This window comes from Arthrobacter sp. MYb213, assembly GCF_002979915.1.
Taxonomy (GTDB): Bacteria; Actinomycetota; Actinomycetes; order Actinomycetales; family Micrococcaceae; genus Glutamicibacter.
In genome coordinates, this window is sequence record NZ_PCQA01000001.1 from 173,015 (window position 1) to 288,357 (window position 115,343).

At 55.1% G+C, this 115,343-nt stretch carries 108 protein-coding genes and 6 tRNA genes (2 of these 114 running past the window's edge); 70 read left to right on the forward strand and 44 right to left on the reverse strand.

What is annotated here, in order from left to right; genetic code table 11:
• The 9 genes from uvrC to secG form a co-directional block, all read left to right on the forward strand.
• Positions 1-11 carry the 3' end of an excinuclease ABC subunit UvrC gene (gene uvrC / locus CQ011_RS00785; RefSeq protein ID WP_105673747.1) on the forward strand. 1,927 nt of this gene lie to the left of the window's left edge, so the window shows 11 of its 1,938 coding nt (coding positions 1,928-1,938); its start codon lies beyond the left edge, outside the window; it ends in the stop codon at positions 9-11.
• 9 nt (positions 12-20) lie between these two features.
• Positions 21-914, forward strand: a complete 894-nt coding sequence (gene rapZ, locus CQ011_RS00790) for an RNase adapter RapZ (protein ID WP_105673749.1) — start codon at positions 21-23, stop codon at positions 912-914.
• Positions 915-920: 6 nt separating this feature from the next.
• Positions 921-1,946, forward strand: a complete 1,026-nt coding sequence (locus CQ011_RS00795; RefSeq protein WP_105673751.1) for a gluconeogenesis factor YvcK family protein — start codon at positions 921-923, stop codon at positions 1,944-1,946.
• 27 nt (positions 1,947-1,973) lie between these two features.
• A complete protein-coding gene (whiA, locus tag CQ011_RS00800) occupies positions 1,974-2,954 on the forward strand; it encodes a DNA-binding protein WhiA (protein ID WP_096254577.1) in 981 nt (326 codons plus the stop codon).
• 62 nt (positions 2,955-3,016) lie between these two features.
• Positions 3,017-3,646, forward strand: coding sequence for a superoxide dismutase (locus CQ011_RS00805; protein ID WP_096254578.1), 630 nt, complete (start codon positions 3,017-3,019; stop codon positions 3,644-3,646).
• Between the two features lie 200 nt (positions 3,647-3,846).
• Complete coding sequence (gene gap, locus CQ011_RS00810) at positions 3,847-4,854, forward strand: type I glyceraldehyde-3-phosphate dehydrogenase (RefSeq protein WP_105673753.1); 1,008 nt, start codon at positions 3,847-3,849, stop codon at positions 4,852-4,854.
• A gap of 16 nt (positions 4,855-4,870) precedes the next feature.
• Positions 4,871-6,097 (forward strand): phosphoglycerate kinase, encoded by a 1,227-nt coding sequence (locus tag CQ011_RS00815; protein WP_105673755.1) that lies wholly within the window; start codon positions 4,871-4,873, stop codon positions 6,095-6,097.
• 3 nt (positions 6,098-6,100) lie between these two features.
• On the forward strand, positions 6,101-6,916 hold the full coding sequence (gene tpiA, locus CQ011_RS00820) for a triose-phosphate isomerase (protein WP_096254581.1): 816 nt from the start codon (positions 6,101-6,103) through the stop codon (positions 6,914-6,916).
• Between the two features lie 22 nt (positions 6,917-6,938).
• Positions 6,939-7,190: a preprotein translocase subunit SecG gene (secG, locus tag CQ011_RS00825; RefSeq protein ID WP_096254582.1), complete on the forward strand. Its 252-nt coding sequence runs from the start codon at positions 6,939-6,941 to the stop codon at positions 7,188-7,190.
• 71 nt (positions 7,191-7,261) lie between these two features.
• On the opposite strand, the gene CQ011_RS00830 is transcribed toward secG, so the two are convergent.
• The 9 genes from CQ011_RS00830 to tkt form a co-directional block, all read right to left on the reverse strand.
• Entirely contained in the window at positions 7,262-7,984 is a 723-nt protein-coding gene (locus CQ011_RS00830; protein WP_105673757.1) for a potassium channel family protein, read from the reverse strand.
• Entirely contained in the window at positions 7,950-9,320 is a 1,371-nt protein-coding gene (locus CQ011_RS00835) for a TrkH family potassium uptake protein (RefSeq protein ID WP_286161035.1), read from the reverse strand. The genes CQ011_RS00830 and CQ011_RS00835 overlap by 35 nt, the downstream gene beginning before the upstream one ends.
• A gap of 226 nt (positions 9,321-9,546) precedes the next feature.
• Entirely contained in the window at positions 9,547-10,530 is a 984-nt protein-coding gene (locus CQ011_RS00840) for an NAD(P)/FAD-dependent oxidoreductase (RefSeq protein WP_105673761.1), read from the reverse strand.
• Between the two features lie 68 nt (positions 10,531-10,598).
• Complete coding sequence (pgl, locus tag CQ011_RS00845) at positions 10,599-11,339, reverse strand: 6-phosphogluconolactonase (protein ID WP_105673763.1); 741 nt, start codon at positions 11,337-11,339, stop codon at positions 10,599-10,601.
• On the reverse strand, positions 11,329-12,270 hold the full coding sequence (locus CQ011_RS00850; RefSeq protein ID WP_105673765.1) for a glucose-6-phosphate dehydrogenase assembly protein OpcA: 942 nt from the start codon (positions 12,268-12,270) through the stop codon (positions 11,329-11,331). The genes pgl and CQ011_RS00850 overlap by 11 nt, the downstream gene beginning before the upstream one ends.
• On the reverse strand, positions 12,267-13,787 hold the full coding sequence (zwf, locus tag CQ011_RS00855; RefSeq protein WP_105673767.1) for a glucose-6-phosphate dehydrogenase: 1,521 nt from the start codon (positions 13,785-13,787) through the stop codon (positions 12,267-12,269). Before zwf ends, CQ011_RS00850 begins: the two co-directional genes overlap by 4 nt.
• 8 nt (positions 13,788-13,795) lie before the next feature.
• On the reverse strand, positions 13,796-15,370 hold the full coding sequence (locus CQ011_RS00860) for a phosphoglucose isomerase-related protein (protein WP_105673769.1): 1,575 nt from the start codon (positions 15,368-15,370) through the stop codon (positions 13,796-13,798).
• Positions 15,371-16,474 (reverse strand): transaldolase, encoded by a 1,104-nt coding sequence (gene tal, locus CQ011_RS00865; RefSeq protein WP_105673771.1) that lies wholly within the window; start codon positions 16,472-16,474, stop codon positions 15,371-15,373.
• Positions 16,475-16,491: 17 nt separating this feature from the next.
• Positions 16,492-18,594, reverse strand: coding sequence for a transketolase (tkt, locus tag CQ011_RS00870; protein WP_105673773.1), 2,103 nt, complete (start codon positions 18,592-18,594; stop codon positions 16,492-16,494).
• Between the two features lie 674 nt (positions 18,595-19,268).
• Between tkt and CQ011_RS00875 the strand changes: the two genes are divergently transcribed.
• The 3 genes from CQ011_RS00875 to CQ011_RS00885 all read left to right on the forward strand — a co-directional run bounded on the left by CQ011_RS00875 (position 19,269) and on the right by CQ011_RS00885 (position 21,683).
• Complete coding sequence (locus tag CQ011_RS00875) at positions 19,269-20,216, forward strand: heme o synthase (protein WP_105673775.1); 948 nt, start codon at positions 19,269-19,271, stop codon at positions 20,214-20,216.
• 179 nt (positions 20,217-20,395) lie between these two features.
• The gene (locus CQ011_RS00880; RefSeq protein WP_105673777.1) at positions 20,396-20,737 is read left to right on the forward strand and encodes a PadR family transcriptional regulator; all 342 of its coding nucleotides are present in this window, start codon (positions 20,396-20,398) and stop codon (positions 20,735-20,737) included.
• A complete protein-coding gene (locus CQ011_RS00885) occupies positions 20,730-21,683 on the forward strand; it encodes a DUF1700 domain-containing protein (RefSeq protein ID WP_105673779.1) in 954 nt (317 codons plus the stop codon). The genes CQ011_RS00880 and CQ011_RS00885 overlap by 8 nt, the downstream gene beginning before the upstream one ends.
• Before the next feature lie 75 nt (positions 21,684-21,758).
• Here the strand turns inward: CQ011_RS00885 and CQ011_RS00890 are convergent, their stop codons facing one another.
• From CQ011_RS00890 to CQ011_RS00900, 3 genes are read right to left on the reverse strand one after another with little or no spacing between them, the layout of a single operon-like run.
• Positions 21,759-22,700 carry a COX15/CtaA family protein gene (locus CQ011_RS00890; protein WP_105673781.1) on the reverse strand — a complete coding sequence of 314 codons (942 nt, stop codon included), beginning with the start codon at positions 22,698-22,700 and terminating at the stop codon, positions 21,759-21,761.
• A gap of 25 nt (positions 22,701-22,725) precedes the next feature.
• Positions 22,726-23,487 (reverse strand): ABC transporter permease, encoded by a 762-nt coding sequence (locus tag CQ011_RS00895; protein WP_105673783.1) that lies wholly within the window; start codon positions 23,485-23,487, stop codon positions 22,726-22,728.
• The gene (locus CQ011_RS00900) at positions 23,484-24,437 is read right to left on the reverse strand and encodes an ABC transporter ATP-binding protein (protein WP_502692868.1); all 954 of its coding nucleotides are present in this window, start codon (positions 24,435-24,437) and stop codon (positions 23,484-23,486) included. The genes CQ011_RS00895 and CQ011_RS00900 overlap by 4 nt, the downstream gene beginning before the upstream one ends.
• Positions 24,438-24,625: 188 nt before the next feature.
• Here CQ011_RS00900 and CQ011_RS00905 point away from each other — a divergent pair, with 188 nt between their 5' ends.
• Genes CQ011_RS00905 through CQ011_RS00925 form a run of 5 tightly spaced genes read left to right on the forward strand, consistent with a single transcriptional unit; the run spans position 24,626 to position 29,315 of the window.
• Positions 24,626-25,411, forward strand: a complete 786-nt coding sequence (locus tag CQ011_RS00905) for a helix-turn-helix transcriptional regulator (protein ID WP_286161036.1) — start codon at positions 24,626-24,628, stop codon at positions 25,409-25,411.
• Positions 25,408-26,868 (forward strand): Fe-S cluster assembly protein SufB, encoded by a 1,461-nt coding sequence (gene sufB, locus CQ011_RS00910; protein ID WP_105673789.1) that lies wholly within the window; start codon positions 25,408-25,410, stop codon positions 26,866-26,868. The genes CQ011_RS00905 and sufB overlap by 4 nt, the downstream gene beginning before the upstream one ends.
• A gap of 2 nt (positions 26,869-26,870) precedes the next feature.
• Positions 26,871-28,151 (forward strand): Fe-S cluster assembly protein SufD, encoded by a 1,281-nt coding sequence (gene sufD, locus CQ011_RS00915; protein ID WP_105673791.1) that lies wholly within the window; start codon positions 26,871-26,873, stop codon positions 28,149-28,151.
• 47 nt (positions 28,152-28,198) lie between these two features.
• Positions 28,199-28,957, forward strand: a complete 759-nt coding sequence (sufC, locus tag CQ011_RS00920; protein WP_105673793.1) for a Fe-S cluster assembly ATPase SufC — start codon at positions 28,199-28,201, stop codon at positions 28,955-28,957.
• A gap of 13 nt (positions 28,958-28,970) precedes the next feature.
• Positions 28,971-29,315, forward strand: coding sequence for a metal-sulfur cluster assembly factor (locus CQ011_RS00925; protein ID WP_105673795.1), 345 nt, complete (start codon positions 28,971-28,973; stop codon positions 29,313-29,315).
• A gap of 87 nt (positions 29,316-29,402) precedes the next feature.
• Here the strand turns inward: CQ011_RS00925 and CQ011_RS00930 are convergent, their stop codons facing one another.
• The 6 genes from CQ011_RS00930 to CQ011_RS00955 all read right to left on the reverse strand — a co-directional run bounded on the left by CQ011_RS00930 (position 29,403) and on the right by CQ011_RS00955 (position 34,834).
• The gene (locus CQ011_RS00930; protein ID WP_105673797.1) at positions 29,403-30,575 is read right to left on the reverse strand and encodes a thiolase family protein; all 1,173 of its coding nucleotides are present in this window, start codon (positions 30,573-30,575) and stop codon (positions 29,403-29,405) included.
• Positions 30,572-32,041 (reverse strand): class I adenylate-forming enzyme family protein, encoded by a 1,470-nt coding sequence (locus tag CQ011_RS00935; RefSeq protein ID WP_105673799.1) that lies wholly within the window; start codon positions 32,039-32,041, stop codon positions 30,572-30,574. Before CQ011_RS00935 ends, CQ011_RS00930 begins: the two co-directional genes overlap by 4 nt.
• A gap of 4 nt (positions 32,042-32,045) precedes the next feature.
• Positions 32,046-32,621, reverse strand: coding sequence for a biotin transporter BioY (locus CQ011_RS00940; RefSeq protein WP_105673801.1), 576 nt, complete (start codon positions 32,619-32,621; stop codon positions 32,046-32,048).
• A 44-nt stretch (positions 32,622-32,665) separates the two neighbouring features.
• Positions 32,666-33,271, reverse strand: coding sequence for an energy-coupling factor transporter transmembrane component T family protein (locus tag CQ011_RS00945; protein ID WP_105673803.1), 606 nt, complete (start codon positions 33,269-33,271; stop codon positions 32,666-32,668).
• Complete coding sequence (locus CQ011_RS00950; RefSeq protein WP_105673805.1) at positions 33,268-33,957, reverse strand: energy-coupling factor ABC transporter ATP-binding protein; 690 nt, start codon at positions 33,955-33,957, stop codon at positions 33,268-33,270. The genes CQ011_RS00945 and CQ011_RS00950 overlap by 4 nt, the downstream gene beginning before the upstream one ends.
• Before the next feature lie 151 nt (positions 33,958-34,108).
• On the reverse strand, positions 34,109-34,834 hold the full coding sequence (locus CQ011_RS00955; protein WP_105673807.1) for a LysE family translocator: 726 nt from the start codon (positions 34,832-34,834) through the stop codon (positions 34,109-34,111).
• A gap of 154 nt (positions 34,835-34,988) precedes the next feature.
• On the opposite strand from CQ011_RS00955, the gene CQ011_RS00960 reads away from it, so the two are divergent.
• Complete coding sequence (locus CQ011_RS00960; RefSeq protein ID WP_096254675.1) at positions 34,989-35,435, forward strand: Lrp/AsnC family transcriptional regulator; 447 nt, start codon at positions 34,989-34,991, stop codon at positions 35,433-35,435.
• Here the strand turns inward: CQ011_RS00960 and CQ011_RS00965 are convergent.
• A complete protein-coding gene (locus CQ011_RS00965; RefSeq protein ID WP_105673809.1) occupies positions 35,432-36,646 on the reverse strand; it encodes an MFS transporter in 1,215 nt (404 codons plus the stop codon). The genes CQ011_RS00960 and CQ011_RS00965 overlap by 4 nt on opposite strands.
• A gap of 684 nt (positions 36,647-37,330) precedes the next feature.
• Positions 37,331-37,407, reverse strand: a tRNA-Arg gene (locus CQ011_RS00970).
• A 210-nt stretch (positions 37,408-37,617) separates the two neighbouring features.
• Here CQ011_RS00970 and CQ011_RS00975 point away from each other — a divergent pair.
• From CQ011_RS00975 to ettA, 3 genes are all read left to right on the forward strand, one after another.
• Positions 37,618-38,424, forward strand: a complete 807-nt coding sequence (locus tag CQ011_RS00975) for a CPBP family intramembrane glutamic endopeptidase (RefSeq protein ID WP_219844164.1) — start codon at positions 37,618-37,620, stop codon at positions 38,422-38,424.
• Between the two features lie 67 nt (positions 38,425-38,491).
• The gene (locus CQ011_RS00980) at positions 38,492-38,965 is read left to right on the forward strand and encodes a single-stranded DNA-binding protein (RefSeq protein ID WP_105673813.1); all 474 of its coding nucleotides are present in this window, start codon (positions 38,492-38,494) and stop codon (positions 38,963-38,965) included.
• Between the two features lie 113 nt (positions 38,966-39,078).
• Complete coding sequence (gene ettA, locus CQ011_RS00985) at positions 39,079-40,761, forward strand: energy-dependent translational throttle protein EttA (protein ID WP_105673815.1); 1,683 nt, start codon at positions 39,079-39,081, stop codon at positions 40,759-40,761.
• A gap of 89 nt (positions 40,762-40,850) precedes the next feature.
• On the opposite strand, the gene CQ011_RS00990 is transcribed toward ettA, so the two are convergent.
• Positions 40,851-41,393 (reverse strand): flavin reductase family protein, encoded by a 543-nt coding sequence (locus CQ011_RS00990; protein WP_286161037.1) that lies wholly within the window; start codon positions 41,391-41,393, stop codon positions 40,851-40,853.
• Positions 41,394-41,504: 111 nt separating this feature from the next.
• Here CQ011_RS00990 and soxR point away from each other — a divergent pair, with 111 nt between their 5' ends.
• On the forward strand, positions 41,505-41,975 hold the full coding sequence (soxR, locus tag CQ011_RS00995; RefSeq protein ID WP_105673817.1) for a redox-sensitive transcriptional activator SoxR: 471 nt from the start codon (positions 41,505-41,507) through the stop codon (positions 41,973-41,975).
• A 145-nt stretch (positions 41,976-42,120) separates the two neighbouring features.
• Here soxR and CQ011_RS01000 read toward each other — a convergent pair whose 3' ends face one another.
• A complete protein-coding gene (locus tag CQ011_RS01000) occupies positions 42,121-43,017 on the reverse strand; it encodes an acyl-CoA thioesterase (protein WP_105673819.1) in 897 nt (298 codons plus the stop codon).
• A 156-nt stretch (positions 43,018-43,173) separates the two neighbouring features.
• Here CQ011_RS01000 and CQ011_RS01005 point away from each other — a divergent pair, with 156 nt between their 5' ends.
• Positions 43,174-43,833, forward strand: coding sequence for a DUF8185 domain-containing protein (locus CQ011_RS01005; protein ID WP_105673821.1), 660 nt, complete (start codon positions 43,174-43,176; stop codon positions 43,831-43,833).
• A 54-nt stretch (positions 43,834-43,887) separates the two neighbouring features.
• On the opposite strand, the gene CQ011_RS01010 is transcribed toward CQ011_RS01005, so the two are convergent.
• The 3 genes from CQ011_RS01010 to pepN all read right to left on the reverse strand — a co-directional run bounded on the left by CQ011_RS01010 (position 43,888) and on the right by pepN (position 47,544).
• On the reverse strand, positions 43,888-44,388 hold the full coding sequence (locus tag CQ011_RS01010; RefSeq protein ID WP_105673823.1) for a globin: 501 nt from the start codon (positions 44,386-44,388) through the stop codon (positions 43,888-43,890).
• Between the two features lie 16 nt (positions 44,389-44,404).
• Complete coding sequence (locus tag CQ011_RS01015; protein WP_105673825.1) at positions 44,405-44,872, reverse strand: OsmC family protein; 468 nt, start codon at positions 44,870-44,872, stop codon at positions 44,405-44,407.
• 125 nt (positions 44,873-44,997) lie between these two features.
• On the reverse strand, positions 44,998-47,544 hold the full coding sequence (pepN, locus tag CQ011_RS01020) for an aminopeptidase N (protein WP_105673827.1): 2,547 nt from the start codon (positions 47,542-47,544) through the stop codon (positions 44,998-45,000).
• Positions 47,545-47,811: 267 nt separating this feature from the next.
• Between pepN and CQ011_RS01025 the strand changes: the two genes are divergently transcribed.
• The 3 genes from CQ011_RS01025 to CQ011_RS01035 all read left to right on the forward strand — a co-directional run bounded on the left by CQ011_RS01025 (position 47,812) and on the right by CQ011_RS01035 (position 49,517).
• Positions 47,812-48,285 (forward strand): ribose-5-phosphate isomerase, encoded by a 474-nt coding sequence (locus CQ011_RS01025; RefSeq protein WP_105673829.1) that lies wholly within the window; start codon positions 47,812-47,814, stop codon positions 48,283-48,285.
• A gap of 2 nt (positions 48,286-48,287) precedes the next feature.
• Positions 48,288-49,262 carry an Fpg/Nei family DNA glycosylase gene (locus CQ011_RS01030; protein WP_105673831.1) on the forward strand — a complete coding sequence of 325 codons (975 nt, stop codon included), beginning with the start codon at positions 48,288-48,290 and terminating at the stop codon, positions 49,260-49,262.
• 181 nt (positions 49,263-49,443) lie between these two features.
• Positions 49,444-49,517 (forward strand) — tRNA-Gly (locus CQ011_RS01035).
• Between the two features lie 64 nt (positions 49,518-49,581).
• On the opposite strand, the gene CQ011_RS01040 is transcribed toward CQ011_RS01035, so the two are convergent.
• The gene (locus tag CQ011_RS01040; RefSeq protein ID WP_105673833.1) at positions 49,582-50,019 is read right to left on the reverse strand and encodes a VOC family protein; all 438 of its coding nucleotides are present in this window, start codon (positions 50,017-50,019) and stop codon (positions 49,582-49,584) included.
• A gap of 368 nt (positions 50,020-50,387) precedes the next feature.
• Between CQ011_RS01040 and CQ011_RS01045 the strand changes: the two genes are divergently transcribed.
• The 8 genes from CQ011_RS01045 (at position 50,388) to CQ011_RS01080 (ending at position 57,362) form a co-directional block, all read left to right on the forward strand.
• Positions 50,388-50,462 (forward strand) — tRNA-Pro (locus CQ011_RS01045).
• Between the two features lie 155 nt (positions 50,463-50,617).
• Positions 50,618-50,692 (forward strand) — tRNA-Pro (locus CQ011_RS01050).
• An 88-nt stretch (positions 50,693-50,780) separates the two neighbouring features.
• Positions 50,781-52,109: a trigger factor gene (gene tig / locus CQ011_RS01055; protein ID WP_105673835.1), complete on the forward strand. Its 1,329-nt coding sequence runs from the start codon at positions 50,781-50,783 to the stop codon at positions 52,107-52,109.
• A 246-nt stretch (positions 52,110-52,355) separates the two neighbouring features.
• On the forward strand, positions 52,356-52,955 hold the full coding sequence (locus CQ011_RS01060; protein WP_096254622.1) for an ATP-dependent Clp protease proteolytic subunit: 600 nt from the start codon (positions 52,356-52,358) through the stop codon (positions 52,953-52,955).
• A gap of 51 nt (positions 52,956-53,006) precedes the next feature.
• Complete coding sequence (locus tag CQ011_RS01065) at positions 53,007-53,666, forward strand: ATP-dependent Clp protease proteolytic subunit (protein WP_105673836.1); 660 nt, start codon at positions 53,007-53,009, stop codon at positions 53,664-53,666.
• Positions 53,667-53,833: 167 nt separating this feature from the next.
• On the forward strand, positions 53,834-55,126 hold the full coding sequence (gene clpX / locus CQ011_RS01070; protein WP_105673838.1) for an ATP-dependent Clp protease ATP-binding subunit ClpX: 1,293 nt from the start codon (positions 53,834-53,836) through the stop codon (positions 55,124-55,126).
• A gap of 41 nt (positions 55,127-55,167) precedes the next feature.
• Positions 55,168-55,776 (forward strand): mycothiol-dependent nitroreductase Rv2466c family protein, encoded by a 609-nt coding sequence (locus CQ011_RS01075; protein ID WP_105673840.1) that lies wholly within the window; start codon positions 55,168-55,170, stop codon positions 55,774-55,776.
• 593 nt (positions 55,777-56,369) lie between these two features.
• On the forward strand, positions 56,370-57,362 hold the full coding sequence (locus tag CQ011_RS01080) for a trypsin-like serine peptidase (protein ID WP_105673842.1): 993 nt from the start codon (positions 56,370-56,372) through the stop codon (positions 57,360-57,362).
• A 322-nt stretch (positions 57,363-57,684) separates the two neighbouring features.
• Here CQ011_RS01080 and CQ011_RS01090 read toward each other — a convergent pair whose 3' ends face one another.
• From CQ011_RS01090 to CQ011_RS17630, 3 genes are all read right to left on the reverse strand, one after another.
• On the reverse strand, positions 57,685-58,176 hold the full coding sequence (locus tag CQ011_RS01090) for a DUF4870 domain-containing protein (protein ID WP_105673846.1): 492 nt from the start codon (positions 58,174-58,176) through the stop codon (positions 57,685-57,687).
• A 211-nt stretch (positions 58,177-58,387) separates the two neighbouring features.
• A complete protein-coding gene (gene valS, locus CQ011_RS01095; RefSeq protein WP_105673848.1) occupies positions 58,388-61,006 on the reverse strand; it encodes a valine--tRNA ligase in 2,619 nt (872 codons plus the stop codon).
• Between the two features lie 12 nt (positions 61,007-61,018).
• On the reverse strand, positions 61,019-61,207 hold the full coding sequence (locus CQ011_RS17630) for a hypothetical protein (protein ID WP_146112538.1): 189 nt from the start codon (positions 61,205-61,207) through the stop codon (positions 61,019-61,021).
• On the opposite strand from CQ011_RS17630, the gene CQ011_RS01100 reads away from it, so the two are divergent.
• The 11 genes from CQ011_RS01100 to CQ011_RS01150 all read left to right on the forward strand — a co-directional run bounded on the left by CQ011_RS01100 (position 61,208) and on the right by CQ011_RS01150 (position 72,306).
• Positions 61,208-61,972 (forward strand): SDR family oxidoreductase, encoded by a 765-nt coding sequence (locus CQ011_RS01100; RefSeq protein WP_105673850.1) that lies wholly within the window; start codon positions 61,208-61,210, stop codon positions 61,970-61,972.
• 10 nt (positions 61,973-61,982) lie between these two features.
• On the forward strand, positions 61,983-62,675 hold the full coding sequence (locus tag CQ011_RS01105; protein ID WP_105673852.1) for a sirohydrochlorin chelatase: 693 nt from the start codon (positions 61,983-61,985) through the stop codon (positions 62,673-62,675).
• A gap of 100 nt (positions 62,676-62,775) precedes the next feature.
• A complete protein-coding gene (locus CQ011_RS01110; protein WP_105674950.1) occupies positions 62,776-64,476 on the forward strand; it encodes a nitrite/sulfite reductase in 1,701 nt (566 codons plus the stop codon).
• The gene (locus tag CQ011_RS01115; protein ID WP_105673854.1) at positions 64,473-65,183 is read left to right on the forward strand and encodes a phosphoadenylyl-sulfate reductase; all 711 of its coding nucleotides are present in this window, start codon (positions 64,473-64,475) and stop codon (positions 65,181-65,183) included. Before CQ011_RS01110 ends, CQ011_RS01115 begins: the two co-directional genes overlap by 4 nt.
• A 16-nt stretch (positions 65,184-65,199) precedes the next feature.
• Entirely contained in the window at positions 65,200-66,123 is a 924-nt protein-coding gene (gene cysD / locus CQ011_RS01120) for a sulfate adenylyltransferase subunit CysD (protein WP_105673856.1), read from the forward strand.
• Between the two features lies 1 nt (position 66,124).
• Complete coding sequence (locus CQ011_RS01125) at positions 66,125-67,420, forward strand: sulfate adenylyltransferase subunit 1 (RefSeq protein WP_105673858.1); 1,296 nt, start codon at positions 66,125-66,127, stop codon at positions 67,418-67,420.
• A 91-nt stretch (positions 67,421-67,511) separates the two neighbouring features.
• Positions 67,512-68,498, forward strand: a complete 987-nt coding sequence (locus CQ011_RS01130; RefSeq protein WP_219844165.1) for an ABC transporter substrate-binding protein — start codon at positions 67,512-67,514, stop codon at positions 68,496-68,498.
• Positions 68,489-69,229 (forward strand): ABC transporter ATP-binding protein, encoded by a 741-nt coding sequence (locus CQ011_RS01135; protein ID WP_105673862.1) that lies wholly within the window; start codon positions 68,489-68,491, stop codon positions 69,227-69,229. The genes CQ011_RS01130 and CQ011_RS01135 overlap by 10 nt, the downstream gene beginning before the upstream one ends.
• The gene (locus CQ011_RS01140) at positions 69,204-70,061 is read left to right on the forward strand and encodes an ABC transporter permease (RefSeq protein WP_105673864.1); all 858 of its coding nucleotides are present in this window, start codon (positions 69,204-69,206) and stop codon (positions 70,059-70,061) included. The genes CQ011_RS01135 and CQ011_RS01140 overlap by 26 nt, the downstream gene beginning before the upstream one ends.
• Positions 70,054-70,833 carry a uroporphyrinogen-III C-methyltransferase gene (gene cobA / locus CQ011_RS01145; RefSeq protein WP_105673866.1) on the forward strand — a complete coding sequence of 260 codons (780 nt, stop codon included), beginning with the start codon at positions 70,054-70,056 and terminating at the stop codon, positions 70,831-70,833. Before CQ011_RS01140 ends, cobA begins: the two co-directional genes overlap by 8 nt.
• Positions 70,834-70,851: 18 nt before the next feature.
• Complete coding sequence (locus CQ011_RS01150; protein WP_105673868.1) at positions 70,852-72,306, forward strand: FAD-dependent oxidoreductase; 1,455 nt, start codon at positions 70,852-70,854, stop codon at positions 72,304-72,306.
• Positions 72,307-72,595: 289 nt separating this feature from the next.
• Here the strand turns inward: CQ011_RS01150 and CQ011_RS01155 are convergent, their stop codons facing one another.
• From CQ011_RS01155 to CQ011_RS01170, 4 genes are all read right to left on the reverse strand, one after another.
• The gene (locus CQ011_RS01155; protein WP_105673870.1) at positions 72,596-73,042 is read right to left on the reverse strand and encodes a DUF2871 domain-containing protein; all 447 of its coding nucleotides are present in this window, start codon (positions 73,040-73,042) and stop codon (positions 72,596-72,598) included.
• Complete coding sequence (locus CQ011_RS01160; RefSeq protein ID WP_105673872.1) at positions 73,035-75,140, reverse strand: MMPL family transporter; 2,106 nt, start codon at positions 75,138-75,140, stop codon at positions 73,035-73,037. The genes CQ011_RS01155 and CQ011_RS01160 overlap by 8 nt, the downstream gene beginning before the upstream one ends.
• Before the next feature lie 96 nt (positions 75,141-75,236).
• Positions 75,237-75,854: a response regulator gene (locus CQ011_RS01165; protein WP_219844166.1), complete on the reverse strand. Its 618-nt coding sequence runs from the start codon at positions 75,852-75,854 to the stop codon at positions 75,237-75,239.
• Entirely contained in the window at positions 75,851-77,131 is a 1,281-nt protein-coding gene (locus CQ011_RS01170) for a sensor histidine kinase (RefSeq protein WP_219844167.1), read from the reverse strand. Before CQ011_RS01170 ends, CQ011_RS01165 begins: the two co-directional genes overlap by 4 nt.
• Positions 77,132-77,333: 202 nt before the next feature.
• Between CQ011_RS01170 and CQ011_RS01175 the strand changes: the two genes are divergently transcribed.
• Positions 77,334-78,536 carry a glycerophosphodiester phosphodiesterase family protein gene (locus CQ011_RS01175; protein ID WP_105673876.1) on the forward strand — a complete coding sequence of 401 codons (1,203 nt, stop codon included), beginning with the start codon at positions 77,334-77,336 and terminating at the stop codon, positions 78,534-78,536.
• Between the two features lie 62 nt (positions 78,537-78,598).
• Here CQ011_RS01175 and helR read toward each other — a convergent pair whose 3' ends face one another.
• Complete coding sequence (helR, locus tag CQ011_RS01180; RefSeq protein ID WP_181147945.1) at positions 78,599-80,767, reverse strand: RNA polymerase recycling motor ATPase HelR; 2,169 nt, start codon at positions 80,765-80,767, stop codon at positions 78,599-78,601.
• 565 nt (positions 80,768-81,332) lie between these two features.
• Between helR and ileS the strand changes: the two genes are divergently transcribed.
• The 4 genes from ileS to ndk are packed head-to-tail and all read left to right on the forward strand — an operon-like array spanning position 81,333 to position 86,810.
• Positions 81,333-84,572 carry an isoleucine--tRNA ligase gene (gene ileS, locus CQ011_RS01190; RefSeq protein ID WP_105673882.1) on the forward strand — a complete coding sequence of 1,080 codons (3,240 nt, stop codon included), beginning with the start codon at positions 81,333-81,335 and terminating at the stop codon, positions 84,570-84,572.
• The gene (locus CQ011_RS01195) at positions 84,569-85,924 is read left to right on the forward strand and encodes a bifunctional folylpolyglutamate synthase/dihydrofolate synthase (RefSeq protein WP_105673884.1); all 1,356 of its coding nucleotides are present in this window, start codon (positions 84,569-84,571) and stop codon (positions 85,922-85,924) included. The genes ileS and CQ011_RS01195 overlap by 4 nt, the downstream gene beginning before the upstream one ends.
• Positions 85,924-86,358, forward strand: coding sequence for a DUF4233 domain-containing protein (locus tag CQ011_RS01200; protein ID WP_105673886.1), 435 nt, complete (start codon positions 85,924-85,926; stop codon positions 86,356-86,358). Before CQ011_RS01195 ends, CQ011_RS01200 begins: the two co-directional genes overlap by 1 nt.
• 35 nt (positions 86,359-86,393) lie before the next feature.
• On the forward strand, positions 86,394-86,810 hold the full coding sequence (gene ndk, locus CQ011_RS01205; RefSeq protein ID WP_105673888.1) for a nucleoside-diphosphate kinase: 417 nt from the start codon (positions 86,394-86,396) through the stop codon (positions 86,808-86,810).
• Between the two features lie 197 nt (positions 86,811-87,007).
• On the opposite strand, the gene CQ011_RS17995 is transcribed toward ndk, so the two are convergent.
• From CQ011_RS17995 to CQ011_RS01235, 6 genes are all read right to left on the reverse strand, one after another.
• The gene (locus CQ011_RS17995) at positions 87,008-87,259 is read right to left on the reverse strand and encodes a type II toxin-antitoxin system Phd/YefM family antitoxin (protein ID WP_105673890.1); all 252 of its coding nucleotides are present in this window, start codon (positions 87,257-87,259) and stop codon (positions 87,008-87,010) included.
• Between the two features lie 222 nt (positions 87,260-87,481).
• Positions 87,482-88,012 carry a GNAT family N-acetyltransferase gene (locus tag CQ011_RS01215; RefSeq protein WP_105673892.1) on the reverse strand — a complete coding sequence of 177 codons (531 nt, stop codon included), beginning with the start codon at positions 88,010-88,012 and terminating at the stop codon, positions 87,482-87,484.
• 74 nt (positions 88,013-88,086) lie between these two features.
• Positions 88,087-89,376: an AI-2E family transporter gene (locus CQ011_RS01220; protein WP_105673894.1), complete on the reverse strand. Its 1,290-nt coding sequence runs from the start codon at positions 89,374-89,376 to the stop codon at positions 88,087-88,089.
• A 196-nt stretch (positions 89,377-89,572) separates the two neighbouring features.
• On the reverse strand, positions 89,573-90,157 hold the full coding sequence (locus CQ011_RS01225; RefSeq protein ID WP_096254651.1) for a GNAT family N-acetyltransferase: 585 nt from the start codon (positions 90,155-90,157) through the stop codon (positions 89,573-89,575).
• A gap of 147 nt (positions 90,158-90,304) precedes the next feature.
• On the reverse strand, positions 90,305-90,709 hold the full coding sequence (locus CQ011_RS01230; protein WP_105673896.1) for a ribosomal maturation YjgA family protein: 405 nt from the start codon (positions 90,707-90,709) through the stop codon (positions 90,305-90,307).
• Positions 90,693-91,313, reverse strand: coding sequence for a vitamin K epoxide reductase family protein (locus tag CQ011_RS01235; RefSeq protein WP_105673898.1), 621 nt, complete (start codon positions 91,311-91,313; stop codon positions 90,693-90,695). Before CQ011_RS01235 ends, CQ011_RS01230 begins: the two co-directional genes overlap by 17 nt.
• Before the next feature lie 496 nt (positions 91,314-91,809).
• On the opposite strand from CQ011_RS01235, the gene CQ011_RS01240 reads away from it, so the two are divergent.
• The 12 genes from CQ011_RS01240 (at position 91,810) to CQ011_RS01300 (ending at position 103,272) form a co-directional block, all read left to right on the forward strand.
• Positions 91,810-94,848, forward strand: coding sequence for an Rne/Rng family ribonuclease (locus CQ011_RS01240; RefSeq protein ID WP_105673900.1), 3,039 nt, complete (start codon positions 91,810-91,812; stop codon positions 94,846-94,848).
• A gap of 231 nt (positions 94,849-95,079) precedes the next feature.
• Positions 95,080-95,388, forward strand: coding sequence for a 50S ribosomal protein L21 (gene rplU, locus CQ011_RS01250; protein ID WP_096254656.1), 309 nt, complete (start codon positions 95,080-95,082; stop codon positions 95,386-95,388).
• 50 nt (positions 95,389-95,438) lie between these two features.
• A complete protein-coding gene (gene rpmA, locus CQ011_RS01255; RefSeq protein ID WP_096254657.1) occupies positions 95,439-95,693 on the forward strand; it encodes a 50S ribosomal protein L27 in 255 nt (84 codons plus the stop codon).
• Positions 95,694-95,819: 126 nt separating this feature from the next.
• Positions 95,820-97,403, forward strand: a complete 1,584-nt coding sequence (obgE, locus tag CQ011_RS01260) for a GTPase ObgE (protein ID WP_105673902.1) — start codon at positions 95,820-95,822, stop codon at positions 97,401-97,403.
• A 2-nt stretch (positions 97,404-97,405) separates the two neighbouring features.
• Entirely contained in the window at positions 97,406-98,563 is a 1,158-nt protein-coding gene (gene proB / locus CQ011_RS01265; RefSeq protein ID WP_105673904.1) for a glutamate 5-kinase, read from the forward strand.
• 10 nt (positions 98,564-98,573) lie between these two features.
• On the forward strand, positions 98,574-99,869 hold the full coding sequence (locus CQ011_RS01270; protein WP_286161038.1) for a glutamate-5-semialdehyde dehydrogenase: 1,296 nt from the start codon (positions 98,574-98,576) through the stop codon (positions 99,867-99,869).
• Positions 99,870-99,990: 121 nt separating this feature from the next.
• Positions 99,991-100,185: a hypothetical protein gene (locus CQ011_RS01275; protein WP_286161039.1), complete on the forward strand. Its 195-nt coding sequence runs from the start codon at positions 99,991-99,993 to the stop codon at positions 100,183-100,185.
• Between the two features lie 2 nt (positions 100,186-100,187).
• Positions 100,188-100,793 carry a nicotinate-nucleotide adenylyltransferase gene (nadD, locus tag CQ011_RS01280; RefSeq protein ID WP_105673910.1) on the forward strand — a complete coding sequence of 202 codons (606 nt, stop codon included), beginning with the start codon at positions 100,188-100,190 and terminating at the stop codon, positions 100,791-100,793.
• An 82-nt stretch (positions 100,794-100,875) separates the two neighbouring features.
• The gene (locus CQ011_RS01285) at positions 100,876-102,438 is read left to right on the forward strand and encodes a hypothetical protein (protein ID WP_105673912.1); all 1,563 of its coding nucleotides are present in this window, start codon (positions 100,876-100,878) and stop codon (positions 102,436-102,438) included.
• Positions 102,439-102,486: 48 nt separating this feature from the next.
• Positions 102,487-102,855, forward strand: coding sequence for a ribosome silencing factor (rsfS, locus tag CQ011_RS01290; RefSeq protein ID WP_105673914.1), 369 nt, complete (start codon positions 102,487-102,489; stop codon positions 102,853-102,855).
• An 82-nt stretch (positions 102,856-102,937) separates the two neighbouring features.
• A tRNA-Ala gene (locus CQ011_RS01295) sits at positions 102,938-103,010 on the forward strand.
• Between the two features lie 189 nt (positions 103,011-103,199).
• Positions 103,200-103,272: transfer RNA gene (locus tag CQ011_RS01300), tRNA-Ala, on the forward strand.
• 144 nt (positions 103,273-103,416) lie between these two features.
• Here CQ011_RS01300 and CQ011_RS01305 read toward each other — a convergent pair.
• Positions 103,417-104,805, reverse strand: coding sequence for a DUF4232 domain-containing protein (locus tag CQ011_RS01305; RefSeq protein ID WP_105673916.1), 1,389 nt, complete (start codon positions 104,803-104,805; stop codon positions 103,417-103,419).
• A gap of 497 nt (positions 104,806-105,302) precedes the next feature.
• Between CQ011_RS01305 and CQ011_RS01310 the strand changes: the two genes are divergently transcribed.
• The 4 genes from CQ011_RS01310 (at position 105,303) to CQ011_RS01325 (ending at position 108,282) form a co-directional block, all read left to right on the forward strand.
• On the forward strand, positions 105,303-106,397 hold the full coding sequence (locus tag CQ011_RS01310) for a magnesium and cobalt transport protein CorA (RefSeq protein WP_105673918.1): 1,095 nt from the start codon (positions 105,303-105,305) through the stop codon (positions 106,395-106,397).
• Positions 106,398-106,413: 16 nt separating this feature from the next.
• Entirely contained in the window at positions 106,414-107,040 is a 627-nt protein-coding gene (locus CQ011_RS01315; RefSeq protein ID WP_105673920.1) for a GyrI-like domain-containing protein, read from the forward strand.
• A gap of 6 nt (positions 107,041-107,046) precedes the next feature.
• Entirely contained in the window at positions 107,047-107,514 is a 468-nt protein-coding gene (locus CQ011_RS01320; RefSeq protein ID WP_105673922.1) for a protein-tyrosine phosphatase family protein, read from the forward strand.
• 78 nt (positions 107,515-107,592) lie between these two features.
• Complete coding sequence (locus CQ011_RS01325) at positions 107,593-108,282, forward strand: DNA alkylation repair protein (RefSeq protein ID WP_105673923.1); 690 nt, start codon at positions 107,593-107,595, stop codon at positions 108,280-108,282.
• Between the two features lie 77 nt (positions 108,283-108,359).
• Here CQ011_RS01325 and CQ011_RS01330 read toward each other — a convergent pair whose 3' ends face one another.
• The 3 genes from CQ011_RS01330 to CQ011_RS01340 form a co-directional block, all read right to left on the reverse strand.
• The gene (locus CQ011_RS01330; RefSeq protein ID WP_105673925.1) at positions 108,360-109,751 is read right to left on the reverse strand and encodes an amino acid permease; all 1,392 of its coding nucleotides are present in this window, start codon (positions 109,749-109,751) and stop codon (positions 108,360-108,362) included.
• The gene (gene hisC / locus CQ011_RS01335; protein WP_105673927.1) at positions 109,748-110,815 is read right to left on the reverse strand and encodes a histidinol-phosphate transaminase; all 1,068 of its coding nucleotides are present in this window, start codon (positions 110,813-110,815) and stop codon (positions 109,748-109,750) included. The genes CQ011_RS01330 and hisC overlap by 4 nt, the downstream gene beginning before the upstream one ends.
• Positions 110,816-111,010: 195 nt before the next feature.
• Positions 111,011-111,520: an Lrp/AsnC family transcriptional regulator gene (locus tag CQ011_RS01340; protein WP_146112539.1), complete on the reverse strand. Its 510-nt coding sequence runs from the start codon at positions 111,518-111,520 to the stop codon at positions 111,011-111,013.
• Between the two features lie 241 nt (positions 111,521-111,761).
• Here CQ011_RS01340 and CQ011_RS01345 point away from each other — a divergent pair, with 241 nt between their 5' ends.
• The 4 genes from CQ011_RS01345 to CQ011_RS01360 form a co-directional block, all read left to right on the forward strand.
• Entirely contained in the window at positions 111,762-112,631 is an 870-nt protein-coding gene (locus CQ011_RS01345; RefSeq protein WP_105673929.1) for an SDR family NAD(P)-dependent oxidoreductase, read from the forward strand.
• 157 nt (positions 112,632-112,788) lie between these two features.
• Positions 112,789-113,688: a VOC family protein gene (locus tag CQ011_RS01350; RefSeq protein WP_181147946.1), complete on the forward strand. Its 900-nt coding sequence runs from the start codon at positions 112,789-112,791 to the stop codon at positions 113,686-113,688.
• Positions 113,689-113,768: 80 nt separating this feature from the next.
• On the forward strand, positions 113,769-114,737 hold the full coding sequence (locus CQ011_RS01355) for an epimerase (RefSeq protein WP_105673933.1): 969 nt from the start codon (positions 113,769-113,771) through the stop codon (positions 114,735-114,737).
• Positions 114,738-114,790: 53 nt separating this feature from the next.
• On the forward strand, positions 114,791-115,343 hold the 5' portion of the coding sequence (locus CQ011_RS01360; RefSeq protein ID WP_105673935.1) for a pentapeptide repeat-containing protein. Its footprint extends 113 nt past the window's final position; only the first 553 of its 666 coding nucleotides appear in the window; it begins with the start codon at positions 114,791-114,793; the stop codon falls past the right edge of the window.

Below are 115,343 nucleotides of genomic sequence, written 5' to 3' on the forward strand. Positions count from 1 at the left end.
TTGTCGACTAGCCTTGAGTTATGACCACCGAGTATGAAGCTGTAAAACCTCCGGAATCCGAGCTCGTGATCGTCACGGGCATGTCTGGCGCGGGACGAACCACTGTTGCCCATGCGCTGGAAGACCTTGGCTGGTATGTGGTGGAGAACCTGCCACCATCGATGCTGGGGATGCTCACCGAGCTGATGAGCCGTTCGCGCGGAACCATTGCACGACTTGCAGTGGTCATGGACGTTCGCTCTAAGGCCTTGTTCCCAGAGATTCGTGAATCTTTGGCCTTGCTGACCAGTGGCGGGGTGAAATACCGCATGGTGTATCTGGATGCCAGCGACGAAGTTCTGGTTCGACGATTCGAACAGGGCCGTCGCCCGCACCCGTTGCAAGAAGACGGACGTATCCTCGACGGCATTCAACGTGAGCGCGACGTTACCGGACCGCTACGTGAAGCTGCCGAACTGATCTTGGACTCGACCTCGATGTCGGTCCATGATCTTGCGCGTTCGGCCACCGAGTTGTTCGCCGAGTCCGGGCCAATCATTCTGCGTATTAACGTGATGAGCTTTGGGTTCAAATATGGTCTTCCTACCGACGCCAACTACGTGGCAGACGTGCGTTTCATTCCCAACCCACACTGGGTTCCTGAACTACGCCCGCAGACCGGCAAAGACAAAGAAGTCTCAAATTACGTCTTAAGTCAGCCGGGAACCAATGAATTTATCACTAATTACTTGAAGGCACTTGAACCCGTATTTGAGGGGTACCGCCGCGAAAACAAGCACTATGCCACCATCGCTGTGGGTTGCACCGGCGGTAAGCACCGTTCGGTCGCGACTACTATCGAATTGGGGCGTCGTTTGGCGCAGCTGCCAAACGTGCGCGTGAATATCACGCACCGTGATCTAGGCCGGGAGTAGTTTTCGATGGCATTCGCAACGGGACCGATCCCGATTCAGGGCCTTACCCGGCCCGATGATATGCGCAACCCCTCGGTGGTTGCGTTGGGTGGAGGACATGGTCTGTCCGCCTCGCTTTCGGCACTTCGCCGACTAACTACCGAATTGACCGCGGTAGTCACGGTGGCAGACGACGGTGGAAGCTCAGGTCGCTTGCGCGGCTCCTTTGACGTCTTGCCGCCTGGAGATTTGCGCATGGCCCTCGCTGCGCTCTGTGACGATAATGACTGGGGCCGTACCTGGCGCGATGTCATGCAACACCGGTTTAAATCAGATGAGCATCCCGAAGAACCGCTCAATGGTCACGCGGTGGGTAACCTGCTGATTCTCGCACTTTGGGAACTGCTGGATAATCCAGTGGCCGGTTTGCGCTGGGCCGGTGCGCTATTGGGCGCACGCGGTCAGGTACTCCCGATGAGCACCGTTCCTTTGTCCATTCATGGTGAAGTCCTTGAAGCGGACGAAGTGACCGATACGCTGATTAAGCGACGCGTGGACGGGCAAGCCCGACTGGCGGCTGCCGGCGGTGGGGGATTGGTTGCTAACGTCCATCTCGAACCAGTTGACGCGCCAGCATGTTCCGAAGCGTTGGATGCGATTGAACTGGCCGACTGGGTCATCCTTGGCCCCGGGTCTTGGTATACCTCGGTGTTGCCGCATTTATTGCTACCCGATATGCGTCAGGCTCTCGCCGATACAACCGCTAAGAAACTGCTGACAATGAACCTTGCCACGGACACCGCGGAAACCACTGGAATGGACGCTGCAGCGCATCTCGAAGTGTTGGGACGCTATGCTCCAGAAGTAAAGTTTGATGCGATTATCGCAGATGAAGCGCGGATTCGTAACAAGGAGAGATTTGAGCTGGCAGCGCAAAAACTCGGTGCGCGTGTCTTCTTTAGTAGAGTAGGGGTATCTGACGGTCGTGCCGAGCACGACCCGTTGCGCTTAGCGGCGGCCTATCATGAGGTGTTTACCGCAATAGGATCCTAATCGGATCTATGTAAGGGAGTTTGATTCATGGCATTGACGGCTTCCGTCAAAGACGAGCTGTCGCGGGTTGAGATTCGCAAGCCATCGGTACGTAAGGCCGAGGTTTCGACCATGCTCCGCTTCAGCGGCGGACTACATATTGTCTCCGGGCGAATAGTTATCGAGGCCGAGGTTGACTTGGCTGCGACCGCTCGCAGGCTCAAGGTCGCCATTGGCGAGCTCTACGGACACGACGCAGAGATTGTCATGGTCTCTGGTTCCGGAATCCGCAAGGGTAGCCGATACATCGTGCGCGTCGCCAAAGATGGCGAAGTTTTAGCGCGGCAGACGGGCCTACTCGATCAGCGTGGACGGCCCGTTCGTGGGCTTCCCTCGGTGATTGTTAACGGCTCTACCGCGGATGCCGAAGCGGTCTGGCGTGGCGCCTTCTTATCGCATGGTTCGTTGACCGAACCTGGACGCAGCTCCGCATTAGAAATCACTTGCCCTGGACCAGAAGCCGCACTGGCTCTGGTTGGCGCTGCACGACGCCTGGACCTCACGGTGAAAGCGCGCGAGGTACGTGGTGTCGACCGCGTGGTCATTCGCGACGGGGATGCAATCGCTCAGCTTTTGACCCGTATGGGTGCACATGATGCACTCATGGTGTGGGAAGAGCGTCGAATGCGTAAAGAAGTTCGCGCCACCGCGAACCGACTAGCGAATTTCGATGATGCCAACCTGCGTCGTAGTGCACAGGCCGCCGTAGCTGCCGGTGCACGCGTAGAGCGGGCGTTAGAAATTCTTGGTGACGAGGTGCCCGAGCATCTGCGCTACGCCGGGGTGCTGCGTCTGGAGCACAAGCAAGCGTCATTGGACGAGCTGGGTCGCATGGCCGAGCCGCCGATGACCAAAGACGCGATTGCCGGTCGCATTCGCCGCCTTTTGGCGATGGCTGATAAAAAAGCCGGTGATATGGGAATACCTGGCACGGAGTCCAGTGTTCCAGTAGATGAACTGGAACAGTAAAAATTGTCCCCGCGGGAGACCTTCCGCGGAGATTCAACCAATTGAGAAGATTGAGGAGAATCATGGCTGTTTATTCACTGCCTGAATTGCAGTACGACTACGCTGCACTAGAGCCGAACATCTCGGCTCGCATTATGGAGCTGCACCACTCGAAGCACCACGCAACTTACGTTGCTGGCGCAAACTCGGCGTTGGAGCAGTTGGCAGAAGCTCGCGAAAAGGGCGAATTCGGTAACATTCCAAAGCTTTCGAAGGACCTGGCGTTCCACTTGGGTGGACACACCAACCACTCGATCTTCTGGAACAACCTCTCCCCAGAAGGTGGCGACAAGCCAGTAGGCGAGTTGGCAGCAGCCTTGGACGAGTTCTTCGGCTCGTTCGACGCTTTCCGCGGCCACTTCACCGCTTCGGCCATGAGCCTGCAGGGTTCGGGTTGGGCAATCCTGGCTTACGAGCCACTGGGTGGTCAGCTGGTCATCGAGCAGCTTTACGATCAGCAGGGCAACGTTCCAGTAGGAACCATCCCGCTGTTGATGCTGGACATGTGGGAGCACGCCTTCTACCTGGACTACGTCAACGTCAAGGCTGACTACGTCAAGGCCTTCTGGAACATCGTGAACTGGGCAGATGTCCAGGCACGCTTCGAAGCAGCCCGCACCGGTGCCGCTTCGCTCATCGTTCCAGGTAAATAATCTACATTGAATTAACCTTCGGGTAATTCACCTCACATTTTGCGCGATTATCGCGTAGGATGTTACAAGTGTGTTGCGGACCTCGCATTTTTGCGAGGTCCGCAACACACGGCACAACGGAGTGTCCTCTTAGATAAGCAGGCCACTTCCGTGAAAAGCACGGTTGTGGCAACGTCATCCCATTTAGAGGAGATAGTCACGTGACAACTCGTGTTGGAATCAATGGTTTCGGTCGAATCGGACGCAACTTCCTGCGTGCAACGCTTGCACATAATGCAGACATCGACATCGTCGCCGTCAATGACCTTGGTTCAATCGACTCACTTGCCCACCTGGTGAAGTTTGATTCCGTGCTCGGCCCAGTCGGCCAGCCGGTATCCGTAGATGGCGATACCATCGTCGTCGGAGAACGCCGCATCAAGGTTCTGTCCGAGCGAGACCCGGCAAACCTTCCATGGGGCGAGATGAACGTCGATGTCGTCATCGAATCGACGGGCTTCTTCACCAAAGCCGAAGACGCCAAGAAGCACATTGCTGCTGGCGCAAAAAAAGTCATCATCTCGGCTCCGGCCAAGGATGAAGACATCACTATCGTGATGGGTGCCAACCACGAGAAGTATGATCCGGCAAACCACCACATCATCTCCAATGCTTCATGCACCACCAACTGCTTGGCCCCTATGGCCAAGGTGTTGAATGATGAATTCGGCATTGTTGACGGTCTCATGACCACCATTCACGCCTACACGGCAGACCAGCGTCTACAGGATGCCCCGCATAGCGATCCTCGCCGTGCACGTGCCGCAGCGCTGAACGTCATCCCAACTTCCACCGGTGCCGCCAAGGCAATCGGTGTGGTTCTGCCAGAGTTGAAGGGCAAGCTCAACGGTTACGCCATGCGCGTGCCAGTGCCAACGGGCTCAGCTACCGACCTGACGGTCAACCTGGCACGTACCGCCACCGTGGAAGAGATCAACGCAGCCTTCGAGAAGGCTGCAACCGAAGGCAAGATGGCTCAGTACCTTGAGTACTCGACCGATCCATTGGTTTCCTCTGATATTGTGACGAACCCTCACTCGGCTATTTTTGACTCCGGTTTGACCACCGTGATCGGTAATACCGCGAAGGTTGTGGCATGGTACGACAACGAGTGGGGATACTCTTCGCGACTCGTTGACCTTGTTGAATTCGTGGGATCAAGCCTCTAGTCGATAACCTAGAGACATGACTTCTCACACTCTCGACGATTTACTCGCTGACGGTGTCCGCGGGCGGTACGTTTTGGTTCGTAGTGACCTAAACGTACCGCTCGACGGGGCGACCGTAACTGATGATGGACGCGTCCGCGCGTCTCTTCCGGTGATCACCAAACTGACCGAGGCTGGTGCCAAGGTCATTGTGATGGCGCACCTGGGCCGCCCTAAGGGCCAGGTTGATTCGAAGTATTCCATCGCGCCGGCCGCACATCGGCTGAACGAGTTATCTGACTTCGAGGTCAGCGTAGCAACCGACGTCGTGGGCGATTCTGCCCGCGAGAGCGCTGCAGCGTTGACCGAAGGTTCAGTTCTCGTACTTGAAAACGTGCGTTTTGATGCTCGTGAAACCTCCAAGGTGGATGCCGAGCGCGAGGAGTTCGCTAAGGCATTGACCTTGCTGACCGGCGAAAACGGCGCTTATGTGAACGACGCCTTTGGCGCGGTTCACCGTAAGCACGCTTCGGTCTTCGACATTGCGGCTTTGCTGCCTAGCTACCAGGGTGACCTTGTCGCCACTGAGATCAAGGTACTGAAGACCCTCACCGAGGCTCCTAAGCGTCCCTACGTTGTTGTCTTGGGTGGTTCAAAGGTTTCGGACAAGCTTGCAGTAATTGACAACTTGCTTGGCAAGGCCGATCAGTTGCTGATCGGTGGAGGCATGGCATTCACCTTCCTCAAGGCCCAGGGGCACGCTATTGGCGGATCCTTGCTTGAAGAAGACCAGATTTCGGTCTGCCAGGAATACCTAAGCCGCGCTGAGAAACTAGGCTGCGACATCATTGTTCCTAGTGACGTGGTGGTGGCCAGCAAGTTTGGTGCCGACGCCGAGCACGAGGTGCTTGATGCCGACAAGATCGAGCAAGCGAGCTTCGGCGCTAACGGTTTGGGCTTGGACATTGGTCCAAAGTCTGCGGAACTGTTCGCCAGCTACATCACGAGTGCAAACACGGTGTTCTGGAACGGCCCAATGGGCGTCTTCGAAATCCCGGCTTTTGCCGAGGGCACCCGCACGGTGGCCCAGGCTCTGGCTGATTCCGAGGCATTCAGCGTAGTAGGCGGTGGCGATTCTGCCGCTGCGGTACGTGCGTTGGGCTTCTCTGAGGATGATTTCGGCCATATCTCCACTGGTGGCGGAGCGTCGCTGGAATACCTTGAAGGCAAGACCCTGCCCGGTGTTGCCGCTTTGGAAGGCTAAATTATGACGATGTCGAATAACGGCGCCTATGTGCGTCAGCCGCTAATTGCCGGCAACTGGAAGATGAACATGGACCACGTCCAGGGCATCACTCTGGTGCAGAAATTGGCGTGGACCCTGAAGGATGCACAGCACGACTATGATCGCGCTGAGGTTGCGGTGTTCCCACCGTTTACCGACATCCGTGGTGTGCAGACCCTGACCCTCGGCGATAAGCTGGACGTCGTTTACGGCGCTCAGGATTTGTCCGCTCAGGATTCGGGTGCGTACACCGGAGAAATCTCCGGTCAGTTCCTGAACAAGCTCGGCTGCAGCTACGTGCTGGTTGGCCACTCGGAGCGACGTGAGTACCACAACGAGACCAACGCTGTGGTGGCTGCGAAGCTTACCGCCGCTTACCGCCACGAGGTAACTCCGGTACTTTGTGTTGGAGAAGGCCTTGAGGTGCGGCAAGCAAGCGAGCATGTTGCCTACACGCTGACACAGCTTGCCGAGTCGTTGGAAGGCATTACCGCCGAGCAGGCAGCAACCTTGGTTGTTGCTTACGAGCCGGTATGGGCCATTGGAACCGGTGAAGTTGCCGGACCAGCAGACGCTCAGGAAATGTGTTCCGCGATTCGTGGGGCACTGACGGAGCGTTTCGGTGAAGAAGTTGCGCAGAAGGCGCGCCTGCTTTACGGTGGCAGTGTCAAGGCTGCAAACGCCGCCGCAATCATGCGTGAACGAGATGTTGATGGCGTGTTGGTCGGTGGTGCTAGCTTGGATGCCGAAGAATTTGCTAATATTGTAAGGTTCGAGCACCATCTGGTCACCGACTGAATCTAATTAAGGAACCGTCGACTTGGATATCATCAAGATCATTTTGCAAGTACTACTGGGCATTACCAGTGTCTTGCTAACCCTCCTGATCCTGCTTCATAAGGGTCGAGGCGGCGGTATGTCCGACATGTTCGGTGGCGGCATGACCAGCTCGATGGGTTCGTCGGGTGTTGCCGAGCGCAACCTGAACCGAATTACCATTATTCTCGGTCTGGTCTGGGGCGCCGTTATTATCGGTCTGGCGCTAGTGATGCGATTTAGCGTCGAGTCATAAGCGACTAAAATTCGAGGGTCCCACACAAGTGGGACCCTCGAATTCGTTAAAAGTGATGCTGCTTCATGCTGCTAACGAAGCTGTCCAAACCGGTCAGTATCAACGGTGGAGCCTAACACCAGCACCCGATCGCCTTCATTGAGTACGGTGTCTACATCGGTGTTCTGCCAAATACCAGCTCCACTAGCTTTGGCTGCGATGGTCACCCGGTACTTTTTTCTTGTCTGAGTTTCGCTCAGCGGAATCCCGCAGAGAGACTTTGGTGCCAACATTTTAACCATGGCGTATCCGGGGTCTACTTCCAGATAGTCCATGATTGACCCGCGGACCAGGTGGGCCACCCGGCGGCCCATGTCTTTTTCTGGATAGACGATGTGGTTAACGCCGAGTTGCTCAAGTATCAGCCCATGCCTGTCATCTTGCGCTTTTGCCCAAATCAGTGGAATCTTCATGCTCACAAGTAGTGAACAGCAAAGGATTGAGGACTGTAGGTGGCTACCTACGGCAACCACCACACGGTCAAAGTCATGGATGGCGAGCTGCTCAAGAACCTCACGGCGTGAGGCATCGGCCTTAACTACCTGCGTCAATTCGCCATTGAGTGCCTGGACATTGTCCTCATGTTGGTCAATGCCCAAAACATGAGTCCCGGTTTTCATTAGCTCTAACGCGAGTGAACTGCCAAAGCGGCCCAACCCGATCACTGCCACCGAATCGGCGGTGGAGGTAATCTTTGACTCTGAATGGAAATTTAGTAACTTAGCCAATGGCCGGCCTTTCTTTGGGAAGCTCATAGAGAGCCTTACGATTGCGCAGGGCTAGTGCGGAGCCGAGAGATAGCACTCCTACGCGCCCCAGGTACATCAGAGCTATCAGCACTACCTTGGCTTCATCTGGTAGGTCAGGGGTGATGCCCGTACTTAGCCCGACGGTGCCAAAAGCCGACGTCACCTCGAAGAGGCAACGATCCAGTGAGTAGTCCGTAAATAACACTAAGCACATGGTCCCGGCAAAAACTGCTGCGGCACCCAATAGTGCAACGGTGAGCGCTTGACGATGGACCGAACGTGAGAGTCGTTTGCCCAACACATTGACGGCAGCATCTCCACGTAGCTCGGTAATGATAATGAATGCCAAGACCGCAGCTGTCGTGATCTTGATGCCACCAGCGGTACCCGCCGGTCCGCCGCCGATAAACATGAGCACATCCATGCCCAGCCAGGTTGCCGGATGCATGGCCCCGATGTCGATGGAGTTGAATCCCGCGGTACGTGTTTGCACTGATTGGAAGAATCCGGCCAAGAGTCGACCTGCTGGATCCAGTGCTCCGAGCGTCTTGGGGTTGTTCCATTCCATGACGGTGATGAATGCGGTGCCACCAATGAGCAGAATCGCTGTCATTAGCAAGACCAGTCGAGTATTCATACTCCATTTCAGGGTGTTTGAACCGTAACGGCGCAGTTGGACGAGTACGGGAAAGCCCAGGCCGCCGAGGATGATGGCAAAGCTGATCGGTAGGCTAATCCACGGGTCGTCAACGAAGCCCATGAGATTATCCGTGTACAAGGCAAAGCCAGCATTGTTAAAGGCCGATATCGCATGGAATGCGCCATGCCACATTGCCATCGGCAAACTGTGGTCGTAGCTAAGCCAGAACCGGATGGTCAACACTGTGGCCGTGAGCGCTTCGATGGACAGGGACAGCAGTAACACCGTCTTAGCGGCGGTGCGGATATCTTGCCCACTGAGCGCGCTGCTTTCACGTTGGCTGGAAAGCCGGGTCAGTGTGCCAATTTTTCCCATCAGCAGCATGCTCAGCAGCGAGGCGACGAGCATGATCCCTAAGCCGCCGAGCTGGATCAGCACAATGATCACGATTTTGCCGAACAGCGTGTAGTAGGTCGCCGTGTCCACCACGGTCAACCCGGTCACGCAGACTGCGGAAGTCGCGGTGAAGATCGCATCGATTAAAGAAGTGAAGTGACCTTCGTTGTGCGCCCATGGAGTAGCTAGCAACAAGCCACCGACAAGAATCGCACCGAGGAACCCCAACGCGACGACCTGGGCAGGTTTTGCCAGTGAATTTTGTCCCCGGGAGTGAGGGGGTCTAGAAGAATCTGCGCGCATCATTTCACATCGTTCGAAGTTGCATCGTGCTTATGCGCGAGCGGGAGTAACGAATGAAATCCTACGCCTGAACCGGGTTTTGTCTAGTGTGATTTGCAGCTCATATTATCGGATCTGCTGGCGAAGTGCCAAATGTTTTTCAGGCCCCGATTGTCAACCTTCTGCGTTGTTCTTGCAGGCTTCCGTAGCGCTAGTTTTGTATCCGATTATGCTTCGCTGACGCGCTAGGTTAGCTAAGTGCACTGTCCACGAGTTCAGCAACGCGTTGTGCAGTACCCCAGGAGAGGGTCACACCCGCTCCGCCATGGCCGTAGGCAGCCACCACTGGTAGCCGGTGGCCCGAAACAAGTTCTAGACGGATGCTTGCTCGTGCCGGACGTAAACCAACCTTGTGCTCCAAAACTTGTAGTCCTGCCAGTTCCGGCACCAGCGCGGTGGCCCGACGAAGAATTTGCGTCGCGGTCTTTGGATCAACTTCTTGGTTCCAGTCGTGTGCGGTGTCCGTGCCGCCGACAATAATGTCCTCTCGGCGCGGAATGATGTAGCTAACACCCTCCGGATAGTCATCGTCGCACAACCAATTTCTCAGATTATTTGTGTTCGCTAGTCGCAGGACCTGGCCACGTATTGGATACACCGTATCGTCGTCGCCCAATAATTCTCCGCCACGCAACCCACCGGCAATCACCACCACATCGGCATCATGCTCAAGCTCTTTTAAATCCTTGATGGTCTGACGGATAAAAGTAACCCCTAGCTTTGCCACCTCGTTTTTTAGCCACAACAGGTAGGTGCTCATGGTGATGATGGGAACCGTTGCGTAGGCTCCGCCGAAGGCGCCTTCAGGCAGATCTGCGGGGAGTGCCTCACTCACGTTTGCCACGATTTTTGTCCAAGACCGGTCAGCTCCGGGAACATGGTCGACGTTTAGTCCGGTGCGCAAATCTACCCCGGTCTCGGCGATGTGAGCTAGTTTCTCGAAGCGCGCCAGGGAACGGGCAAGTAACAGGTCCGCGGCGGGGGAGTTTTCCGAATGGTAGGGGAACCAAATGGCTGCGGCTACCGCCGAGACGGTTTCTAAGCTGTCTTGATCGGCGATCACGGTGACGTGGTGGCCGGCACTTGCTAACTCGTAGGCGCTGGATAATCCAATGACGCCGGCGCCGATCACCGTAATTCGAGTGGGCTGTGCTGAATGTGTTTGGGTGCTCAAGGGAAGTCCTTTCAAATCACAAAGACCGGTGCTTCTCACGCATGAGAAACACCGGTCTTTGTTTGCGCTTAGAGTAGCGTGGCCGCGCTACGGTCAATCAACCAGCGAGTGGCCTCGGTGCCTTGAACGGCACTAGCTGGCACCGCCAACTCGTTGACCTCGTGCTGGGCTGCTGCTAAGGCTGGAGCTTTCTCCGCACCAGAGACCAGTAACCACACCTCACGGGCGGTGTTGATGGTGCTCATGGTCAGCGACACCCGATGTGGTGGTGGCTTGGGGGAGTCATGTACCGCAATCGCGCCGAGATGCTCTGCCCGAGTGAGATTCGGGAACAATGACGCGACGTGCGAGTCCGGGCCCATGCCCAGCATCAATACATCAAACACCGGATTTGCGGCACCTTCGCTGGCTTCCTCGGCCAGCAACTGCGTGTAGGCGGTTGCCGCGTCCTCGGCGCTTGCGTAGGAGTCACTATCACCCATCATGTGTACGTTACCGCGGTCAGGGCCCAGTGCGTCCAAGGCAGTGAATAACGGTTCGGCCTGCACCGCGTTGCGGTCTGCGCTGTCGGCGGCGACAAATCGTTCATCGCCCCACCAGAAGTGGACGGCGGACCAGTTCACCGAGACGTTTGCCGGGTTCTGCGCCACGGCAACCAGCGTCGCAATGCCCAGCGAACCGCCGGTCACAACCACGTGGGCCACTCCGCGAGCGGCAAGTGCGTCGGCGATCGTGGTAATCAATCGGGCGGCGATACCTTGTGCGGTGGCATGGGCATCTTCATGGATGACAATTTGTCTAGCGATCACTGGAACGGATGCTCCTTAGGTTGGTCAAGGTAAGTCCACGGGTGATGACCTCACCAAAAACGTCGTCGGCGTCAAGCCGGCGCATTTCTTCGGCCAAACACTCGGCGACCGAACGGCGTGGCAGCGAGATTCGCTGGGGTGCTGAGCCAGGTAGGTACAGATGTGCCACGGCTCCGGAAGGGCGTGAAAGTTCCACATCCCCGCCCTCGCGGGTGAGTCGGACGCTAGATAGACCACCGGTGGACTTATCCGCCGCGATAGTTACCGGAACCTCCAGGCACATGGTCAGCCAGGCCGCCAGCAGCGAGGTGGACGGTGAGTTTTCTGAGCCTTTTACGGTGATGCCCGTCAAGCCGTCGGTGCCGATCAAATCAATGATGCTGGCAAGCTGTGCACGCCACAGGGTGATGCGCGTCCACGCAAGATCGGTGTCTCCAGCCCGGTAGGTGCTGGCCCGTTGGAACAACGCCTCGGTGGGGTCGCTGGTCTCATTGGAGTCAGTGATCCGTCGGTGGGCGAGTTTGCCCAGCGCGGTGTTGTATGGATCTGCTGGAACCCCGTGTGGCCACCAAGCAACAATCGGGGCATCTGGCAGTAACAGCGCCGAGATTAACGCTTCATCTGCGGCCATATTAGGGCCGTGCGTGCGCATCACGATGACCTCGGACGCTCCGGCGTCTCCGCCGACGCGGATCTGTACGTCCAGACGATTTTCGCCCTTTTCAGAACCGCGCACCACGACAATAATTCGGCAGGGGTGCTCACGGCTTGCGAGGTTGGCCGCCTCGATGGCATTCTCCGCGAAACCTTCACGAGTAATGACTACCAAGGTCAGCACCCGAGACAATGCCACCACACCGTGGGTGCGGCGCGAAGAGATCAGCTTTTTAGCCACCTTATTGGTGGTTGTATTGGGAAGATCAATCATCATGGTCGTCGCCACGTCCTTCCATCTTTGGCCATCAGCTCATCCGCGCTGGCCGGACCCCAAGAGCCTGGAAGATAAGGATCTGGTTGCTCGGGTTGCGCTGCCCAATACTCTTCGAATGGGTCAAGGATGCGCCAAGACTGCTCAACTTCTTCGTGGCGGGGGAACAACGGTGGTTCGCCCAATAACACATCAAGAATTAAACGTTCGTAGGCTTCCGGGGAAGACTCGGTGAACGCGTTGCCGTAGCCGAAGTCCATGGTGACATCGCGGATTTCCATCTGGGTGCCTGGCACCTTAGAGGAGAAACGGATAGTGGCGCCTTCATCTGGCTGCACGCGGATGACAAACGCGTTTTGACCAAACTCGTCATCGGCGTGATCTGTGAACAGCAGGTTTGGTGCACGTTTAAAGACCACCGCGATCTCGGTGACGCGGCGGCCTAGACGTTTGCCTGCACGCAGGTAGAACGGGACACCATTCCAGCGACGGGTATTGATGTTTAGGCGGACCGCAGCGAATGTTTCGGTCTTGGAAAGCGGGTTAAAACCTTCTTCATCCAAGAAGCCGACTACTTCCTCGCCACCCTGCCACCCGGAAGTGTACTGGCCACGAGCACTAGCCTGACCCAAATCCTCAGGTAGCTGAACGGCGGTGAGTACCTTTTCCTTTTCGCTGCGCAGGTGATCGGCGTTGAAGGAAATAGGTTCCTCCATGGCGGTCAGTGCGAGCAGCTGGAGCAGGTGGTTCTGGATGACGTCGCGGGCTGCGCCCACGCCGTCGTAGTAGCTTGCACGTCCACCAATGCCGATATCCTCGGCCATGGTGATCTGCACGTGGTCCACGTACTTGTTGTTCCACAGTGGCTCGAACATCTGGTTTCCGAAGCGCAATGCCAGGAGGTTCTGCACTGTTTCTTTACCCAGGTAGTGGTCGATGCGGAAGACCGAATCGGCCGGGAACACCGATTCAACGATTTCGTTCAGTTCCCTGGCACTTTGTAGGTCATGGCCGAAAGGCTTCTCAATGACTACGCGTTCCCAGCCCGGGTTCTCATCCTTGGCGAGTTTATGCTCGGACAGCTTCTGGCAGACTACGTCGAACCAGCTCGGTGGGATGGAAAGGTAAAACGCGTGGTTTCGCCCGGTGGACCGGGAATCTGCCAGCTCGTCGAGGGTCTCTGCGAGCTTTTCATAGGCATTGTCATCGTCGAAGGCGCCGGAAATGAAGCGCATTCCGGCGGCCAGCTGGTCAAAGACCGTCTCGTTAAACGGGGTTCGCGCACTGGCCAAGATCCATTCGCGAGCCTGGTTGGTGAAGTCTTCTGCCGTCCAGTCGCGGCGGCCGAAGCCGACAATGGCAAAGTTTGGGGGTAGTAGGCCGCGGTTGGCCAAGTCATAGACCGCGGGCATAAGTTTTTTGCGGGCCAGGTCGCCGGTGATTCCGAAGAACACCAGCGCGCCCGGACCGGCGATGCGGTTAAGCCGCCGGTCGCGGGCGTCGCGAAGTGGATTACTCATATTTTTTGTTAGCTCGCAGCCTCAAGCAGCGCCGCGATACCCGCGGCGCGGTCGGTTAGATTCACGCGCAGTACCGGACGGCCATGTTCGGCGTCCGAGAGTACCGCGCCATCACCGGTCGCCTGGGCGGTGATCAAACCGCCAAAGCTGAAGGGACGGCCCGGGATCTCTAGATCCTGCTCGTGGTTTGCGGTGACCTGCAGGAAGACTCCCTGACGGGGGCCGCCCTTGTGGTACTGGCCGGTGGAGTGCAGGAACCGTGGTCCCCAGCCGAAGGTTACCGGGCGTCCGGTGCGTTCGGCTAGCAGGTCACGGAGCGCTTCCAAGCCAGCGTCCGCATGACGGTCCAGATAAGCATGGATGGATAGGTATCCGTCCTCGCCCAACTGTGCGGTCAACTCGTCCAAGGCGCCAGCTAGGTTAGTGGCTTGCGTACCGAACAGTTCAACGCTGCCATCCACCGCATCCGGGGACCCGGCGGTAGGAGCGTCCAACAGCGAACGGGCGGCAACCTTAGCTGCCTCCACATCTGGCTGGTCGAATGGGTTAATGCCCAGTAGATAGCCAGCGACGGCAGTGGCAAATTCGAAGATCATGAAGCTGGTACCCAGCGGTGCACTGATGTGAATCGCCGTGGCTGCTTCATCAACTTCTTCAGGCAACTGCTCATGCAGGTACAACGGCAGGATATCTGTTGCGATATTCTTCAGCTCCGGGGCGTTCGCGTCAGCGACCACCGGAAGCACACCCTTGCCGAGCTTGCCGGTGGATTCTGCGATGAGCTGTTCGGCCCAGTCGCCGAAGCCCGGAAGCGCGTCACCAATTTCTGCAATGACTAGCTTGTCGCGTCCTGCGGTCACCAATGCTGCGCCCAAGTGCAACGCGATATTATCTTCGTCATCGCTGCTCAGTAGGTCGGAGATCAATCCGGCTTCCTCGATGAGCGCTTCAATATCCGCCCCGGCAAGACCGCTGGGTACCAGACCAAAAGCGGTGAGCGCCGAGTATCGTCCGCCCACGTTGGGGTCTGCGTTGAAGATCGCGCGCACGCCGTCAGGATTATCCATCGGGGAGCCCGGATCGGTGACCAACACTAGTCGCGTGGCAGGATCGATACCGGCGGCTTCGAAAGCCGCGGTGAAGGCCCGACGCTGCGAGTCAGTTTCCACGGTGGAACCCGACTTGGAAGCGACCACCACTACGGTGCGCTCCAGATCGGTGTTCACAATGGTCGAAACCATTTGTGGGTCGGTGGTGTCGCAAATGACTAGGTCTATCTCGTCATGCGCGGCAATCACCTCGGGTGCTAGTGAGGAGCCACCCATACCGCACAAGGCGATCCGGGTGAGTCCTTCAGCCAGCAACTGCTCGCGGAGCTCCAGGATCTGTGGAAGCAACTTTTCGGCCGCTTCGAAGGGCTGTGCCCAGCCTAAACGGATTGACGCCTCAGCCTGCGCTGATGGACCCCACACGGTAGGGTCCTGATTGGCGATACGGCTGCCAATCCGGGCTTCGATCAGCTTCGGTAGAAGCTGATCAACCGACGCGAGGGCCTCGCCGGAAGTTACCAGGCCCAATTCCATTTACTTGGCCTCTTTCAAGGCCACCGACATGTCTTCCAACAGTTCGTTCCAAGCGACGTCAAACTTCTCAACGCCCTCTACCTCAAGCAGCGACACAATCTCGTTGTAGTCGATGCCCTGGGCTGCCAGTGCGTCCAGCACGCCGTTAGCCTGGGCGTAGCTGCCCGAAACGACGTTGCCGCGAACCTCGGCCTCGGCCGCGGTGGCGTCCAAGGTCTTCTCCGGCATGGTGTTCACGGTCTGCGGTGCCACAAGTTCGGTGACATACAGGGTGGACGGGTAGGCAGGATCCTTCACGCCGGTCGAGGCCCACAGTGGGCGCTGGACGTTGGCGCCGGAGGCAGCCAGCGCCTCGAAGCGCGCGGAGGCGAAAGATTCTTCGAAGACCTGGTAGGCCAGACGTGCGTTAGCCACGCCGGCCTGGCCGCGAAGTGCCAAAGCTGCTTCGGTGCCCAGCGCGTTTAGACGCTTGTCGATTTCTGAATCGACGCGGGATACGAAGAAGGAAGCTACTGAGTGAATCTTGGAGAGGTCAAGGCCCTTAGCCTTGGCCTTCTCCAAGCCGATCAGGTACGCGTTGATGACCTCGCGGTAGCGTTCCAGTGAGAAGATCAGGGTGACGTTAACGCTGATGCCCTCGGCGATGGTTTCGGTGATTGCTTCGAGACCGGCCAGCGTTGCTGGGATCTTGATCAGTACATTTTCACGATCCACACGCTGGTACAGGGCCTTGGCCTGGATGATGGTCTGCGCGGTGTCGTGGGCCAGACGAGGGTCAACCTCGATGGAGACACGGCCGTCAAAACCGTTGGTGGAGTCGAAGATCGGGCGGAACAGGTCGCATGCTGCGGCCACGTCGTCACTGGTGATCTCGGTGATCGCGTCCTCAACGGACTTGTGACGCTGCTCGGCGATAGCTTCGCCGTAAACGGTCGCGTTGGACAGTGCGGCGGCAAAGATGGACGGGTTGGTGGTCACACCAACGACGTTCTTCTCTTCAATGAGCTTGGCTAGCGAGCCGCTGGTCAAGCGTTCGCGGGAAAGGTCGTCGAGCCAGATGGATACGCCGGCGTCGGACAGGGCCTGGGTGTTTGGGTTAGACATATTGTGTACCAGTTCCTTTACTTAACAACTTTTTGGGCGGCTGCGACAACTGCTTCGGTGGTGATACCGAATTCGCTGTACAGCTTCTTGTAATCTGCGGAGGCACCAAAGTGATCCAGCGAGATGATCTCGCCTGCGGAACCAACTAGTTCACGCCATCCCTGTGCGACACCGGCTTCTACCGAGACGCGGGCGGTGATGGCTGCCGGAAGAACTTCTTCGCGGTAGGCAGCGTCCTGCTTGGCGAACCACTCGAAACTTGGCAGTGAAACCACGCGGGCTGCAATGCCCTTGGTTGCCAGCTCTTCGCGGGCTTCAACGGCTAGCTCAACCTCGGAGCCGGTAGCCAGCAAGATGACATCTGGGGTGACTTCTGCGCCGTCGCGGACGGCTTCAGCCAGAATGTAACCACCCTTCAAGGTGCCTTCGGCACCGCGGAAACCGGTGGCCGCACGGTCATAGATAGGCAGGTTCTGACGGGAAAGTACGATGCCCGATGGGGTATCAGTCAGTTCCAGCATTCCGCGCCATGCGTAGGCAACCTCGTTGGCGTCCGCTGGGCGCACGACGTCGAAATTCGGGATGATGCGCAACGATGCCAGCTGTTCAACCGGCTGGTGAGTTGGGCCGTCTTCGCCCAGTCCGATGGAGTCGTGGGTCCACACGAAGATCGACGGAACACCCATCAATGCAGCCAAGCGGATTGCTGGGCGCTGGTAATCCGAGAAGATCAGGAAGGTACCGGAGAATGCACGAGTCGGTGAGGACAGTACGATACCGTTCACGATCGAGGCTGCAGCGTGCTCACGGATACCGAAGTGTAGGACGCGGCCGTATGGGCTGGCATCCCACGAGTCCGTGGAGCGACGTTCTGGAGCGAAGGACTTCGCGGTATCGATGGTGGTGTTGTTCGAACCTGCCAGGTCGGCCGAGCCGCCCCATAGTTCTGGCAACTCGTCGGCAATGGCGTTGATAACCTTGCCTGAAGCCGCGCGGGTAGCCATCGTGGACCCTGGTTCGAAGGTAGGGATCTTTTCGGTCCAGCCCTCGGGCAGTTCGCCAGCCTGCAGACGCTCAAGTAGCGCAGCCTCTTCAGGGTTGGCGCTCTTCCAGACGTTAAAGGTTTCATTCCACGTCTCATGTAGTGCCGCGCCACGGGTAACAACCTCGCGGGCGTGAGCCAACACGTCATCTTCGATATGGAAAGACTGTTCTGGGTCAAAGCCTAGAACCTTCTTGAGTCCTGCAACTTCTTCCGTACCAAGCTTTGAACCGTGAATGCCACCGGTGTTCTGCTTGGTTGGCGAAGGCCAGCCGATAACGGTGCGCAAAGCGATGATCGATGGACGTGAGGTCTCTGCCTTGGCGGCGCGGATCGCTGCGTCCAGGGCTGCCATGTCTTCGACGTACTCGCCGGTGACGGTCCAGTCCACCCGCTGGGTGTGCCAGTTGTAGGCGTCGTAGCGACCCAAAACATCTTCGGTGAACGCGATGTCGGTATCGTTCTCGATAGAAATTTTGTTGTCATCGTAAATGACGACGAGGTTGCCAAGTTCCTGGTGACCGGCCAATGAAGATGCCTCTGAGGTGACACCTTCCTGCAGATCGCCATCGGATGCAATCACGTACACCGTGTGATCAAACGGGCTGGTGCCAGCTTCTGCAGCAGGATCCAGCAAGCCGCGCATGCGACGCTGTGAGTAGGCGAAGCCAACGGCTGAGGCAAGGCCCTGACCCAACGGGCCGGTGGTGATTTCCACGCCGGCGGTGTGGCCGAACTCTGGGTGACCCGGGGTCTTAGCGCCCCAGGTACGTAGCGCCTCAATATCTTCCATTTCTAGGCCGTAGCCGGAAAGGAAGAGCTGTAGGTACAGGGTCAGTGAAGTGTGACCGGGGGAGAGGACGAAGCGGTCGCGACCGATCCAGTTTGGATCCTTCGGGTCGTGACGTAGGTGCTTCTGGAAGATTAGATATGCTGCCGGAGCCAAGCTCATGGCGGTACCTGGATGGCCGTTGCCAACTTTTTCTACGGCGTCGGCTGCCAGGACACGGGTGGTGTCGATGGCCTTACGATCCAACTCGGTAAGTGAGAACTCTTCTACTAAGGATTCAGTCGCCACTGCGGCGTTCCTTCCATTGAGGCTTGGACGGGGATAATCCCGCTGACACGCAATACGCCGTCGACCCTCCTACCCGAAGTCGAGCTTATTTGGGGTATTTGGTGGCGACGGCGCGATTACTGTCCACTCTATCGCGAATCGGGCATTGTCTGTATGGCTTGAACAAACATGACACGCAGAATTTCAATCAATCTTTGACCCCTCGAACATTGCGTCGTGCAGAAAGGTGCCGAATCGACTTGAACCTCGATCCTGCTATGGCTGCGATATTTTCGTCTGGAAATTGAGATAAGCCCGCCACGGTGGTGTTTCGTTCTACTGATTGGGCTGTGGTTGGTTGGTAATGCAAACATTGGAAAGCCGTTGTCATACAAGGTGTAAAGTCTGTTGAAAATCCAATTACAAAACTCAAAGCCTGTGGAAGACTCAAAGGCGATGGGATCACAAGGGCCCGATCTCCCATGGGAGGACGCCCTTGCTAAACCCGGGCATTGCGCGCTCAACTACTTCGCGTTGATTCGTAAGATGACCGGAATCACGCCGATATTCAGCAATAGTTCCTCAAGGCAACTACCGCCTGACTTCTATTCGTCGTAGAATAAAAGATGTCTGTCTTGTACCCGTGTAGAACTGAGTGCGTTTAATTGAAGACTCTTAATGTCACCGGAACATCAGTGCCGCGCTCGTCGCGTCAACCTGATGAAAGCACCGGGGATTTTGTCAAGCGTAAGGCCGGCTCCTATGTGGCGTTGACTAAGCCTCGCGTCATAGAGCTGCTCCTGGTGACCACCCTGCCCACGATGATTTTCGCGCAGCGCGGTTTCCCAGATGTCTGGCTCATGATCGCAACCCTTGTTGGTGGGGCAATGTCCGCAGGTGCGGCAGGCTCGTTTAACTGTTACCTGGATCGCGACATGGACAAGCTGATGAAGCGGACCAAGGGCCGCCCGTTGGTTACCGGTGATGTCACTCCTCGCGAAGCATTGATCTTCTCTTGGGTATTGGCAATTGCTTCACTCGCGGTGTTCTGGTTCGGGACCAACCCGCTGACCACTGCACTTGGTCTTGCCGCGATTCTTCTATACGTAGTTCTTTACACGATGATTCTTAAGCGTCGCACCTCGCAGAACATCGTCTGGGGCGGCATTGCAGGCTGCATGCCAGTTCTGATCGCTTGGGCCGCTGTGACCGAAACCGTCGAGTGGCCAGCGATTATCTTGTTCCTGGTTATCTTCCTTTGGACTCCGCCACACTACTGGCCACTGTCAATGAAGTATGCCGATGACTACAACGCGGCTTCGGTGCCAATGCTTGGTGCTATCGCTAATGCTCGTCGCGTCTCCGTTCAGGTTGTGCTCTACGCATGGGCCACGGTCGTTTGTTCGTTGCTACTGCTTCCTATGGGCTATGCAGGCATTGTCTACACCGCGGTTGCCGGTGGGGCTGGCCTTTGGTTCGTTTACGAATCGCACGTGCTTTACCGCGAGACCCAGCGTGACCATAGTCCTGCTGAGATGAACCGTAAGGCCATGAAGGTCTTCCATATCTCGATTACCTACTTGTCACTGGTCTTTGTGGCCTTGGCATTTGACCCATTCGTGGGCAGCCCGCTGTTTGGCTAAAAGCCCTGATTAGATCCCCGTTTCCTTTACCGGAAGCGGGGATTTTTCTTTTTGCTCTTGGTAACCGTCTGGAAAATCTGTGCGGAACCGGTGGGCATGATCCTGAAGCGTTGGTAAAGAATAGCTAACGTTTATCTCTCTTGCTATACAAGACTTGTTACGCAAGGTAAGTTCAAAGTATGAATCTCAATGCGGAAAAGATCGCTACGAACCTGCGCAAGGGAGTGCTTGAATATTGCGTTCTTGCGTTGCTTTCCGAGCGGGATATGTATGGGCTTGAGATTGCCAATCAGCTCGTTGAACTGGAGCTGACCGCTAGTGAGGGGAGCCTTTACCCATTACTAGCCAGAATGAAAGACGCGGGCAGTGTGCGAACGCGCTGGGAACAAGCTGACGGTTCACGCTCACGGAAGTACTACGCAATAACCGACAACGGTAAGGAATCACTGGAACTCTTTGGCTCGGTCTGGGGTCAGCTGAGTAATCAGGTGGACGGTTTATTAGGAGGACATCATGTTTAGTACCAAGCCGGACGTGACTGCCAAGCGCTACCTGCGTCAACTCAGCGGATACTTGGCGGACCTGCCTGAAGCTCAGCGACGAGTCATTCTCCAAGACATCTCCGAACACAGCGAGGAGTCAAGAATCAGCGGCCGAACCGAATCGGAAGCCATCGGTGCCTTGGGGGAGCCCAGAGAAGTGGCCAAGGCCTCTCGCAGTGAGCTCGGGGTCCCCGAGCCGCGCGGAACGGGTCCCTGGCCGGTAGGAAATACGCTCATCGGCACTGCTATCGCACTGGCAACTTTCACCGCGGCGATTGTTAGTTTCTTTCTTCGTAACGCAGAAGGTCAGCACCCGGATTACACAAGTTCAACGCAACGTTCGCTAACATCGCTCGTGGAACTTTACGGGCCCGGAATAGCGGTGCTCACACTGGTGCCGGCTGCACTGCTAGCGGTGCTCTTACTGGTGCCATTGAGGATGCGTCGCTGGGCAACTCTGATCTGCGCCGTAGCAGCTTCGGTCCTCGTTATTTCTAATCCTATTGATGCTGGGCTGTTCTATGTTCCGATGACTATCGTAATTTGGCTGGCCACGATGCTCCCCTTTGCAAAATCCTTGCAAGCGGGACGAGGAGAATCGCTCGTCCTGCGAATTATCGGTGTGCTGATTATGCTTCTTCCCGTAGCTCTCCTCGCAAGTGGGGTAGAACGCGGCAATGTTGGCGTCTTCATGATTCCGGCGCTGATCTGGGCCGTTGCTTGCTTAGCGATATCAATAGGGATCATGCTCAATTGGCGCATCTCTTACTGGGCCGTGTTGGCCTACGGAGTGCTTGCGTTGATCGTCGCGGTATTCGATAGTGGAATGCTGGTGGCGGCGATCTGGATGTTCGGTGGGATTGTCTTAACTTTTGGAATCTACGGGCTGCTGCGACTGCGACCACGAGCTGGCATCACTCGCTAGCAAATGGCTCACTGTGCAATACGAAAAAGCGCCTGGCTCCCTAAAGGGGCCAGGCGCATAAATTTTGGTGAGGAATTAGTGCTGTTCTACGCGTTCGCTGCGCGGAAGCCGGACTGCACAGTCCCACAGGTTGGTTGCCGCCACCAGCAACAGGCTAGCGCCAAGCATATGTAGCAATACCAAGACGATAGGCAGGCCAGTGAAGTGCTGGGTGTATCCGATAGCAGCCTGTACGAGGATGACCACTACCAGCCACCAGGCAGCTGTACGGACCTTGGACCTGCCCTCGGCGCGGTAAGCCAAGACGAGGACGGCAATGGTGGCCATAATCAACAGGTATACCGGAGCGGTATGCATGCGAGTGACCAGCAATGGGTCAAAAAGGTGACGTGGTGCGGAAGCGTCACCCGCGTGGGGGCCGGTGCCGGTGACGATAGTGCCCATAATGACTGCGAGCATGGACAATATCCAGGCAGCGGTGGCGAACTGACCCACCGATTTAGTCGACGCTGGGTGGTTGTCTTGCTTTAGCTCGCGTCGGGTGCGGTTGACCAAGATTGTAGCCAAGCAGACGAGTGTTCCCGAGAGAATGAAGTGCAACGACACGACCCAGGGGTTCAGGTCAGTTAATACGGTGATGCCACCGATAACTCCCTGAGCTGGGATGCCTGCCAAAAGAACCCAGCCAAGGGTGAAGATCGATGGATGGGTTTTGCGCATATTCCAGATGGCAACTAAGAAGGCGATTGCAATAACCAGCAAGACAAAGGTCAGTAAGCGGTTACCAAACTCAATTAGACCGTGCACGCCCATCTCTGGGACTGGAGTCATGGAACCGGGCACACAGTTTGGCCAGTGCGAGCAGCCCAAGCCAGACTTGGTCAGGCGTACCGCGCCACCGGTGATGATGATGCCAATCTGAGATATCAGAGAAGCGATCGCCAGACCGTGAACAAGTCGGGTGACGTGCGTCGGCAACCTATCGGCCCAGCTGGGGGTGACTAGGTTTGAAGACATGGAAATCTCCCTTATTTTGTGTTGGTTAGTTCCATTTGAAAAGTTTGATGGCGGCAAATGAGCCGGCGGCAGCCCAGAGTACCAAGAAAATTACACTGGCAATGCTGAACTGCCCCTCAATCATTGCCGCCCGAAGTGCGTCACCTAAAGCGGCCGAAGGCAAAGCATCCAGCGTTGGCTGAAGCCAGGTCGGGGCCATAGTTAGCGGGAACAGAACTCCGCCGACTCCAGCCAGGAGGACCCAAGCCAAGTTGGTGATAGCAAGTGTCGCTTCGGGGCGAACCGTCCCGGCAATAAGCAACCCCAAAGCCGTAAACGTCGCAGCGCCTAGGAGTAAGAACAGTACGGCGGGAATAATTCCCCAAAGGTTTGGCTCCCAGCCCAGCAGTAAGGCCACGATGGTGATCAGCACTACCTGGATGGCTAGCACGGTGAGCACCGCAATAACCTTGCCGAAGATCAAACCTGCTTTACCTAAGGGGGTAGTCGAGAACATGCGCAGCACGCCATAGCGTCGGTCAAAGCCGGTGCCGATGCCTTGACCGGTAAAGGCTGTGGAAATGACACAGAGGGCTAGTACTCCGGGCACTGCCGCATCAATGCTACGCGGTGCTACACCCTCTAAAAGATCAGTGAAGGTCAGTCCGAAGAGGGCAATAATAGGCAAAACTACCGCGAGTACTAACTGCTCCCCATTGCTGAGCATCATCAGTGTTTCGTATTTGCCTTGTAAGGCGATGCGCTTGGGCATAGATACGGCGTTGGAATGACTCATGGTCGGGCTCATACCGTTTCCTCCTTCTGCGCGAATTCCAAGAAGACATCTTCTAGGCTGCGTGCTTGCAAGTTCATGTGGGTCGGCAAGATTCCTTCACGCGCCCACCAACTTGTCAGCCAATTAAGATGCTCCGGGGAACTGACGCCGGTCAGATGGTATTCACCAGGTGCGGTCTCGCTTAGGTGCAGTCCTGCTGGCGGCTGCGGTAGATCTAAGGATGGGGTGGCGCCAAAGTTCACCGGACGGTTTTCATGTTCGGCGGCAGCCAAAGTAGTCAGCTCGGTGACGGTGCCCTGCGCAACAGTTCGACCCTTGTCGATAATGTACACATAGTCGCTTAGTCGCTGTGCGTCATCCATCAGGTGTGTGGTCAGCACAATGGCTTTACCGAGGTCGCGTTGTTCGCTAATAAGGTCAAAAACAACTTGCCGCGATTGCGGGTCTAAACCGGCGCTCGGCTCGTCTAAGAAGAGAACTTCAGGGTCACCGGCCAGTGCCAGAGCTAAGGCGACTCGTTGTTTTTGTCCGCCAGAAAGCCGTCGAATAGTGCGGCTACCGAAGGATTCAAGATCCAACCGCGTGATCAGCGCATCTATATCGATGGGTTTTTTGTACATTCCAGCAACGTGGCGCAACAGCGGAATCGGTCGCATCGACGGAGGTAATCCTCCATCTTGCAACATCACGCCGACCCGCGAGCGAAGGTCGGGATTATCGCCGAAGGGATCTTGGCCGAGCAACTCAATCGTTCCACCCTCGGGGCGTAACAGGCCCTGAGCGCAGGCGAGCGTGGTTGACTTGCCGGCACCATTAGAGCCCAAAAGGGTAGTGACTTGGCCGGGGAGGGCTTGGAGGGAGACGGAATCCAGGACCCTGAGCATGCGATTATTCAGCGCAGGAACCGGTCCCAAATCCTTGCTCAGCTCACTAATAATGAGGCTGGGAGTAACTGAAGACACCACAGCATTCTACGTCATGTCGAAGTCGTAAGGGCTGAGTCTTTAGTCACGAAGGCTCGATTTAGGTTTCGGTGCGGAGGATGATAGTCATAGGGCACAAAATCCCTGTGATTCTTTGAATGACTAGCCCTACCTTAGTAAGTCCTTCCTTACTAGACGTAGGGGAAAAATATAGGCATGCTTGTGTTGTGTATTCATCTAATTCAGACACAGCTAGTACCGCAACCGACACTACGGTTGGCACGGTTGGGGATGCTGAGGAGCGCACGCGAGACCGAGTTCTAAACGCGGTGCTCGAAGACGGACCGGTCAGCGCGGCCGAGCTTGGAAGCAAGCTCGGGTTCACGCCAGCAGCGGTTCGCCGTCACCTTGATGCGCTGTCAAAAGCAGGGCTTGTTGAGGTAAAGCTGGTAGCAAATCAGAAGTCGGGCGCAGGTCGACCGTCTCGCAGGTACGTACTATCGCACCGCGGACAGACGAAGCTGGGCAACGATTACCTAGACATCGCCACCCAAGCACTCAAGGTGCTCGGGGACGCGGCCGGCGAAGATGCGATTCGCAAATTCGCGCGGGACCGCTTCGCGACGATGGAAATCCGTTATGCGAAGGCAATGGACGGTATTGAAGGACTCGAAGAACGAGCAACGAAGCTTAGCGAGTTGCTCAGTTCAGACGGTTTTGTGGGATACACCCGCAATGTCGAAGCGAAAGTTTCGAAAGCACTAATGCGCAGCGTTCAGCTGTGCCAGGGGCATTGCCCCATACAAGATTTGGCACGCGAGTTTCCGGTGTTTTGCGACATGGAAACTGAAATGTTTGCTCGACTGGTCGGTGTTGATGTGCGAAGGCTCTCGACATTGGCCGGTGGCGGACATGTGTGCACGACCCACATTCCAGTGGGTCGCGGAAAGGCGCCGTTACGCGCTGAGAAGAGAACTCGAATTCAGTTCACGAAGATGGAGAGGCCGCGATGACGGATCAGATTGCACAGGAGTCTGCCGACCCAGGTGTAATTTCCGAAATTCTGGAGAAGAACCCCGAACTCCAAGGAATCGGTAATTACGAATACGGCTGGTCAGATAAGAATGACGCGGGTGCAAATGCACGCCGTGGCGTTGACGCTGAAGTTGTAGCCAACATTTCCAACCTCAAGTCAGAGCCTGAGTGGATGTTGGAGCTACGTCAGAAGGGCTTGAAGTACTTCGATCGCAAGCCAATGCCAACCTGGGGTCCAGACCTCTCGGGCATCGACTTCGACAACATCAAGTACTTCGTTCGCTCGACCGAGAAGCAAGCCACCTCGTGGGAAGACCTTCCGGAAGATATCAAGAACACCTACGACAAGCTGGGTATTCCAGAGGCTGAGAAGCAGCGTCTGGTTTCCGGAGTTGCCGCGCAGTACGAGTCCGAGGTTGTTTATCACCAGCTGCGTGAAGACCTTGAAGCTCAGGGTGTAATCTTCCTCGATACCGATACCGCGTTGCGCGAACACGAAGACGTCTTCAAGGAGTACTTCGGCTCGGTCATCCCGGCAGGCGATAACAAGTTCGCTTCGCTGAACACCGCGACCTGGTCCGGTGGCTCCTTCGTGTACGTCCCTAAGGGCGTCCACGTAGAGATCCCACTGCAGGCCTACTTCCGTATCAACACGGAAAACATGGGTCAGTTCGAGCGTACCTTGATCATCGCTGATGAAGGTTCCTACGTTCACTACATTGAGGGTTGTACCGCTCCGATCTACCAGTCGGATTCGCTGCACTCGGCAGTAGTTGAGATCATCGTGAAGAAGAACGCTCGCGTTCGCTACACGACGATCCAGAACTGGTCGACTAACGTGTACAACCTCGTGACCAAGCGCGCCATCTGTGAAGAAGGCGCCACCATGGAATGGGTCGATGGCAACATCGGTTCCAAGGTCACCATGAAGTACCCAGCGGTATACCTGGTTGGCGAGCACGCCAAGGGTGAAACCCTGTCCATCGCCTTCGCCGGCGAAGGTCAGCACCAGGACACCGGTTCGAAGATGGTTCACATCGCTCCGAACACCTCTAGCGCCATTGTCGCTAAATCGGTGGCTCGTAACGGTGGCCGCTCCGCATACCGTGGCTTGGTCCAGGTCCGCGAAGGTGCCAAGGGTACAAAGAACTCGGTCGTCTGTGACGCGTTGCTGGTTGACCAGATCTCGCGTTCGGACACTTACCCATACATCGACGTCCGCGAGGATGACGTGACCATGGGCCACGAGGCGACGGTTTCCCGTGTTTCTGAAGAGCAGCTGTTCTACCTGATGTCCCGCGGCATGGCCGAGGACGAGGCAATGGCAATGATTGTGCGTGGCTTCGTTGAGCCAATCGCACGTGAGCTTCCAATGGAATACGCGCTGGAACTGAACCGCCTTATTGAACTCCAGATGGAAGGATCGGTCGGCTAAGAATGTCGGAGACCACCACTCAGATTCCCGAAGAGAAGGCGCGCATTGGCGCCCCATCGATTCCGGGCTTCACCGAAGAGGGCGAAAACCTTTCGCCACTAAACGACAGCGCTTCCTCACCACTAGCCGGGGCTTCTTCCAAGAGCCACAGCCACGGTGGCGGTGAAGGTGTCGCGGATTCTTCGCGTGCAGGCCGGTTGACCAGCTACAACGTTGAAGACTTCCCAAAGCTCACCGGTCGTGAAGAAGACTGGCGCTTTACCCCGCTGAAGCGTATCGGTTCGTTGCACACCGCTGAACTGACCGGTAAGGCACCAAAGGTAGAGCTGACCGGCTCAGAGAACGTCACGCTACGCACCGTCGCAGCAGACGACGCGATCCGCGGCAACGCTTTCACCCCCGATGACCGCGTGTCGGCCAACGGCTGGAAGTACGCCGATGGCGCGCAGGTTCTTACCATCCCGGCTAACGCCGAGAACACCAAGAGCGTACTGCGCATCACCGGTGAGTCGCTGGAACCTGCAGCTCAGCACCTAGTCATCGTGGCCGAGGAAAACTCCGAAGCCATGGTCGTTATTGACCACGTGGGTTCGGCAGTGCTGGCACAGAACATCGAATTTGATGTTCGCCAGGGCGCGCGCTTGCGTGTTGTCTCCCTGCAGGCTTGGGAGTCGGATGCAATCCACGCTTCCTCGCAGCAGGCTGTAGTAGCTAAGGACGCAACCTTCAAGCACATTGTTGTCACCTTCGGTGGCGACTTGGTGCGCGTGAACCCATCGGCTCGTTTTGCTGGGGAACACGCTGAGATCGAGCTGTACGGCCTGTACTTCGCCGACGCCGGTCAGCACCTGGAACACCGTTTGTTCGTTGATCACGCGGTTCCTAACTGCAAGTCCAACGTGCTGTACAAGGGTGCCTTGCAGGGCAAGGGCGCACACACCGTCTGGGTTGGCGACGTGCTGATCCAGAAGGCCGCTGTGGGTACCGACTCCTACGAAGCTAACCGCAACCTGGTGCTCACCGACGGTACTCGTGCCGACTCGGTTCCTAACCTGGAAATCGAAACCGGCCTCATTGATGGTGCCGGACACGCTTCCACCACCGGACGCTTTGACGACGAGCACCTGTTCTACCTGATGGCTCGCGGTATCGATGAGAAGACCGCCCGCCGCTTGGTGGTTCGTGGCTTCCTGAACGAAATCGTCCAGCAGATCGGTGATGAGCAGCTCGAAGAGCGCTTGACCGAGACCATCGAAGAAGAATTGGCAGCTACTCACCTTTAAGTAGCGCCGGTTCTACCAGCCTTTTAGATATAGAAACGGAACGACGTATGTCTACTCTGGAAATCAAAGACCTGCACGTCTCGATCGACACCGAGCAGGGCGAGAAGGAAATTCTCAAGGGTGTTTCATTGGTAATCAATACCAACGAAACCCACGCAATCATGGGCCCTAACGGCTCGGGCAAGTCCACCTTGGCTTCGACCATCGCCGGTCACCCACGTTACAAGGTCACCTCGGGTTCAATTACCCTTGACGGTGCCGACGTACTGGAGATGAGCGTTGACGAGCGTGCCAAGGCAGGCCTGTTCCTGGCCATGCAGTACCCAGTTGAGGTCCCAGGCGTGACCATGACTAACTTCTTGCGTACCGCCAAGACCGCAATCGACGGCGAAGCGCCGAAGCTGCGTACTTGGACCAAGGACGTCAAGGAAGCCATGGCGAAGCTGAAGATCGATGCGGACTTCGCTGGCCGTAACGTCAACGAAGGCTTCTCCGGTGGCGAGAAGAAGCGCGTTGAAATCTTGCAGATGGAACTGTTCAAGCCTAAGTTCTCGATTCTGGATGAGACCGACTCGGGCCTTGACGTTGACGCGTTGAAGACCGTATCTGAGGGTGTTAACCGCGCTCAGGAAGAAAACCAGATGGGCACCTTGCTGATCACCCACTACACTCGCATCCTGCGCTACATCAAGCCAGACTTCGTGCACGTGTTCGTTGATGGTCGTATTGCTGAGCAGGGCGGCGCAGAACTCGCAGATCGTTTGGAAGAAGAAGGTTACGACCGCTTCCTTAACGTTCAGGCCTAGTAAGGTATAACTCATGAGTGAATTAACCGAACAGAGCACAGGAGCCAAAACGACTCCGTTGGAAGATGTCGAAGAGGCGCTCAAAGACGTGATCGACCCGGAACTCGGCGTCAACATTGTCGACTTGGGTCTGCTTTACGGAATGAAGTATGCCGAAGACGGCGTGCTAATTCTCGATATGACGCTCACCACCGCTGCATGCCCGCTCACCGATATTATCGAAGAGCAGGTTGCCCAGGCTATGGAAAGCGTTGTCGACGAGCATCGTCTGAACTGGGTCTGGATGCCACCTTGGGGTCCAGAACGTATCACCGATGATGGTCGCGACCAGATGCGAGCACTTGGTTTCAACATCTAAGTTGTATTGCTAAAGGCACCTTTCAAAATCCGCTAGGGATTTTGGAAGGCGCCTTTTCTTTGCGTTTGAAGCGCTGTTCCTCAAGCCTCAGTGATTTGGTGTGTGTACCGCTTCAAAAGCCATGGCCGTGCCGGTCCCGCCGGCTGCCGCCATCAAAGCCAAGCACAATTCGTCTTGAACCTTCTTTTCCTTAGCCTGCCAGAACAGCCTTGTGGTCAAAATGGCTCCACTGGCACCGTAGGGGTGACCCAGCGCCAACGCCCCACCATCACGATTCACGTCTTCAGGGGCTATGCCAAGCTGAGTCAGGCAGGCGATGGCTTGCACGGCAAAGGCTTCGTTGAACTCAATGAGCCCGGCCTGATCCAGTCGACGTTTGCACAAGAGCTGCTCTAGTTTTTGATAGGCGGGAACTGCTGCCATACCCAAGATTTGTGGGTCGCACGCACCGCTACCGGTGGACAGATAACGCAGTGCAAAGTTTGCACCCAACGCATTAAAGTACTCTGCGTCTACGATTAGTACCGCCGCGGCACCATCATTAATGGAACAAGAATTACCTGCAGTCACCGTGCCGCCGGGAACGAACGCCGGGCGCAAGGCCCCAAGTTTTCGCTCTGTGAGTCCAGGCCGCGGACAGGTATCGCGGTCAATGAGACCGGAAGCGGTATGCACCGTCACTATCTCGTTATCAAATCGCGCGGCTTGCTGAGCCTGGACCGCACGCTGGTGGCTTTGCAAGGCAAAATCGTCTTGGGCTCCGCGCGAGACACTAAACTCTGTAGCGATGTTTTCTGCCGCGACGCCCATATCTGGGTCCGCGTGAGGGCGTGGGGTAAAACGAGCACGTGAATAGATGCGCGGGACAGCGCCGGGCACAACATTCTTTTCCATCCGCCACGGTGCAGTACTCACCGATTCGACGCCTCCGGCGATGACTGCGCGCGCTTCACCACACTGAATCATTCGTGCCCCGGCTGCAATGGCTTCTAACGCGCTGGCACACTGTGCGTCTAGCGTGGTGGCTGGAATGCTCAGAGGTAGACGCGATGCCTGAGCGGCTACTCGGGCGATATTCCCGCCCGGTCCGGCAGCATTTCCGGCAAAAACGTGGTCTATCGCGGCAGGGTCTAGGCCTGAATCTTCGAGCAACGCGTTAAAAACTTCTGCGAGCAGGTCCTCGGCGCTTAACTGCGCAAACTCTTTATTCGACCGCACGATAGGCGTGCGCCGAGCTGCGATAATCAATGCTTCATTCATCGTAAACGCAGCTTTCTTAGACCCTCGGTTGTCGGTACGGGAAGGTTCAAAACATCTCGCTTGCCGCTGTTCGTCAGTGGCCAATGAGATAAAAATACGATGTCATGGGGAATCTTGTAGGTGGGAAGTAAGCTTTTCAGCTCGCGGTGCAGCTCCAGCGGATCGGGAAGTTTTCGTGTTTGCGGAAGCAGACAATAGGCGGTAATTTGTGCTCTGTCTGCCGCATCGCGATGAGCCTGAATCACCGACTGAGTAAGCCCGCATTGTTCTAGGGCGGTGCTAATTTCTGCCGGGTAAATATTGTTTCCATTAATATTGAGCATCTCACCATGACGGCCCAATATTTGGACCTGATTATCCGGCAGTAAACGGGCAAGATCTCCCACGCCTGTCGCATCTTGGCAGCGTTCCAACTCGCCTGCGCCTCGCGGGTCATAACCGGTGGCAATAAAGTCACTGGCAATCATGAGCCGGCCAACACCGTTGTCTTGCGGCGCATGTAGATGAGCTCGGACGCCGTCGAAGAAGGTACCGATGAATTCTGGCATCGAAGCTTTGGCCGAGCGTTGATGCTCCCGGTAGGCAATGAGGCTGTGCTCACTGCTCCCGTAGTATTCGGTACAAGCGATCTGTGGGGAAACTTGCAAGATTCGTTGGGCCAGTGGTGAAGCCAACGCTTCACCGCCAGTAACCACGTGGCGAAGTGAGGCAAATAAATTCGCCGGGAGCTGGTCAAGCATGAGCCGTATCAGGGTGGGAACAGCGACCATCCTGTTGCAGCTTTCGGTTTCTAAGAGCGTGGACACATCCTGAGCGTTCCAGCGCCCGGGTGCCACGAGTGTTCCTCCGGTGGCAATCGATTCTACTAGAGCGTAGAGGCCTAGCCCGTGGGTCAGTGGGCCGGGCACCAGGGTTCGTGCGTCCTGGGTGGCACCGAGGGTCGTGGCGCACCTGCCAATTGACTGCTGCCACGACTCGCGACTGCGCATTACTGCCTTCGGAGACCCGCTAGAGCCAGACGTGAACACGACCAGCAGCTCGCACTGTGCGTCGTCGCAGGGCGTTATCGCCGGAACGGTAGCAACGTCTTCAACCACTGATGGCACTCGCACTGTGTTCTGACCTAAGGCGCGTAGTACTGATTCCCCAGCGCGGTCGCAAAGTACCGTGGGTGAGTCGAAGAGTTCTAGCATTTGGAGAAGCCGTGCCGAAGGCCATGCCGGATCTAGGATGATCGCGCTGATACCGGCCAGCATGCACCCATGGAAGGCGATAGCCAGGGCGATGGGATCGGTGCAGTAGATACCGACACGGTGACCGGGTAAAACGTTCTGGCGTAGCTTGCCATCCAACGCATTGCTGCTCGCAGCTAAGGAAGCATAATCCAGCACGTGAGTGGTGCTGATGACCGCTGGGTGTCGTGGACGGGTCCGCGCATGCAGTTGCAATTGGCTGGCAAGATCCATTGGGTTAGCTCATCAGTGCCCGGTAGCTGCGGTGCACGGTGACAGCCACCAGCGCGGTGACGACGGCTTTGATGAGGTCTCCGGGCAAGAATGCGATGGCGCCTATCGCGGAGGTACCAAGATCAAGCCCTGTCACCGCTGCTGTCCATGGAATGCCGAACAGGTAGATCACGCCGATACCGCCAATGATGACCGAGACCAATCCTGTGATGATACGTCCGGTTTGGCTCTTTTGACGGAGCACCCAGAATTTGAACAGCGCGCCAATGACCAAGGATCCAAAGATCCAGCCCAGCAGGTAGCCGCCGGTTGGGCCTAGCAATACGGCCAGTCCACCACGGCCGCCAGCTAATAGTGGTAAGCCGGCTAAGGCAAGGACAACCACAATCAAACTTGAGAGCATGCCACGCACCGGGCCGAGGAGGGCTCCAGCGAGCATGACACCCAAAGTTTGCAGTGTGATTGGCACCGGCACAATGCCGATCACGATGGGAGGAACTAAGCCCATCGCGGCGATCATGGCCGCAAATATTGCGACATAAACAGTATTTCGGGTTTGCGAAGTTGTGGCAGTTGCCATGGGAGCGTCCTAACGAATGATTGTGCGAGTGAGTCTGGGGAGGATTATTTGGAATGTTCGGCGGAGTCGTAACCGCGTGCTTCTAGCGCCTCGGCGGTATCTTCGGCGATTCGGAGGGAACGAATCACCAGTGGAACCGCTACGGCGAGGGGATTATTTGCGAGCCCGCGCGCGTGTTGAGCTTCGCGGACTTCCAGATATACGCGTTTAAGTTCTGGAATGAAGCGAATAGCCAAAGATAGCCCTAAGGATATTTGTGCTGGGTTCGCGCCGACATGGCGTAGGGGAGAGGCCACCTGTTGAAAGAGTTCGAGCATGGCGTCAAAGGTGGTCGTCAAGCTGACTGCGTAGGCAAACATGCACATGGTGAGCAGGCGAAGTACCGACACTAGCGCGCTGTCCCAGGTCGTCTGGATTCCTAAAGAGACAAAGACGATACCAAGGATGAGGAGCAAGGTCACCAGGGGCATGCGTAGCTGGCGCAAGTTCACCCGAGCACTGAGCAAGATGAGGACGCTCAAAATAAGTAACACCAAGAGGATCTGCCAACTACCGATCAGGTATAGGCCGATGCTGAGAACCAGCAGTGCTCCAAATTTAAGTCCCGCTGGTAATTTAGCGAGATATGAGGTGTTCTGCGCGGCGATCATACGTGGCTCCACTGGCGGTAATGATCAATAGCATCCGCGGGCTGACCGTCAAAGTCGACGATCCCGTCAGTAACCACGAGGACACGATCAAAGTCTTCTAGTAGTTCTAGATCGTGAGTAATAACGATGGCTCGTTGTGGAAGTTGGGCGATCTCGCGTTGGAAGCGCAGTCGATTACGTAGATCAAGCATGGTTGTGGGCTCGTCAAAAACAATCGTGCGAGGTTGCATGGCCATTACTGCTGCCAAGGCCACCATTTGCTGCTCGCCGCCGGAAAGCGTATGGCTCTCACGATCTGCTAGATGAGCAATGTTCAGTTCTTCAAGGGTCTGTGTGACTCGAACCTTGCGCTCTACTTTGGACAAGCCGATGTTTTTCAGGCCAAAGGCTATATCGTCCGCGACCAGCGGCATGATGATTTGATTGGCAGGGTTTTGGAATACGAAACCCACATCGCGACGAATCTGTTTCGCATTTTTGGACGTCTCTAGTCCTCCCACACGGACGGTGCCACTGGTAGGAATAACTAGTGCGTTGAGTAATCGCGACAGTGTGCTTTTACCCGCGCCGTTTGCCCCGATGATTCCGATGCGACGTTCATTGAGCGTCAGGGTGATATCAGTGAGGACCGTGCGGTCTTCAAAGCTGACAGTGACTTGCTCAAGCTGGATCTCTGGTAATTCCACAATGCTCCATCGCGACGTACTTGTTTATCCAGGAGATCACCGCTGAAAGTTCGGTGTCTGGAAGGCGTTCTTAGTGACGTTTTTTACCACTGAGAAAAGAGCATACTTGATCACTGTTCAATTGTCTTGATCAGTGTTCAATGAATTACGTTTAGCCAAAGAACTGATCGTAGATAAGCACTAGTGAAAGGCCAATCATGATGATCCCCGAAGCTGCAGTCACAATTCTTGCGGCCAGTGGTCTGGAGCGTAATAAAAGACGTGCGGTTAGGGCGACGGCAAAGTACACGGCGACCGATACCGCGAAATGAGTGAGGCCAAGTGCGCCGGTCTGAACGGACAATGGCCAGCTTGCGTCCGGATTGATGAACTGTGGAATCAACGCCAAATAGAGTAGTAGCGCCTTCGGGTTGACCCCACTGGTGAGCAGTCCTTTGAAGAAAGGTGCGCGCCACTGTGCACGCGAATTCTCAGATGAGGGAGCCTTGGTCAGAAGCGCAAGGCGCCCGGGGGATGTGTTGAGTGCGCCACGGGGGTGGGCATTTGTGGCCTCAAATTCTGCGTGGTCCACCGAGGCAGTCGGGTAAAATTTTGCTGACTTCCAGCTGGTGAGCGTGGTAATTCCGAGCCATAGTAGGTATATGGATCCTGCCATGGTTAGCCAAAGGAGCAGCTGTGGCGAACTGGCGACTAACGCTGCCACGCCACAGACAAGTAGTGCGGTGTGAAATAGATAGCCTGTCAGTAGTCCCCATACTGCCGCGCGGTAGCCTTTAGGTCCGATAGCCGAGGAAATTATGTAAGCCCAGTCGGCGCCAGGGGTGCAGGCTAGGGTAACGGAGACCAAGAGGAAGCCAGTTAGTTGCGTGATTTCCATGGTGACTCCTCATAGTTCCTGACGTGCTCATATAAGGTTAGGGAAAATTGCCCGAAAAGTGCTTGCCGTTTTTACTCAGGAGGCACCAATTTAAGCAATCTTTTCTTGATTAGTGGATAAAACACGCAAATATATTGCGTTGTATGCTGAGTTCATGGATAAATTAGACCGGGCTATCATCGCTGAATTGCAACTGGACGGCCGGATGAGTGCAACTGCGGTAGCCAGTAAGGTTGGGCTCTCAGTTGCCCCTTGTCATCGACGAATTCGCGAACTCGAGCGAGCAGGGGTCATTGCCGGCTATCAGGCTGTCATTGCTCCTGAACGCGTTGGCTTAGCATTCGAGGCCCTGGTCTTCGTAACACTCAAAGATCGTGCCCAACTTAAAGCCTTCGAGGCGGCAGTTGAAAAAGATGAGTTGATCGTCGAGGCGCAACGCCTCTTTGGGGAACCAGATTTTTTGTTGCGTGTTTACGCCAAGGATCTGAGCCACTATCAGCACCTCTACGATGAGGTATTAGTTGAACTGCCCGGCGTGGAGAAGCTGACTAGCACTATCGTGATGCGAAATATCAAAGAACGAGCAATCCTGCCCGTTTAGCTTTTCGCTTCGAGGGATTGGCCGGTTTGCGCTGCTCTTGGAGTGATGATCAACGAGATTATCAAGATCGTGACAATGAGCCAGAGGGCTTGAGGTAATCCGATAATGTCTGCTACGAACCCAATAACCGGTGGTCCGCTGAGCATCGCTCCATAGCCAAAGGCGCTGATAACGCTCACGGCACGTGGGCCAAGGTGATCGCTGCGCGAGGCCGCGATGGACATTCCCACAGGGAACCCGAGTGAACTACCCAGCCCCCAAAATAGCGCTCCGGCCCCAAGCATCCAGATGTTGTCGCCGAGAATAAACAAGACAATTCCGACAAGACCGACCATACCCATAATCATCAGCGAACACTTGGTTCCAATGCGGTCAACAATTGGTCCGCCGGTGAATCTGCCTATGGTCATCGCGCCGGTAAAGAGGGTAAACATCAGCGCTCCGCTGGGATGGCTGAGCCCATGGCCGACGACAGAAGCCACCGCAAGCCAATCGTTGGCAGCCCCTTCTGCAAAGCTGAGCCCGGCAACCATAAGCCCCAGGAGCAATAACAGTCCGCGCCGTGAACGTGCGCCGGAGGCCTTCAGCTGGGTTTTGTCTCGTGGTGCCGAGTAATTGTAGTTCCAGGTTTTGAAACCGGTCTGTGCAAGGAGCGTTAAGCCAACGATTACTACGGCGACAAAGCTGAAGTGCCAGATTGTTTCGATTTCTAGGCTCAGGGTAGCCGTTGCGATGCCCGCGCCGAGTAGGGAGCCGAGACTGAAAAATCCATGCAATGAGGGCATGATGCTTTTGCCGAGCTTCCGTTCAACCTTGGCTCCGTTAACATTCATGGTGATATCAAGGCAACCGAATATTAGCCCGTTGAAAAATAAGATTACGAAGGCGGCGATACTGCTCTGCAGAATCGTGACAGATACGCCAAGGGTTACCAATATCGCAGCTAGGAAGATGGGAAGCACAAGGAGAAGATTTTTGGCCGAGAACGTTCGGCTTAGGCTCGGGGCCAACGCAATTCCGGCTAAGGTGCCAGCCGTCATGAAAAAGAGAAAAGCACCTAGCTGTGACCCGGAGAAGTCAAAGACCATATCGATCACCGAAAGTCTTCCAGCCCAAGAGGCGAAAGATAATCCTGCGATCAGGAAAATAAGGTTAACGCTGGAGCGTTCGCCGAGTATCGGCTTAGCTAAAGCGGGGGCGATAAGCGCCATCTACCTGTTCCTCCTGATTTGTACAGCACCTAGAGTTTATCCCACATTTGGAAAAGTTGAAACTAAAATCATCGACTTCACGTGCACTGCTAGCGCACTTTTAGGTGTTGCATATGAAACTCCAAGTATCGGGTACCTGTAGGGTGCAAGTTCAACTGAGTACTTGGAGGTGTGGCGCGGTAGTAAGGCCCCTTTTGATTGGCTTTTAGCCAAAGATTCTCCGCGATAATCCGGGGAAAATTCACTATCAAATATGTGCGCGAGACCAGCAATCGAAAAATCCGCTGATCAAGGATGGAAAAATCTCAACACTGGGAATTACCCGACCGGACCTTGGTGATGGCATGACACGAGCGGTGGTGCAATACCCAATTCTCGAAACGAGTTGGCTGCTAGCGCAAGGACTCTACGAAGCGGACAAAGCCAGTGGGTTCAAGAGTCGATGGAACGTCTAGAAATAACGCGCGAGCGGGGTAGCTTTGGTGGTTATTTGTTTACTGCACATCAATCTGGCGGCCTATTGCGGGTGAGTAATTTTCAATTTAGTGCCGAAGGTAGTCCGAACGGAGCCTTCAGGTCTCTAAGACATGCCACTCAGCGGATCTCGCTGCGGCTCGGTACTGAGTCAGAGAGCAAAAAGAACCGCCGTTCACTCGTTTTACATAGTGAACGGCGGCTCTCAGTTGGTACCCCCGGCCGGATTCGAACCGGCGACCTAGAGATTAGAAGGCTCTTGCTCTATCCAGCTGAGCTACGGAGGCGTAACCGAAAATTAGTTTAGCTCATTGGCAAGCCAGATCTCTAACTGAAAACGCTAGTCTTGTAGGAGGTCAAGTTCATGAGCGGTTGAGTAGGAGAATATTTGTATGCGGCACTGGAGAATTGATGGTCTGAAAAGTATCTCCTGCTTTACTATTCTCAGTTTCGCTTTGGCTTGGCTAGTAGCGCTCCCGCTGTGGCAAGGAGGGGGCTTGCATCACCCGCAATTTACCTGGATAGCCATGGCAATGATGGTAACGCCGACTATCGCAGCAGTGGCCGTGAGTTTGCTTCAGCGCCGAGGCAAGCAGTTCATCAAGGAATCGGGTCTTGCTCCGATCCGTAAGCCCAAGCGATTTCTCCTAGCTGCCCTCCTTGCGTATTTCATTCCCATTCTGCTCATCGTTCAAGCACCATTTATCGGTACCTGGCTCGGCGTGTTTCCTGGTGACTTTGATCAGTTCATGATTCTCAACTTTGTATCGGGAACCGACGGGCCTGCTAGGTATTTGCTTGGGCAAGCCGGGCTCATCCTTGTCGCCGGATTGCTGAATCTGATCCCAGCGCTTGGTGAAGAAATTGGTTGGCGCGGGTGGCTTTGGCCAAAATTACAGCCGTTGGGTCAGGTGCCAGCACTGCTGATTTCGGGTGTGATTTGGGGACTATGGCACTCGCCGCTGATCTTGTTGGGCTATAACTACCCCTTTGCCAAGGACGGTTGGGGAGTAGTAATGATGTGTGGAATGTGCATCGTTGTCGGGGCATTCTTTGCTTGGTTGAGGACCATGAGCAACTCCGTTTGGCCTGCAGCCTTTGCTCATGGAATCTTCAACGCCAGCGTAGGGTTGGTATCCCTATTTATGATCATGGGATCCATGCTCGACACAACGAAGGCCTCTATTCTCGGTTGGTCCGGTTGGATACTGCCAGGTGTAGTCATCGTGCTGATGGTAGTAGCCGGGGCATTCCGAGCCACTCAGAGTTATCCACAAAGGGAATCGACAGAGCTTCGCAACTAGGCTTCGAGGCGCAGCATGGATTGAAACCCGGTAACCGTACCGGTCAGATCCAAAGGAGAACAACGTCATGAGTGATCTTGTGACTATCCGTGCCGTTATTGGCACCGAGCCTAAGCTGAGCATCACGCCGCAGGGACTGGCGGTGCTGAAGTTTCGCGCAGTCACCCACGAGCGCAAGAGAGACCCGGAAACTGGGCAGTGGGTCGATGCAGGAACCAACTGGTACTCGATTAGCGCCTTCAGGTCTTTGGCCGAAAATGGAATGGAATCTTTTGAGCAAGGTGATCACATAGTAGTGACTGGCAAGCTTCAGGTTCGGCAATTTGAACGAAACGACGGATCGCGCGGAACCAGTGTAGATATCGAAGCATTTTCATTTGGGCACGATCTCAAATATGGAACTTCGAACTATACGAAGGTGCGCAACGGTGGCGGCGAATTTGACCGATCAACTCACGGCTCCCAGTCCGATGAAACTGAACAAGCCGACAATAAGAACTCCACAGCACCATGGCCTGAAAGGGACACGGAAGCCGCCTAAAAGTTCCTTATTCGGTGGTGTCACGGACAAACGTGTGAGACCGGGCACCACTGAGGCGAATTAGTGGTGTGTGGATTCGGATTTGCGGCTACTGAGCGACTAGCCTTAACCCCATGGCGGAATTCATTTACACGATGACCAAGGCTCGCAAAGCCGTTGGTGACAAAGTCATCCTTGATGATGTCAGCATGTCGTTTTTCCCGGGCGCCAAAATTGGCGTGGTGGGCCCTAACGGTGCTGGTAAATCAACGATCCTAAAGATTATGGCGGGCATCGATACCCCGTCCAATGGTGAGGCGCGTCTATCACCCGGTTACTCTGTCGGCATCTTGCTGCAGGAACCACCCTTGAATGAAGAAAAGACCGTCCTGGGCAACGTCCAGGAAGGTGTTGGCGAGATCTACAAAAAGATCACCCGCTTCAACGAGATCTCGGAGGAGATGGCTCAAGAAGGTGCCGATTTCGACACCTTGCTTGATGAGATGGGCAAGCTGCAGGAGGCTATTGACGCCGCTGACGCTTGGGACATCGACAACCAGCTAGAGCAGGCTATGGATGCCTTGCGTTGCCCACCGGGCGACGAGATGGTCACCCACCTCTCCGGTGGTGAGCGCCGACGTGTAGCACTATGTAAGTTGCTGCTGCAGAAGCCAGACCTGTTGCTCCTCGATGAGCCTACTAACCACTTGGATGCTGAGTCCGTACTGTGGCTAGAGCAGCACCTGTCGGCCTACCCAGGCGCAGTACTGGCCGTGACTCACGACCGTTACTTCCTGGATCACGTCGCTGAATGGATCTGTGAGGTTGACCGTGGTCGCCTGCACCCATACGAAGGCAACTACTCCACTTACTTGGAGAAGAAGCGCGAGCGTATGGAATTCCAGGGCAAAAAGGATCAGAAGCTTGCAAAGCGTCTGACCGAAGAGCTCGAATGGGTCCGCTCCAACGCTAAGGGACGTCAGACTAAGTCGAAGGCTCGTCTGGCTCGCTACGAAGAAATGGCTGCGGAAGCAGAGCGCACTCGAAAGCTTGACTTCGAAGAGATTCAGATTCCACCAGGCCCGCGCCTGGGCCAGGTTGTTATTGAAGCAGAGAATCTGAAGAAGGGCTTCGGCGAGCGTGTGCTCATCGACGGACTTTCATTCTCGCTTCCACGTAACGGCATTGTGGGCGTGATTGGTCCTAACGGTGTCGGTAAGTCGACGCTGTTCAAGTCCATCGTGGGCATGGAAGAAATTGACGGAGGATCGCTGAAGATTGGCGAGACCGTGAAGATCTCCTATGTCGACCAGAACCGCGAAAATATTGATCCGGAAAAGTCCCTTTGGGAAGTTGTCTCTGAAGGCAACGACTACATCCAGGTCGGTCAGGTTGAAATGCCTTCGCGTGCCTACGTCTCGGCTTTCGGTTTCAAGGGTCCTGACCAGCAGAAGAAGGCAGGTGTGCTCTCCGGTGGTGAGCGTAACCGTCTGAACCTGGCGCTGACCTTGAAGCAGGGTGGCAACCTGTTGCTACTCGATGAGCCTACTAACGACTTGGACGTTGAGACTCTTTCGTCCTTGGAAAACGCTCTGCTCGACTTCCCAGGTTGCGCAGTGGTCGTCTCGCACGATCGCTGGTTCCTGGACCGAGTGGCCACTCACATTTTGGCTTACGAGGGCACCGAAGAAAATCCTTCGAGCTGGTACTGGTTCGAAGGTAACTTCCAGTCTTACGAAGACAATAAGGTTGAGCGTTTGGGAGCCGATGCAGCTAAGCCGCACCGCGTGACCCACCGTCGCCTGACTCGCGACTAAGAATAAAGCGAAGCGCCGAGGCCAGCACGAATATTTCGTGCTGGCCTCGGCGCTTTTGACTGCGCAAAAGGCAACGTAATCTAGCTACTCTATCCTTGCGCTGTGTCGGGAAGAAGCGTTGGTAGCTTCAGATACTTACGGTTCTGGTGCACCAAATGTTGTGCGGGTTCTCCTTTGATGACTTCGAGAATTTCAGCCGCAATAAGACGTGACCCGCCGACGCTAATTGACGAATGAATTTGTGCGCGCAAAGCTGCCGGCGCCTTGTCAAAATACGGTTCCCCGGTGGGCAGAAAGGTCCAACCCTGATCTATGGTGAACCGTGGAGCTCCAGGCCGGGCGAAATTATCTGCCAGTTCTTCATGATCTTCGCCGAGCATATGGATCATGAATGTGTTTGCCGCTAACACTGCTCCAGCAGCCCCGGATTCTTTAGTCAGCGAAAAGGAAACTGCCACGGGATCGATCGATAACGAAGCGAGACTTGAGATCGTCAGTCCGTAAGGAATGCCATCAACCGTGGCGGTAATAAGCGCTACTCCTGCGGGGTGAGCGCGAAATGCGTCGCGGAAATCCGCCGACAAACTCTGCATACGTGAATCGTCCTTTGCTTTTGAATCACTGAGATTCAATCTCCCGCACCGAAACCCCTTGGGGTCAGGTGCCAACTATCTTCAGCCTAGAACCTCAAGTAAGCTTGAGGTCAATTTGTTGATCGGTGACGCTTCACACAGGGAGAAAATTTGAGCGACAATAACAATCCTGGACAAGAGCTTCTGGGAATCGGACAAGTCAGTGAGCGCACCGGGGTAGCGAAGTCTGCTCTTCATTACTACGAAGAGATTGGATTGATCCATTCAACACGTAGTGCAGGAAACCAGCGACGTTATCCACGGCATATGTTGCGGCGGATCTCGCTAATCTCCGTCGGAAGTAAACTCGGAATTCCACTGGCGGACATCGGTCATGCGCTCGAACCGGTGCCCATGGATACCATTCCTTCTGAAGCTGATTGGAAACGCGCTTCTACCGAATGGAAACGTGTACTCGAGCATCGGCGCCGAGCCATCGAAGAACTCGAAGACCGGCTGATGGGATGCATTGGATGCGGTTGCCTCTCGATGGAGGCATGTTCACTGCTCAATCCGGAGGATACCCTTGCAAGCCAAGGCTCTGGAGCCAGACGCCTAGAATCTGGAGACGATGTCAGCTAGACACCAAGTACGCCGACCTGCTTACTAGCGCTGTAAGTTCTTGCGGAAAGCAAAACAAGCGACAACCTGCGCCCAAATAGTTGGCGCAAATTGCCGCTTGGCATGCGTTGCTGATCTTACTCAGTGTTCAAAGCAAATCTGAGGTTTACTCAAGATCCTCTTCAAACTCTGGAAGTCGGACCATTCCTTCTTGGGCTACCGTGGCTACTAGCTCACCTGCCGCATTGAAGATTTGCCCTGTTCCCAGTCCTCGAGCAGAAGATGCGCTGGGGGAGCGCAGCACATAGAGCAGCCATTCGTCGGCACGGAACTCTCGGTGCCACCACATTGCATGGTCTAAACTCGCGATACTCAAGCCTCGATGAATCCAGCTGATGCCGTGGCGGCGGATGACCGGTTCGAGCAACATATAGTCACTGGCGTAGGCCAACGCGGCTCGGTGGAGAACCGGATCATCTGGCATGGGAGCGGTGGTACGCATCCAGACTGCAGCCATCGCTTCGTTTTTCTCGTAGCCAGGAAGGTACACCGGTTCGGTAATGTGGCGCATGTCGAAAGGACGTTCGTAGGCCCATTCGTGGGCTACCGGATGGTCGAAGTGACCGATGATGTCAGCCGTTTTAAGTAGAGTTTCTGGAGCTGGGACGTCAAAAGGCACCGCGTCCGAGTGGTCGAGCCCTTTGGCCGGTTCTTGGAAGGACGCAATCATCGAAAGAATAGGCACGCCATTTTGATAGGCGTGGACTCTGCGTGCTGAGAATGATCGACCGTCACGCAACCGTTGAACCCCAAAGGTGATGTTTTGTGTGGGGTCGCCCGGGCGAAGGAAATAGCCATGCATTGAGTGAATCGCACGCCCCTCAGGGACCGTGCGTGAACCAGCAATGACAGACTGAGCCAATACTTGACCGCCAAAAACCCTAGTTCGGGATTGGCGAGGAGTCTTGCCGATAAAAATATCTTCATCGGTGCGAGCCTGCTCGGCTCCATCCAGATCCAACAAATCCAGCAGGATTTGTGTAGTGCCCAGTTCCTCGGTCACGATATTGAACTCCTTGACGTGCTGACGGTGACTTTGAAAACTCTATCGTGACAAGTTCGAATATTCACGTGACGGCACCGTACGGGAACTGTCGCATGTGACGAAAACCGATGAAGGAGCCGGAAAGTTAGTCCCAAGTCATGAGAACATTAGGCTATGGCCAGTGATTCACTTGTTTTTGAAGACTCCAATTCAGTCAGCGATTTAGCTAACTTACTTAGCCGAGCCAAAGCTATCGAAGACGATGGAGCATTGCTCACCGTCCGTGGAACCGCGCTAGCAGTTTATGTTCCGGTGCTGGTTCCGGCGCAGCTTGGGCAAGGTGACTACACCATCCTAGGAATGCGTGTGCATCGCCTGGCAAAGGAAGCCCAAGGTAATGCCTGCTACTCTATCGCGGCTATTCAAGATCGTCTGGCGCGAATGGGGCAAGCAAGTACCGAGTTTATGTTCCCTCCGGTGGAAGAAAATCCAGTATGGGCCGGCATTACCGTGCCGATGTCCGGCTGGGTGGATGCCGGAAATGTTGCAGATACTGAGCTGGCCGCGGCAGCACAATCGGGTATCGATGCGGTAGCTAAGGCTTTGCCGGAAAATCCAGGCAAGCCTGTTGTTGCTCAAATACGTCAGCGCATCTGGTCTGCCCAGATGGAGGACTCGAAAGTTAGCCTCCCGCTGGGAGCTGCCTTCGCTATGCACGCACTAGGTTTCTTGTCGTCAGATGGGCAAAGTAGGATCCTGCGTCAGGGAAACTGGATCCGTGTCAGCAATGGGCTAGGACATGTTCTCTTGCGCCGTTCGGCGTCACTGCTCTGATCACAAAAAGCTCCGCACCGGCTTGGCCAGTGCGGAGCTTTTCGTTGAGGGTGTTTAGCTTGACGCGTTGAGCAGAGAATGCGCGGCGCGGTCGAAGTATTCCCGTAACGTTTCGGCATGAAGCATCGGCAGTTCTAACTGGTCGATGGCCTTGTTCATATGTGCCAACCAGACATCGCGGTTATGTGGGTTAACCACATACGGCATATGGCGCATGCGTAGGCGCGGATGTCCGCGATGCTCCGAATAAGAAGTTGGGCCACCCCAATATTGTTCTAGAAACAATTGCAGGCGAATCTGAGCGGGGAACAGATCCTTTTCTGGGTACATGGCCTTAAACTCTTCGTCTTCGGCGACGGATGCATAAAAATTCTCACTCAGTCGCGCGAAGACCTCGCGGCCACCCACTTCTTCATAGAAGGTCCCCGCATAGTCGGATACATCTACCGGTTCCTGAGCCAGCTTAAGGAACTCATCGGAGGATGGGCCGGTGACTACTGGGTTGCTCATCGGATCGCGCTTCACGGTGTGAGGCAGCGGGTTTATTTCACTCATTTAATAGATTCCTAAATTACGCGGTGACAGGTTCGTGGAGAACCGGAAAATTCACGGACCTGGCGATGAAGCAGACCCGATTGGCTTGTTGATGCAACGAATCTGCGAGCTCTCGTTGAGAATCGTCGGCTAAAGAAACCTGCGGACGGAGAACCACCTGGGTGAACTCTCCGCTATTGTCGCGGTTTAATCTTAAGGTGCCAGAAGCCTGATCTTGATAGCCGGTGATCACTACGCCGTGGGTCACCGCTACGTGGAGATAAGAGAGCATGTGGCATTGGCTCAAGGCCGCGAGCAAAAGTTGCTCGGGGTTCCAACGATCTTTATCGCCGTGGAAGGTCGGATCTGCAGTGCCGGAAATGTCAGGCAACCCATCGGCCCGGATGATGTGATCCCGGCCATAACCACGGTAGGTGTCGGTTCCAGCCCCGCGATTACCGGTCCACTCGATGGCGATCTGATAGTTGTGCAGCGAGAGATCCATACTGCCATTCTTCCACCCTTTAAGAAGCTTATGGTGTGCGTTGGAGCACGAATCCTAGGTACCTTAGCTACGAGGAACCGTACCGATATCGAACTACAACGCACACCATGGGTGCAAACTAAATATTAGGCCTTAGCATCCGTGGACTGGGCAGCCAAAGCCCTCACCACGTCTGCACGACTTTCAACCAATAGGCGGCGCATCGCGGGATGCTTCTCGCCTAGACCCGACAAAAACTCATCAGTGCGATCAATAGTCTTCTGAGAAACTGCCGAACTTGGGTAGAAGCCCAAAACGATCTGCTTCGCCATCTCATGCGAGTAGCTCTCCCATGCCTTGACCAGAAGGCCAAAGTAAGGCTCGGTGAAACCATCAAGCAATGAGTGGTCATGAGAAATATTGAAGCCCGAAATGACTGCGCCTTGCTGTACGTTGGACAGCGTTGCTGACGTGGCGGCCGTAAAGGCTTCCTTTTTCGCTTCGGCGGATGGGCGTGCGGCCCGGGCCGTGTGCCAGCTGGCTTTACCCTTGGCAGTGTCATCCTTGGCAAGCATCTCATCGAGCTCGGCGGTATCCATTCGTGCCCCGGCGGTCAGCGCGATCGCCAATGACCAGCGCAGATCGGTGTCTAGGGTCAGTTCATCTAAGACCACGGAACCGTCGAGCAACCCTGAAACCTGATCAAACTGCTCAGTGGTCCGAGAACGGTGTGCAAATGCTTTAGCGAACTGCAGCTGAGCATCGGAACCTGCCTCTGCTTGCTGTGCCAATTCCCAAAGGCGATCGGCTGCCTGTACCGAAAGCTCACTGCTGTGCTTCGGGGTGACATAGTAGTCCAAGGCGGTGTTGAGTTGACGCAAGAGAACCATGATGACCGACGAATCAACTTCGTGACCGATGTTATTTAGCAATAGCTGGACATAGTCACTGGCTGGACTTTCGGCATCGCGTACCGCATCCCAGGCCGCACTCCACACCAAGGTGCGTGGCAGTGATTCGACGAAGTCTTTCAAATGTTCCGTGGCGGTAGCCAATGATTGCTCATCGAGACGGATTTTGGTGTAGGTCAGGTCATCGTCGTTGAGCAGAACCAAGTCCGGACGCTGCATGCCGATGAGTACTGGAACCTCGGTGCTGGCACCCTCGACGTCTAACTCCTCACGGTGTACTCGCACGAGCTTGTGCTGTTCATCGAGGCTGTAGAAGCCCACCGCGAGACGGTGCTTACGCAATGTAGGGAATTCTTCGATCGCACTCTGGTTGATCGTGAATCCGGTGATGATCCCGGCGTCATCGCTCGCTATTTCAGCTTTGAGTGTGTTGACACCTGCGGTTTCCAACCATGAGGCGCCCCAGTCGCTCAGGTCCCGGCCGCTAGCTGCTTCCAGCTCGGAGAGTAGATCGGGTAGTTCGGTATTGGACCACGCGTGCTTCTTGAAGTATTCGCGGACTCCTGCCATGAACTCTTCCTGACCAACAAAGGCAACCAACTGGCGGAGCACCGATGCGCCCTTGGCGTAGGTAATACCGTCGAAGTTCACCTCAACATCTTCGAGATCATTGATCTCGGCAACAATTGGGTGGGTACTTGGAAGTTGGTCTTGGCGGTAAGCCCAGTTCTTTTCCAAGGTATTAAAGGTGGTCCATGAGCTGGTGAATTCGGTGTTCTGCGCCGCAGCCAAGGTAGACATGAACTCGGCAAATGATTCATTGAGCCATAGGTCATTCCACCACTTCATGGTCACTAGGTCGCCGAACCACATATGTGCCAACTCGTGCAGGATCGTGATTGCGCGACGTTCGACCATTGCATGGGTTGGACGGGAGCGGAACACGTACTCTTCAAGGAAGGTAACGGCCCCGGCATTTTCCATGGCTCCGGCGTTAAATTCTGGAACGAAAAGCTGATCATACTTTTCAAATGGGTAGGGGGTTCCGAAGTTCTTTTCATAGAATTCGAAGCCTTGACGGGTGACCGTGACGATATTCTCCACGTCTAGGTACTGCATCATGGAAGCGCGCGCGAAGACGCCCAATTCGACGGTTCGGCCGCTGGAGGAAACCAATGAATCGCGAACTACCTGGTAGGGGCCAGCGATCAATGCGGTGATGTAGCAGGAGATGCGCTGTGTTGGTGCGAAGTCCCAGGTGGCCGCTTCGCCCTGCTCAACAGGTGCTGGCGTTGGCGCGTTCGAAACCACGTTCCAGTATTTCGGTGCGGTGACCGAGAACTGGAAGGTGGCTTTGAGATCTGGCTGCTCGAAGACGGCAAACATGCGGCGGCAATCAGCGACCTCGAATTGTGAGTAAAGGTAGACTTCCTGATCCACCGGATCCACGAAGCGGTGCAGGCCCTCGCCGGTATTCATATATAGCGCATCGGCATCGATGGTTAAGACGTTCTCGGCTGCCAACGCAGGCAGTTGGATGCGGATGCCGTCGGAGTGCTGCGCCGGATCAAGTTCGACACCGTTGAGGTTGATGGACCGTACCGAGTCGGTCACGGCATCGATGAAGGTTGATGCGCCTTCGGTGGCAGTGAAGCGCACGGTGGTACGGGAAGTGAACACACGCTCGCCACGTGTTAGGTCCAGGCTCACCTCGTAGCCTTCGACGTTGATCAAGTTCGCGCGGTCGGCTGCCTCAGTGCGCGTGAGGTTCATTCCTGGCATAGTGCTCTCCGTTATAAGGTGCTAAAAGATTATCGCCACAGGTTCTGAAACGATTATTGAATAACTTCTCCCATTGTGTCACCGACACTGGGGGAGCATGCAAGCCCTAAGCCACAAAATCTTTATTTCTTGCCCAAACCTTATCCTCGCGGCCGACGCGTCACGGAGACTGCCAAAGGTTATACAGTTCGATTCTGAAGGTAGTTGGTCGCTAAGCTAAGAGGAGTATCAACCGTTCTTTCCTCCTAATGAATGAGGCAATAAAGCATGCGCGTACACATCGCCACCGATCACGCAGGTCTGGAACTCAGCGACTACTTGGTAAAGCACCTCACCGCCAAGGGATACGAAATGGTCAACCACGGCCCTAAATCGTATGACCCGCAAGATGATTACCCTGCGTTCTGTATCAATGCTGCCAAGGCAGTAATCGATGATCAGCGCGCCGGCGTAGATGCTTTAGGGATCGTCCTTGGGGGATCCGGTAATGGTGAGCAGATGGCAGCGAATAAGGTCGAGGGAATTCGTGCCGCCTTGGCATGGAACTTGGACACCGCCAAACTGGCTCGTGAACACAACAACGCAAATGTTATTGCCGTTGGTGGGCGTCAGCATTCGGTCGAAGAAGCGGCGCAACTGATCGAGGCATTCCTCGCAGAGCCATTTAGCGACGACGAACGTCATGTACGGAGAATCGGCAAAATCGCGTCGTACGAAACTACCGGCGAGGTCATCGACTAACCGTGCCCGAAGGACATTCCCTTCACCGTCTGGCTCGCCAATTTGATGATGTTTTTGGCGGGCAGACGGTTAAGATTACTTCACCGCAAGGCCGCTTTGTCGCAGATGCTGAACGCATCAGTGGCAACGAGCTGGAGCATGCCTTCGCCAAGGGGAAGCAGCTATTCTGCCGCTTTTCCAATGACCTATATCTGCGAGTGCATCTAGGACTTTATGGCGCCTTCGAATTTGGTGGCGACGATCAGTTCATTGGCGCATCCTCAATCGGCGCGCCACGCCGCATAGGTGAACGCGAAGTCAGCATGCAGGAGCCTGGAGAATATTCCGGTCCACCGGAACCCATCGGCGCCGTACGTGCCCGCATTGTCTCCGAGCATGGATGGGCAGACCTGCGTGGGCCGACAGCGTGTGAAGTCTTGGACTATGAGCAGGTGCAAGTAAAGCTCGATAAGTTAGGTCCGGATCCCTTAGTTGGTGCTGCTGCGCGATTCCAAGCGGCTAAGGGACAGGTGCCTGCTGGTGAAGATCTAGAGCTCCTAAAGCGAGGGCTCAAGGAGTTTCGGGCGAATCTTGCGCGCACTAGTAGCGCGATTGGCGTGGTGTTAATGAACCAAGACTTAATTAGCGGGGTCGGGAATATCTACCGAGCCGAAGCACTCTTTAGAAATCGTATTTCCCCGGATCTTCCTGCCAATCAGCTTTCTGGACGTAGTGCGAATAAATTGTGGTGGGACATCGTGGCCATCATGGAAGATGGCGTCCGTGACGGAAAGATCATCACTACTCGTGTTGAGGACCGGGATCCACTGGGGGTCTTATGGCCTGATAACGCTTACTACGTGTACCAGAGACAAGGGATGGGATGTCGCCGTTGCACAGGGACGGTCTCTCTGGCGGAAGTCGCTGGACGGAAACTGTACTGGTGTCCTCGGTGCCAGAAGTTGCCGCGCAAAAAGGCTTTGCAAGACGGTGCGTAGGGTGTTTGGGCCCAAGATCACTTTCTCGATGTTCGCGAAACCGCGTGTTTTGTAACGGCCGCAGGACAAAGTGGTGCTATACGAGATGTGTCCAAGTCGGAACGGGAATCACCCGATTTGCATCGACCTAGATTTATGGTCTAGACTAAATTCTGTTCGCGGCAATGAAGTCACGAATCGTGGGGATGTAGCTTAGTGGTAAAGCCTTAGTCTTCCAAACTAATGATGCGGGTTCGATTCCCGTCATCCCCTCCACGAAAAAGGCCTCGCTGATGCGAGGCCTTTTTGCATATCCAAAATAAGTTTGCGAACGAGCAAGTTACACGACGCAGAATTCATTGCCCTCGGGATCTGCAAGCACTACATGATCTAGATGTCCGTGCATGAAGTGTCTGGATAGTTCCTTAGCCCCGAGCAGTATGAGCTGCTCGACTTTCGCTTCAACTCGAGGTCCGCGTTGCTCGGCGGGCTGGTCGCGACCCAGTCCCACTTTCACGTCCAGATGAATGCGATTTTTCGCGATCTTGGATTCGGGTACCTTGAGTATGGATATTTGCGGGCCAGCGCCGGTCGGGTCGCAGATGACTGCACCGTCATCCCATTCCGCTGGCGGTACCTCGCAGGCAATCAGCCAGTCCTCCCAGGAGGCGAAGCCGGCTGGGGCTTCAGCGTCCACATATCCCAGCGCCGTCTTCCAGAAGCTAGCAAGTTGTGCAGGAGCTGCGCAATCAAACGTCAGTGTCCATGTAGTCAGCATGGCTAAAGGGTACTACCCACCGTTGCGCGGGGCAGTGGAAGGCTGCCAACAAAACCCGGAACTCGCGGTTCGAAACGCATGCTGGAGAGTTGACTGTGAGCGTTCAGGGATATTTCTGCGAAGAACATGGAAAAAGCTTGTTACTCAACTCACCTTTTTCGGTGTTTTACCTCAAAAACAGACGTCAACGCCGGAAAAACCGCGTAAATTCGCAGAAGTTAGAAGTTTTGAACACGAGGATGCCGATTTTGCTTTTAGCTCGAACCCGTGTAAATTTATTTCTTGTGATCACGCAGGGATAACAACTTCCCAGCAAAGATTCACGAGATGTTGGCTCAGGTGAAAAGCGATTTTCACACAGAGTACAACGGGGTATAGCTCAGCTTGGCTAGAGCGCGCGCTTTGGGAGCGTGAGGTCGCAGGTTCGAATCCTGTTACCCCGACTCATGAGATAAGTTCTTCGGAATTTATTGCATGATAAAAAGATCTAAAGATAATTTAGTTCTTGTGATCACCGGAAACAGTAAAAAGAATCTGGCAAGAATCGCAAACGATTAGTGGATACAGGATGACTCGGGTTAGACTGTTCACTGCTAATCGGGGTGTAGCTCAGCTTGGCTAGAGCGCGCGCTTTGGGAGCGTGAGGTCGCAGGTTCGAATCCTGTCACCCCGACTCTGTCGAACAACCCCGCAACGCCACCATGTTGCGGGGTTTTTTGCAGATAAAACCTAATTCTTAGACAACTCAGGAGTACAACGCTGTGAAGAGCGCCGTCGAAAACGTCAACCCGACTCGGGTGAAACTGACCGTTGAGGTTCCTTATGAGGAACTGAAGCCCCGCGTCGATGAGGCGTACAAGACCATCGCTCAGCAGATTCAGGTTCCAGGCTTCCGTAAGGGCAAGGTGCCGACTCGTATGATCGATCAGCGCGTTGGTCGCGGATACGTCATCGAAACCGCTGTGAACGAGGGCCTGAACGACTTCTACCAGAAGGCTATGGTCGAGAACGAACTGACCCCGCTTTCCCGCCCAGAGGTTGACATCACCGAACTTCCTTCCATCGAGAAGGAAGGCGAAGGCCAGCTGGTCTTCACTTTCGAAGTTGATATCCGTCCGAAGGTTGAACTACCTGACTACAAGGGTATTGAAGTTTCCGTCGAGGCTAAGGAAGTTGCCGACGTAGACATCGATAAGGCCCTTGATGACCTGCGCGGTCGTTTCGGCACCCTGAAGGATGTTGAAGCACCAGCTGCTGCAGATTCCTTCGTCACCTTGGACCTGACCGCATCGGTCGAGGGCGAAGAGGTAGACGCAGCTCAGGGCCTGTCCTACCAGGTTGGTTCGGGCAACATGCTAGAGGGCATGGACGAGGCTGTTACCGGCCTTTCCGCAGGCGAAGACGCCACCTTCGAGACCACCCTTGCCGGTGGCGAGCACGCAGGCAAGACCGCGACCGTGAAGGTTGTTGTTTCTGCAGTCAAGACCCGCGAGCTGCCAGAAGCTAACGATGACTTTGCTCAGCTAGCTTCCGAGTTCGACACCATCGCAGAACTACGCGAATCGCTGTCCAAGGATGCTGCCGAAGGCAAGATCACTGAGCAGGGCGTAGAGGCTCGCGAGCTGGTTCTCGACAAGCTGGTTGAACTGGTTGAGGTTCCTGTTCCTGCTTCCGTCATCGACGAGCAGATCGAACAGCACTTCAACGCACCAGACGCTGAAGCTGACCACGACACCGAAGAGCACCGCGCAGAAGTTCGCGAGAACACCGAGCGTGCTTTCAAGAACGAAATCATCCTTGACGCAGTTGCTGACGCCGAGGAAGTTGGCGTTGAGCAGTCCGAGCTGATCGACTACATCGTGCAGACCGCAGGTCAGTACGGCATGGAGCCAAACCAGTTCGCGCAGATGCTTGACGGTGCCGGCCAGGTTCCAATGTTGATGGGCGAAGTCCGCCGTCGCAAGGCACTTGCCAAGGTTCTTGAATTCGCAACCGTCACCGATTCGAACGGTGCCGCTGTAGACCTGACTTCATTCGTGAAGCCTGCAGGCGAAGAAGAAGCTGTAGAGGAAACCGCAGAGGCTAAGTAGTCTCGCAACCTCGGTAGCCACCTATCAACTTGGAAACGAGTTGGTAGGTGGCTACTTTTTTGTTCGCTGTCGGTGTAGTCATGCGCCGTGAGCGAAACAGGGGCATGAAACCGCGCATCTAGCAGTTGAAGTCAGTAATCTCAAAGTAACCAGTTGCAGCTTTGGGATTCGAAAAAGAATTTCAAAATCTGATCTACACGTTTGGAAGAGGTAGAGAACATGTCAAATGATTCGCGCACTCCCACCATGGCATCCGTTGACCCGGCCGGCCGTGAGGATTACATCTACAACCGCTTGCTCAAAGAGCGCATCATCTGGCTGGGCTCCGAAGTCCGCGATGACAATGCCAATGCGATTTGCTCGCAGCTGCTCTTGCTCTCTGCGGAGGATACTGAAAAGGACATTTACCTTTACATCAACTCCCCAGGCGGATCGATCACCGCAGGCATGGCTATCTACGACACCATGAACTTCATCCCGAACGATGTGGTGACCGTGGCAACCGGTCTGGCCGCATCAATGGGTCAGTTCCTCCTGTCCTCGGGTACTCCAGGCAAGCGCTACGCGACCCCTAACGCTCGTATCCTCATGCACCAGCCTTCGGGTGGCATTGGCGGTACCGCTTCGGATATCAAGATCCAAGCCGAACTGATCATGCACATGAAGAAGGTTATGAGCGACCTGACCGCGGAGCAGACCGGGCAGAGCGTCGAGCAGATCCTGATCGACAACCAGCGTGATAAGTGGTTCACCGCTGAAGACGCGCTGGAATACGGATTCTTCGACCAGATCGCAAAGCATGCCGGCACGGTCACCGGTGGCGGCGGCGTCGACGCCGGCAAGTAGTCGGCCTTAGCTATCGCCCTGAACCCCAAAGATTTGTCCAAGGAGAAAACCATGAACTTCAATCCGGAAGCCGTTAGCGGTCAGATGCCGTCGGCTCGCTACATCCTGCCACAGTTCGAAGAGCGCACCCCGTACGGGTTTAAGCGCCAGGATCCATACGCCAAGCTATTCGAGGATCGCATTATCTTCCTCGGCGCGCAGGTCGATGATGCATCGGCAGATGACGTCATGGCCCAGCTGCTGGTTCTTGAATCGATGGACCCAGAACGCGATGTCACCCTGTACATCAACTCACCAGGTGGATCCTTCACCGCGATGACCGCGATCTACGACACGATTCAGTTCATTCGTCCAGAAGTACAGACGGTCTGCCTCGGGCAGGCGGCCTCCGCCGCAGCCGTACTGCTAGCCGCCGGTACCCCGGGCAAGCGTCTGGCGCTACCAAACGCACGCGTGCTAATCCACCAGCCGTCAATGGGTGGCGGCGAACGCGGTACCGCGACCGATCTGCAGATCCAGGCCGAAGAAGTAATGCGTATGCGCTCATGGCTCGAAGAGACCATTGCAAGCCACTCGGGTCAGAGCGTCGAGAAGGTACGCGACGACGTTGAACGCGATCTGTTCATGACCGCTGCCGATGCCAAGGAATACGGCATCGTCGACGAGGTGCTTACTCCACGTAAGATGACCCGCGCAGTTCTTGGCCACTAGGACTTACGCGGAATAATTACTGAGTACTGGCGGTTTACCTTGTAGGTGCGTTCTCCACAAGAGGATTGCACCACGCAGGTAGACCGCCATATTCAGCTAATTTGGGGGTTACCTGACTTAGAATTGGGATAGTCCACGGCAACTCAAGCAAACAGGAGATCGGTGCGATGGGACGTATGGGCGAAGGCTCGGATCTGTTGAAGTGTTCTTTCTGCGGAAAGAGCCAGAAACAGGTAAAGAAGCTAATTGCAGGCCACGGAGTCTACATCTGTACCGAATGCATCGAACTGTGCAATGAGATCATTGCCGAAGAGTTTGCTGAAGAACAGGTCTCCGAAGATTTTTCGTTGCCAAAACCACGAGAAATCTTCAATTCCTTGGAAGAGTACGTGATCGGTCAGGAGAACGCTAAGCGTGCTCTGTCCGTCGCCGTATACAACCATTACAAGCGAATTCACGGCACTCAGGAGCATTCTCCTGTTGCAGCCTTGAATAGTGAGAATCCTCTAGATGATGTTGAGGTTTCGAAATCTAACATCATGCTAATTGGTCCCACCGGTTGCGGTAAGACCTACCTGGCGCAGTCGCTGGCGAAGAAGCTGAACGTTCCGTTTGCCGTAGCCGATGCAACCAGTTTGACCGAGGCCGGCTATGTCGGTGAAGACGTTGAGAATATTTTGCTGAAGCTGATTCAAGCCGCAGACTTTGACGTCAAGAAGGCCGAGACCGGCATTATCTACATTGACGAAATTGACAAGATTTCACGAAAGAGCGAGAACCCTTCGATTACTCGGGACGTTTCCGGTGAAGGTGTTCAGCAAGCTTTACTGAAGATTCTTGAAGGTACCGTCGCAGCAGTTCCGCCTCAGGGTGGACGCAAACACCCACATCAGGATTTCTTGCAGTTGGACACAACGAACATTCTGTTTATTGTGGCTGGTGCCTTTGCCGGACTCGAGGAAATTATTTCCTCACGTGCGGGCCGAAAGGGTATCGGTTTCGGAGCACCATTGACCGCAATAAAGTCTGAGGCTCCGTCTTATTCCGACGTTCGTCCCGAAGACTTGCTGAAGTTCGGATTGATCCCAGAATTCGTCGGTCGCCTCCCGGTGATTGCTACGGTAGAGCATCTTGACCGTGGAGCGTTGATTCGAGTCCTCACGGAACCCAAGAATGCCCTGGTGAAGCAGTACCAGAAAATGTTCCGGATGGACGGCGTTGAGCTGAGCTTCGAGCCGCAAGCCTTGGACGCAATTGCTGAACTGGCAATTGAACGTGAAACCGGTGCACGTGGGCTTCGTGCAATTTTGGAAGAGACTTTGGGCGGCATCATGTTTGAGTTGCCTAGCTTGGAAGAGGTTGCGGAGGTAGTGGTGACTCGTGGAACTGTCTTGGATAAGGACGAACCATTGCTCCTTTCCCACGAACTTGCAGCGAAGCGTAACAAAAAATCCGCATAGTTTAGAGTTCCATTAATTTTTTCGTAGGAAGTTGAAGGTTCATGCCACAGCGCACGCAAGTTGATTTCTGGTTCGACCCAATCTGCCCCTTCGCTTGGGCCACTAGCCGTTGGATCAAGGAAGTCGAAAAAGTTCGTGACATCGATGTTCGGTGGAACGTGATGAGCCTTTCGGTGCTCAACGAAGGTCGTGACCTTCCAGAGGACTACCGTGCATCCATGGATAACGCCTGGGGCCCAGTACGAGTAATTATCAAGGCAGCGCAAGAGCATGGCGACGAGGTTATTGACCAGCTCTACACCGCAATGGGTGAACTAATTCATTACGAAAAGGTTGAGGACCGCGCCGATGTCATCTCCCGCGCGTTAGCAAAGGTCGGGCTTCCTGCGGAGTTAGCACAGGCTGCCGATACCGATGCCAATGATGTTGCACTACGTGCAAGCCATGAACAAGGCATCTCCAAGGTTGGCCAAGACGTTGGCACCCCAGTCATTGCAGTAGACGGAGTGGGGTTCTTTGGTCCGGTTATTACCCGAATCCCAACGGGTGAAGACGCAGGCAAGATGTTTGATGCTGCCGCGCAGCTGGCGTCTTTCCCTTACTTCTTTGAAATGAAGCGAAGCCGCACCGAAAGCCCAGTTTTCGATTAATCTGCGTTCTACAAGCCTCGTACGATTGACTTAGCCATATTTTGGCGGGTCTGATTGTACGAGGTTTTTGTTTAATTAGTGACGGGCATATTCTTCGTGGTCCGGTTGCGTGTTAATTAGTGACATTGGCCTAGCTTAAGTGAGAGGTTGGCGGGGGAGCGCTCTCACTGACTACTTGAGAGTTAATGTTTCGCTCGGTGGTAACTTCGCGTGAATAAATTTCAGCCAACTTCTCAATCGCTGAAATGTGAAGCGCGTCACCGTTGTTTCATAAATTTTATTTGACTCGGGTCTTGCGTGCCGTATCTGCCTACTGCTAAGTAACTTTCATTTTCTAAGTGATTTTTCGTGCAGATTCAAGGGATCCTGCGAAAGTGATGCCTGGGGGTCCGGTTATTAGTTGGGATCACTCTTTGAGTTTTGGTCGCAAGAAAATCGTAGCTTCATAGTTTTAACCAATTAGCTTGTCGAATGTATAAAATTCTTCGCGAACGGTCCTATGTAATGCTTGAAAGATGTGTTTGACTAACTCCCACAGGTGCTCCGGCACATGCTTTCGACGGCGGCCCCCATCCGCCACACAGGGAGAAATCGTGCAAGACAGAATCCAAAACAATGCCCCCAAGGCAAGCCTGCGCAAAGGTCGAGCAATAGCTGCACTTTTGCTTGCCGGTGGACTGATCGGTGGAAGTGCTTCAATGGCCATGGCTGCACCCACAGCCCCCACCGACAAAATCGAGTCGTCAACAATCAGCCAGGCAAACGCTAAAAAGGCGATGAACTACTGGACCTCATCTCGTATGAAGAACGCCAAGTCCGCTGACGTTCTCACGCACGGGAAATCCGCTACAAAGGGTGCGCAGAAGGCGGGGGAGTCAAAGAAGATTTCCGGCCAGAAGGCAGCGAACCCGAAAAATAAGGGTCAAAAACCGAAGAAAGGATCATCGGTCACTCCGGTGTCCCACATTGGTAAGGTGTTCTTCACCCTCGGCGGCTCAGACTACGTGTGCTCGGGTAACTCGGTTGTTTCGGCCAACGAATCAACGGTTTCCACAGCCGGTCACTGCGCCAATGAAGGCCCTGGCGCCTTCGCAACCCGCTGGGTCTTCGTGCCTGCATACGAAAACGGTAACGCACCGTACGGATCATTTGCAGCAACCGAATTGGTGACCCCCACTCAGTGGAGCAATGGCGGAGATATTACCTATGACACTGCCTTCGCAGTGGTCTCCGATAATAGTGGAGTCAGCTTGGCTGACCAGGTCGGCGCTTCAGGTGTCGCCTTCAACCAGGCTCGTGGATTAACATATACAGCTTTCGGTTACCCGGCAGCGAGCCCATTCAATGGCGAGACGTTACAGTCATGCGCCGGTTCAGCAATTGACGATCCATACGGACAGAGCGATTCTCAGGGCATCCCTTGCGATATGACCGGTGGATCCTCAGGCGGTCCATGGTTCCTTGGCGGATCCAGTGGCTACCAGAACTCAGTCAACAGTTTTGGCTACAGTGGAGTGCGTAACACGATGTTCGGTCCTTACTGGGGCACCGTCATCGAGCAGGCATATAATTCTGCACAAAACTAGCAGCAAGTGAGTTGGGCGGAATGTCGATGAAGACATTCCGCCCAACTTAGTTAAGGATGAATTGATGACATCACGAGACGACGCGGTGAAAGGCGAGGACGATTCAACGATCGTTCACAAGATAGCCCAACCGCCTAGTGAACAGGTTGCCTATTTTAACGAGGCACACCGGCGCAAAGCGAAACCCATGCAACGACTCATAGCTAGTCCCGAAGAGTCAGTTAAACCTGACTCTGAGAAATGATCCGGGCTAGCACCAGTTCACGCATCCAGCCGCGGATCGGAAATAACCGATGCCTGGTAGTGAGCAGTTTCTACAGTTTTAGCTTACAAAAGCGAAATTAAATGGGTATTTGTACGCGCGTCCGGCCTGGTACTCATCTGGTGCTTTGACCGCGGCCATAATAGCAATCACAAAGCAGATGATGCCGCCGAGAACGCCGATCACCCATCCAATGACAGGTACGAACGCTAGCAAGCCAATGATTGCGCGAATGATACTGAAGTTCAGTGTCTGCTGATGGAAATCGCGGACCAGCGGATTGCTACGTTCCTTATCGATCACAAAGAAAATGAGTGCCGGAATGATTCCAAAGAATGCCGAAAGCCATCCATTAAGTTGAATGCGTTGGAGGCTGTCATCTGCGCTTTGTCCCGGACGAGGAGCCGGCGGAAAGCCTTGCTGGCCAGAATAATATGCACCGGAGGACTCAGTGCTGGGATTCTCTGTTGGTGAATTGTTTGTTGGGGGAGTTGCCGAGTCGCCCACGTCATCTGGCTTGAACTCGTTCGAGTCTTCCGGTGTGGTTGTCATTTGAGCCTCTCAAGAGTCGAGCCTGATTGCTTACTCTGACCGTACACGGTTAAACCACTGTTCTGTTTAATAGAGATCAAATCGTTATTGCACTTGGTTTTATCGAAGTTCAACAGCCGTTCAATTACAAAGAACGAATCGAGAACTATCGTGGAAACAGCGAAGACCGCCGAGAAAATCTCGACGGCCTTCGTGTCTTACCTAATGAAGATTAATCTTCTTCGGCAGGAGCCAATTCCACGTTTACAACGTTGAGATCACCCTCGGCTTCAATCAAGGTCAATTCACGTGCATTTCCGGCGGACTTTAGATCGGTGAAGCCGGCACGCAACTGCTCAATCGCAGCTGCAGGTGCGTGGATTTCACCAGAAAGTACCTCGGTGCGTTGTTTGACCTTAGCGTCTGACTTAGCCTTGCGGATACCCGACAGTGCGTGGCCGACGGTCGGAAGAACCATGGCGTCAGCACCTTCGGTGGCTGCGCTGAGATGAGCAACGCTTGGCCACTGCGACAGGTGAACCGAACCAGTGCGCCACCAGCCCCAAACTTCTTCGGTAGCAAACGGCAAGAACGGTGCAAACAGACGCAGTACCGAGTCCAGGGTAGTCGCGAGCGTTGCAAGAACGCTGGCCTGTTCAGCTTCACCATGACCGCCGTAGGCACGATCCTTGATCAGTTCAACATAGTCATCGGTGAACGACCAGAAGAACGACTCGGTGATATCCAAAGCACGCGCGTAGTCGTAGTTTTCAAAGGCACGCTGAGCGTCCTCGATCACGGTAGACAGACGCAACAGCAAGGAACGATCCAGACCGTTGGTGACCAATGACGCGTCATCGGTCAGCACGTTTGCCTCGGTGGCACCCAGGTTCAAGACGAACTTAGAAGCGTTAAGAATCTTGATCGCCAAGCGGCGGCCAATCTTCATCTGGTTAATTTCGTAGGCGGTATCGGCGCCCAACTTGGCACTGGCGGCCCAATAACGAACAGCGTCGGAACCAAACTTCTCCAACACCTCGTTTGGTACCACTACATTGCCCTTGGACTTAGACATCTTCTTACGGTCTGGATCTAGAATCCAGCCCGAAATGGCAGCATGCTTCCAAGGAACATCGTTGTGTAGCGCATCGGCACGGACTGCTGTTGAGAACAACCAGGTGCGGATGATGTCGTGGCCCTGTGGGCGCAGATCAAATGGGTATACCTTGGAGAAGAACTCGTCATCGCGTCCCCAACGACCCACAATCTGTGGGGTCAGTGAGCTCGTTGCCCAAGTATCAAGCACGTCGGCGTCACCGATGAAACCGCCGGCTACACCACGCTGATCCTCGGTGTATCCGATGGGCGCATCCGCTGCCGGATCAACCGGAAGCTGAGCGGTCTCTGGGACAATCGGAGCGTCATAGTTAGGCTCGCCATGCTCATCGACCTTGTACCAAACGGGTACAGGTACGCCGAAGAAGCGTTGGCGAGAAACCAGCCAGTCACCGTTTAGGCCAGAAACCCAGTTCTCATAACGCGAGCGCATGAACGATGGGTGGAAGTCGATCTCCTGCCCGCGGGCAATCATTTGCGTACGGCGCTCTTCGTCACGGCCACCGTTTCGGATGTACCACTGACGTGAGGTGACGATTTCCAAAGGCTTGTCGCCCTTTTCGAAGAAGTTCACCGGACGTGAAACCTTTTTAGGTTCACCATCGAGTAGATCTGCTTCGCTGAGCATCTTGACTACGGTTTCCTTCGCGGAGAATACGGTTTTCGCCGAGATCTCTGCGTAGGCTTCCTGACCGGCCTCGGTGGTGATCCACTCTGGGGTATCGGCCAAGATGCGGCCGTCGCGGCCAATGATGGCGCGAGTTGGTAGCTGCAGTTCACGCCACCAGGTTACGTCGGTCAGGTCGCCGAAGGTACAGACCATGGCGATACCCGAACCCTTGTCTGGCTGAGCCAGTGGGTGTGGGTACACGGTAACCGGTACGCCGAAGATCGGCGAGGTGACGGTATTGCCGAACAAGTGCTTGTAGCGCTCATCGTCTGGGTGAGCGACTAGGCCAGCACAGGCTGCGAGCAGTTCCGGACGAGTTGTCTCGATGAAGACCTGTTCGCCACCGTCAGCATTGAATGCATAGCGGTAGTAGGCGCCTGGCATTTCGCGGTCTTCGAGTTCTGCTTGGGCCACCGCGGTGCGGAAGGTGACATCCCACAGAGTCGGAGCTTCGGCCATGTAGGCGTCGCCCTGCTTGAGGTTTTCCAAGAACGCTCGCTGAGACACCGCACGGGCGTTGTCGTCAATGGTCCGGTAGGTCATGCGCCAGTCAACGGACAGGCCCAGAGTGGAGAAGAGCTGTTCGAAGACTTTTTCGTCTTCGACTGCTAGTTCTTCACAGAGTTCAATGAAGTTCTTACGGCTAACTACATCCCAGTCGCGCTGGTTTTTGGCCGGCGACTCAGGTGGGCGGTAACCCTCGATATATGGTTTGGTTGGGTCGCAACGAACGCCGTAGTAGTTCTGTACGCGACGCTCGGTGGGAAGACCGTTGTCGTCCCAACCCAGTGGGTAGAACACGTTCTTGCCGCTCATGCGCTGGAAGCGTGCCAACACGTCGGTCTGCGTGTAGGAGAACATATGTCCTACGTGCAGGGAACCGGAAGCGGTTGGTGGGGGAGTGTCAATGGAGTAAACGTCCTCGCGGGTCGTGTCCTCGTTGAAGTGATAGGTGCCCTCGGTGCGCCACCGGGACGAAAGACGTTCCTCTAGGCCCTCCAAAGCGGGCTTGTCAGGAACGGAAACCGTTGCGGGCGTGTCTGTGCCCAAGTTGTCTTCTGCCATGTTTCTATTCTTTCATGTTTTATATGGCAAGGAAGCATTGAAGCTCATGGTCTGGGCCACTTGAGCGAGGGAAACCTGGCTGGCGTAGTCAAATGAGCGAAATATCCCCTGTCGGGCACCGGCTCGTGGCCGGGTAAACGGCGTACGTAAGAGAAATTCATCGCTTCGCATGGGGATGCCCCAAAGTTCTAGAGTGGGCATATGACTAATTCTCAAAATCAGAACAATTCACGCTCTGCCCTCGTCACCGGTGCTTCGAGCGGCATCGGTCAGGCTACCGTCCGTGCCTTGCGCGCACAGGGCTGGAACGTTTTTGCAGTGGCGCGTCGTGAAGAACGATTGAAGTCCCTGGCCGCAGAAACCGGGGCAATTGCACTGGCCGCAGATGTCAGTGTTCAAGCTGATGTTGATGCACTGGTCAGCGACGTCGAAGCTCAGGGTGGCGTCGATACTCTCATCAACTGTGCTGGCGGTGCACGCGGTAGTGATCACTGGGCCGAAGCAAAAGACGAAGACTGGGAATTCATGTGGCAGGCAAACGTCATGGGAACCATGCGGTTAACGCGCGCGCTATTACCTTCCTTGCGCACCAATTCAGGCACTATTTTGAACGTCACCTCTACCGCCGCCCTGTCCAGCTACGAGGGCGGTAGTGGCTATAACGCCGCGAAAGCAGCGCAACGAGCCATGACTCAGGCGCTACGTTTGGAAGAAGTGGGCAACAGAATTCGTGTCATTGAGATCCTTCCAGGACTCGTCCACACCGAAGAATTCGCGCTGCGCCGACTCGGAACCAAGGAAGCGGCCGAGAAAGTCTATGCTGGAGTCGCCGAACCACTCACCGCCCAGGACGTGGCAGAAGTGATCCGCTACGCGGTCAGCGCTCCGTCACATGTGAACTTGGACGAAATCGTCATTCGGCCACAGGCTCAGGCCGCCAATCACAAGCTGATCCGCCAAAGCTAATAAACCGGTGATGAAGAAAACCCACGTCCTCGCTGCGTCACATGGCACCGATAATCTTCGCGGTCAACAACTGATCCACGAACTACGTACACAGCTGGAAGAACTGGCGTGTAGTGAGATGCACACCGAGTTGGTCTGGCACGAGGCATATGTTGATGTTCAACAGCCGCAACTTGCTCAAGTGCTCGCGTCGTTGCCCGAGGGAGAAGCAGCGGTAGTACTGCCACTGCTAGTTGCTGATGGAGTGCATACGACCCAGGACATCGCTCAGGCAGTAGCAGCACGGCAAAACACGGTCGCGGCCAGCCCACTGGGCGCTTTGCCAGAACTTGCTTACCTACTAAGTCTGCGCGCCATGGCTCAGCTGGAGCCGAATCAGAAGGTCCTCCTCGCTGCAGCCGGAACCCGGCTAGAGCAAGGGCAAGAGCAGATTAGGGACTTAGCAGCGCAGATCTCAACGCGGCTGGGTCAAGAAGTTCAGGTGGCTTACTGCGCCGGGGCTAAACCGCTGATTAGTGAACTGCTTTCCGAGGAACTGAGGCCAAAGACGCTGGTGCTTAGCGCGCTGTTAGCCGAAGGACTCTTTCAATCACGGCTGACTAGCATGGGCGCCCGGTTCACCACAAGCCCGTTGCTTCCGGACGTCATGATCGCTAAATGTTTCCTCATAAGACTGCAAGAGGCCCTGAAGCAAAGCACATAAATGTCCTCAGATGACGAAGTTCGCGGTGATTAAGTAAAGCGCGTTCATGTGACTACTCGTGGTTGCCAGCCCCCGGGGGCTGGTTTCTATGCTGGCTTACATGACGCAAACTACTGCACCGGGTCGCCCTAAGCGGGCAGCTAAACCCCAAGGTCAATGGAAGGTTGACGGCAAGGCACCGCTCAATCACAACGAGGAACTCAAAGCCGCCGACGACGGTCTGAACGTCCGCGAACGTATCGAGCAGATTTACGCACTCAAGGGTTTCGACTCAATTGATCCAGACGATCTGCACGGGCGTTTTCGCTGGTGGGGCTTGTACACCCAACGGGCCCAAGGTATTCCTGGTGGTAAGACCGCCACGCTGGAGCCGCACGAACTTGAAGACAAATATTTCATGCTTCGGGTGCGCATTGACGGCGGAGCACTAAGCACCGATCAGCTACGGGTAATTGCCGGGATTTCTACCGAGTTCGCCCGTGACACCGCGGACTTTACCGACCGACAGAACATCCAGTTGCACTGGGTAGATGTAGCCGATGTGCCGGAAATCTGGCGCCGACTCGAAGCCGTGGGGCTGAACACCACCGAAGCATGTGGGGACGTTCCCCGAGTCATCTTAGGCTCGCCCGTGGCGGGCATCGCCAAAAACGAGATCATCGACCCGACCCCCGTGATCCATGAGATCGCTCGGCGCTATGTGGGCAACCCGGAATTCTCCAACTTGCCGCGCAAGTACAAGACCGCGATTACCGGCCACCCGAACCAGGACGTCGTCCACGAGATCAATGACTTCGCGCTAATCGGCGTTGAACATCCGCAACTCGGCGTCGGATATGACCTCTGGGTCGGCGGGGGACTCTCCGCCAACCCCCGCTTGGGCGAACGGCTCGGCGCATTCGTCCGCGAAGAAATCGCTGCCGACGTTTGGGAGGCAGTGACGTCCATCTTCCGCGACTACGGCTATCGAAGGCTACGCAACCGGGCACGTCTGAAATTCCTGCTCGCTGATTGGGGAACCGAGAAATTCCGTCAGATCCTCCAAGATGAGTACCTGGGTTTTGAACTCCCCGACGGACCTCCTGCGCACAAGCCACAGGATGCCGGAGACCACAGCGGAGTGCATGAACAGAAGGACGGCCGGTTCTATATCGGGCTGACCCCGCCGGTGGGACGCGTCTCGGGAACAATTCTCAATAAGCTGACGGACCTGGTTGAAGCGGCCGGATCTCGCAGGCTACGAACCACCCCGCACCAGAAGGTCATCGCCCTAGATATCCCCGCAGACCAGGTTGATACCTTTACCAACGCGGTACAAGAACTTGGCTTGGACCCGTCTCCCGGCTTAATCAAGCGCTCTGCCATAGCCTGCACCGGCATCGAGTTTTGCAAGCTAGCCATCGTGGACACTAAAGACACCACAATCGACGCGGTGAAAAAAATCGAATCAAGGCTCGCGGATCACAAAGGAAAACTTCCCAAGGCACTGTCCTTGCACGTTAATGGTTGCCCGAACTCGTGCGCGCGTATCCAAACCGCCGACATTGGGTTGAAGGGGCAACTGATCACCAACGCGCAGGGCGAGCAGGTATCCGGATTCCAAGTGCACTTGGGCGGAACCCTGGCCGGATTCGAAAACGGTGAGGCAGGTCTAGGCCGCACCGTCCGCGGGCTGAAGGTCGCGGCGAATGAGCTTCCCGAATACGTGGAGCGGGTTGTCAAAAGCTATTCAAGCAAGTCAGAAAAGAACGAGTCTTTCGCTGCCTGGGCACACCGCGCCGACGAGGAGGACCTGGTATGAGCACCGTGCAACGCACCGAAGCAGAACTGCGGAAGATCGCCGCGTTGGGAGCCGAAGAGCTTGGCTGGGACTCGACCGCCGAACAGGTCATCAATTTTGCGGCTAAACATTTCGCGGCCCGCGAGATCGCGGTTGCCTGTTCCATGGCTGACGCGGTCCTCCCACATTTGGTATCGGCCGCTATTCCAGACGTAGACGTGCTGTTCCTAGAGACCGGGTATCACTTCGCTGAAACCATCAGCACCCGCGACGAGGTCGCCCGAGCACTGCCGGTACGCATCATCGAGGTACTGCCAGAACTCACGGTGCATGAGCAAGACGCGAAATTTGGCAAGGACCTCTTCGCTCGTGACGCGGCAACCTGCTGCCAGATGCGAAAAATGGATCCGTTGAAAGATTCCTTGAAAGGCTACGGCGCCTGGTTCACCGGGGTGCGTCGCGAGGAGGCGCCTACCCGAGCTAACACGCCGTTGGTGGGCTTCGACGAAAAGCACGGGCTAGTGAAATTCAATCCGCTGGCCGCCTGGTCCTTTGATGAACTGATTGGCTACGCAACCGAACACTCGGTGCCGGTAAATATGTTGCTCGCACAGGGATATCCCTCAATTGGTTGTCAACCATGTACCAGGCCGGTAGCCGAGGGCGAAGATCCTCGCGCGGGTCGCTGGGCTGGCCTAGCAAAAACTGAATGCGGCATACACATCTAGTGAAGGAGAGAAGCAAATGACCATCACAGCCAACGCACCCACCCACGTACGGCGCAGCGTCCTTGACGAGCTCGAAGCAGAATCAATTCACATCATCCGTGAGGTGCTCGCGGAATTCGAAAATCCCGGTTTGCTCTTCTCTGGAGGTAAAGACTCGGTGGTAGTACTGCACCTGCTGGCTAAAGCAGTATTTCCGGCACGTGTGCCGATTCCTGTAGTGCATATCGACACCGGTCACAACTTCGGTGAGGTACTGAAGTTCCGAGATCAGGTCGTAGCACGCTATGGACTGAACCTCGTAGTTGGTTCGGTACAGGAATATATCGACCGTGGGGAGCTAACAGAACTGCCAGATGGCACCCGAAACCGTTTGCAAACCCGGGTGCTCTTGGACACCATCGAGGCCAACCGCTTCGACGTGGTCTTTGGCGGGGCTCGTCGCGATGAAGACAAGGCCCGGGCCAAGGAACGCATCTTATCGCTGCGGGATGAATTCGGAGTCTGGGATCCACGTAACCAACGTCCGGAAATCTGGAATCTTTACAACGGGCGCCACGCACCCGGTGGGCATGTCCGCGCCTTCCCGATCTCGAATTGGACCGAACGCGATATTTGGGCGTACATCAACCAAGAACAAATCCAGTTACCGCCAATCTACTTTGCCCACAAACGACAGGTCTTTGAACGCGACGGCATGTGGCGAGCGGTCACCGGAGTCTCGCTGCCAGCTCAAGGCGAAATCGTCAGCATCCGCCAGGTGCGTTACCGGACTGTGGGAGACGCCAGCTGCACCGGTGCGGTGCTCTCGGCCGCTGACACCGTACCGAAGGTATTGGACGAGTTGGCCTTGGCTACCGTGACTGAACGCGGCGCAACCCGCGCCGACGACCGAATTTCAGCGGCCGGAATGGAAGACCGCAAGACCGAAGGGTACTTCTAAAATGACCACCACACTTTTACGTATCGCCACCGCCGGCTCGGTAGACGACGGAAAATCAACGCTTGTTGGACGGCTGCTCCACGACGCCAAAGCAATTCTCGCCGACTCGCTTGATGACATTGCACGCACCAGCGCAGAACGTGGTTTTGGCGGTGAGGTCCCGGCCTTGGATCTGGCATTGGTCACCGACGGCCTGCGCGCCGAACGCGAACAAGGCATCACCATCGACGTGGCCTACCGCTACTTCTCCACCTCCAACCGTTCCTTCATTCTGGCCGACTGCCCGGGACATGTGCAGTACACCCGCAATACTGTCACCGGTGCCTCAACCGCTGATGCCGCGATCGTGCTAGTGGACGCGCGACACGGGGTACTGGAACAAACCCGCCGCCACCTCGGCGTGCTTTCCTTACTGCGGGTGCCGCAGCTGGTGATAGCCGTGAACAAAATGGACCTCGTGGACTGGAATGAGCAACGCTTCAGTGACATTGAATCTCAAATTCTGGATATCACGGCCGAATTGGGTATCAAGCGCACCACAGTCATCCCCGTGTCGGCATTGAATGGCGACAACATCGTTGATGCCTCGGCGCTAAGTGATTGGTACGCCGGGCCAACGTTGCTCGGATTACTGGAAGCTTTTGAGCCCGAACGTGGGCAAGCGACGGCCCGTCTTGATGTGCAGTACGTCATCCGTCCACAAGGTGCACTGGCTCCTGGACTTGCTGCTGAAGAGTATCGCGACTTCCGCGGTTACTCCGGCACGCTAGCCGACGGACAGTTAAGCGTGGGCGACACCGTCCAGATCATCTCCAACGGGCAGCCAGCAACCAGCAACATCAAGTCCATTCGTAACTCGCACGGCGAAGTGAGCACGGCGCTAACTGGAGAAGCGGTACTTGTGGAACTAACTGGAGAGATCGATATTGCCCGTGGCGACACCATCATTGCGGGAGAGCCCAAGGCGCCTGTTCGCGAGATCGAAGCGAATATTTGTGTATTGTCCCCGACGAAGATCACCGCCGGTCAGCTAGTGCTCATTAAGCACGGCACTAAGGTCGCTCGAGCGAAGATTGAAAGCCTAGATCACGTGATCAATGTCGTTGATTTCGCCCGTAGCGTGGCCACCGAATTGCAGCTCAATGATCTGGCACGGATCACGGTCCGTAGCTCCGCGGCTCTGGCCGTGGACGAATACCAAAATTCACGTACCGCAGGTTCCTTCTTACTGATTGACCCCAATAGCGGAGCCACCTTAGCTGCGGGAATTATTGAGGCTCAGAATGCCGCCGCCTGAACGTCAAAATCCCAGACGTCAACGGTTCACCTCTACTGCGGCAGCAACTAACTCTCGGGCACGCAAAGCGACGTTATGGTTTGTAGGGATCTTGGCAATTTTTGCCGTGGGTACCGCATTTGTTCCGCCCCTGGACACGGCGAAGGCGAAGGAACCGGCGACAAGTGTCGCGAAGGAACTTCGTCTGGGATATTTTGCCAACGTCACTCATGCTCCGGCGCTCATTGCGGACCACCAAGGTTTTCTAGAATCCACTCTAAAGACTGACCATACGCGGTTGGAGACTCAAATTTTCAACGCTGGTCCGGCAGCAATCGAAGCGCTAAATAGTGGGGCACTGGATGCGGCTTACCTTGGCCCGTCACCGGCCTTGACCAGCTACCTGTCCAGTGCGGGAAAGTCATTAAAAATAGTGGCGGGGGTGACTAATGGGGGAGCGAGTTTAGTGGTCTCGAAGGACATTAAAAGCGTCGAAGATTTGCACGGAACCGAGCTGGCAACGCCGCAATTCGGCGGAACTCAGGACGTGGCATTGCGCCATTATCTCTTGGATCAAGGACTGGGGGAGCAGGTGACTGTGACCCCAAGTTCAAATGGCACGGTGCCGCAACTATTTGCTCGTCAAGCTATCGACGGGGCCTGGTTGCCGGAACCTCATGCCTCTTTGTTGGTCAAGGAGCACGGGGCTCACCGGCTGATTAATGAATCTTCGTTGTGGCCTCAGGGCAAGTTCCCCACCACAGTATTAGTTGTCAGTCAGGATTTCTTGGCCGAACACCCGCAGAGCGTCGCGAAACTTGTGGCGGCCAATGCGCAGTCTATTCATTGGCTCAATTCGGCTAGTTCCGCCAAACGGCTAAGTGCAGTACAAGCCGCACTGACGAAGATCAACGGAAGCAGCCTCTCTGACGAGGTAATCAATTCGGCGCTGAGCCAGGTGAGCTTCGATGAAATCCCGCTTGAAGGTACCTTCGAAACTCTGGTTGAGCATCAGTCCGCGGTCGGTATTGGAGAGCCTGGCGATGTAGCAAATATCGTGAACGACCAATGGATTGGACAGCGTCCATCATGGGAGTAGAACTTCACGAAGTCTCACTGAGCTATCCAGGAACCGATTTGGTGATTGATTCGCTCACCGCGCAGATTGACGATGGCGAGTTTGTTGCTGTTCTTGGTGCTTCAGGATGTGGAAAATCTTCGTTGCTGAACATGATTGCTGGGCTGCTGCAGCCTACCTCCGGATGGCTTGAAGTTCCACACGATGGCGCGGCCTTCATGTTCCAAGATGGAAACCTGCTTCCGTGGCTGAGCGCTGCCGATAATATTTCGCTCGCATTAAAACTTGGGGGATACCCGGCCGACTTACGTGATGCGCGGGTAGCGGAGTTGCTCAACCTAGTTCAGCTTCGGCACGCGGGAAATAAAAAACCCCATGAGCTCTCTGGCGGGATGCGCCAACGTGTGGCCTTGGCTAGATCCTTGGCTCAAGACCGTCAGGTGCTGCTGATGGACGAGCCCTTCGCGGCACTAGATGCGATTACCCGCGACATGTTGCATGAAGAGTTACACAACCTCTGGCAACAGACAGGCAAAACCATCATCTTCGTCACCCACAATGTACGCGAAGCAATTCGGCTCTCCGAACGTATTTTGGTGTTGTCCTCTCACCCGGGACGAATCCTTGAAACCCGACGGATCTCGGCGCAATTGCGAAACGATCCAGCTCAGTCGGCTGCTTTGGCCGACGAACTGACAACAATCCTCAGGAAGGAGCAACGGAAACATGAGCGCACTAGCGCAGCAAGTTAGCTCACCGACGGTCAAAGCCGACAAGTTGCGACGGCATATGACCTCACTTGATTCGGTCCTCGCGCCGATTATTACCGTCATCGTGCTCCTGAGCCTGTGGCAGATTGTTTCCTGGGCTGCTCCCATTCGTTCAGACCTATTGCCTGGGCCCGGAGCCATCGTCGCAAAGCTACCGGAAATGTTGGCCAACGGGTCACTACTCGGTGCGGTGGGAACCTCACTTTTTAGGGCGCTGTCCGGATTTTTACTTGCCGTGCTAATCGCAACGCCCGTCGCATTACTGTTGGCGCACCACCCCTTACTTCGCAAGGGACTTGGGCCACTGATTTCAGCGATGCAGGTACTGCCATCCATCGCGTGGGTGCCGGCCGCGATCATCTTGTTTGGGCTGAGCAACGCGACCATCTATATGGTGCTCCTTCTGGGTGCGGTGCCCTCGATTATCAATGGACTACTTTCCGGAATCGACCTGATCCCGCCCCAATACCGGGCGCTATCCCAAGTCTTAGGCGCAGATAAGCGCCAGCATATTTGGCATGTTGAACTGCCTGCTGCGCTACCGGGCTATGTAGCCGGGTTACGTCAAGGCTGGGCCTTCGCCTGGCGCTCCTTAATGGCCGCCGAATTGATTGCGGTGGGCGGGGCGCTGTCGCTCGGAGTGGGCTCGCTGCTGCAACGTGGACGAGACCTCGCAGATTTACCGTTAGTGATCTTAGTCATACTAGTTATTTTGTTTGTTGGCGTCTTGATTGAACTTTTTTGTTTTGCACCCGTGGAACGCAAGCTATTACGCGACCGGGGCATCAACCGCACTGGAGGAAAAAATGTCTAAAGGAAAAATTACACTCATTGGAGGCGGGCCCGGTGATCCGGAACTGATCACGGTTGCTGGCTACAAGGCTCTGGTTGCTGCGGATGTGGTGCTTGCCGATCGACTTGGACCTATTGCATTGCTTGACGAACTGCGTCCCGAAGTCAAAGTTATTGATGTGGGAAAGGCGCCGGGTTGCCACGTAAAAACACAAGATGAGATCAATGATCTCCTAGTCAAATATGCTTCTCAGGGACTGAATGTGGTCCGCTTAAAAGGCGGCGATCCCTTCGTGTTAGGGCGTGGTGGTGAAGAACTGATCTTCGCCGCGCAACATGGGATCGCTACGCGGGTAATTCCCGGAATTACTAGTTCCATTTCTGTGCCGGCCGCAGCCGGAATTCCGGTAACCCACCGAGGTGTCGCCACCGGTTTTACCGTCATCAGTGGACATGAGGATCTGAGTGACGTCCCGCTGCGCGCCGACCACACCCTGGTAGTGCTCATGGGGGTGTCGAATTTGCCACAGATTGTTGAGACATTACTTACCCGGGGTTTACCGTTTAGTACGCCAATTGGGATAGTGGAGCGAGGTTACTCACAGACGCAGCGGACAACTATCGGTACGCTAGAGGAGATTGTAGTGCGCGCCCGTAAGGCCGCCGTGGCGAATCCGGCCGTCATCGTAATTGGTGACGTTGTACGTCTAGCACCAGAAGCTTCAACCCAGTTGGTTGAGCTTCAGCCGCTGGACACGGTCGACGTCACAGCGTCGGTCTCATTCGCTGACTAAGAAAGTAGATGTTGTTTGATGAGTGAAGTTCACGTACCTGAACATTTGACCTCCCGCGCCCTGCGCGTTGCCATTGTTGGTGCCGGTCCCGCAGGCATCTACGCCGCGGACATGCTCAATAAGAGCGAGCCAGTATCTTCTGGCGAACTGTCGCTGAAGGTAGATCTCTTCGACGAGCTACCTACCCCGTTCGGGCTGATTCGTTACGGCGTATCCCCGGACCACCCACGCATTAAGGGCATCATCAACGCCCTGCATAAGGTGCTGAACAACGACTGGATCAACTTCTACGGAAACGTAGGATTGGGCCGAGACATCACCCTTGACGAATTGCACGAACGCTATGACGCGGTCATCATCTCTACCGGTGCCCAAAAGGATGCTGATCTGAACATCCCAGGTATCGAACTTACCGGATCTCATGGTGGCGCAGACTTCGTATCTTGGTACGACGCGCACCCGGATGCCCCGAAGGATTGGGATCTTTCCGCAACGGAAGTAGCGGTGATCGGTAACGGCAACGTAGCTTTGGACGTCGCTCGTATTCTCTCCAAGCATGCTGACCAGCTGCTAGAGACCGAAATTCCAGCGCACATTTACGAGCAGTTAAACGGCTCCGCTGTCACCGATGTACATATCTTCGGCCGTCGTGGCCCTGCGCAGGTGAAGTTTACCCCGCTGGAACTTCGCGAACTATCGCACTCCAAAGATGTAGACATCGTCTTGTACGAAGAGGACTTTGACTTCGATGAAGGTTCGGAAGAAGCAATCCGCACCAGTAACCAAACCAAGACCATGGTCTCGACCCTGACCAACTGGTTGATTGAACAGGAAGAGAATGAGGAAGCCGCCAGTGCTTCTCGTCGTCTGCACCTGCACTTCCTGCAGACCCCGGTTGAGGTACTCGGCGAAGACGGCAAGGTCACCGGCCTGAAGCTTGAACGCAACGAACTGGACGGCACCGGAAATGTTAAGGGCACCGGTGAATTTACCGAGTATCCAGTACAGGCCGTATACCGTGCAGTTGGCTACTTCGGTTCTGCCGTAGAGAACATCGAATACGACGGACAGCGCGGTGTATTGCCAAACGTTGAAGGTCGAGTCTTGAACGCTGAAGGCACCCACATTGATGGTTTGTACGCGACCGGTTGGATCAAGCGTGGCCCTATCGGGCTCATTGGCCACACCAAGGGTGACGCTTTGGAGACCATCAATCACCTGCTTGAAGACTTGGGAAACCTCCCGGTTCCGACTTCGAACCAGAGCATCGAAGAGCTACTTGAGTCCCGAGGCGTGGACTACGCCGACTGGGATGGCTGGATGAGCTTGGACGAACAAGAAAAGGCTCTGGGCGCTCAAGCCGGTACCGTGTCGACCCGCTTCGGTGAGATCACCCGCGACCGCATCAAGCTAGTCGAGCGCGAAGAAATGCTGGAGTTTGCACGAGCAAAAAAATTAGCTAAGAGCCTGTAACTAAAAATACAGGTTCAGGAATAACTGGCACCCGTTGATCTGCTGATCATCGGGTGCCATTTTCCTTTAATCCCATCAGCTGAATACGTCATCGAGCGAATGGCACCACTGATCTGTAGACATCCGTCGTTGGGCGCCACCTTGGGCTTACACACAGTGAATCTCGTCTGTGCGACAACTGATTTCCGGCACCTGACAGACTAGCGCGACGCAATCGCGGTTAATTTATGTGCAGATACACCTGTGGGGAAGAGCCGAAGCTCTTCCCCACAGGTGTATCTGCTGAAACTTAGACGCTGAGCTTCTCAGCCTGGTCGTTCTTCATGCTGGCAGGAACGCTGCGGCGCAACATGATGAACAGCAAGATCATTCCTGCGGTCAATGCCATGTGGCCAAGGCCTGCGATTCCGGAGATCATGGCAGAGGATTCAATATCCAACACGGTCATCATTCCGTGGGTGAGCTGCATTCCCGCGGTGATGATGACACCTGCGTGGTACGTGCCCATGAACCATGCGTAGAGCTTGCGGTGGGAGCTGATATTGAATGCCTTCTCCAGCAACAACACCAGCAAGGTGACGATGAAACCAAGAACCAGCAGGTGTGTGTGGACTACTGAAAGCTGGGTCCAACCGCCTTCGGGAAAATCGTTCATCTTGGTGAATTCGCGGAAGAACAGTCCGGAGGCGACGCCTACGAGCATGTAGGCAAAGGCGATGTTGATGAGCTTACGCATGAGTTTCACTTTCAATGAGTTCGGTGTTTGATGAATTTTCTTTGGTGTTGCTGTGGCCGCGGTATCCGAAGACCGGAGATTTGGTGCGACCCAACAAGATGAACAACGCCGGTAATAGCAAGGTGCGTACGACGAACGTGTCCATAAGTACTCCGAGGCCAACGATCAGACCAAGCTGACCCAAGACCATCAGCGGCAAGCTGGACAATGCCGCAAACACTCCTGCCAAGACCACGCCAGCGCTGGTGATGACCGTTCCGGTACGGCTGGTGGCATTGATGATTGCATCCGCCAGAGTCATGCGCAGGGCGTCTTGTTTGACACGCTGTGTCAGGAAGATTGTGTAGTCAACGCCCAGGGCCACCAGGAAGACGAAGGCAAGCAGCGGAACCTGCACGTCCAAAGCAGAGGTATCAAATACCATTGATCCGATCAAGGATCCCAAGCCCACCGCGGCTGCGGCGCTGAGCAAGTTGGTCAGCGAGAGAAGTAGGGCGGTGCGGAATTTTCCGGTGACAACCCACAACATGACGAGGCAGACCAGCAAGATCAGTGGCGCAATGACTAGGAAGTCGCGCACGTGGCTTTGGTGCGAGTCGTAGGCTTCGGCAATGGTTCCACCAACAAATGCCTCAGCGCCAGGAACCTGCTCGAATTCGGTTCGCAGTGACTTGATCAGTTCGAAGCTTTCGGGAGAACCTGATTCACTGTTGCCGATAATCATGACGCGGTCGGAGCCGTTGTCCGGCAATGCTGGCAATTGTGTAGCGCGTTCTACGCCTGGGACAGCTTTAGCTGCGGTAGTGACCGCTTCGCCGGTACCGGGGGAAGTAAGTACGGTGATCGGCGCGGTCTCTCCGACGGGGAAGTGCTCGGCCAGACGTTGCGTGGCCGAAGTAGATTCAGTGGCCGTACGGAACTGTTCGGTTTGGCGTAGTCCCACGCTGGTAGCGCCTAGCGCGGATGCCAAGATGCCAAGAATGAGTACCAATGCACTCAGGTTGACTACCGGGCGCTTGATAACAGCAGCTGCGGCTTTACCCCAGATGGAACGCTTAGCAGTTTCGTGATCCGGGCGGGGAACTAGAGGCCAGAATACCTTACGGCCGCACAGTGCCATCACTGGGGTCAGTACGAACAAGTTGAACCCGGCAGCGATCAGTAGGCCGACGGCGCAGACGATACCCAAGCCTCGGGTGTCCTCCATGACGGCCAGCGCCATCGTGGCCAGCGCCAAGACTACGGTCAAGTTTGAGGAGACAATCGCTTCAAAGCTGTTGCGCCAGGCGCTCGCAAGAGCAGCTCGATGATCGGTGTGTTGGTGTAGCTCATCACGGTAGCGGGAGATGAGCAATAGTGCATAGTTGGTGCCCGCACCGAAGACCAGGACGCTGAGTACGCCGGAATCAAAGTGTAGGTTGAAAGGCTCGCTGAGGGCGTTGGCGATGAGGCTTGCACTGCGATCGGCTAGCCCAACGACAGCCAATGGAATTAGCCAGAGAATCGGGGAGCGGTAGGTAAGAATCAACAGAACCGCCACGATGCCGATGGTCACTGCCAGCAAGGTGAAGTCTGCGCCTGCGAAAGTCGCCGACAAATCCAGCCCAAAGGCTGGTGCTCCAGAAACTTCGATGAGTATCCCGGAGTTTTCATTGGTGCTGATCTGCTCACGCAGATCGGTGACCATCGCACGGTCAGCGTCGGTGCCCGCGCTGTCCCAGGAGGCGGTCAGCAAAGAAAGCTTGCCGTCCTCGCTGACCAGCGGCTTGGAAATCTCGACATGTAGTTCATCGCTGAGCTTGCTGGACAGGGTGCTTAGTCCTGTGAGGTCTGCGTTGCTCAGCTGTTGCTGATCTGGGTGTCCGGCAACGAGTAATGCTGACTCTTTACCGGAATCCGGGACTTGTTCGAGAAGCTTGGCCACCGTGGCTGAGTCAGAGCCGGCGACTAATGAACTGGTACTGCGTTCGGCTGCCGGAATGGAGCTGAGCAGTCCGAAAACGGCAAGGATGACAGCGAGCGCCCCGAGGAGCCAGAGGCGTGCTCCGCGACGCGAGGTGAGCGAATTCGCTACCGATGTGAGAACTGGAGATTTCATACTTCTAGTCAATGCCAAATCGAGGTTTAGCAAATCGTGAAAGCGTTCGAACTCTATCTCAACCGTTCGGTTGATACGCCCACTTGGAGCGGGCTGCTAAATTAGTCCGTGGTTGCGGGCAGCCTGCACCGCGGCGGTTCGTGTAGGCGCTTGCAGCTTGTCAAAAATATGCACCAAGTGGGTCTTCACGGTCGCTTCGGAGACGAAGAGTGTCCGCGCAATTTCGCGGTTACTTAGTCCCGTGGCTAGCTGTTTTAGTACTTCGGCTTCTCGGCTGGTCAACGCAATTTTTGGTTTGCGCAACCCGGCCACTACACGTTGGGCCATTTCGGGGGCCAACACCGTGTGCCCGGAAGCTGCCTGGCGGACCGAATCGATGATCGTTTGTGAGGCAACGTCCTTGAGTAAGTACCCCGCGGCTCCCGCCTCGATGCACTGTAGGATCTCGGCATCCTTATCAAAGGTGGTCAGAATGAGTACTTGGGGCGGATTGGGTAAAGATCGAAGCGCCGCGGTAGTAGTCACACCATTCATGCCATCTCCCAGCCGGAGGTCGCACAAGACCACGTCTACCGGGTTTTGAGAGGCTAACTTAACCGCTTCTTCACCACTGCCAGCCTCGCTGAGTACGGAAATGTCCGCATAGTTTTCAAAGAGTGCGCGCAGCCCGGTGCGCACGATTGGGTGGTCGTCAACCAGCATAAGGTTAATCAATTTCCGGCCTCTGGGTTCTTTAGTGGGACATAGGCCGACAACGCGGTACCTTCGCCCAGCGTACTTTCAATGTCGAGCCCGCCGCCTAGTTCGCGTAGGCGTTGGCGCATGGCGGGTAAACCGAATCCACCGGATTCTAAGTTTTTTCCCACGTTGGATTGCCATTCTTTAAGACTAAATCCAACGCCGTCATCAACGATATCTAATCTGATGGCATCACCGGTATCTGCCAAGGAGACTACCGTCCGTGTGGCTTTGGCGTGGCGACGCACGTTGGCTAGCGCAGACTGGGCGGTGCGTAATAGGGCCACCTGAATTCCGGGATCTAACACTGGAAGGTCGGCATCCACCCGTAGCTCACTGGAGACCGCACAGTCCTTTTCAAAGTCTTCGAGCATACGCCGCAGTGCTCCGGCGAGCGCTTGGGAATCTAGTTCGCTCGGGGACATCGCAGCAATGATTCGGCGTAGGTCGGACAGTCCTTGCCCGGAGAGCTCTTCGATTCTTTCTAAGGCGTTGGTTGCTTGGCCAATTTGCTGCGTGTGGAGGGCGGCTTTGGCATGGAGACCAATGGAGGAGAGCTGCTGAGCGATGGTGTCATGGATTTCTCTGGCCACTCGGGTACGTTCGGCGAGTGCACCGGCTTCATGCTGGGAGCGTGCCAGTTCCTCTTGAAGATCAGCCATTTCCTGATGTGCGCGTAAGAGTGAGGAGACAAGCTCGTTGCGTTCGGCAATATCTCGTTCGAGCTGTAAATAGCCGCGGGAAATTCCCCACGCGAAGGTGCCACCAACCAGTGGGCCAACTACGCCGGAGACTGTGGTTGCACCGTTATGTAGGAAAGGGGCCACAACGGTGAGCACATATACGGCCGCGGACCAGACAATGGAAAGCCCCAGGGCTAATTGGTGGCCAATGAGTAGCCAGAGACTAAAGGCAACCCACATGAATTCCGGTGAGGCGCTCATCCCTAGAGCCCAGATGGCGACGAGCACGGCAAGCCAATAACCCGGTAGTCGAGTACTTTCCTTCGAACGGAGAACTACGAATCCGAAGAGGTACCACAGAGCAAAAAGTCCTGCGGCGGCGATGGCTAACCAGAGACTGGATGTTGTGGTCGATGCTGCACGAAGTAGCGCGACAAGGAGCAGAACCGCCGTGATTAGGTGTTGCCCCCAGCGCAGAGCACTCACCGAGAGCGCCCGTTGTTGTGCGACTTTCGGCGAAAACTTCGCCGTGTTGGATACCGACACGGCGGCTTCGCTGGGCATGTTCATGACTTGTCCACCCATGGTCTAAAACTCATAACTCTGACTCTATCGAAAGCATTTGTCCCAATGAAGTTGCGTGTGCACCTTTGCTGACGTGGCGGGGACTGAACAAGACTTTAGCTCTGCTTCATCTTGCGTTTGATAACGGGTTGTTTCCATCGGGAAGGGTAAGTCGCGAAGCATTCTCAAGCCAAAGGACATTGTAGAAATGAAAATTCGTTCCCTAGCAGTTGGCGCGTTGACCGCCTGTTTAGCGGCTACCGCAGTAACCCCGGTGCTGGCCGAGACTCCAAAACACAATGGTGAGACTATCTTGATAGGTCATCGTGGCGCGGCAGGTGTCGCGCCAGAGAACACGATTGCTGCCATTGAAGCAGGAAGCCGCTCGGGAGCAGGATTTGTGGAGATCGACATTCAACTCTCTGCAGACGGCGTGCCGTTTATTTTCCATGACGATACTCCCGCGCGCACCAGTAATGTGGCTGAGGTTTTCCCAGGCCGTGAGAATGACCCGATTACCTCCTTCACCTGGGATGAGCTTCAGCGCTTGGATGTTGGTTCGTATTTCTCAGAGCAATTCACTGGCGAAAAGATCCCGCACTTTGACGATGTCGCTGATGCGCTGACCGGCGAAACCGGAGTGTTCATCGAGATCAAATCCCCGGCGAAGTCCCCTGGGGTAGAACAGGTTGTGGCTGATTATCTTAAAACCGATCCGCAGTGGAGTGCATTAGAGGCGGGAGGAAAAATCGAGGTTCTCAGCTTTGATGCAGCCTCGAACAAACGATTCGCCGCGCTCGCTCCGGAGGTACCGTTGCAACAACTGCTCGGTTCGGTACCAAGCGCTTCGGAACTGGAAGGAATTGCCAGCTACGCAGATTCATTCGGTACTAGCTACCGCACCCTTGACGTGGCCGGTGCAGCGCGAGTGAAAGATGCCGGGCTGGGGCTAGGGGTCTACACCGTCAATTCTGTGCAGGCCGCCCAGGCTTCGTTGGACATGGGAGTGGAGCGTTTGACCGGAGATTTCCCCGCACAGATTCACCGTCACCTCAAGGGCCAGAAAGTTTTCCCTTCGGACAATGGTGTGGTGATCGAGAACTCGGTCAACGATGTGCCCGGCAATGACGTTCAAGCCGAAACCGGTGAACATGTGGTGCTGACTAATAGTTCCAAGCGCACGATTGACGTATCGGGCTACCTGCTTCGAGATGCAGGGAATAACATGCTCTCCATCGGTGAAGGTTATGCATTGCAGCCAGGCCAAGAGCTGCGCGTCTACACCGGCCCGGGGACTAATTCTGCCCAGGCGTACTACAACGGAGGCACTGCTAGTGTGCTGAATAACGGTGGGGATTCAGTGGCTTTGTGGACAGCAAACGATAAGCTGGCCGATACTTTCGCCAACTAGTCCCGGGTAAGGGAACGTTCGCCGGGCCACGGAGTAACAACTTCGCGACCCGGCGCACTGCGTTAAAACATTTCTAAAGGTTCGTCGGACAGAACAATGAGCTGACCAGTCGCACGCGTCATGCAGACATATCGGTGTACGAAGCCTGAGAAGCCGTCTCCAAAATTCTCGGGGCGGTTCAAGATGACTAGATCAAATTCGAGGCCTTTTGACTGCGTAGGGCTTAACGAGCGGATTCTTTCGGTCTGAGTAAACAGTGGGTCGCCAATGACGACGCCGACACCCAACGGGTTGTCACTCAGCCATTTCGCTAAGAGGTCAGCTTGTTGGTTTGGCCTGGCGTAAATCACTGGCGCACCGTCGGTTCGAATCGAGCTTGGTACGTTAGCATCCGGTAGTTGTTGACGGATCACGCTTGCTGCCGCATCCATGATTTGTTGGGTGGTGCGGTAGTTCACGCTGAGCTTCGCTACACGGCAACGAGAGATTCCGGACCGCACCAAACGTTCCTCCCAGGACTCGGTGAATCCATTGGCGGCCTGTGCACGGTCTCCGACGATTGTCAGACTTCCCGACGGGCAACGCCGTAGCACCATGGACCATTGGGCCTCGGTGAGATCTTGTGCTTCATCGATGATGATATGTGCGAATGGTCCTGTGAGGGATTCGGTGGGTGCCTCTGCTTCTGCACGCTGAAGAACGAGCTTATCTTGGAGATCTTCATTGCGTAATTGAGCGGAGAGGTCCTCCATATCGTCGACTGCTGCGATCAGATCACCGATGACCCGCTGTATCATTTCACGCTCACCGGCAAGCAAGGCGTCACGTTGGTGTTTGGCAACCTCAACGTCTGGATCGCCTACAAAGAAACGCGCAGCATCCAACAGTGGCCCGTCCTCGACGCTCAACATGTGGGGTTCGTCAGATAATAGGCACTCTTGCTCCGAGCCGGTGAGCCATGGCGCACTGAAACGCAACAGTGCGGGGATGGAAAACAACGAGGTGATTAATTTGTGCGGATCCAGCAACGGCCAGTGAACTTCGAGGGCATCAGCCAACTGTGCGTTGCGAGTAATCTCGGCATGAACCTGTGTCGCAGGTGCACAGCCGCTAGGTAATTGTTCGCTCAAGATTTCTTCCAGCACCTGACGAATCTGGGATCTAGCTTCGTTGTGGTTGACTCCTGGATCCACCGAAGCCACCGCATTCATCCAATGCTGCACCGTCAAATTCAGTTCGCCCCAGCTAGTCTCAATGAGAAGATCGCACTCCGGGCGTTGTTCAAAAACCGACACTGCCCGTCGCACGGCGTCCACCATGCGATATGTAGACTTCAGCTGCGCTATAGGAGCAGATGATTCAAGGGTTGAATCGCCGATTTCCGGAACCAAATCGTTCAGGGTCGCGATCAATACATCTTCCTCGCCGAGGTTGGGCAGAATATCGGAGATGTAGGCGGTGTACGCCTCGTGTGGTCCGAGAACCAATACCCGACCGCCACCGCTGTGAAGTTGTGCATCGGCATGCAGAAGGTATGCTGCTCGGTGCAAGGCAACCACCGTCTTTCCAGTGCCGGGGCCACCATCAACTACCAAAGCGCCCTTGGCGGAGCTACGAATGATGGAGTCTTGGTCCGCTTGTATGGTTGAGAGCACATCCTGCATTTTTCCTACGCGGTTGCTGCCAAGCGAGGCCAAAAACGAGGAATGTTCGTCTAAAGAGGTGCTTTTGCTCAGTTGTGTGAGGTCAAAAACTTCATCCCAGAAATTGACGATTTTCCCCAGCCGCCAACGGTAGCGACGCCGACTACTGAGCATATATGGCTGTGCGTGCGTGGCGGCGAAGAACGGTTCGGCCGCGGGCGCGCGCCAATCTACGAGTAGCTGTTCTGAATTTTCATCAGTCAGTCCTATTCTGCCCACATAGGTGCGTTGCCCGGTGGTCGCATGCACCATGAAACCCAGACACGCCTCTGGACCCATTCGATCCAGGGCACGTAGACGACGGGCTAACCGTTCTAAATCCACGTCACGTTCCAAGGATTGCTGCAGGATCCCGGCGCGGTCGTGTCCGCGTTTGGCCAGGCGCTCAGAGACTTCACGGCGTTGCTCGGCAACCAGTCGTGCAATACAGCGAAGATGAATTTGGTCCTCACTAATTTCTGCTCCAAAGTCGGGGTTTTCCAAGCGATCTGGTAGCCGGAAGTAGCTGGGTGTCGAGTCGGTGCGCATAAACGGCATCTCCGGTCTGTAGTTGCTAAGGGGCGTGGAGCAAGTACCCATTCTGCGCCTTATAGGGGGTCTTGCGGCAAGGCCCCCTACAAGCTATATTCTGAAAATGAAGGGGATAAAAGTAGCTCTTCAAATGATGCGGTTCAGAATTGAACTTCTTGTGTACTTCGCACCTCCATCGCCAAAAATGTTCAAGCAATATGGCTATCGGCCTCGCAGGGCGGCTGAGGGAACCAAGGAGCTTAAACCGAGTCCAGATGACGGAAGTGATTCAGCTTTCATCGATGCTGATTGAGTTTTCAGCGTGGTCAATACGCGCTAGACTGGTAGCTACGCGACATTGATCCGGATATCACCGGGGAGTCCTTGGAAGAAGAATCAGGATGCAGCTTTGCACTTGATCCAGTAGAACCAAGCGGGACCAGCCCGTCATAGCTGATGAGAAGCGGTTTTTCACTTTTATGCGAGAGCATCACGGTGGGGAATAAGCGGGGTGGTACCGCGGCCAAGTGTCGTCCTCGTAGGCAAGTTTTTTTGACCCTACGCTTGAAGGATGGCCATTTCGATGAGCTTCTACCCAAAGGTCACTACCGACCCGACCGGTTCAACCCCGGCCTCACCGCGTTTCCCAGAAATTGAGAAGCGAGTCCTCGAATACTGGAAGAATGACGGCACCTTTCAGGCCTCCATTGACCAGCGTGAGGGTGAAGAGTTCGTCTTCTACGATGGTCCTCCTTTCGCTAACGGCCTGCCACACTACGGCCACCTGCTCACCGGTTACGTCAAGGACCTCGTAGCCCGCTACCAGACCCAGCGTGGCAAGCGTGTAGAGCGCCGTTTCGGTTGGGATACCCACGGTTTGCCAGCCGAGTTGGAAGCCATGAAGCAGCTGGGCATGACCGACAAACAGCAGATCGAGTCGATGGGTATCGACAAGTTCAACGATGCTTGCCGCACCTCGGTGATGAAATACGCCGATGAGTGGAAGCAATACGTCAACCGCCAAGCGCGCTGGGTTGACTTCGAAAATGACTACAAGACCCTGAACGTTGAGTTCATGGAATCTGTCATCTGGGCTTTCAAACAGCTTTCAGACAAGGGCCTGACCTACCAGGGTTTCCGCGTCCTGCCATACTGCTGGAAAGATGAAACTCCACTGTCCAACCACGAGTTGCGCATGGACGACGATGTCTACAAGAACCGTCAGGATCAGACGGTCACCGTCGGCTTCACGATTCTTGCCGGAGAAACGGAAGCTTCCAAGGCACTTGCCGGCGTTCAGGCCTTGGCCTGGACGACCACCCCTTGGACCCTGCCAACTAACGCCGCTCTGGCCGTGCACCCGAAGATCGAATACGTAGTCGTGCCTGCAGGAGAGGCCGGCGTGAAGGCTTCCGCTGCCGCCGGACCGTTCTTGCTGGCCAAGGATCTACTTGGCTCCTATGCGAAGGATCTTGGTTACAAAGACGCGAAGGAAGCCGCCTCGGCGATCACCGCGAATTTCCAGGGTTCCGAACTTGCTGGGGTTCGTTACGAACCACTGTGGGACACCTTTACCGATACCGAAAAATACGGTACCGAAAACGCTTGGCAGATTGTCACCGCTGACTACGTCACCGTGGGCGACGGTACCGGAATCGTGCACCAGGCCCCGGCTTATGGTGAAGATGACCAGCAGGTCTGTGAAGCACACGGCATCCCGGTAGTGCTCTCGATCGATGAAGGTGCAAAGTTCCTTCCACTGTTTGCTGGCGGGCCGCTGAACGACATCGCCGGCGTGCAGGTTTTCGACGCTAATAAAACCATCACGAACGTTCTGAAGGATGACGCCCGCTTGGTTAAGCAGGCCTCCTACGAACACTCCTACCCACACTGCTGGCGCTGCCGTACACCACTGATCTACCGCGCCATCTCCTCGTGGTACGTGGAGGTCACCAAGATCAAGGACCGGATGGTCGAGCTCAACGAGCAGATCAACTGGATCCCAGGCAACGTGAAGCACGGCCAGTTCGGAAAGTGGCTGGAAAACGCCCGCGACTGGTCCATCTCACGCAACCGCTACTGGGGTTCGCCAATCCCCGTCTGGGAATGCTCGGGCGTTGAGTGTACTCACCGCGAAGTCTTTGGCTCGCTTGAAGAGATCAAGAACTTCTTCGGACGCCTGCCGCTGAATCATGAAGGACAGCCAGATCTGCACCGCCCATTCATCGATGAGCTGACCAAGGCTCACGAGGGTTGCGCCGAGGGTGGCACACTCTCACGCGTTGAGGACGTGCTTGACGTGTGGTTTGACTCAGGTTCCATGCCTTACGCACAGGTCCACTACCCATTTGAAAACGGTCAGTGGTTCGACTCTGGTCACCACCCGGCAGATTTCATCGTTGAGTACATTGGCCAGACTCGTGGTTGGTTCTACACCATGCACGTGCTGTCCACCGCACTCTTTGACCGCCCTGCCTACACCAACGTCATCTCCCACGGCATTGTGCTCGGATCCGACGGACAGAAGATGTCCAAGTCCCTGCAGAACTACCCGAACGTCAACGAAGTTTTGGACCGCGACGGTTCCGACGCGATGCGATGGTTCTTGATGGCCTCACCAATTCTGCGCGGTGGCAACCTGGTAGTGACCGAGCAGGGTATCCGCGATGGCGTGCGCCAGGTCTTGCTGCCACTGTGGAATGTCTGGCACTTCTTCAACCTGTATACCAACTCCGCGAATAACGGAGCCGGCTATGAAGCTAAGCGTTCAACCAGCTCTACTGACCCACTGGATCAGTACATGCTGGCGGCCACCGGAGAACTCGTTCGCGAAGTCACCGAAGCACTGGACACCTACGAAGTATCCGATGCTACCGAAGCGGTTCGTCACTACATGGACACGCTCACCAACTGGTACGTGCGCCGTTCGCGCCAGCGTTTCTTCGACGAAGATACTCAGGCCTTTGACACGCTATACACCGCGTTGGAAACCTTAGTGAAGGTTTCGGCATCGCTGTTGCCACTTGCCAGCGAAGAAATTTTCCGTGGGCTGACCGGGGAACGTTCGGTGCATCTGACCGACTGGCCAGATGCCAATGATTTCCCAGCCGATACGGTATTGCTGGAAACCATGGACACCACCCGAAAGATCTGCTCGGTAGGCTCCTCGCTGCGCAAGGCTAAAAACCTGCGCGTCCGCTTGCCACTGGCAGAGCTGAAGGTAGTACTCACCGATGCGGCGCGTCTGGAAGGCACCTACGCTTCGATCATCAAGGACGAGCTGAACCTGAAGTCAGTGACCTTGATCGATGCTGCCGGCGTGGACACCGCAAGTTATGGCATCAGCCAGCAGCTGGTGGTCAACGCTCGCGCGGCTGGTCCGCGCTTGGGCAAGAATGTCCAGCAGGCTATCAAGGGCGCTAAGTCCGGTGACTGGTCGGTGACCGCTGGCGTGGTTACCGCCGGTGGCCTTGAACTGGCCGAGGGTGAATACACCTTGGACACCGTAGTTGATGAGGCGGCCGAAATCGCGGCAGCCGTCATCGACGGAGGGTTCTTGGTCTTGGATACCGAGGTCACCACTGAGCTTGCTGCCGAAGGTACCGCCCGCGATATGGTTCGCGCCATCCAGTCGGCCCGTAAGGAAGCAGACCTGCAGGTTTCGGATCGTATTCGTACGGTGATCACCGCTACCGCGCAGACCGTTGAAGCGTTGGAAAACAACCGCGAATTGATCAGCAGTGAAACCTTGACCGCCATCTTGGAGCTGGTCGTTGACGAGTCACAGGTTGAAACGAAAATTGAAGTGGAGCGCACCGTATGAGTGATCTAGAGCGCGTCTACGCCGAGTTACTTGCTCGCGCGCCAGAAAACAAGATCGAACCACGCATGGACCCGATGTTTCGTGCCATGGAAATCTTAGGGGAGCCGCAAAAAGCTGCGCCGGTTATACACATCACCGGCACCAACGGAAAAACTTCCACCGCACGGATGATCGAGTCGCTACTGCAGGCCCACGATATCCGTACCGGACGCTACTCCTCGCCACATCTGCTGAAGGTTACCGAACGAATCAGCATTGACGGGGAACCGGTTGATGACGAGACGTTTGTGCGCGTCTGGGATGAGATTGCCCCTTTCCTTGACCTAGTCGACGCGGAACTTGCCGAACGATCAGAGAATCGGCTGACCTACTTCGAAGCGGTGACCATCCTCGCGTTCGCGATTTTCGCCGAGGTACCGGTGGAAGTTGTTGTGTTGGAGGTAGGCCTTGGTGGAATTACCGACGCGACTAATGTGGCAGATGCCCAAGTGTCGGTGTTCACCCCAATTTCTTTGGATCACACGGATCTGCTGGGGGATACCACCGAGCTAATCGCCGAAGAAAAGGTTGGAATTCTTAAGCCAGGCGGCTACCTAGTCTCCGCACGGCAACCAGAAGACGCGGCCGAGGTATTGGTTTCCAAGGTGCGTGAACTGGAAGTTCCTATGGCCTTTGAAACCAGGGACTTCAAGCTCATTGACCGCACCATGGGCGTTGGCGGACAAATATTGTCCATCGAGGGACAGACTGGTCGTTATGACGAGATTTACCTCCCGCTCTATGGTGCACACCAAGCGCAGAACGCTGTCGTTGCACTGGCTGCTGTTGAAGCTTTCCTCGGAGGTGGCGAACGCGAACTGAACGTGGAGCTCGTCCGCGATGGCTTTGCTGCCACCACCAGCCCGGGCCGACTAGAGCTGGTGCGCAGTGCGCCAAGCATCTTGGTTGACGCCGGACACAACCCCGATGGTATAAAAGCCAGCGCTGAAGCAATCAAAGAATCCTTCGGCTTCTCCCGCCTGGTACTCATGGTCGGTATCCTGCAGGAAAAGGACGCCGAAGCGATGCTTTACACCATGCGTGAAGAGTACGGCGATCTGGTTGATGACCTTTGCTTGACCCAGTCCTCTTCACCACGCGCAATTCCGGCTGGCGAATTGTCCACCATGGCTATCGAAGCTGGATGGCCAGAGGAAGACCTCCACGTCACCGAAAATCTTGAAGACGCGGTGGAGTGGTGCGTGGGACGCGCTGAATCCGGAGATGACCTTGCCGGCGGCGTACTTGTCACCGGTTCGATTACACTGGTGGGCGAAATCTCACTACTGCTCAAGGGAGGGCAGAGCTCCTAATGGCCAAGTTAACTAAGGCACAGCGCGAGTGGCGTCCGGGGATGAAAAAGAAGCCCCGTTCGACCAAGGTGATGTTTGCTTCCACGGTATTGACCTGTGAGGCGTTTCTCGCCATCTTTGTCACCCTGGCAGCCTTTGGACTCAAGCGCGCCGAACCTGCGGTAGTGCTTAGTCTCGGTGCCGCGATGGCAGTACTGTGCATCGTCACCTGCGCGTTATTGCGTAAGCCTGCCGGCTACTTGATCGGCTGGATCCTTCAGGTGCTGTTCTTCCTGACCGGGTTCATCTTGGTAGACATGTTCTACCTGTCGGTCTTCTTTGGCCTGTGCTGGTGGTACGCGCTGAAGAAGGGTGGCGAAATGGACGTGGAAGACAAACGTCGAGCCGCTGCACAAGCTGAGTGGGACAGTGCCCACCCAAACGTAGAATCTTAATAAACCAAAGTATCTAGGAACGAAGAGGTAGAAACATGACCGAACGTACTCTCATTCTCGTCAAGCCAGACGGTGTGAAGCGCGGCCTAACCGGCCAGATCCTCGCTCGCATTGAAGCGAAGGGTTACACCATCGCCGAGTTGCAGCAGCTGAACGCTTCCCGCGAGCTGCTGGCAGAGCACTACGCCGAGCACGAGGGCAAGCCATTCTACGAGCCACTGGTGGAATTCATGCTCTCGGGCCCAGTCGTTGCGATTGTTGCCGAAGGCCAGGGAGTCATCCCCGGTTTCCGCTCGCTTGCAGGTACTACCGATCCAACCAGCGCAGCTCCGGGCACCATCCGTGGTGACTTCGGACGAGATTGGGGCCTGAAGGTTCAGCAGAACCTGGTTCACGGTTCGGATTCGGTTGAGTCTGCAGAACGTGAAATCGGCATCTGGTTCGCCAAGTAAGCCACGCTGTATAGCTCTTCGACGAGAGCGAAAATCCCTGTCCGCCTCTCAAGGCGGACAGGGATTTTTGATATCCAGCACAGGTTAAGCATCGCTAACAAGCGCGAGCAAAAGAGAAATATTTAGCTGGACGGCAGGGCAAAGAGCAATGGTGTAAACACTCAATTCCCGGCTACAGGCTCAGGGACCGCTGAAACTTAGAACCAGTCATCCAGGGAGTTATGTGAATGAGGTACCAGTGATGGGTTTGAAGCGGGAGATGAACCCCAAGAAGCGTGAGCCGAAGCCGGTACCGAAGACTGACGAATGGAATCATAATCGTCTTTAGAGAGCATGACGACAGATTCTTTGGGGGACCTGGAAACAGAGACAACTGCATGTTCGGTCACGACATTATCGACCAAACTAGAAAAATTCTTTAGTGCATCCTCATAGCTGAAATTCAGCATGAGTACCTCCTAAATATCGCAGTGAGCGCCCAAAGGCACTTCGTTGGTGTAGTCAAGCGTGGCCTGCGTTGAGATCTGATCTGAGCAAAAACCGGATCTTGTTGCTGTGACAACGATTCTCAAGGCGCCGCACTTGTCACATAAAGCCGCTTCTTTCACTTGAGTCACATTAAACACATCACTAGACGAAAGCGCAACGTTGCAGTTCTCCAGATGACGCTTCTAATCAGTTCGCAGCTTTGCGAATAGCAATGAATCACGGCGCTGAGAATTGATGAGTTTGTGCCCGCGTAGCAACCCCTCATAAGTCAATCCAGCCTTTTCCAAGACGCGGCGAGAGGCGGTATTCTGTGGCGCGCACGTAGCGGTGAGGCGTTGCAGATCAAGGGCGCTAAAGCCTAGCTCAAGGAGCAGCTGTGCCGCTTCGGTGGCGTACCCGCGTCCCCAGTAGCGCTGGTTGAGGCTGTAGCCAAGCTCGCCACATCGGTGTTGCTCGTCCGTGGTCCACACGGCCGCGGCACCAATGAGCTGACCTTCTACGAGCACTGCCAGAGTTAGCGCCTCTGTGGACGGCGTACAGGCTTCCAGTAAGTACTCTCGGGTCTGCGCTTCGGTGTTCGGGCCCCATTCGGCATATCGATAGACCAGCGGGTCGGTGGCATACTCATGTACCGCAGCAAAGTCCGAGGGCAGAAAACGACCTAGGGACACCGTTGTATGTGTGGTGATGATTTCGCGTTTTATTTCAGCCATCGCTGCACCTTTCAATACAAAAAAGTCTTGGCCCCACCAAAATCGGTGAGGCCAAGACGAAGCACTATCGAGTTCTAACTTTCGGTACCTCGTGCGGTGCCTTCGGGAAGAGAATCGTCGGCGTCCAGTGATTTCTTAGGATCTTCTGGTTTGACCTTCGCCTCGATGTCCTTCTTGGCATCATCAACGGCATCCGAGTTATCTCTATCCGTCCAGACCTTGACCACTGCCCAAGCTGCTGCGGTCAGCGGCACAGATAGTACGGCGCCGATAATGCCCGCCAGCACGGTGCCGGCGGCCAAAGCGATCAAGACTACCAGAGCATGTAAGTTCAGCGCGTTGGCCATGACCACCGGCTGAAGGAAGTTGCCTTCTAGCTGGTTGACGATGATTACCGCTGCCAGCACGATCAAAGCGACGACTGGACCGTTGGTTACCAAGGCGATCAGCGTAGCCAGAATACCGGCCACGGTGGCACCTACCATCGGAATGAACGAACCGAGGAAGACAATAACCGCCAGCGGTAGAGCCAAAGGAACTTGCAAGATCAACAACGTCGCAGCGATACCGAGAGTATCTACGGCGGCGACTGTTGCGGTTCCGCGAATGTATCCGCCGAAGGTGCGTAAAGCTCGGTCACCGGAAAGGATCCACTTGTTGCGGTAGTGCTTTGGCGTCCAAGAGACGGCAAAAGCCCAGATCCGGTCCCCGTCCTTTAGGAAGAAGAACAAGATCACTAGCAGTAAGACCAGGCCGGTCACGAAGCTACCGGCCGCACTGAGCGTGTTTAGCGCGCCAGTTCCGAACTGCGAACTTGTCAGGAATGAGGTGACCGAATTTACGACACCATCGATCTGCGCTTGGTCGATGGATAGCGGCATATTGCCGATGAAACCTAGGACCATGTCATTGAGCTGGTTAAAGCCTTCGACGGCCTGATCAACAAGCTTGGGCCATTCTTTGATGACTGAGAAGACTAAGCCGGTACCAATTCCGCCTAGCACCAGTAACGAACCGAGGAAGACGATCCATGCGGAAAGCAGGGGGGAGAAGACCTTGCGCAGTTTCAGTACCAGTGGCCACAATGCGCAAGAAATAATCACCGCGAGCAGGGTCGGGATAACGATCACCGTGAGGCGCAACATGCCAATAATAAAGAACGCCGCTAAGGTTCCGACGATTAGCAGCTGTGCGCTGCGAATACCCAGACGGCCGAGCATGTCCGTCCATAGCGCGGGCACTGTGAAGTTGGGCTTAGCCACTTCTGACTCGCTGAGAAGTTCCCCTACCGGAGGTTCGGGGGGTGCTGACGGAGCGGCTTTTGGCTGACGCTGCGGCAACTTAAGTTTACGGAGAAAATCCATGGGTACTCCTTGTAACTGACACTAACTAGCTCCAACAATAGGCTAACGAGTAGATTAGCAATCAGCACAACGCCGAGAGAAGCCAATTTCAGCTCTGGCTTTTGTGTTTACAAGCCTTCGAAGCAACAAAATGGGGTGTTTGTCCACGAAGACGTGGACAAACACCCCATAAGAGCTAGTTCGAGTCAGTGGGGGATTAGTTCCCGAAATACTCCTCGGCGAGCAAGCTCATCAGAATGCGGTCATGGAATGCTCCATCGTGGAATCCTGCCTGGCGGTGGCGGCCTTCCTCGCGGAAACCAGCACGCGAGAACGTGCGAAGTGCGCGTTCGTTGTATGCCCAGATTCCCAAACCAATTCGGTTCAGTCCCATTTCACGAAAGCCGAAGTCGACAATCATTTTCGTCGCGACGGTGCCGTATCCCTGGCCGACATTTGAGCCGCCAATCATCAGCATGAGTTCAGCCGAACGTGCCGGAGCGTTGAAGTTATAAAGCGCTGTGTGCCCAATCAAGGTGTCATCTGGCAGGGTCACGGAAAGACCCACGCCATCTTTCGTTCCACGATTCAGGCTCCAGCTCTTAAAAAGACTGGCTGCTTCAATTCCTGGATGTGGCAGGACAATATTTCCTTGCAGTGCCATGAATTCTGGGCTGTTCCACCACTGGGTCAGGATTGGTAGGTCATCGTCTTGTAGCTCGCGGAGCCTAATTGTGTCCGAGATCAGTAGATTGATGCCATAATCTTGGGCATTTTCTGTATTCCAATTGTCGCTTCCCATGACCCTAATCTAGACGCTTTGAACTCGATTGGGGTGATTTGGCTCATGGAGACCAGTCGACGCGGTGCGGGGTCTAAGCAGTAACTTCCCTGATTGTGCGGGGGAGTAAGTGAGAATTCGAAGGGCACTGGTGCCTCAAGGTTTTCGCTAATAGCGCGAATGAGTGATTCGGCGTTGCCAAAACAAATCAACGAGAAACGCGAAAAGCACACCGATAAGGTAAGCCACGAGATCAGTTGCCGCAAAGCCGGTCCCAAAAACCAACCGTGCCGGTGCGAACAAGTGCGCCGCGGTGCTGGGGAAAGCGGTTAATTGCAATAGTTCCACCGCTACGCACCATCCCAGTGCCCACAATCCCACGGTAATTCGCGTGCTTGCGGGGACCAAGAAGGCCACTAAAACATAAATAAAGCTCGCGTAGAGAATTCCCCCAGATAGATCCGAAAGCAAGCCCCAAGGCTGAAAGCGCAGGAATAAACCGATGGGGATCAGCGCCACCGCACTGATCCCCATCGCGAGTCGACGCCGGCTAATACTAGCCAAAGAAGGCATTCGGGAATCGCATGACAATCGAGGCCGCAACTAAGACCCAGAGGATTGCCGTGATAATCCAGCTCCATTCGGTGACGAACTTTTTCAGTCCTGCTGAACTTGGGATGACGCCTCGGGCAATATTGTGTGAGGTGGTGAAGACAAAGAGGGGGATCATGACCGCCCAGACCACCATGCAGTACGGGCATAGCGCGTTAATCTCGTAAAGCGCCTGAGACCAGAGCCAAATTATGAATATCATGGCGATGGTTACACCGGTTTGGATTCCAATCCAGAACCAACGCTGGAACTTGGCGCCTGCGAGCAAGGCCATGCCAATGGTAATCAGCACACCAAAGAGCACTATTCCCAGAAATGGGTTGGGGAAACCAAGGAGCGCCGCTTGGCTGGACTTCATTACGGTGCCGCAGGATACCCATGGGTTGAAATCACAGCTGGTGACGTAATCGGGATTCTTGTAGAGCTCGAGGCGCTCTAAAACCAAAATGCCAGAAGCAATCCATGCGATTGTTCCGGTGAGTACAGCGAATACTCCATAGCCGCGCTCTTTTGCCCACCAGGGCAACACGCCCGAGTTCTGCGGACTCTCAAGTGATGAAACCATATCTTGACTATTCCATATGTTCAGTCGAATGCGGGTCAACGCGCAACTTGCATAGCTCATACTATGGAGCTTTTCTGTGCAATATATATGTGTTTGTGAACTTGTCATGAACTAAATATGAGAGAATGGAAATGGTTGTTCGCGGATCCACAGTCTGCTTTCAACCCGACGACAGACTTTTGAAACGACAGATCGTCTTGCGATGCATCGCTTCGGTTGAGTGCCCATTACGTGCGCCTCCCGAGGGAATACCGCGGATCGTAGGGCTGCAAAGGAAAGCAGCCGGTTTTCAACGGCCACGTTGAGCCGCAGCAAGTGCATGCCGGATCAGTCAAATGAATCGGTGTGAGACAAGTTGCGGAACACACAAGGACTTTTGTGTCTGGCCGACTCTTCGAGGACGGCCGTAAGACACGTGACGAATGTTGTTTCAGCCTAGGCACCGTCTGTGGAGGTCGCCGAAGCGGGAATTTAAACTAGGAGTACGCGAATTTAAATGAGCGCATCAAATCAGCGAAAGGGAGGCGCACAGTCAAATAAGCGTGGCAATCGTTCGCGAGCCCGCCGTACCACTGTAGCCACCACCCCCTCACGTCCGTTGCGACGTGCACTAACTTTGGCCGAACTCAATGCCGCAGCCGGTGTAGAGGAAAGCCCATTCCGTTGGCGCGCCACGCGCCGCACACAGGTCTCCACTCCTGACTCGGTCAAACGCCTGAGCCGCCAAGCCGAACGTCGCCAGCAAGTGGCTCGTGACGCGGTCGAGCAGGCAGCCGCAGCGTCTGACGAGAAGTTAGTCTCGCAGGAGACCCCGGCTGAGGTCGAAGTTGAGCAGGCTCCGGAAGAAACCGGTCCGAAGCTCGCCGCGGCAGTCACCGAACCAACCAAGGGTTCCGAGACCAACGAAGTTTCGCCGGAGGATCACACCGGAGCCTTGCTCGCAGAGCACGGCAACACCATGATCATGAACCCGTTCGCAATTCCAGAGGCAGCTCACACCGTAGTGCAGCACGCGGTGGCTAAAACCGCTAACCCGGTGAAGGCACGAACCCCACGCCAGCAGCACAGTGATGTGACCGAAGACGACGATGTCACTTCGCGTCGTCGTCGTCGTCGCCGCCGTGGAGATGTTGACCTTGAGGTTGAAGGTGGTTCACAGGATGATCCACCAAATACCGTGACCCGCGTTCGCGCCCCACGCGCCAGCGTTGAGTCGCAGCTTCCAGCGTCGGACCGCGTGACCTCCGTTCGAGGCTCCACCCGTCTGGAAGCAAAACGTCAGCGTCGCCGCGAATCGCGTGAAACCGGACGTCGTCGTCAGGTGATCACCGAAGCCGAGTTCTTGGCTCGTCGCGAATCGGTAGAGCGCAAGATGATTGTGCGCCAGCGCGAAGATCGAATTCAGATCGGTGTCATGGAAGATGGAGTGCTCGCCGAGCACTTTGTCTCCAAGACCCAGCAAGATTCATTGATTGGCAACGTTTACCTGGGCAAGGTCCAGAATGTGCTGCCTTCTATGGAAGCTGCGTTCGTTGATATTGGCCGCGGCCGTAACGCCGTGCTTTATGCCGGTGAAGTGAACTGGGATGTGGCAGCACTTGAAGGCCAGCCACGTCGCATTGAAAATGCATTGAAGGCCGGAGACTCGGTCCTCGTGCAGGTCACCAAGGATCCAGTGGGCCACAAGGGTGCACGTCTGACCAGTCAGGTGTCCCTTCCGGGCCGCTACCTGGTTTATGTGCCAGGTGGCTCAATGACAGGTATCTCCCGCAAACTTCCAGACGTGGAACGTCAGCGTCTGAAGAAGATCCTGAAGGATCACCTGCCGGAAAATGCTGGCGTCATCGTACGTACCGCAGCCGAGGGTGCATCCGAAGAAGAGCTGACTAACGACATCAACCGTCTGCGAGCTCAGTGGGAAGGTATCGAAGCACAGTCTTCCTCAACCAAGACCCTAGCTCCAGAGCTTCTGTACTCCGAGCCTGACCTCACCATCAAGGTGGTTCGTGATGTTTTCAACGAAGACTTCACGAAGCTGATTGTTTCTGGCGAACAGGCTTGGGACACTATCGAGGCTTACGTCATGTACGTGGCACCGGATCTGATGAGCCGTTTGGAGAAGTGGGAACAGTCTGAAGATATCTTCAACAATTTCCGCATTGACGAACAGATCAACAAGGCGTTGGATCGTAAGGTCTTCTTGCCATCCGGTGGTTCGTTGGTTATTGATCGTACCGAAGCCATGACCGTCATTGACGTGAACACTGGCAAGTTCACCGGCTCTGGCGGAAACCTAGAAGAAACCGTCACCAAGAATAACTTGGAGGCGGCCGAAGAAGTTGTCCGCCAGCTGCGCTTGCGTGACATTGGTGGCATTATCGTCATCGACTTCATTGACATGGTTTTGGAAGCCAACCGCGATCTCGTGTTGCGCCGATTGGTCGAGTGCCTTGGCCGTGACCGCACTAAGCATCAGGTAGCTGAGGTGACCAGCCTAGGACTGGTACAGATGACGCGTAAGCGCATGGGTACAGGTCTACTGGAGGTCTTCGGTGAAGAATGTGAAGCATGTGCCGGTAGCGGCTTCATCACTCATGAAGAGCCAGTAGAACACCGCAAATCCTTCAACTCTTCCGGTGAAGCTCACGCAAAGAAGTTCCCGGAGAAGTCTTCGTCTCAGCGTCCAGAGCGTCGTCGCCGTCGTGGCAACGAACGTGAAGATGTGAAGCCAGCAGAGCAGAGCACCGAGCATCATGAATCTGAACCTGGTGAGAAGAACGAAGCAACTCGCCACGCGTTAGCCAATATTGCCGCGGCTTCGCATCTTGAGCAGCCTAGCGAATCTGGTTTGAAGTTCGACGGAGCAAACGTCCCGGTTACCAAGGGTGAAGCCGCACAGACTTCTTCCGAGGAGAACTCGGTAACTCTGGAAGCCTTGGAAGCCGCGCTTCCTGGCGGAGTTGAAGGGGAGGATTCGGAAGGCCTTGAAGCTGGACGCAAGCCACGTCGCCGTTCACGATCACGCTCACGCGGTCGTGGCCACGCGGACCAGGGACATGGATCCGAACATGCTGAAGTTCAGGCTTCCGCTCCAGAAACTGAAACTGAAACCTCTGTGGTTCCGGTTGCCGAAAAGCAGCCAGAACCAAATGCACGCAAGCGTGGCTCACGCCGAGCTACCCGCGCGCAGAGTGAATCCGTAGCTGCGCCCAGCTCGTCCGGACAGCCAATGCTGACTGGGCTTGCAATGCCAGCCTCGCAGGGAGCGCAGGTAGCGCAAGCTACCTCAGCCGCTCCAGTCGCCGCAGCAGCCGCTGTGGCCCCACAGAGTTCCACTAAACCAAAGCGACGCAGCCGTCGGGCCACCTCGGTCCAGGGCGATGCGCACGCAGAGGTTAGTGTGGCCGAGGTATCTGCTGCCACCGGTTCGGTGGTCCAGATGGATACCAGCAGTGCACGAAACGTAAAGCCAACCGAGGCTGCCGGGAAACCGGTAATGCTTGGTGTTGGAGTTCCGGTTCGTGAACTGAAATAAGATGAACTTGATCACGCTTCACCCGCTGGGGCAGTTTCTATTTGCCCCGGTGGTGTTGACTAGCGTAATCTGGTTGATCGGTGCTAAACGCCAAGATCACGGATTTCTGATCCGCTCGGCGTCAAGGCACAAGCGCATGAGATCCCTGATTCAGGCATCTAATTTATTAGATGTTCGGGTTGATTTCTGCGCCGGTAAGACAATAAACGTCGAGTAGAAGCGAGTACCCACGTGGTGTACGCAATTGTCCGCGCAGGCGGCCACCAGGAAAAGGTCTCCGTTGGAGACCTCATCACCGTAGACCGTCTTCGGGCTACCCCAGGTAGCTCTATTGAGCTTCCAGCCTTGTTGTTGGTAGATGGCGAGAAGGTAACTTCCGCCGCTGCTGACCTGGCTAAGGTCAAGGTTTCCGCTGAGGTTGTAGAAAACCTCCGCGGCCAGAAGATTGTTATCCAGAAGTACAAGAACAAGACCGGTTACAAGAAGCGCCAGGGCTTCCGTGCCGCTCTGACCAAGGTCAAGGTCACCTCGATCGCCTAATTTGGGCTGATCGTAATAACCAATTTTTGTAGCGAAAGAGGCTAAAAGGCATGGCACATAAGAAAGGTGCGAGTTCCACTCGCAACGGTCGCGATTCCAACGCACAGTACCTAGGCGTAAAGCGCTTTGGTGGCCAGGATGTCAAGGCAGGCGAAATCATCGTCCGCCAGCGTGGCACCCACTTCCACCCAGGCGCCGGCGTAGGCCGTGGCAAGGATGACACCCTGTTCGCTCTGGCTGCTGGCGCAGTCGAGTTCGGCACCCGTCGTGGTCGTCGCGTAGTGAACATTGTGACTGCTGCCTAACTTTAGGCAACAGACAATTATTTCAGTGCACAAGGGGTGGGCCGATTTCGGTCCGCCCCTTGTGTGCGTATAGATAGACTTTAAGCGAGCATATGCTCGCACCCCGTTATAGGAGAAGATGGCCCCGTGGCTGCATTCGTTGATCGCGTAACTCTAGATGTCACCGCAGGTAATGGTGGCCACGGTTGTGTGTCCATCAAGCGCGAGAAGTTCAAACCGCTCGGTGGACCAGACGGTGCAGCAGGCGGCAATGGTGGCAGCGTCTTCTTGCGCGTCGACCCGCAGGTCACCACCTTGCTGGACTTCCATCACCTGCCACACCGTAAGGCTGCCAATGGCGAGCCAGGTAAGGGCGATCTGCGCCCGGGCAAGCAGGGTGAGGACTTGATCCTTGGCGTCCCAGCGGGCACCGTGGTGAAAACCAAGGATGGCGACATCATTGCCGACCTGGTCAAGGTCGGTGACGAATACCGTGCTGCCATAGGTGGCCTCGGTGGTCTGGGCAACGCGGCTATCGCTTCGGATAAGCGTAAGGCTCCGGGTTTCGCCCTGCTTGGTACCCCCGGTACCAGCCAAGAAATTGTGCTGGAACTGAAGTCAGTGGCGGATATTGCCCTGGTTGGCTTCCCTTCGGCCGGTAAGTCTTCGTTGATCGCCGCCGTATCGGCTGCCCGTCCGAAGATTGCTGACTACCCATTCACCACCTTGGTGCCAAACCTTGGCGTCGTCATGGCCGGCGAAATTCGTTTCACCGTAGCCGATGTCCCTGGGCTGATCCCCGGTGCGTCTGAAGGTAAGGGATTGGGTCACGAATTCCTCCGCCACGTTGAACGCTGTGCCGCTATTGTGCACGTGCTTGACTGCGGATCTCTAGAGTCGGATCGCGATCCTATTGGCGATTTGGAAACCATCGAAGCCGAATTGGCGGCCTACGAAGCCGACTCGACTTTCGCCGGAACCGACGGCAATATTATTCCGCTGACCGAGCGTCCAAAACTTGTTGCGCTCAACAAAGTAGATATGCCTGACGGTGCCGACATGGCCGAGTTTGTGCGCCCAGAGCTCGAAAAACGTGGCTACCGCGTCTTTGAAATCTCGGCTTTGGCACGTAATGGATTACGTGATTTGACCTTCGCCATGGCTGAATTGGTAGAGAAGGCACGCTCCGAGCGTGTCGAAGAAACCCCGGTTGTGGAAGTTCCGATGCTGCGTCAACGCACCGGAAAGAAGACCGAATTTATTATTCGCCGTGAAGAGGTGAGCAACGAACCGCTCTGGCGTGTCATTGGTGAAAAGCCTGAACGCTGGATCGTGCAGACCGACTTCCGTAATGACGAAGCAGTCGGCTACCTGGCAGACCGCCTAGCAAAGCTGGGTGTTGAAAACCAGTTGTTTAGGGCCGGGGCAAAGCCTGGCGACGCCGTCGTGATTGGCGCCGAAGAAAACTCGGTGGTCTTCGACTGGGAGCCAACCATGGCTGCCGGTGCAGAATTGCTCGGCTCACGCCGTGGCGAAGACATCCGTCTTGAAGACCGAAACCGTAAGACTCGTGAACAGAAGCGCGCAGAGCATGAAGATCGTCGTGCCGCGAAGGCCGAGGCGCGTGCGGAGCTTGAAGCTGAACGTCGCGCTGGCATCTGGACCGAGTCTGTACATGCTAAGAATGCTGAACGCGCTGCGAAGGATCGAGCAGCAGAAAAGGAAGACTAAGTATGAATGTGCGAGCAACCAAGACATTATCTTCAATTTCCTCACTTCGAGATCTACCTCAAGCACGAAGACTAGTAGTCAAGGTGGGATCCAGCTCGCTGACAACCGTCAGCGGGGGAATCTCCCATGAGCGGCTGAAGTTCCTGGCCGACACTCTCGCACAAACAGTGCACGACGACACTCAAATCGTTTTAGTCTCCTCCGGCGCTATCGCCGCAGGCCTGTCGCCGCTGGGGTTGGACAAGCGTCCTAAAGACCTTGCCACCCAGCAGGCGGCAGCAGCCGTAGGTCAGGGCTTACTGCTAGCGCAGTACACCCAAGAATTTGCCAAATATAACCTGAACGTCGGGCAGGTCTTGTTGACCGCCGATGATTTGATGCACCGCACCACCTACACCAATGCACTGCGTTCACTGACCCGCTTGTTAAATCTGGGCGTCTTGCCGATTGTCAACGAAAATGACGCGGTAGCCACCCGAGAAATCCGTTTTGGTGACAATGATCGTTTGGCCGCCTTGGTAGCCCACCTGATCAAAGCCGACGCGTTGCTGCTATTTTCCGATGTTGACTCGGTTTATGACGCACATCCAAAGGACGGCGGAAGCCGTATCTCGCATGTGGGTCACCCTGATGAACTCGACACGGTTGATCTGGGCACTCCAGGTTCTGCGGGCGTCGGTACCGGCGGAATGATCACTAAGGTTGATGCCGCGACCATGAGCTCTTCGGCCGGTATTCCTACCTTGGTCACGAGTACCGATAACGCTGCTCGTGCGCTAGCCGGCGAAGACGTGGGAACCTGGTTTGCTGCTCGCAACACGCGCCGTTCGGCCCGTGACGTATGGCTTGCACACCTGGCATCCGCCGAAGGTCGACTCATCTTGGACGCCGGCGCGGTACGCGCAGTCGCCGATGGAACGAACTCATTGCTTGCCGCAGGCATCACCGCAATTCGCGGAGAATTCGAAGCCGGCGACGCAGTAGAGATCTGTGATGCTGAAGGCACCATTATTGGCCGAGGCTTAGTAAATTATTCTTCGGAAGAACTTCCAGACATGCTGGGACGTACCACTAGTGAGATCGCCGAATCGCTTGGCGAAGGTTACGAGAAGGCTGTGGTGCATATCGATGATCTGGCTTTGATGGAGGTGGGTCAATAGAATGGGAGACATGAGTCTAGATTCAGCCGAAACCAAGACCGAATCCACCACCGACGTTGCTACGTCGGTTAACCAGCTGGCAGATCGGGCCCGCCGGGCCTCGCGAACTCTTGCGCGAGCAAACCGTGATTGGAAAGATAAGGCGCTACGCGCCATCGCTGACACCATTGATTCCCACCGTCAGCAAATTATGGCTGCAAACGCCAAAGACCTAGAGAACGGTCGGGAGCGCGGCACAAGTGCTGCAATGCTTGACCGACTCAAGCTTGATGATCAGCGTATTGACGGACTGATCTCGGCCCTTGAAGAACTTATTGGCCTACCCGATCCGGTTGGACGTGTAGTGCGTGGAGAGACCTTGCCTAACGGCTTGCGGATGCGTCAGATTAACGTGCCAATGGGCGTTATCGGCACCATTTACGAGGCGCGTCCCAACGTAACCGTAGATATCGCGGGGTTGTCACTGAAGAGTGGCAACGCGGTATTGCTCCGTGGTGGTTCCGCTGCGTTGAACTCAAATGTCGCATTGGTCAACTACATCCGTAACGCCTTGGAATCCGTCTCCTTGCCACGAGATCTAGTGATCTCCGTGGACGAATACGGACGCGAAGGCGCCGACGCAATGATGGCAGCACGTGGCCGAATCGATGTGCTGATCCCACGTGGTGGTCGAGAATTGATCCAGCGTGTAGTGACCACGGCCAAGGTGCCAGTAATCGAAACCGGCGAAGGTAATGTGCACATTTTCATGAGCGCAAGCGCCGATGAGGAAATGGCTACCGACATCTTGCTCAACGCGAAGACTCACCGTCCGAGCGTGTGCAATACGGTAGAAACTCTGCTGATCGCTAAGGATGCTCCGGCTGCACCGGCGGTACTGCGAGCTCTTGCGGAGGCTGGCGTGACGCTACATACCGACGCACGGGTTGCTTCCTTGGTGCCAGGAATTGAGACTATTGCTGCCGGGGAAGATGACTGGCGTAATGAGTACCTAGACCTGGATATCGCGGTCAAACTCGTAGATACGATGGATGAGGCGCTGGAACATATCCGCGAATACTCCACCGGGCATACCGAAGCGATCATTACTTCGTCACTGGCTGAGTCCGAGAGATTTATTGCGGAGATTGAATCTGCCGCAGTGATTGTTAATGCTTCGACTCGATTCACCGACGGTGGGCAGCTGGGCTTAGGTGCCGAAGTAGGTATCTCCACCCAGAAGATGCACGCGCGCGGTCCTATGGGTCTGTCCGAACTGACGACAACTAAATGGATCGTTCAGGGCGACGGGCATATTCGTAAATAGTTTATGTTCTGTGTTTTCGGTAGGATGTAGAAGAATCGTACCGTTACTTTTCGGACCAGTATTTGTCGTACAGATATGGTCTCGTTAAAACGTTTGGAGAAATAAGTTGAACGCGTTGATTATGGCTTCTGAAGCTGCATCCACCGGCATGGACCCGCATACCATGGCAATCATCATTGGTGGTGGCATCTTCCTTACGCTGATGGTGTTGTTGCTGGTCACCGTTTCCTACACCAACGTGGGTATGCGTCACGCGGATCACGCTGAGGGTGAAGATGTCCACCGTCAGTTCAAGGTTCACGGCGACAAGCACTAGCTTTGGCTGATCCAAAAGACAAGAACCGCCCATTGCGCCTCGGCGTGATGGGCGGTACTTTTGATCCCATCCATAATGGTCACTTGGTAGCAGCCAGCGAGGTTGCCTCCGAATATGATCTGGATGAAGTGGTGTTCGTTCCTACTGGACAGCCCTGGCAGAAGTCCACACGGGATGTCTCTGCCGCCGAGCATCGTTACTTGATGACGGTTATTGCGACGGCCTCGAACCCGGGTTTCACGGTGAGCCGAGTGGACATCGACCGTGAAGGCGCAACGTATACGCACGACACTTTGCTTGATCTTCGTGCCGAACGTCCCGAAGCAGAACTGTTCTTTATCACCGGTGCCGATGCGTTGAGTCGTATCGCCAGTTGGAAAGACATAGATCAAGTCTGGGACTTGGCACATTTTGTCGGTGTGAGTCGTCCAGGGCACGTACTTCCGGAACTTCACCAAGAGAACGTTTCATTATTAGAAATCCCAGCATTGGCGATTTCCTCCACAGATTGTCGCGGTCGAGTAGGCCAAGGCAAGCCTGTCTGGTACTTGGTTCCGGACGGTGTGGTGCAGTACATTGCAAAATATGGGCTCTATACCGAGTCGTAACCTCACATTGCTACCTCTAACACGGCATAATCTCTAGGTAAGGGTGACGGTATTTTGTCTACGCGGTCGGGAGAAGAACAGGATGAGCGATAACACGCAGCCGGCTTCAAGCCGGCGAGCATTGCGTGAAAAGCGGCGCGCTGAAATGGAAGCCATGCTGGCCAGTAGTAAGGCCGAGCAGGAAGCCAAGAAGCTAGCCGATCAGCAGGCAACTGAAAAGAAGGATGTCAAGCCTTCGGCAGGTGCCAGCCCAGCTGACCCGAAAACTGCCACTCCATCTGCTTCAAATCCTCCGGCGAAACCAGAAGCAAAGACCCCTCCGGCGAAAGCGCCAGTGAAGCCTGCTTCGGTAAAAGCCCCGGTTGGGAAAAGCTCACCCGGCGTACCGGACAAGGTAGCCACCGAAGCAAAGAAGCCAGCAGGGAAGCCTGCCGTTGCTCCAAAGGCTGGTCCTGCCCCTAAACAGGCAACGGAACCTAAGGTGGCCCCTTCAGCTCCCAAGCCAGCTGTAAAGCCGGCTGATAGCGCCGTGAAGCCTGCCTCGGCACCAAAAACTGAGTCTGCTACAAAGCCTGACGAATCATCAGATAAGCCAATGGGGGAGCGCGCATCGTTGCGTCGTGCCCGTGACCGCGAAGCACTACGCGAACGCCGTCGCCTTGAAGAAGAAGTCGGTGCGCTCACCACAAACGTTCCCACAGTGGAACCCGCTGAAGAGCCAAAACCGTTGACCCGACGCCAGCTACGCTTGCAGTCGCTGGCAGACCAAAATCCTGACTCGGCGAATCAGAAGCCCAAGGCCGCTAAGCCGGCTTCGAAACCGAAGTCAACCGACGATTCACCGGAAACCACGGTGATGAGTGTCGAAGAAGCCTTAGCCGCTCGACGCTCCCACGATCCCAAGACTCCAGTCGATCCGAATCTTTTGAACGAAGATGATGGTGAGATTGATCTCGAAGTACTCGCTCATCAGCGGGAAATGGCGGCTCGTGCTGCAATCATTTCTCGTCGTGCTGCAGAGCGTGAACGACTACGTATTGAGAACGCAAAGAAGGGTAAAGAGCAGCCGCTCTCCGATCCTTTTACCGGCGCCCTGGGCAATATTCGCGAAGTCGAAGACCGTATCGCCAAGACTGGCGTGCAAGGTCCTAAGACTGAAAGCGTCTCGCTGGATCTTGATTCCAGTGGGAAACTCTCTGACAAACTGAAGCATAATTCGCAGGCATCCAAGAAGCCAAGCGTTGGCAAGATGCCTCCAAAGCCTGCCGCGAAAACTGTTAAGCCGGTGGTCAAGCCAGCTTCAACGGTTTCACCAGCTAAACCAGCACCGGCAGCGGCGAAGCCACAAGCCGTACCTGCGCCTAAACCTGCGACTGGCCAAGCGGTCAAGCCAGCGGCAAAGCCGCAATTAAAAACCGCTGGCTCAAATGATCAATCGACTGCTCAAGCTTCGGCGCCGCAAGCGAATGTGGAAATGCCACGTATCGAGGCGGTTAATGCTCAAGGGCTGCAGCCACTAGATGCTCAAACTCATGGCGTTCGGCGTGCAAATAACATGCTGATTGCTATGATCGCTGCACTCAGCGTGGGCGGTGCCGCACTCATTGCGGGTATTGTTATGTTGATCAGTTCGCTGTCTTCGTAGGACAATTAAGTTCTCGATCTATACCTCTATAAGGAGACACCCCACTTCATGGGAGCACACGCAGACTCTATCGCCCTCGTTCAGGTGGCCGCTCAGGCCGCATCTGACAAGTTGGCAGAAGACATTGTGGCACTTGATGTCGCCGAACGTATGGGCGTAACTGACGCGTTCCTGATCGTCTCCGGTGGCTCTGAGCCACAGGTCAACGCAATCGCTGACGAGGTCCAGGCAATGGTCCTCGGAAAGTTTGACCTTCGTCCGGTACGCCGCGAAGGATTCGGCTTGGGCCGTTGGGTACTTCTGGACTATGGCGACGTGGTCGTTCACATCCAGCACCAGGAAGACCGTGTCTTCTACGCCCTGGACCGCCTGTGGTCGGACTGCCCGGTCATCGAAATCACTGCAGAAGCCAAATAGTCTTAAGTGAAAATCGGATTTGCTTCCGAGATTAGAGCTCACTTATGATTAGTAAGTTGCCTGATCAGGAAGCAATCCTTTTGGGGGTATGGCGCAGTTGGTAGCGCGTCTGCATGGCATGCAGAAGGTCAGGGGTTCGAATCCCCTTATCTCCACAAATTAAATTCAAGAGTCCCATCTCGTTACTCACGAGGTGGGACTTTTGTGATCTGCCAGGTATGAGATCCGTATTTCGAGAGTTTCAATGTCTTGAACTACGCGGCACAGGACGCACTATCTGCCTGTTCCATCGATGGAGTGATCAACCGGGATGAAATTTACAGGAGTACGGTCGAAGATATCGCGGGGCTATAGCTCAGTTGGTAGAGCGCTTCGTTCGCAACGAAGAGGTCAGGGGTCCGATTCCCCTTAGCTCCACTGCCTGCGTTGAGTCGCAGGCCTTTTGAATATCTTCAGATACATTGTCGTTACTCAGTTCTAGAACCGGTTGCTAGCTTCCCAAACCCGGTTTCCAGACGTAGCTGAAGTAGCCAGCATAGCCTTGACGAGAGTCGCACAAGACTAGTTAGGCTTGCTCCATCCCTCCAAGGCTTGCACCCACGGACTAATACGAATCTTCGCACCGTCGAGAATATCTAACGAGGTGTCGGCACCTTCAATTTGTGGCGTTAGCTTGGTCGGTTCCAGTCCGGGCAGTAAAGAGATTTCCAGACGCGTAGTTTCATCGGGATCCTGAGAGGTCGACATGGCGCCCCATTTCATTGTGGTCATCGCCGTTTCTCCTTCGGGAATGACCACTAATTCTGGGGAGATTCCCGGATCTGCTGTCACCGTAACATCCGTTTGGGGTTGGCCCTTTTCGTTGAAAAACTCCAGATTAGCCAGGCCTTGAACCGCACAAGGTGTATCGGAAATGTTCGTCGCGTAGACCGATAAATATCGGGAACCAAGAGCGGCGTCAGGTGCACTGAGTTCGAACTTCACATCGTTAGTCGTACAGTAATTAGCATTTGGATCTTGTTTCCACGCGTTGGTTCCCTCAGGCAAAGGAGCAGGCACTGGGATTAACGAATCCGGGAGTACTTTGCCAATCCACCCCTCAAGGATTTTTGCGTAGCCAGGGGAGGAAACAGAGTACTTCAATGGTTGATTGTGTGGAGGCGTGTGCTGCTCTAGCCATTGTTGAATGGCGCTGGTTTCAACGGTGCTATCGGCAGTGGCGCTGTGAACGGAAAGCATTTGACTGCCGTAAAGGGCTGTTTCGACGTTCGGCAATGCTCCCGCATCGATAACGAGAGCCACTTTTTCCATATCGATTGTCGGATCGGGTGTATAGCGCACTTTTTGATCCTCGGTTTCTAGGCTGACATCGAAACCCTGTTCTTTGGCGAAACTGGCTATCCGTTGCAAGTCTTGTGGATCGATAGCGACCACGGACGAGTTAGTGACGCGCAATGCCCCAGCATTTCTGAGCATGAAAGCTTGGCGCAATTCGCTCTTCAAATCCTTAAAGGGGGAGACGCTCAGCTCATAATATTGACCTGTTGTTGCTTCGGTTTTGATGACCCGTGGTATCCCGAGCACGTACTGAGAGTAATTTTGTAGCTCTACGGTGGGAACCACCGTTCCCTGCAGGATCTCTTCTGCGCGAACCGCAGATTCGATTGCTACGCTATCTTGTTGATTCTCTGACAGATTCACAGTCCAAGTGGCGGAGGATCTACCTCCGTCCTTGAGATCAATAGCTATCGTCTCGTAGTCGACTTGTACTGAGGCTATGCCATCTAGGCTCTGGATCTTCTCGAAATTTTCGCATATCGGTTGAGGCGCATCGCAAGAATCCCATGGATTCCAGATGACAAGCCCCACGGCGACAATAAAGAGCACCGAGACCAGTGCGACTATTCGAGACTTCTTCACCTCGTTACCGTACCAAAAGTTCAAAGTCATTCATCCGTTGGAAGACCACTGCGGACACGTGAGGCCAGAAGTATCGGCATGAAAATGATATTCGCATGCAATGGCCTTCCCCGGTTGCTTAGAGTGCTAAAGCGCAATGTGGCCCGCTCCTAAACTGCCAACGAGGTCCATAGCGTTGGGGAATTTGAACAGCTATCTATGCCGAAGCCGTAGCTCATCGCGGCAGGCGCAGTACGAACATTGGCGTTGAATCGTGACCTTACCAGCGCGAAGATTCCTGCGATCGCGCCGTAAAGCAGTGACACCTAAGAAAGCCAACGCGACAAGTGCAACGGTGATGTCTCCGAAGAAAGATCTGATGGCGGGAAATGACTACTAACAGCCGAAAAGACGCGTGTAGCGCCGATAATTTCCCCAGTAGCCCTATACCTTAGAGGGATACGATACGTTGAAGCCCGTTTGGTTCACTGGAATGCCGCGGAATTCGCCTACGCCCAAGTTTCGTAGGATTTTGGACAGGAGCCCAGATGAGGGAACCAACCCGCAAAGTATTGCACCGTACTAATCGAGCCAAAGATGCTCTGAAGTATGAACATGCGCCTTTTATGGTGAGATTCGTTGAGGACGGTTCGGTGCGAGCGGCGCCAGCTGCTACTTCGCCTACTAACGCATTGGAATACGCAGACAGTGCCGCGGGACGCGTGTCACTGAGCCTATATCCGACGCCAGATGAACAAGATATTCACGAGCTCGCACAAGCCTGGGAATTGCACCCGGTCCTGGTAGATGACTTGATGCATGCGCGGCAAAGACCGAAACTAGAACGATATGGCAACGTGTTGCTGTTAGTGGTGCGTTCGGCACGATACTTAGACGATCTTGAAGAAGTCGAGCTTTCGGAATTTCACATCCTTCTTCGACCGGGTTCCATTGCGGTGCTTTGCCAAGACCATCGCTGGATCGATGGCACCCCTGGGCTAAAGCTTGAAACCTCGGTGGCGGACGAATTTGTGGCCCGGGATCGGACATTATTGGCCGATAACAAACTACTGAGCATGGGCGCCGAAGCGGTGCTCTATAGGTTGCTAGATGAGATTGTCGATGGCTACGTGCCCGTCTTGCAAGGCTTGGGAATAGATAAAGAACAGATCGAGCGTCAGGTATTTAGCGGCGATGCAGCGGTCACCGAACGTATCTACCGGTTGAGCCAAGAGATTATCGATATGCAGCATGCGACGGCCTCGTTGCTTGAAGTAGTACGTTCGCTATCGGATGGCTTCAATAAATACGACGTACCCAATGAGTTGCAAACCTATCTCCAAGACGTCACCGATCACCTGACCCGGGCACATGTGCAGACCGTGGAATATCGTGATGCGCTCTCCCAAATCCTGAATGTGAATTCAACGCTGGTGGCGCAACGTCAAAACGAGGATATGAAAAAGATTTCCGGGTGGGCTGCGATCTTGTTCGCGCCGACCCTGATAGCAGCGATCTACGGAATGAACTTTGACGTAATGCCAGAACTGCACTGGGCTTTGGGTTATCCGGCGGCAGTAATCCTGATGATTGGGTTCGCGGCGACCCTTTATATTGTCTTCCGACGCCGTGGCTGGTTCTAAGAAAGAGGCGCAAGCGATGGCTGAGAAAGTCGATCTAAAGAAAAGTTTGCTCGGGTATCGAGCGAAGCATGAAGAGTTTGCACTACTTGAGCTACCCGAACGCAAATACCTGATGATTGATGGGTACGGGGATCCGAACACTTCGCCGGCCTATGCTCAAGCACTGCAGGCGCTGTATCCGGTGGCCTACAAGCTGAAGTTTTTCAGTAAACGTGAACTTGGCCGTGACTACGTGGTGATGCCCTTAGAAGGGCTCTGGTGGGCGAAGGATATGACCTCCTTTACCGAGCACAGGGACAAGTCCTTGTGGCACTGGACCATGATGATCATGGTTCCTGACTGGGTTGAGCAAAGCATGTTTGAAAGTATCAAAGAAGACTTAGGGCGGAAAGATCCGCCGATAGATCTAGCAAAGGTGCGATTCGAAATCTTCGCCGAAGGGTTATGTGTACAAACCCTACATATCGGACCCTATGACGATGAAGCCCAAACACTACGCCGAATGCATCAAGAATTCATTCCTGCGCATGCTCTTGAGCTGACCGGGAAACATCACGAAATTTATTTGAATGATCCGCGACGTGTTGCAGCGGAAAAACTCCGGACGATCCTTCGTCAGCCCGTGCAGAGCATAGCCGGATAACCAGATATGCAGAAGGGCCCAGGGCAGTGGACAGATGGAGCGCAATGGCCGGCAGACGAGCCTGGTCTGGTGCGTTTGCCAGATGGAAAGCAAATTCGAGGTGCCAGCCTAAAACGTAGCAAAGCCTTGAACCCTCCTGATTTTGGGGTGTATCTACTAGGCCGGGATCCTCAATTTTCGGACCGCGAATACCGGTGGGTCCAATGGCGAGATTTTTCGACACCCAAGTCAACCCAATCCGCCGTGGCTGCGCTGCGCGAAGCATACCGGCGGGCCTCGTTTCAACGTGTTGAGGTCTCCTGCCGCGGGGGAGTAGGCAGGACCGGAACTGCCCTAGCGGTACTGGCCGTGCTCGGCGGCGTATCACCAGCAGATGCTGTGCCTTGGGTCAAAGAGAACTATCATCCCAAGGCAGTAGAAACCTTCGGGCAAAGACACTGGCTGAAACGCCTGCTACCCGTACTTGCACGGTAGATAAATCGCTGAAGCAACACGCACGGCTACCTTGATGTAGTTGATGATCCGAAGCCAGATATCAGGGAAGATAAGACCATGAGTACCGACATTGAACTGAGTCCTTCGAGTAATGTTGCCGACGTACAACGGGCGCTGGAATCCTTAGAAGATCCACGGATCCGCGCCATCAACGAAAAACACGGGGACGACTACGGGGTAAATCTTGGCAAACTGCGCGCCTTGGCCAAGGCACTGAAAAGTAATCACGAACTTGCCACCGAGCTATGGCATACCGACCAGACAGGATGTCAGCTGGTCGCCACTCTCATTTGCAAGCCGCGGGCGTTCACCATTGATGACTTAGAACAGTGGGTCAGGCAGTCCCGTACGCCAAAGGTTCAAGCATGGTTCCTGAACTATGTGGTGAAAAAGAGCAAGCATCTTGAAGAGCTTCGCCGAAGGCTCGTGGATGATCAGGACCCAGTGGTCGCAAGTGCAGGATGGGAGCTGACGGCCCACCAAGTGGTTAAAGCTCCAGAAAACCTTGACCAATCCGCATTGCTTGATGTTGTCGAAGCCCAAATGCTTCACGCCCCACAGCGTTTGCAGTGGGCCATGAACAACACCCTGGCCCAGATTGGTATCGAGAACGAAGAACTACGCCCTCGCGCTTTACGTATCGGAGAGTCCTTGCAGGTTTTAGCGGACTATCCCACGCCTGCCGGGTGCACGTCACCCTTCGCTCCGATTTGGATTAATGAAATGGTCAAACGCCGATCGGCCTGAAATGTGTAGACAAAAACCGGGAAGCCGGCGGAACCAAAAGGTTCCGCCGGCTTCCCGGTTTTAGTTCGGGTAGTCAGTTACCGCTGGTGCTGCGGGGCAGCTCCCAGCTTCAATGCCTTGGAAACTAACCAAAGGGCCGCGGTCAAGCCAAGGGTGAGCAAGAGCTGCGTGCGGGCTACCGCATCAGTCATCGCGATACCCACAATGACAACCATCATGGCAATGGTGGCCAAAGATAAGTAGGGGAAGCCCCAGAGCTTCAACGGCAAGTGCGTTCCTTCACGTTCTGCACGACGGCGCAGAATGTATTGCGTGAGAGCAATAAAGCACCAGATCACGATGATCGTTGAGCCGACCACGTTGAGCAGGATCGGCATGACTGCATCTGGCCAGATCCAGTTCAACCCCACCGCGATGAAGGAGAACGCTACCGAGCCGAGTACTGCGTTGGCTGGAACTCCCTTACCGGTGACGTGAGTGACCGCACGTGGAGCCATCTTGCGGGTGCCGAGCGAATACAACATGCGTGAGGCGCCATAGATGTTCGCATTCATTGCGGAAAGCAGTGCGATAACTACTACGGCACTCATGACCAGTTCAACGCCAGGTACGTTCAGTACGCCTAAGACCGCGGAGAATGGACCGTCGATAATGGCGGGGTTATTCCAAGGAAGTACTGCAACGATCACGATGACCGAGCCGAGGTAGAAGAACATAATACGCATCATCACGGACTTGATGGTCCGTTTGATATTGCCCTGTGGGTCATCGGATTCGGCTGCGGCGATGGAGACTACTTCGGTACCGCCGAAGGAGAAAATCACGATTAATAGGGCCGCCGCAATACCGGTCAAACCGGCCGGAGCGAATCCGCCGTGGGCGGCAAGGTTCGCCAAACCAACTGGCTCGTCGGTAGGAATAATCCCAAGCAGAACTAGTGTGCCGACGGCCAAGAAGGCAACAATCGCCGCGACTTTAATGAACGCGAACCAGAACTCGAACTTTCCGTAGTTTCCTACGCCCAGTAAGTTTGCCCCGGTAAACAGGACCACAAAGCCTAGGACCCAAGCCCATTGCGGGAAGTTGGGGAACCACGCGGCAACAATCGCGGCCGCACCGGTTGCTTCGGCCGCAATGACCACAACGAGCTGGATCCAATAAAGCCAGCCAACGGTACTGCCGGTACTGCTACCCATCGCTTTATGCGCGAAGGTACTGAATGCTCCGGAGGAGGGGTCTGCCGCTACCATTTCGGCGAGCATCGACATGATCACAATAACCACGGTGCCGGCGATCAAGTAGGACAGTAGTACGGCTGGGCCAGCGATGGAGATTGCTTGGCCTGAGCCTACGAAGAGCCCAGCACCAATAGCACCGCCAAGACCCATCATGGAGATCTGACGTTGAGTTAGCCCAGCGTGGAGTTTGGGGGCATCCTCACTTTTCTGGAGGTCGGTCTTCGTACTCATAGGCTAGTTACCTGTACTTTGTTGTTCAATGCTGCCAAGACGCGGTCAACGTCGTGGGGATTGCCAGAGGAAATACGCAGACCCTCGCCTGCAAAGGCACGAGCCACGACATTTCCTTCGTTTAAGGTGGCCTCCAACTGCGCGGTGTCTTCACCGGCAGCGACCCACACGAAATTGGCTTGTGAGGGAACCGCTGGATAACCGGCGGCGAGTAGTCCTTCGAGCATGCGATCGCGTTGCTCTACTACTTCTTCGATGCGGACGTTGAGTTCCTCGGCGGCTTCAAGCGAAGCCACGGCTGCACGCTGAGCAAGGTCGGTAACGCCGAAAGGCACTGCAACCTTGCGCAAGTTCTGTGCAACCGGAAGTGGGCTGATGGCATATCCAATACGCAGCCCGGCTAAGCCGTAAGCCTTGGAGAAGGTATGCAAAACTGCAACGTGCGGGTACTTGCGAAAGAGCTTGAGTCCGTCGGCGCGAATATCTGAGCGGTCAAAGTGCACATAAGCTTCGTCAATAACTACCAGGATGTTTTCGGGGACTGCTGCCACGAACTCTTCCAATGCCTCGGCGGCAACGACGGTTCCGGTGGGGTTATTTGGGTTGCAAATAAAGATGAGCCGGGTGCGCTCGGTAATCGCAGCGAGCATGGCAGTCAGGTCGTGCTTGAACTCGGCGTCTAGCGGGACCTCAACTGGAACGGCTCCAGCGATACGAACCAGCGATGGATAAGCCTCAAATGAACGCCAAGCGAACATCACCTCGTCACCTTCGCCGGCCACAGCATGAATGAGTTGGGAGGCTACTTCAACGGAACCTGCACCCAACGAAATCTGCTCCGGATCCAAGTCATACTCTTTAGCTAACGCGCTAATGAGTTCTGGAGCGGCCATATTTGGGTAGCGATGTATGTTCTCTAAACCCTGCGCGATGCTTTGAATCACCGAAGGCAACGGCGCGTGTGGCGATTCATTGGACGAGAGCTTCGAGGCGCCCGGCGCAGCAGATTTCCCCTGGCGGTAGGCCGGAACTGCGGCGAGGGAGGGGCGTTGATTGATGTTCATTGATTCCTCTCTAAAAGTCATGAATCGCCGTAGACAAAACGGTGAAGTGCGGTCTGCCGAGAATTTGATACCCAGGACACAAACCTAGGTGAAGCGAGTCACAAGAAAAGACTGTAGGTGTGAGTGTGTGTACGGCGCAATCGGGTCATAAAAGGCTATGCATGCTGTATACCGTTTGGGCCGTAGCTGCAGAATTTACTGATCGATTTGTATAGTCTTCTCATCGGGTGGCGAATTTTTTGCATAGGCTTTAACCAGTGGGAGGGTCCGCCCTTGAAAATGCTCACGGAGCGCCAGTGATGACGAGGTGCGAGCCACCCCGGGTACCAGATTGATCCGGTCGAAAATTGCTTGAAGGTCGCCGGCGTTTCTTGCCACGACCCGCAACTGTAGATCAGAGGTTCCGGTGACCGTATACATGTCCACAATTTCGGGGATGGAATCGGCTAAGCCGGTGGCTACTGGTTCATGACCAAATTTTTGGATGATTTCCACCGAGCAGAAGGCGACCAATTGATAATCGAATCCGGCAGGCTGTACTTGCGGAACGATTGCCTTGATCACCCCACCTTCATGTAAGCGTGCCAAGCGGCTAGTCACCGTGCCGCGCGCCACGCCAAGGCGCCTGGCGCATTCCATCACGGGCAGCATGGGGGATTCGGTGAGGAGCTCGATTAAATCGGCGTCGAGGCGGTCGATATGCACTGCGTAAGTCCTCTGCTGGAGGTAAACATCGGATGCGGTGGTCAAGGTGGTCGAAACTATGGGCCACCGCGCACCACTGTTCAAGAGTATCGCGAACGACTTGAGGTGCTGGGGATCAAATGATGCCAGGACGCCATGGACTAGGGGATCGACGCGCCATCACCCTTCGCGATGTAACGCGCCTCACGTTGTAGGGTAAGTTTCACTTGGCCATGATCGGCTTAACTATGGGAGGAAATCGATGAGTGAGAGCGCACGCTTAGAATCGGTGGCAGGTCTGACAGTTCTGGTTACCGGAGCAGCTCAAGGAATGGGTGCACTGTTTGCTCGTATGGCTTGTCTGGAAGGTGCTCAGCGTCTGATCCTTTGGGATGTCAGCGGTGAGCAACTCAGTGCGCGTGCCGAAGAACTCACGGAGTTAAACCCTGCATGTAAGATTCAGACTCAGGTCGTGGACCTGCGTAATCAGTCGGCAATCACGGCGGCTGCAGACCAGGTCCTAGCCGGTGGGAGCGTCGATGTGCTGGTGAATAATGCCGGCGTGGTTACTGGCACGAGCTTTGCAAAACATCGTACGGCGCAAATCACGGACACCATGGCGGTCAATTCCCTCGCCCCGATGTATTTGACGCATGCACTGCTAGAACAGATGGGCACGCAGGGGCGTCCTGGCCGAGTTCTGACAATTGCCTCAGCAGCCGCGTTGGTATCCAACCCGAATATGAGTGTTTATGCAGCCTCTAAAGCCGCGGCCATGAGTTGGAGTGACTCGCTACGTTTGGAACTTGAGCAAGAAGCCGAACGGAACATTAAGGTCACCACTTTTTGTCCCACTTATGTTTCCACCGGGATGTTCGCCGGGGCGAAAAGCATGTTGCTGACTCCCATCATGGAACCTGAGCAGGTAACAGCTAAGGCCTGGAACGCGATGCTTCGTGGAACACCGTTAGTATTGTTGCCTTGGGCCAGCAAGCTTGGGCAAGCCTTGCGCGGTATTTTGCCACGTGCAGCGTGGGATCTGGTAGCAGACAAGGTCTTCAGAATTTATGGATCCATGAACGAGTTCACCGGTCGTCAAAGATCATCAGAAGTCGACGAAACAGTGTCCTAACGAAGGGCTTGGTTAGCACCATATTTACTGCCAACCTATTTACCTCAAGGTTCAGCCGGAGTAGCGTAACTGAGGTAACCGGGGTGTAGCTTCTGGCCCTTCAGAAGCTGTTGCGTAGACACCGTAGCCGGTTTTTTAGCTTCAGGAGTGAGTGAGCGTGCAAAAGTTCATCCCCAACCTCTGGTTTGCTGGAAATGCCGAAGAAGGCGGGCAGTTCTATAGCTCCATCTTCCCGGATACCACTTCTGCAGTGGAATCTCGGTATCCCACCGAAGGGTTGCTCGATTTTCAGGAGCCATTAGCAGGTCAACCACTGACGGTGACGGTAAATATCGCTGGAACTCAACTCACCCTGGTGAACGCCGGCAATGACTTCACTCCCAACCCGTCAATTTCATTTATGCTCAGCTTTGACCCGGAAAACTATCGGGGCTCCGCAGAAGCTACAGGTAAAGCCCTTGCCGCAACCTGGGACAAGCTTCGTGAGGGTGGAAGCGTATTGATGGAATTAGAAAAATACCCCTTTAGCGAGCTCTACGGGTGGGTACAAGACCGCTACGGAATTAGTTGGCAATTGCTTCAAACAAACAATGGGCAGAGTGAATCTTTCGTGACCCCGTCGTTGATGTTTGGAGGAGCCGCCCAGAACATGGCGGTGCCGGCGGTTGATTTTTATGTTGACGTTTTTTCCGATGCGGAGCTAGGTAGCCGGTTCCCATATCCGGAGCCTACCGAAGTCACGACGGCCGGCGCCGTAATGTTTAGTGATTTCAAAATGGCGGGACAAAACTTTGCCGCCATGGATTCTGCCGTCGAACAACCTTTCAGCTTTACCCCGGGCATATCTATTGAGGTTAAATGTGAAGATCAAGCCGAAATCGACAGGCTATGGACGGCGCTGTCGGCGGTACCCGAGGCCGAACAATGTGGTTGGCTGCAAGATCAATACGGAGTGAGCTGGCAAATAGTTCCACGTAACATGGGCGAGCTCATGTCTCGTCCCGGAGCCTTCGAAAACATGCTTAAAATGAAGAAATTAGTGATCGCAGATTTCTAGTGTTTGAGTCATCGCCGGCACCGGTAATGACGTGACACCAAGCTGAGGTTCAAGCAGTAGTGTGTGAACGGAGAACACAGGTGTCAGCACGTCGCGCAGTACTCGCCGGGGCGTCCGGATTTATCGGGGAACATCTGCGAAGTGAGCTGTTAGCCCAAGGCTACGAGTTGTCGATTATTGGACGGGGTGGACCCATCCGTTGGGATGAGCCCAGTGCGATCGAGTACGCCGTCAACGGCGCGGAGCTACTAATTAACTTGGCTGGAAAGAACGTGGGTTGCCGCTATAACACCAAAGCGCGCAATGAAATCCTAAATTCACGGGTTAAGACAACTCGTATATTGCACGATGCGGTTTCCAAAGCCACGACACCACCAAAATTATGGCTAAACGCTTCCACCGCGACCATCTACCGTCACTCCATGGGCCAGCCCAATACTGAAAGTACCGGGCGACTCGGTGATGGATTCTCCGTGGATGTCGCCAGGAACTGGGAGCGGGAGTTTTTGCGCGGCGAACTTCCGAGTACTCGGCGAGTAGCTCTTCGCATGGCCATTGTGCTCGGTGATGGACCGGCATCGCAAAAACTCTTGGCGCTAGCCAAATGGGCAGTGGGTGGTCCGCAAATTGACGGTTGGTGGCCATCGCATACGCGGTACCGTGGCATTGGACCAGACCCCACCGGGCCTCAACGAAGCAGTTTTTACCGCACGCGGGGCCAGCAACGGTTTAGCTGGATCCACCTTGAGGATGTGATCGGGGCGATTAGGCATATTCAGGATCATCCAGAAGTTTCCGGCCCAGTAAATCTCTGCTCACCTCAACCAGTGACTAATACCGAACTTATGGCGGGCTTGCGACGAGTCGCTGGCCGAAGCTTCGGCTTACCGGCGTATCGTTGGATGCTTGAACCTGCGATGTTCGTGCTCCGGGTTGAACCGGAAATGCTGTTGAAGTCTCGGTGGGTACTGCCCGAGGTCCTTCTAGAGTCGGGCTATAAGTTTAGCTGGCCTGATCTCTACCCAGCGCTGGGAGACATCGCAGACTAAAAGACGTGCATCGTTGGTGAACATCACCGGGTGCTTGTGAAAGGAACCTAGGCATGGCCCGTGGAAAGACAATCGGGGCTGCCCCGCGTATTAGAGACTTCCAACTACCTGACCTTGAGGTAGGAACGATTGAAGACCTGTTGGGTGGTGGATACGTTGAGGTACTTCATTTCACGGGCTTTGATCAGTCCCTACTAGATTTGACCGATGGCCGGCTCGAAGATTGCCTGTTCTCAGAGATGAATATCGGCGAGCTGTCCATGCGTAATGCGCGGTACATTCAATGCGAATTTAAACAGCTCAGTGCACCGATTCTTGATGGGGCGGGTGCAACGCTCAACGATGTGCGCGTGTCTCATAGTCGTTTCGGATCCGCAGATCTCTCAGACTCATCGATTGACTCGGTGGTCTTTGAGCATTGCAAATTTGGCTGGGTAAACCTTCGCACGGCACAAGTTCGCGATGTTGTTTTTCGTGATTGCAGTTTTGACGAAATAGATCTTCAACTAGTTAAGGCACAGCGCGTCAAATTTGAGAATTGCCGTACCGGAGCATTAAATGTTGAACGCGCCGGCCTTGGTTCAGTTGATTTGACCGGCCTTGAAA

Bases quoted from the DNA above. Each gene is read 5' to 3' on its own strand.
- CQ011_RS00955 (WP_105673807.1), bottom strand. From the start codon at position 34,834: ATGGAAATCACGCAACTAACTGGCTTCCTCTTGGTCTCCGTTACCCTA.
- CQ011_RS00795 (WP_105673751.1), top strand. From the start codon at position 921: ATGGCATTCGCAACGGGACCGATCCCGATTCAGGGCCTTACCCGGCCC.
- CQ011_RS00935 (WP_105673799.1), bottom strand. From the start codon at position 32,041: ATGGATCTTGCCAGCCAATTGCAACTGCATGCGCGGACCCGTCCACGA.
- CQ011_RS00960 (WP_096254675.1), top strand. From the start codon at position 34,989: ATGGATAAATTAGACCGGGCTATCATCGCTGAATTGCAACTGGACGGC.
- rsfS (WP_105673914.1), top strand. From the start codon at position 102,487: ATGGGAGCACACGCAGACTCTATCGCCCTCGTTCAGGTGGCCGCTCAG.
- CQ011_RS00835 (WP_286161035.1), bottom strand. From the start codon at position 9,320: ATGATGCGCGCAGATTCTTCTAGACCCCCTCACTCCCGGGGACAAAAT.
- CQ011_RS00895 (WP_105673783.1), bottom strand. From the start codon at position 23,487: ATGAGCCCGACCATGAGTCATTCCAACGCCGTATCTATGCCCAAGCGC.
- pepN (WP_105673827.1), bottom strand. From the start codon at position 47,544: ATGCCAGGAATGAACCTCACGCGCACTGAGGCAGCCGACCGCGCGAAC.
- CQ011_RS00850 (WP_105673765.1), bottom strand. From the start codon at position 12,270: ATGATGATTGATCTTCCCAATACAACCACCAATAAGGTGGCTAAAAAG.
- CQ011_RS01310 (WP_105673918.1), top strand. From the start codon at position 105,303: ATGAGGGAACCAACCCGCAAAGTATTGCACCGTACTAATCGAGCCAAA.
- CQ011_RS01060 (WP_096254622.1), top strand. From the start codon at position 52,356: ATGGCATCCGTTGACCCGGCCGGCCGTGAGGATTACATCTACAACCGC.
- CQ011_RS00885 (WP_105673779.1), top strand. From the start codon at position 20,730: ATGTTTAGTACCAAGCCGGACGTGACTGCCAAGCGCTACCTGCGTCAA.
- helR (WP_181147945.1), bottom strand. From the start codon at position 80,767: ATGCGCACCGACTCGACACCCAGCTACTTCCGGCTACCAGATCGCTTG.
- CQ011_RS01175 (WP_105673876.1), top strand. From the start codon at position 77,334: ATGAAAATTCGTTCCCTAGCAGTTGGCGCGTTGACCGCCTGTTTAGCG.
- CQ011_RS01135 (WP_105673862.1), top strand. From the start codon at position 68,489: ATGGGAGTAGAACTTCACGAAGTCTCACTGAGCTATCCAGGAACCGAT.
- CQ011_RS01065 (WP_105673836.1), top strand. From the start codon at position 53,007: ATGAACTTCAATCCGGAAGCCGTTAGCGGTCAGATGCCGTCGGCTCGC.
- proB (WP_105673904.1), top strand. From the start codon at position 97,406: ATGAATGTGCGAGCAACCAAGACATTATCTTCAATTTCCTCACTTCGA.
- CQ011_RS01215 (WP_105673892.1), bottom strand. From the start codon at position 88,012: ATGGCTGAAATAAAACGCGAAATCATCACCACACATACAACGGTGTCC.
- CQ011_RS01150 (WP_105673868.1), top strand. From the start codon at position 70,852: ATGAGTGAAGTTCACGTACCTGAACATTTGACCTCCCGCGCCCTGCGC.
- CQ011_RS01330 (WP_105673925.1), bottom strand. From the start codon at position 109,751: ATGAGTACGAAGACCGACCTCCAGAAAAGTGAGGATGCCCCCAAACTC.
- ndk (WP_105673888.1), top strand. From the start codon at position 86,394: ATGACCGAACGTACTCTCATTCTCGTCAAGCCAGACGGTGTGAAGCGC.
- CQ011_RS00830 (WP_105673757.1), bottom strand. From the start codon at position 7,984: ATGAGCTTCCCAAAGAAAGGCCGGCCATTGGCTAAGTTACTAAATTTC.
- CQ011_RS17630 (WP_146112538.1), bottom strand. From the start codon at position 61,207: ATGCCCACTCTAGAACTTTGGGGCATCCCCATGCGAAGCGATGAATTT.
- CQ011_RS00805 (WP_096254578.1), top strand. From the start codon at position 3,017: ATGGCTGTTTATTCACTGCCTGAATTGCAGTACGACTACGCTGCACTA.
- CQ011_RS00945 (WP_105673803.1), bottom strand. From the start codon at position 33,271: ATGATCGCCGCGCAGAACACCTCATATCTCGCTAAATTACCAGCGGGA.
- CQ011_RS01235 (WP_105673898.1), bottom strand. From the start codon at position 91,313: ATGGTTTCATCACTTGAGAGTCCGCAGAACTCGGGCGTGTTGCCCTGG.
- CQ011_RS17995 (WP_105673890.1), bottom strand. From the start codon at position 87,259: ATGCTGAATTTCAGCTATGAGGATGCACTAAAGAATTTTTCTAGTTTG.
- CQ011_RS01345 (WP_105673929.1), top strand. From the start codon at position 111,762: ATGAGTGAGAGCGCACGCTTAGAATCGGTGGCAGGTCTGACAGTTCTG.
- CQ011_RS01220 (WP_105673894.1), bottom strand. From the start codon at position 89,376: ATGGATTTTCTCCGTAAACTTAAGTTGCCGCAGCGTCAGCCAAAAGCC.
- cysD (WP_105673856.1), top strand. From the start codon at position 65,200: ATGACCATCACAGCCAACGCACCCACCCACGTACGGCGCAGCGTCCTT.
- CQ011_RS00980 (WP_105673813.1), top strand. From the start codon at position 38,492: ATGAGTGATCTTGTGACTATCCGTGCCGTTATTGGCACCGAGCCTAAG.
- CQ011_RS00925 (WP_105673795.1), top strand. From the start codon at position 28,971: ATGAGTGAATTAACCGAACAGAGCACAGGAGCCAAAACGACTCCGTTG.
- CQ011_RS01110 (WP_105674950.1), top strand. From the start codon at position 62,776: ATGACGCAAACTACTGCACCGGGTCGCCCTAAGCGGGCAGCTAAACCC.
- CQ011_RS01230 (WP_105673896.1), bottom strand. From the start codon at position 90,709: ATGCCTTCTTTGGCTAGTATTAGCCGGCGTCGACTCGCGATGGGGATC.
- CQ011_RS01270 (WP_286161038.1), top strand. From the start codon at position 98,574: ATGAGTCTAGATTCAGCCGAAACCAAGACCGAATCCACCACCGACGTT.
- CQ011_RS01305 (WP_105673916.1), bottom strand. From the start codon at position 104,805: ATGACTTTGAACTTTTGGTACGGTAACGAGGTGAAGAAGTCTCGAATA.
- CQ011_RS01155 (WP_105673870.1), bottom strand. From the start codon at position 73,042: ATGCGTAAGCTCATCAACATCGCCTTTGCCTACATGCTCGTAGGCGTC.
- CQ011_RS01275 (WP_286161039.1), top strand. From the start codon at position 99,991: ATGGCTTCTGAAGCTGCATCCACCGGCATGGACCCGCATACCATGGCA.
- tpiA (WP_096254581.1), top strand. From the start codon at position 6,101: ATGACGATGTCGAATAACGGCGCCTATGTGCGTCAGCCGCTAATTGCC.
- CQ011_RS00965 (WP_105673809.1), bottom strand. From the start codon at position 36,646: ATGGCGCTTATCGCCCCCGCTTTAGCTAAGCCGATACTCGGCGAACGC.
- CQ011_RS01315 (WP_105673920.1), top strand. From the start codon at position 106,414: ATGGCTGAGAAAGTCGATCTAAAGAAAAGTTTGCTCGGGTATCGAGCG.
- rapZ (WP_105673749.1), top strand. From the start codon at position 21: ATGACCACCGAGTATGAAGCTGTAAAACCTCCGGAATCCGAGCTCGTG.
- ettA (WP_105673815.1), top strand. From the start codon at position 39,079: ATGGCGGAATTCATTTACACGATGACCAAGGCTCGCAAAGCCGTTGGT.
- CQ011_RS00930 (WP_105673797.1), bottom strand. From the start codon at position 30,575: ATGAATGAAGCATTGATTATCGCAGCTCGGCGCACGCCTATCGTGCGG.
- CQ011_RS01115 (WP_105673854.1), top strand. From the start codon at position 64,473: ATGAGCACCGTGCAACGCACCGAAGCAGAACTGCGGAAGATCGCCGCG.
- CQ011_RS01200 (WP_105673886.1), top strand. From the start codon at position 85,924: ATGGCCAAGTTAACTAAGGCACAGCGCGAGTGGCGTCCGGGGATGAAA.
- CQ011_RS01285 (WP_105673912.1), top strand. From the start codon at position 100,876: ATGAGCGATAACACGCAGCCGGCTTCAAGCCGGCGAGCATTGCGTGAA.
- zwf (WP_105673767.1), bottom strand. From the start codon at position 13,787: ATGAGTAATCCACTTCGCGACGCCCGCGACCGGCGGCTTAACCGCATC.
- sufC (WP_105673793.1), top strand. From the start codon at position 28,199: ATGTCTACTCTGGAAATCAAAGACCTGCACGTCTCGATCGACACCGAG.
- whiA (WP_096254577.1), top strand. From the start codon at position 1,974: ATGGCATTGACGGCTTCCGTCAAAGACGAGCTGTCGCGGGTTGAGATT.
- cobA (WP_105673866.1), top strand. From the start codon at position 70,054: ATGTCTAAAGGAAAAATTACACTCATTGGAGGCGGGCCCGGTGATCCG.
- CQ011_RS00880 (WP_105673777.1), top strand. From the start codon at position 20,396: ATGAATCTCAATGCGGAAAAGATCGCTACGAACCTGCGCAAGGGAGTG.
- CQ011_RS01075 (WP_105673840.1), top strand. From the start codon at position 55,168: ATGCCACAGCGCACGCAAGTTGATTTCTGGTTCGACCCAATCTGCCCC.
- CQ011_RS00890 (WP_105673781.1), bottom strand. From the start codon at position 22,700: ATGTCTTCAAACCTAGTCACCCCCAGCTGGGCCGATAGGTTGCCGACG.
- hisC (WP_105673927.1), bottom strand. From the start codon at position 110,815: ATGAACATCAATCAACGCCCCTCCCTCGCCGCAGTTCCGGCCTACCGC.
- CQ011_RS01140 (WP_105673864.1), top strand. From the start codon at position 69,204: ATGAGCGCACTAGCGCAGCAAGTTAGCTCACCGACGGTCAAAGCCGAC.
- valS (WP_105673848.1), bottom strand. From the start codon at position 61,006: ATGGCAGAAGACAACTTGGGCACAGACACGCCCGCAACGGTTTCCGTT.
- CQ011_RS01015 (WP_105673825.1), bottom strand. From the start codon at position 44,872: ATGGATCTCTCGCTGCACAACTATCAGATCGCCATCGAGTGGACCGGT.
- ileS (WP_105673882.1), top strand. From the start codon at position 81,333: ATGAGCTTCTACCCAAAGGTCACTACCGACCCGACCGGTTCAACCCCG.
- CQ011_RS01105 (WP_105673852.1), top strand. From the start codon at position 61,983: ATGAAGAAAACCCACGTCCTCGCTGCGTCACATGGCACCGATAATCTT.
- CQ011_RS01170 (WP_219844167.1), bottom strand. From the start codon at position 77,131: ATGAACATGCCCAGCGAAGCCGCCGTGTCGGTATCCAACACGGCGAAG.
- CQ011_RS00815 (WP_105673755.1), top strand. From the start codon at position 4,871: ATGACTTCTCACACTCTCGACGATTTACTCGCTGACGGTGTCCGCGGG.
- CQ011_RS01125 (WP_105673858.1), top strand. From the start codon at position 66,125: ATGACCACCACACTTTTACGTATCGCCACCGCCGGCTCGGTAGACGAC.
- tal (WP_105673771.1), bottom strand. From the start codon at position 16,474: ATGTCTAACCCAAACACCCAGGCCCTGTCCGACGCCGGCGTATCCATC.
- sufD (WP_105673791.1), top strand. From the start codon at position 26,871: ATGTCGGAGACCACCACTCAGATTCCCGAAGAGAAGGCGCGCATTGGC.
- CQ011_RS01090 (WP_105673846.1), bottom strand. From the start codon at position 58,176: ATGACAACCACACCGGAAGACTCGAACGAGTTCAAGCCAGATGACGTG.
- CQ011_RS01225 (WP_096254651.1), bottom strand. From the start codon at position 90,157: ATGGGAAGCGACAATTGGAATACAGAAAATGCCCAAGATTATGGCATC.
- CQ011_RS00940 (WP_105673801.1), bottom strand. From the start codon at position 32,621: ATGGCAACTGCCACAACTTCGCAAACCCGAAATACTGTTTATGTCGCA.
- CQ011_RS01325 (WP_105673923.1), top strand. From the start codon at position 107,593: ATGAGTACCGACATTGAACTGAGTCCTTCGAGTAATGTTGCCGACGTA.
- CQ011_RS01005 (WP_105673821.1), top strand. From the start codon at position 43,174: ATGGCCAGTGATTCACTTGTTTTTGAAGACTCCAATTCAGTCAGCGAT.
- CQ011_RS01160 (WP_105673872.1), bottom strand. From the start codon at position 75,140: ATGAAATCTCCAGTTCTCACATCGGTAGCGAATTCGCTCACCTCGCGT.
- CQ011_RS00860 (WP_105673769.1), bottom strand. From the start codon at position 15,370: ATGGAATTGGGCCTGGTAACTTCCGGCGAGGCCCTCGCGTCGGTTGAT.
- clpX (WP_105673838.1), top strand. From the start codon at position 53,834: ATGGGACGTATGGGCGAAGGCTCGGATCTGTTGAAGTGTTCTTTCTGC.
- CQ011_RS01025 (WP_105673829.1), top strand. From the start codon at position 47,812: ATGCGCGTACACATCGCCACCGATCACGCAGGTCTGGAACTCAGCGAC.
- CQ011_RS01040 (WP_105673833.1), bottom strand. From the start codon at position 50,019: ATGCTGACTACATGGACACTGACGTTTGATTGCGCAGCTCCTGCACAA.
- CQ011_RS01240 (WP_105673900.1), top strand. From the start codon at position 91,810: ATGAGCGCATCAAATCAGCGAAAGGGAGGCGCACAGTCAAATAAGCGT.
- CQ011_RS01100 (WP_105673850.1), top strand. From the start codon at position 61,208: ATGACTAATTCTCAAAATCAGAACAATTCACGCTCTGCCCTCGTCACC.
- CQ011_RS01320 (WP_105673922.1), top strand. From the start codon at position 107,047: ATGCAGAAGGGCCCAGGGCAGTGGACAGATGGAGCGCAATGGCCGGCA.
- CQ011_RS01010 (WP_105673823.1), bottom strand. From the start codon at position 44,388: ATGAGTGAAATAAACCCGCTGCCTCACACCGTGAAGCGCGATCCGATG.
- CQ011_RS01195 (WP_105673884.1), top strand. From the start codon at position 84,569: ATGAGTGATCTAGAGCGCGTCTACGCCGAGTTACTTGCTCGCGCGCCA.
- sufB (WP_105673789.1), top strand. From the start codon at position 25,408: ATGACGGATCAGATTGCACAGGAGTCTGCCGACCCAGGTGTAATTTCC.
- rpmA (WP_096254657.1), top strand. From the start codon at position 95,439: ATGGCACATAAGAAAGGTGCGAGTTCCACTCGCAACGGTCGCGATTCC.